The organism is Dyadobacter subterraneus (assembly GCF_015221875.1).
Lineage (GTDB): Bacteria > Bacteroidota > Bacteroidia > Cytophagales > Spirosomataceae > Dyadobacter > Dyadobacter subterraneus.
This window is the reverse complement of record NZ_JACYGY010000002.1, coordinates 57,672-173,014: the sequence shown is the minus strand read 5'-3', so window position 1 is coordinate 173,014 and position 115,343 is coordinate 57,672. Positions and strand designations below refer to the sequence as shown.

114 protein-coding genes (2 of these 114 cut by a window edge) are annotated in these 115,343 nt (G+C 39.9%); 79 read left to right on the top strand and 35 right to left on the bottom strand.

All coding sequences use genetic code 11. The features are described from left to right. A protein-coding gene (locus tag IEE83_RS26050) for a S8 family serine peptidase (protein ID WP_194123687.1) crosses the window boundary here: on the top strand, positions 1–298 show its 3' portion. Its footprint begins 5,081 nt before the window's first position; 298 of the gene's 5,379 nt are visible here — the last part of the coding sequence; its start codon lies beyond the left edge, outside the window; it ends in the stop codon at positions 296–298. Positions 299–357: 59 nt separating this feature from the next. Here IEE83_RS26050 and IEE83_RS26045 read toward each other — a convergent pair whose 3' ends face one another. Next, entirely contained in the window at positions 358–1,962 is a 1,605-nt protein-coding gene (locus IEE83_RS26045) for an amidase (RefSeq protein WP_194123686.1), read from the bottom strand. Between the two features lie 149 nt (positions 1,963–2,111). Here IEE83_RS26045 and IEE83_RS26040 point away from each other — a divergent pair, with 149 nt between their 5' ends. Next, positions 2,112–3,125 (top strand): nucleoside hydrolase, encoded by a 1,014-nt coding sequence (locus IEE83_RS26040; RefSeq protein WP_228102081.1) that lies wholly within the window; start codon positions 2,112–2,114, stop codon positions 3,123–3,125. 73 nt (positions 3,126–3,198) lie between these two features. Here the strand turns inward: IEE83_RS26040 and IEE83_RS26035 are convergent, their stop codons facing one another. Genes IEE83_RS26035 through IEE83_RS26025 form a run of 3 tightly spaced genes read right to left on the bottom strand, consistent with a single transcriptional unit; the run spans position 3,199 to position 7,610 of the window. Then, the gene (locus tag IEE83_RS26035; RefSeq protein ID WP_194123685.1) at positions 3,199–4,005 is read right to left on the bottom strand and encodes an HpcH/HpaI aldolase family protein; all 807 of its coding nucleotides are present in this window, start codon (positions 4,003–4,005) and stop codon (positions 3,199–3,201) included. A gap of 23 nt (positions 4,006–4,028) precedes the next feature. Beyond that, positions 4,029–6,455, bottom strand: a complete 2,427-nt coding sequence (locus tag IEE83_RS26030) for an alpha-glucuronidase family glycosyl hydrolase (RefSeq protein ID WP_194123684.1) — start codon at positions 6,453–6,455, stop codon at positions 4,029–4,031. Between the two features lie 48 nt (positions 6,456–6,503). Further along, positions 6,504–7,610 carry an acyltransferase family protein gene (locus tag IEE83_RS26025; RefSeq protein WP_194123683.1) on the bottom strand — a complete coding sequence of 369 codons (1,107 nt, stop codon included), beginning with the start codon at positions 7,608–7,610 and terminating at the stop codon, positions 6,504–6,506. 180 nt (positions 7,611–7,790) lie between these two features. Between IEE83_RS26025 and IEE83_RS26020 the strand changes: the two genes are divergently transcribed. From IEE83_RS26020 to IEE83_RS26005, 4 genes are all read left to right on the top strand, one after another. Beyond that, positions 7,791–10,385, top strand: a complete 2,595-nt coding sequence (locus tag IEE83_RS26020; protein ID WP_194123682.1) for a family 20 glycosylhydrolase — start codon at positions 7,791–7,793, stop codon at positions 10,383–10,385. Between the two features lie 125 nt (positions 10,386–10,510). Beyond that, positions 10,511–11,341 carry an ROK family protein gene (locus tag IEE83_RS26015; RefSeq protein WP_194123681.1) on the top strand — a complete coding sequence of 277 codons (831 nt, stop codon included), beginning with the start codon at positions 10,511–10,513 and terminating at the stop codon, positions 11,339–11,341. Positions 11,342–11,400: 59 nt separating this feature from the next. Then, positions 11,401–12,651 (top strand): MFS transporter, encoded by a 1,251-nt coding sequence (locus IEE83_RS26010; protein ID WP_194123680.1) that lies wholly within the window; start codon positions 11,401–11,403, stop codon positions 12,649–12,651. Positions 12,652–12,724: 73 nt separating this feature from the next. Continuing rightward, a complete protein-coding gene (locus IEE83_RS26005; protein WP_194123679.1) occupies positions 12,725–13,888 on the top strand; it encodes an AraC family transcriptional regulator in 1,164 nt (387 codons plus the stop codon). Positions 13,889–13,976: 88 nt separating this feature from the next. On the opposite strand, the gene IEE83_RS26000 is transcribed toward IEE83_RS26005, so the two are convergent. After that, positions 13,977–16,025, bottom strand: a complete 2,049-nt coding sequence (locus IEE83_RS26000) for a M13 family metallopeptidase (protein WP_194123678.1) — start codon at positions 16,023–16,025, stop codon at positions 13,977–13,979. Positions 16,026–16,188: 163 nt separating this feature from the next. On the opposite strand from IEE83_RS26000, the gene IEE83_RS25995 reads away from it, so the two are divergent. Beyond that, on the top strand, positions 16,189–17,838 hold the full coding sequence (locus tag IEE83_RS25995; RefSeq protein WP_194123677.1) for a M28 family metallopeptidase: 1,650 nt from the start codon (positions 16,189–16,191) through the stop codon (positions 17,836–17,838). A 30-nt stretch (positions 17,839–17,868) separates the two neighbouring features. Here IEE83_RS25995 and IEE83_RS25990 read toward each other — a convergent pair whose 3' ends face one another. The 7 genes from IEE83_RS25990 to IEE83_RS25960 form a co-directional block, all read right to left on the bottom strand. Next, positions 17,869–19,359 (bottom strand): peptide MFS transporter, encoded by a 1,491-nt coding sequence (locus IEE83_RS25990; protein ID WP_194123676.1) that lies wholly within the window; start codon positions 19,357–19,359, stop codon positions 17,869–17,871. Between the two features lie 240 nt (positions 19,360–19,599). Further along, positions 19,600–20,508, bottom strand: a complete 909-nt coding sequence (locus tag IEE83_RS25985) for a DUF8428 domain-containing protein (RefSeq protein ID WP_194123675.1) — start codon at positions 20,506–20,508, stop codon at positions 19,600–19,602. Positions 20,509–20,710: 202 nt separating this feature from the next. After that, the gene (locus IEE83_RS25980) at positions 20,711–21,490 is read right to left on the bottom strand and encodes a TPM domain-containing protein (protein ID WP_194123674.1); all 780 of its coding nucleotides are present in this window, start codon (positions 21,488–21,490) and stop codon (positions 20,711–20,713) included. 8 nt (positions 21,491–21,498) lie between these two features. Next, positions 21,499–21,936: a TPM domain-containing protein gene (locus IEE83_RS25975; protein ID WP_194123673.1), complete on the bottom strand. Its 438-nt coding sequence runs from the start codon at positions 21,934–21,936 to the stop codon at positions 21,499–21,501. Between the two features lie 66 nt (positions 21,937–22,002). After that, positions 22,003–22,584, bottom strand: coding sequence for a LemA family protein (locus IEE83_RS25970; protein WP_194123672.1), 582 nt, complete (start codon positions 22,582–22,584; stop codon positions 22,003–22,005). A 123-nt stretch (positions 22,585–22,707) separates the two neighbouring features. Continuing rightward, positions 22,708–23,907 carry a deoxyribodipyrimidine photo-lyase gene (locus tag IEE83_RS25965; RefSeq protein WP_194123671.1) on the bottom strand — a complete coding sequence of 400 codons (1,200 nt, stop codon included), beginning with the start codon at positions 23,905–23,907 and terminating at the stop codon, positions 22,708–22,710. Positions 23,908–24,082: 175 nt separating this feature from the next. Further along, positions 24,083–26,104 (bottom strand): CHU_0125 family OmpA-like outer membrane integrity protein, encoded by a 2,022-nt coding sequence (locus tag IEE83_RS25960; RefSeq protein ID WP_438821033.1) that lies wholly within the window; start codon positions 26,102–26,104, stop codon positions 24,083–24,085. 580 nt (positions 26,105–26,684) lie between these two features. Here IEE83_RS25960 and rpsL point away from each other — a divergent pair. Together rpsL and rpsG are read left to right on the top strand one after the other, a co-directional pair. Beyond that, positions 26,685–27,095, top strand: a complete 411-nt coding sequence (rpsL, locus tag IEE83_RS25955; RefSeq protein ID WP_090341137.1) for a 30S ribosomal protein S12 — start codon at positions 26,685–26,687, stop codon at positions 27,093–27,095. 123 nt (positions 27,096–27,218) lie between these two features. Continuing rightward, positions 27,219–27,686, top strand: coding sequence for a 30S ribosomal protein S7 (rpsG, locus tag IEE83_RS25950; protein WP_090341140.1), 468 nt, complete (start codon positions 27,219–27,221; stop codon positions 27,684–27,686). An 86-nt stretch (positions 27,687–27,772) separates the two neighbouring features. Here rpsG and IEE83_RS25945 read toward each other — a convergent pair whose 3' ends face one another. Beyond that, positions 27,773–28,954, bottom strand: a complete 1,182-nt coding sequence (locus tag IEE83_RS25945) for an ATP-binding protein (protein ID WP_194123670.1) — start codon at positions 28,952–28,954, stop codon at positions 27,773–27,775. A 316-nt stretch (positions 28,955–29,270) separates the two neighbouring features. Here IEE83_RS25945 and fusA point away from each other — a divergent pair, with 316 nt between their 5' ends. The 32 genes from fusA to carA all read left to right on the top strand — a co-directional run bounded on the left by fusA (position 29,271) and on the right by carA (position 48,627). Next, entirely contained in the window at positions 29,271–31,391 is a 2,121-nt protein-coding gene (gene fusA / locus IEE83_RS25940) for an elongation factor G (protein ID WP_194123669.1), read from the top strand. Between the two features lie 137 nt (positions 31,392–31,528). After that, positions 31,529–31,834, top strand: coding sequence for a 30S ribosomal protein S10 (gene rpsJ, locus IEE83_RS25935; RefSeq protein ID WP_015813787.1), 306 nt, complete (start codon positions 31,529–31,531; stop codon positions 31,832–31,834). A gap of 281 nt (positions 31,835–32,115) precedes the next feature. Then, entirely contained in the window at positions 32,116–32,736 is a 621-nt protein-coding gene (gene rplC, locus IEE83_RS25930; protein ID WP_194123668.1) for a 50S ribosomal protein L3, read from the top strand. Positions 32,737–32,740: 4 nt separating this feature from the next. Next, the gene (rplD, locus tag IEE83_RS25925; RefSeq protein WP_090341152.1) at positions 32,741–33,370 is read left to right on the top strand and encodes a 50S ribosomal protein L4; all 630 of its coding nucleotides are present in this window, start codon (positions 32,741–32,743) and stop codon (positions 33,368–33,370) included. Positions 33,371–33,372: 2 nt separating this feature from the next. Then, positions 33,373–33,660 (top strand): 50S ribosomal protein L23, encoded by a 288-nt coding sequence (rplW, locus tag IEE83_RS25920; RefSeq protein ID WP_090341154.1) that lies wholly within the window; start codon positions 33,373–33,375, stop codon positions 33,658–33,660. Positions 33,661–33,705: 45 nt separating this feature from the next. Continuing rightward, positions 33,706–34,530: a 50S ribosomal protein L2 gene (gene rplB / locus IEE83_RS25915; protein ID WP_090341157.1), complete on the top strand. Its 825-nt coding sequence runs from the start codon at positions 33,706–33,708 to the stop codon at positions 34,528–34,530. Positions 34,531–34,540: 10 nt separating this feature from the next. Beyond that, entirely contained in the window at positions 34,541–34,819 is a 279-nt protein-coding gene (gene rpsS / locus IEE83_RS25910; protein ID WP_137342292.1) for a 30S ribosomal protein S19, read from the top strand. 55 nt (positions 34,820–34,874) lie between these two features. Beyond that, positions 34,875–35,261 carry a 50S ribosomal protein L22 gene (rplV, locus tag IEE83_RS25905; RefSeq protein WP_194123667.1) on the top strand — a complete coding sequence of 129 codons (387 nt, stop codon included), beginning with the start codon at positions 34,875–34,877 and terminating at the stop codon, positions 35,259–35,261. A gap of 18 nt (positions 35,262–35,279) precedes the next feature. Further along, positions 35,280–36,107, top strand: coding sequence for a 30S ribosomal protein S3 (gene rpsC / locus IEE83_RS25900; protein WP_137342291.1), 828 nt, complete (start codon positions 35,280–35,282; stop codon positions 36,105–36,107). Positions 36,108–36,154: 47 nt separating this feature from the next. Next, entirely contained in the window at positions 36,155–36,580 is a 426-nt protein-coding gene (gene rplP, locus IEE83_RS25895) for a 50S ribosomal protein L16 (protein WP_159469515.1), read from the top strand. A 43-nt stretch (positions 36,581–36,623) separates the two neighbouring features. Continuing rightward, positions 36,624–36,818 carry a 50S ribosomal protein L29 gene (gene rpmC / locus IEE83_RS25890; RefSeq protein ID WP_137342289.1) on the top strand — a complete coding sequence of 65 codons (195 nt, stop codon included), beginning with the start codon at positions 36,624–36,626 and terminating at the stop codon, positions 36,816–36,818. Positions 36,819–36,834: 16 nt separating this feature from the next. Next, complete coding sequence (rpsQ, locus tag IEE83_RS25885; protein WP_090341174.1) at positions 36,835–37,098, top strand: 30S ribosomal protein S17; 264 nt, start codon at positions 36,835–36,837, stop codon at positions 37,096–37,098. 3 nt (positions 37,099–37,101) lie between these two features. Then, positions 37,102–37,470: a 50S ribosomal protein L14 gene (gene rplN, locus IEE83_RS25880; protein WP_090341176.1), complete on the top strand. Its 369-nt coding sequence runs from the start codon at positions 37,102–37,104 to the stop codon at positions 37,468–37,470. A 49-nt stretch (positions 37,471–37,519) separates the two neighbouring features. Next, the gene (gene rplX, locus IEE83_RS25875; protein ID WP_228102080.1) at positions 37,520–37,861 is read left to right on the top strand and encodes a 50S ribosomal protein L24; all 342 of its coding nucleotides are present in this window, start codon (positions 37,520–37,522) and stop codon (positions 37,859–37,861) included. A gap of 79 nt (positions 37,862–37,940) precedes the next feature. Then, positions 37,941–38,501, top strand: coding sequence for a 50S ribosomal protein L5 (rplE, locus tag IEE83_RS25870; protein WP_194123666.1), 561 nt, complete (start codon positions 37,941–37,943; stop codon positions 38,499–38,501). A 27-nt stretch (positions 38,502–38,528) separates the two neighbouring features. After that, positions 38,529–38,798 carry a 30S ribosomal protein S14 gene (gene rpsN / locus IEE83_RS25865; RefSeq protein WP_090341179.1) on the top strand — a complete coding sequence of 90 codons (270 nt, stop codon included), beginning with the start codon at positions 38,529–38,531 and terminating at the stop codon, positions 38,796–38,798. Between the two features lie 77 nt (positions 38,799–38,875). Then, complete coding sequence (gene rpsH, locus IEE83_RS25860) at positions 38,876–39,274, top strand: 30S ribosomal protein S8 (RefSeq protein WP_090341180.1); 399 nt, start codon at positions 38,876–38,878, stop codon at positions 39,272–39,274. 21 nt (positions 39,275–39,295) lie between these two features. Further along, positions 39,296–39,850, top strand: coding sequence for a 50S ribosomal protein L6 (rplF, locus tag IEE83_RS25855; RefSeq protein ID WP_194123665.1), 555 nt, complete (start codon positions 39,296–39,298; stop codon positions 39,848–39,850). Between the two features lie 49 nt (positions 39,851–39,899). After that, on the top strand, positions 39,900–40,253 hold the full coding sequence (rplR, locus tag IEE83_RS25850; protein ID WP_194123664.1) for a 50S ribosomal protein L18: 354 nt from the start codon (positions 39,900–39,902) through the stop codon (positions 40,251–40,253). A 15-nt stretch (positions 40,254–40,268) separates the two neighbouring features. Beyond that, the gene (gene rpsE / locus IEE83_RS25845; RefSeq protein ID WP_090341189.1) at positions 40,269–40,784 is read left to right on the top strand and encodes a 30S ribosomal protein S5; all 516 of its coding nucleotides are present in this window, start codon (positions 40,269–40,271) and stop codon (positions 40,782–40,784) included. Positions 40,785–40,820: 36 nt separating this feature from the next. Next, positions 40,821–41,000 carry a 50S ribosomal protein L30 gene (gene rpmD / locus IEE83_RS25840; RefSeq protein WP_090341191.1) on the top strand — a complete coding sequence of 60 codons (180 nt, stop codon included), beginning with the start codon at positions 40,821–40,823 and terminating at the stop codon, positions 40,998–41,000. Positions 41,001–41,014: 14 nt separating this feature from the next. Beyond that, the gene (rplO, locus tag IEE83_RS25835) at positions 41,015–41,461 is read left to right on the top strand and encodes a 50S ribosomal protein L15 (protein ID WP_194123663.1); all 447 of its coding nucleotides are present in this window, start codon (positions 41,015–41,017) and stop codon (positions 41,459–41,461) included. 65 nt (positions 41,462–41,526) lie between these two features. Beyond that, positions 41,527–42,840 (top strand): preprotein translocase subunit SecY, encoded by a 1,314-nt coding sequence (gene secY / locus IEE83_RS25830; protein ID WP_194123662.1) that lies wholly within the window; start codon positions 41,527–41,529, stop codon positions 42,838–42,840. 6 nt (positions 42,841–42,846) lie between these two features. After that, a complete protein-coding gene (map, locus tag IEE83_RS25825; protein ID WP_194123661.1) occupies positions 42,847–43,644 on the top strand; it encodes a type I methionyl aminopeptidase in 798 nt (265 codons plus the stop codon). Between the two features lie 12 nt (positions 43,645–43,656). Then, positions 43,657–43,875: a translation initiation factor IF-1 gene (infA, locus tag IEE83_RS25820; protein ID WP_090341195.1), complete on the top strand. Its 219-nt coding sequence runs from the start codon at positions 43,657–43,659 to the stop codon at positions 43,873–43,875. Between the two features lie 48 nt (positions 43,876–43,923). Next, entirely contained in the window at positions 43,924–44,040 is a 117-nt protein-coding gene (gene rpmJ, locus IEE83_RS25815) for a 50S ribosomal protein L36 (RefSeq protein WP_090341197.1), read from the top strand. Between the two features lie 6 nt (positions 44,041–44,046). After that, positions 44,047–44,424 carry a 30S ribosomal protein S13 gene (gene rpsM, locus IEE83_RS25810; RefSeq protein ID WP_137342280.1) on the top strand — a complete coding sequence of 126 codons (378 nt, stop codon included), beginning with the start codon at positions 44,047–44,049 and terminating at the stop codon, positions 44,422–44,424. 42 nt (positions 44,425–44,466) lie between these two features. Then, positions 44,467–44,862, top strand: coding sequence for a 30S ribosomal protein S11 (gene rpsK, locus IEE83_RS25805; RefSeq protein ID WP_159469528.1), 396 nt, complete (start codon positions 44,467–44,469; stop codon positions 44,860–44,862). 91 nt (positions 44,863–44,953) lie between these two features. Continuing rightward, on the top strand, positions 44,954–45,559 hold the full coding sequence (gene rpsD, locus IEE83_RS25800) for a 30S ribosomal protein S4 (protein WP_090341204.1): 606 nt from the start codon (positions 44,954–44,956) through the stop codon (positions 45,557–45,559). A gap of 137 nt (positions 45,560–45,696) precedes the next feature. Further along, positions 45,697–46,686, top strand: a complete 990-nt coding sequence (locus IEE83_RS25795; protein WP_090341206.1) for a DNA-directed RNA polymerase subunit alpha — start codon at positions 45,697–45,699, stop codon at positions 46,684–46,686. Positions 46,687–46,763: 77 nt separating this feature from the next. Next, the gene (gene rplQ, locus IEE83_RS25790; protein WP_194123660.1) at positions 46,764–47,330 is read left to right on the top strand and encodes a 50S ribosomal protein L17; all 567 of its coding nucleotides are present in this window, start codon (positions 46,764–46,766) and stop codon (positions 47,328–47,330) included. Between the two features lie 193 nt (positions 47,331–47,523). Continuing rightward, positions 47,524–48,627, top strand: a complete 1,104-nt coding sequence (carA, locus tag IEE83_RS25785; RefSeq protein ID WP_194123659.1) for a glutamine-hydrolyzing carbamoyl-phosphate synthase small subunit — start codon at positions 47,524–47,526, stop codon at positions 48,625–48,627. Between the two features lie 73 nt (positions 48,628–48,700). Here the strand turns inward: carA and IEE83_RS25780 are convergent, their stop codons facing one another. Beyond that, a complete protein-coding gene (locus IEE83_RS25780) occupies positions 48,701–49,408 on the bottom strand; it encodes a thioredoxin domain-containing protein (RefSeq protein WP_194123658.1) in 708 nt (235 codons plus the stop codon). A 128-nt stretch (positions 49,409–49,536) separates the two neighbouring features. Here IEE83_RS25780 and eno point away from each other — a divergent pair, with 128 nt between their 5' ends. The 6 genes from eno (at position 49,537) to IEE83_RS25750 (ending at position 55,306) form a co-directional block, all read left to right on the top strand. Beyond that, positions 49,537–50,808, top strand: coding sequence for a phosphopyruvate hydratase (gene eno, locus IEE83_RS25775; protein ID WP_194123657.1), 1,272 nt, complete (start codon positions 49,537–49,539; stop codon positions 50,806–50,808). A gap of 79 nt (positions 50,809–50,887) precedes the next feature. Continuing rightward, a complete protein-coding gene (locus IEE83_RS25770) occupies positions 50,888–51,187 on the top strand; it encodes an FtsB family cell division protein (RefSeq protein WP_228102079.1) in 300 nt (99 codons plus the stop codon). A gap of 45 nt (positions 51,188–51,232) precedes the next feature. Beyond that, the gene (locus IEE83_RS25765; RefSeq protein WP_194123655.1) at positions 51,233–51,751 is read left to right on the top strand and encodes a low molecular weight protein-tyrosine-phosphatase; all 519 of its coding nucleotides are present in this window, start codon (positions 51,233–51,235) and stop codon (positions 51,749–51,751) included. A 60-nt stretch (positions 51,752–51,811) separates the two neighbouring features. After that, positions 51,812–53,344: a 2,3-bisphosphoglycerate-independent phosphoglycerate mutase gene (gene gpmI, locus IEE83_RS25760; RefSeq protein WP_194123654.1), complete on the top strand. Its 1,533-nt coding sequence runs from the start codon at positions 51,812–51,814 to the stop codon at positions 53,342–53,344. A gap of 97 nt (positions 53,345–53,441) precedes the next feature. Continuing rightward, positions 53,442–54,053 (top strand): hypothetical protein, encoded by a 612-nt coding sequence (locus IEE83_RS25755; RefSeq protein ID WP_194123653.1) that lies wholly within the window; start codon positions 53,442–53,444, stop codon positions 54,051–54,053. A 302-nt stretch (positions 54,054–54,355) separates the two neighbouring features. Next, positions 54,356–55,306 (top strand): DUF8428 domain-containing protein, encoded by a 951-nt coding sequence (locus IEE83_RS25750; RefSeq protein WP_194123652.1) that lies wholly within the window; start codon positions 54,356–54,358, stop codon positions 55,304–55,306. An 82-nt stretch (positions 55,307–55,388) separates the two neighbouring features. On the opposite strand, the gene IEE83_RS25745 is transcribed toward IEE83_RS25750, so the two are convergent. From IEE83_RS25745 to IEE83_RS25730, 4 genes are all read right to left on the bottom strand, one after another. Further along, positions 55,389–56,279, bottom strand: a complete 891-nt coding sequence (locus IEE83_RS25745; protein WP_194123651.1) for a polyphosphate kinase 2 family protein — start codon at positions 56,277–56,279, stop codon at positions 55,389–55,391. A gap of 74 nt (positions 56,280–56,353) precedes the next feature. Beyond that, complete coding sequence (gene rdgB / locus IEE83_RS25740; RefSeq protein ID WP_194123650.1) at positions 56,354–56,938, bottom strand: RdgB/HAM1 family non-canonical purine NTP pyrophosphatase; 585 nt, start codon at positions 56,936–56,938, stop codon at positions 56,354–56,356. Between the two features lie 96 nt (positions 56,939–57,034). Continuing rightward, positions 57,035–57,940 carry an FKBP-type peptidyl-prolyl cis-trans isomerase gene (locus tag IEE83_RS25735; protein WP_194123649.1) on the bottom strand — a complete coding sequence of 302 codons (906 nt, stop codon included), beginning with the start codon at positions 57,938–57,940 and terminating at the stop codon, positions 57,035–57,037. 57 nt (positions 57,941–57,997) lie between these two features. Beyond that, complete coding sequence (locus IEE83_RS25730; RefSeq protein ID WP_194123648.1) at positions 57,998–59,032, bottom strand: DHH family phosphoesterase; 1,035 nt, start codon at positions 59,030–59,032, stop codon at positions 57,998–58,000. A gap of 202 nt (positions 59,033–59,234) precedes the next feature. Here IEE83_RS25730 and IEE83_RS25725 point away from each other — a divergent pair, with 202 nt between their 5' ends. Next, complete coding sequence (locus IEE83_RS25725; protein ID WP_194123647.1) at positions 59,235–59,654, top strand: nucleoside-diphosphate kinase; 420 nt, start codon at positions 59,235–59,237, stop codon at positions 59,652–59,654. Between the two features lie 54 nt (positions 59,655–59,708). Here IEE83_RS25725 and IEE83_RS25720 read toward each other — a convergent pair whose 3' ends face one another. Continuing rightward, positions 59,709–60,239 (bottom strand): fasciclin domain-containing protein, encoded by a 531-nt coding sequence (locus tag IEE83_RS25720; protein WP_194123646.1) that lies wholly within the window; start codon positions 60,237–60,239, stop codon positions 59,709–59,711. A 95-nt stretch (positions 60,240–60,334) separates the two neighbouring features. Between IEE83_RS25720 and IEE83_RS25715 the strand changes: the two genes are divergently transcribed. The 8 genes from IEE83_RS25715 (at position 60,335) to IEE83_RS25680 (ending at position 70,414) form a co-directional block, all read left to right on the top strand. After that, positions 60,335–60,970 (top strand): 3-keto-disaccharide hydrolase, encoded by a 636-nt coding sequence (locus IEE83_RS25715; protein ID WP_194123645.1) that lies wholly within the window; start codon positions 60,335–60,337, stop codon positions 60,968–60,970. 225 nt (positions 60,971–61,195) lie between these two features. Then, on the top strand, positions 61,196–62,632 hold the full coding sequence (locus IEE83_RS25710; RefSeq protein WP_194123644.1) for a histidine kinase: 1,437 nt from the start codon (positions 61,196–61,198) through the stop codon (positions 62,630–62,632). Positions 62,633–62,705: 73 nt separating this feature from the next. After that, entirely contained in the window at positions 62,706–63,488 is a 783-nt protein-coding gene (locus tag IEE83_RS25705; protein WP_194123643.1) for a LytR/AlgR family response regulator transcription factor, read from the top strand. A 324-nt stretch (positions 63,489–63,812) separates the two neighbouring features. Beyond that, the gene (uppS, locus tag IEE83_RS25700) at positions 63,813–64,565 is read left to right on the top strand and encodes an undecaprenyl pyrophosphate synthase (protein WP_194123642.1); all 753 of its coding nucleotides are present in this window, start codon (positions 63,813–63,815) and stop codon (positions 64,563–64,565) included. 6 nt (positions 64,566–64,571) lie between these two features. Next, entirely contained in the window at positions 64,572–67,163 is a 2,592-nt protein-coding gene (bamA, locus tag IEE83_RS25695; protein ID WP_194123641.1) for an outer membrane protein assembly factor BamA, read from the top strand. Positions 67,164–67,214: 51 nt separating this feature from the next. After that, positions 67,215–67,835, top strand: coding sequence for an OmpH/Skp family outer membrane protein (locus IEE83_RS25690; protein WP_194123640.1), 621 nt, complete (start codon positions 67,215–67,217; stop codon positions 67,833–67,835). A gap of 10 nt (positions 67,836–67,845) precedes the next feature. Continuing rightward, on the top strand, positions 67,846–68,502 hold the full coding sequence (locus tag IEE83_RS25685; protein WP_194123639.1) for an OmpH/Skp family outer membrane protein: 657 nt from the start codon (positions 67,846–67,848) through the stop codon (positions 68,500–68,502). A 247-nt stretch (positions 68,503–68,749) separates the two neighbouring features. Beyond that, positions 68,750–70,414, top strand: coding sequence for a hypothetical protein (locus IEE83_RS25680; protein WP_228102078.1), 1,665 nt, complete (start codon positions 68,750–68,752; stop codon positions 70,412–70,414). 176 nt (positions 70,415–70,590) lie between these two features. On the opposite strand, the gene IEE83_RS25675 is transcribed toward IEE83_RS25680, so the two are convergent. The 3 genes from IEE83_RS25675 to IEE83_RS25665 all read right to left on the bottom strand — a co-directional run bounded on the left by IEE83_RS25675 (position 70,591) and on the right by IEE83_RS25665 (position 74,493). Then, positions 70,591–72,165 (bottom strand): IS1182 family transposase, encoded by a 1,575-nt coding sequence (locus IEE83_RS25675; RefSeq protein ID WP_194119464.1) that lies wholly within the window; start codon positions 72,163–72,165, stop codon positions 70,591–70,593. Between the two features lie 130 nt (positions 72,166–72,295). Then, entirely contained in the window at positions 72,296–73,240 is a 945-nt protein-coding gene (locus IEE83_RS25670) for a lipoprotein signal peptidase (RefSeq protein ID WP_194123638.1), read from the bottom strand. Positions 73,241–73,290: 50 nt separating this feature from the next. Beyond that, on the bottom strand, positions 73,291–74,493 hold the full coding sequence (locus IEE83_RS25665) for a proline dehydrogenase family protein (RefSeq protein ID WP_194123637.1): 1,203 nt from the start codon (positions 74,491–74,493) through the stop codon (positions 73,291–73,293). 181 nt (positions 74,494–74,674) lie between these two features. Between IEE83_RS25665 and IEE83_RS25660 the strand changes: the two genes are divergently transcribed. After that, positions 74,675–75,769 carry a chorismate mutase gene (locus tag IEE83_RS25660; RefSeq protein ID WP_194123636.1) on the top strand — a complete coding sequence of 365 codons (1,095 nt, stop codon included), beginning with the start codon at positions 74,675–74,677 and terminating at the stop codon, positions 75,767–75,769. 74 nt (positions 75,770–75,843) lie between these two features. Here IEE83_RS25660 and IEE83_RS25655 read toward each other — a convergent pair whose 3' ends face one another. Continuing rightward, complete coding sequence (locus tag IEE83_RS25655; protein ID WP_194123635.1) at positions 75,844–76,689, bottom strand: hypothetical protein; 846 nt, start codon at positions 76,687–76,689, stop codon at positions 75,844–75,846. An 88-nt stretch (positions 76,690–76,777) separates the two neighbouring features. Continuing rightward, positions 76,778–77,410: an SGNH/GDSL hydrolase family protein gene (locus IEE83_RS25650; RefSeq protein ID WP_194123634.1), complete on the bottom strand. Its 633-nt coding sequence runs from the start codon at positions 77,408–77,410 to the stop codon at positions 76,778–76,780. A gap of 112 nt (positions 77,411–77,522) precedes the next feature. Here IEE83_RS25650 and IEE83_RS25645 point away from each other — a divergent pair, with 112 nt between their 5' ends. Next, positions 77,523–79,622 carry a S46 family peptidase gene (locus IEE83_RS25645; RefSeq protein WP_194123633.1) on the top strand — a complete coding sequence of 700 codons (2,100 nt, stop codon included), beginning with the start codon at positions 77,523–77,525 and terminating at the stop codon, positions 79,620–79,622. A 47-nt stretch (positions 79,623–79,669) separates the two neighbouring features. Here IEE83_RS25645 and IEE83_RS25640 read toward each other — a convergent pair whose 3' ends face one another. Then, on the bottom strand, positions 79,670–80,272 hold the full coding sequence (locus IEE83_RS25640) for a thymidine kinase (protein ID WP_194123632.1): 603 nt from the start codon (positions 80,270–80,272) through the stop codon (positions 79,670–79,672). Between the two features lie 115 nt (positions 80,273–80,387). Between IEE83_RS25640 and IEE83_RS25635 the strand changes: the two genes are divergently transcribed. The 3 genes from IEE83_RS25635 to IEE83_RS25625 are packed head-to-tail and all read left to right on the top strand — an operon-like array spanning position 80,388 to position 83,023. Next, positions 80,388–81,518: a DUF8457 domain-containing protein gene (locus tag IEE83_RS25635; protein WP_194123631.1), complete on the top strand. Its 1,131-nt coding sequence runs from the start codon at positions 80,388–80,390 to the stop codon at positions 81,516–81,518. A gap of 39 nt (positions 81,519–81,557) precedes the next feature. Then, entirely contained in the window at positions 81,558–82,424 is an 867-nt protein-coding gene (locus IEE83_RS25630) for a PorV/PorQ family protein (protein WP_194123630.1), read from the top strand. Positions 82,425–82,477: 53 nt separating this feature from the next. Next, positions 82,478–83,023 carry a hypothetical protein gene (locus tag IEE83_RS25625; protein ID WP_194123629.1) on the top strand — a complete coding sequence of 182 codons (546 nt, stop codon included), beginning with the start codon at positions 82,478–82,480 and terminating at the stop codon, positions 83,021–83,023. Positions 83,024–83,188: 165 nt separating this feature from the next. Here the strand turns inward: IEE83_RS25625 and IEE83_RS25620 are convergent, their stop codons facing one another. Together IEE83_RS25620 and IEE83_RS25615 are read right to left on the bottom strand one after the other, a co-directional pair. Then, positions 83,189–84,031, bottom strand: coding sequence for a hydroxymethylglutaryl-CoA lyase-like TIM-barrel protein (locus tag IEE83_RS25620; RefSeq protein WP_194123628.1), 843 nt, complete (start codon positions 84,029–84,031; stop codon positions 83,189–83,191). 200 nt (positions 84,032–84,231) lie between these two features. Continuing rightward, complete coding sequence (locus tag IEE83_RS25615) at positions 84,232–85,293, bottom strand: NAD-dependent epimerase/dehydratase family protein (RefSeq protein ID WP_194123627.1); 1,062 nt, start codon at positions 85,291–85,293, stop codon at positions 84,232–84,234. 254 nt (positions 85,294–85,547) lie between these two features. Between IEE83_RS25615 and IEE83_RS25610 the strand changes: the two genes are divergently transcribed. The 4 genes from IEE83_RS25610 (at position 85,548) to IEE83_RS25595 (ending at position 92,606) form a co-directional block, all read left to right on the top strand. After that, entirely contained in the window at positions 85,548–86,282 is a 735-nt protein-coding gene (locus IEE83_RS25610) for a hypothetical protein (protein ID WP_228102077.1), read from the top strand. Then, complete coding sequence (locus tag IEE83_RS25605) at positions 86,279–89,050, top strand: TonB-dependent receptor (RefSeq protein ID WP_194123626.1); 2,772 nt, start codon at positions 86,279–86,281, stop codon at positions 89,048–89,050. Before IEE83_RS25610 ends, IEE83_RS25605 begins: the two co-directional genes overlap by 4 nt. 1 nt (position 89,051) lies before the next feature. Continuing rightward, the gene (locus IEE83_RS25600; RefSeq protein WP_194123625.1) at positions 89,052–90,176 is read left to right on the top strand and encodes a DUF4249 domain-containing protein; all 1,125 of its coding nucleotides are present in this window, start codon (positions 89,052–89,054) and stop codon (positions 90,174–90,176) included. A 78-nt stretch (positions 90,177–90,254) separates the two neighbouring features. Further along, a complete protein-coding gene (locus IEE83_RS25595; protein ID WP_228102076.1) occupies positions 90,255–92,606 on the top strand; it encodes a hypothetical protein in 2,352 nt (783 codons plus the stop codon). A gap of 139 nt (positions 92,607–92,745) precedes the next feature. On the opposite strand, the gene IEE83_RS25590 is transcribed toward IEE83_RS25595, so the two are convergent. Next, positions 92,746–93,207 carry an Lrp/AsnC family transcriptional regulator gene (locus IEE83_RS25590; RefSeq protein ID WP_194123624.1) on the bottom strand — a complete coding sequence of 154 codons (462 nt, stop codon included), beginning with the start codon at positions 93,205–93,207 and terminating at the stop codon, positions 92,746–92,748. Between the two features lie 170 nt (positions 93,208–93,377). Here IEE83_RS25590 and IEE83_RS25585 point away from each other — a divergent pair, with 170 nt between their 5' ends. Further along, complete coding sequence (locus IEE83_RS25585; RefSeq protein ID WP_194123623.1) at positions 93,378–94,331, top strand: NAD-dependent epimerase/dehydratase family protein; 954 nt, start codon at positions 93,378–93,380, stop codon at positions 94,329–94,331. 36 nt (positions 94,332–94,367) lie between these two features. After that, positions 94,368–95,558, top strand: a complete 1,191-nt coding sequence (gene kbl / locus IEE83_RS25580) for a glycine C-acetyltransferase (RefSeq protein ID WP_194123622.1) — start codon at positions 94,368–94,370, stop codon at positions 95,556–95,558. A 70-nt stretch (positions 95,559–95,628) separates the two neighbouring features. On the opposite strand, the gene IEE83_RS25575 is transcribed toward kbl, so the two are convergent. Further along, entirely contained in the window at positions 95,629–96,441 is an 813-nt protein-coding gene (locus IEE83_RS25575; protein ID WP_194123621.1) for a transglutaminase-like domain-containing protein, read from the bottom strand. A gap of 449 nt (positions 96,442–96,890) precedes the next feature. Between IEE83_RS25575 and IEE83_RS25570 the strand changes: the two genes are divergently transcribed. The 8 genes from IEE83_RS25570 to IEE83_RS25535 all read left to right on the top strand — a co-directional run bounded on the left by IEE83_RS25570 (position 96,891) and on the right by IEE83_RS25535 (position 104,176). Then, positions 96,891–97,424, top strand: coding sequence for a YceI family protein (locus tag IEE83_RS25570; RefSeq protein ID WP_194123620.1), 534 nt, complete (start codon positions 96,891–96,893; stop codon positions 97,422–97,424). 627 nt (positions 97,425–98,051) lie between these two features. Beyond that, positions 98,052–98,672 carry a TetR/AcrR family transcriptional regulator gene (locus IEE83_RS25565; RefSeq protein WP_194123619.1) on the top strand — a complete coding sequence of 207 codons (621 nt, stop codon included), beginning with the start codon at positions 98,052–98,054 and terminating at the stop codon, positions 98,670–98,672. Between the two features lie 2 nt (positions 98,673–98,674). Then, on the top strand, positions 98,675–99,025 hold the full coding sequence (locus IEE83_RS25560; RefSeq protein ID WP_194123618.1) for a DUF4260 domain-containing protein: 351 nt from the start codon (positions 98,675–98,677) through the stop codon (positions 99,023–99,025). Positions 99,026–99,088: 63 nt separating this feature from the next. Continuing rightward, complete coding sequence (locus IEE83_RS25555; protein ID WP_194123617.1) at positions 99,089–99,667, top strand: NAD(P)H-dependent oxidoreductase; 579 nt, start codon at positions 99,089–99,091, stop codon at positions 99,665–99,667. A gap of 116 nt (positions 99,668–99,783) precedes the next feature. Then, on the top strand, positions 99,784–100,908 hold the full coding sequence (locus IEE83_RS25550; RefSeq protein ID WP_228102075.1) for a 3-keto-disaccharide hydrolase: 1,125 nt from the start codon (positions 99,784–99,786) through the stop codon (positions 100,906–100,908). Between the two features lie 129 nt (positions 100,909–101,037). Beyond that, a complete protein-coding gene (locus IEE83_RS25545) occupies positions 101,038–102,393 on the top strand; it encodes a neutral/alkaline non-lysosomal ceramidase N-terminal domain-containing protein (protein ID WP_194123615.1) in 1,356 nt (451 codons plus the stop codon). 102 nt (positions 102,394–102,495) lie between these two features. Then, entirely contained in the window at positions 102,496–103,581 is a 1,086-nt protein-coding gene (locus IEE83_RS25540) for a Gfo/Idh/MocA family protein (protein WP_194123614.1), read from the top strand. 97 nt (positions 103,582–103,678) lie between these two features. Continuing rightward, positions 103,679–104,176 (top strand): acyl-CoA thioesterase, encoded by a 498-nt coding sequence (locus IEE83_RS25535; RefSeq protein ID WP_194124812.1) that lies wholly within the window; start codon positions 103,679–103,681, stop codon positions 104,174–104,176. A gap of 49 nt (positions 104,177–104,225) precedes the next feature. Here IEE83_RS25535 and IEE83_RS25530 read toward each other — a convergent pair whose 3' ends face one another. After that, positions 104,226–105,779 carry a helicase HerA-like domain-containing protein gene (locus IEE83_RS25530; RefSeq protein ID WP_194123613.1) on the bottom strand — a complete coding sequence of 518 codons (1,554 nt, stop codon included), beginning with the start codon at positions 105,777–105,779 and terminating at the stop codon, positions 104,226–104,228. Positions 105,780–106,000: 221 nt separating this feature from the next. On the opposite strand from IEE83_RS25530, the gene IEE83_RS25525 reads away from it, so the two are divergent. From IEE83_RS25525 to IEE83_RS25510, 4 genes are all read left to right on the top strand, one after another. After that, the gene (locus tag IEE83_RS25525) at positions 106,001–107,017 is read left to right on the top strand and encodes an alpha-E domain-containing protein (protein ID WP_194123612.1); all 1,017 of its coding nucleotides are present in this window, start codon (positions 106,001–106,003) and stop codon (positions 107,015–107,017) included. 74 nt (positions 107,018–107,091) lie between these two features. Further along, the gene (locus IEE83_RS25520) at positions 107,092–107,934 is read left to right on the top strand and encodes a transglutaminase family protein (RefSeq protein ID WP_194123611.1); all 843 of its coding nucleotides are present in this window, start codon (positions 107,092–107,094) and stop codon (positions 107,932–107,934) included. Positions 107,935–108,041: 107 nt separating this feature from the next. Next, positions 108,042–109,448, top strand: a complete 1,407-nt coding sequence (glmM, locus tag IEE83_RS25515; protein ID WP_194123610.1) for a phosphoglucosamine mutase — start codon at positions 108,042–108,044, stop codon at positions 109,446–109,448. Further along, positions 109,448–110,596 (top strand): cysteine desulfurase family protein, encoded by a 1,149-nt coding sequence (locus IEE83_RS25510; protein ID WP_194123609.1) that lies wholly within the window; start codon positions 109,448–109,450, stop codon positions 110,594–110,596. The genes glmM and IEE83_RS25510 overlap by 1 nt, the downstream gene beginning before the upstream one ends. A 155-nt stretch (positions 110,597–110,751) precedes the next feature. Here the strand turns inward: IEE83_RS25510 and hemH are convergent, their stop codons facing one another. The 5 genes from hemH to argC form a co-directional block, all read right to left on the bottom strand. Further along, a complete protein-coding gene (gene hemH, locus IEE83_RS25505; RefSeq protein ID WP_194123608.1) occupies positions 110,752–111,813 on the bottom strand; it encodes a ferrochelatase in 1,062 nt (353 codons plus the stop codon). Between the two features lie 84 nt (positions 111,814–111,897). Then, on the bottom strand, positions 111,898–112,851 hold the full coding sequence (locus tag IEE83_RS25500) for an N-acetylornithine carbamoyltransferase (protein ID WP_194123607.1): 954 nt from the start codon (positions 112,849–112,851) through the stop codon (positions 111,898–111,900). Between the two features lie 56 nt (positions 112,852–112,907). Further along, entirely contained in the window at positions 112,908–113,300 is a 393-nt protein-coding gene (locus tag IEE83_RS25495; RefSeq protein ID WP_194123606.1) for a GxxExxY protein, read from the bottom strand. A gap of 26 nt (positions 113,301–113,326) precedes the next feature. Further along, positions 113,327–114,460 carry an aspartate aminotransferase family protein gene (locus IEE83_RS25490; protein ID WP_194123605.1) on the bottom strand — a complete coding sequence of 378 codons (1,134 nt, stop codon included), beginning with the start codon at positions 114,458–114,460 and terminating at the stop codon, positions 113,327–113,329. A gap of 111 nt (positions 114,461–114,571) precedes the next feature. After that, positions 114,572–115,343: the 3' portion of an N-acetyl-gamma-glutamyl-phosphate reductase gene (gene argC, locus IEE83_RS25485; protein WP_194123604.1), read on the bottom strand. It continues 212 nt past the right edge of the window; the window shows 772 of its 984 coding nt (coding positions 213–984); its start codon lies off the right edge, out of view; it ends in the stop codon at positions 114,572–114,574.

The window sequence follows — 115,343 nt, the reverse complement described above, 5'->3', positions numbered from 1 at the left end:
GTATTCAAAAGCAGTTTCCGTTGTTTTTGACAATACAATTTCATGGCAGGTTTACCCGAATCCTTCCAAAGATATTTTTAACATCGTATATCAGGCAAATGTTGGTGAGCAGGTTTCTGTGAATGTTATTGATTTGACAGGAAGATATTCATCAAAAAATAATTTGCCCGCAAACGGATCCATTCAAAAGCATCAGATTAATCTGGGATCTTCACAGTTTTCTCCGGGTCTATATCTTGTTGAAGTGGTAGCAGGAAAGAAAAAAGAAGTATTCAGGGTGATGAAATCTTCGAATTAAAGTAAAAACGCACAAGCCGAAAGAATTGGCTTGTGCGTTTTTTATAGTTCAGGTGCTTTTTAAATATGATTTATAAATTTCGGCGCAGTTCGTTTTTTCGAAGATTGTTCATAGGCATAAGCAATACTTAAAAGTCCCGGTTCGTCATAAGATCTTCCCAAAAACGAAAGCCCAATTGGGATTTCTCTTACCAATCCCATCGGAACCGTAATGGAAGGATAACCCGCCATCGCCGCCGGACCGTAAGACCCATAACCTGTCCAGAAATCACCGTTTACCGGATCAATACACCAGGATGGGCCAGTCGCCGGGCCGCACAATGCGTCAAGTTTTTGTTCGTCTAAATGCTGGTCAATAATTTTTCTGACACCAATTATTTTTTCATGAACTTCAAGATATTTGGCACTTTTCAAATCACCCCGCGTTTGTGAAAGTTCCAGAAGATCCTGAGGGAAAATGGGCATTGCCTTTTCCTTATGGTCGTTATTGAATTTAATAAGCTCTTCCAGTGATTTTACTTTGCCGTTTGCTTTGCTGAGGTAAGCATTCAAACCATCTTTAAATTCGTATTGAAGCAATGGGCCTTCGGAATTTCCCAGATCTGTTATCTTGACAAATTCCAGTTCAACAAGTATAGCACCCTTACTTTTCATTAAATCGATTGCGTCCTTAAAAAGAGAATCTACACCTTCGTGTTTTTTCAGAAAAGTTTTTTCAATACCAATTCTTTTTCCTTGTAAACCGTCTGCTTTTAAAAATTGCGTATAGTCAGTCAAAGATTTCCCTTTGCTGCTGGCAGTCACTTCATCATTTACATCAATTCCAGTCATTCCACCTAAAAGTAACGCAGCATCCCGAACGGTTTTTCCAAACGGCCCCGCGGTATCCTGTGTTTTAGAAATCGGTATAATACCTGATCTGCTAACCAATCCGACTGTTGGCTTGATACCTACAACGTTATTCATAGAAGCCGGACAAGCAATGGATCCGTTCGTTTCAGTCCCTACCGAAACTACACACAAATTTGCAGCAACAGCCACAGCAGAACCTGAGCTCGAACCGCAGGGAGAACGATCCAATACATAAGGATTTTTCGTTTGTCCACCACGACTGCTCCATCCGCTGGAAGACCGGTCGGAGCGGAAATTTGCCCACTCGCTAAGATTTGTTTTTCCCAAAATTACTACGCCCGCATTGCGTAATTGTTTCACGACAAAAGCATCCGTTTTGGCAATATTTCCTTCTAAAGCGATGGATCCGGCCGTGGTTTGCATTTTGTCCGCCGTGTCAATATTGTCTTTTAATAAAACAGGAATTCCATGTAATGGTCCACGGATTTTTCCGGCTGCTCTTTCCTTATCCAGTTCAGCTGCAATTTTTTGTGCATCCGGATTTATTTCAATGATCGCATTTATTCCGGGACCTTTTTTATCAATTTCAGCAATGCGTTCCAGGTATAGTTTTACCAAAGATTGAGAAGAAGCCTTCCCGGTTTCCATCATCGTTTTCAGATCATCAACAGTCAGCTCATTAAGTTTAAAGTCAGTTACATTTTGGGCACTATTTTTCGGATGATCTGTTATAGACTTGAAGTCAAACAGGGTTATACCAAAAAGTGACAAACCGGCAAATGAACCTGTATGAATAAATTTTCTGCGTTTCATAGAGCTGTGACAAGAGTGAATCTAAATATACAGGCTTTTCGTCCGATCCTGATTATGTTTTTACATGAAAAATATTAAAATCTGCAACAGAATTTCCTGCTTATCCGAAAGTATAAATAAGGTTTATTTCTGTTTAGTTGATTGAGCTTATGAAATCGCAATACATCCTTTCTATCAAAATGAAGTACTTTTTAGCATTCGTTTTTCTTTTGGGAAATCTCCATTGTTTTGCACAAATTTCCCGTCCCCAGCCAGTTTCGATGATTCTGGATACTGATATTGGTCCCGATTATGACGACGTTGGTGCAATGGCGGTTATGCATGTGCTGGCAGATCGGGGTGAAGTGAAACCGCTGGCTGTAATAGCCAGTAATAAAAACACATTGGTCGCACCAGCAATAGAAATCCTGAACACTTATTTCGGCAGACCGGAATTGCCTATTGCCGGTCCAAAAGGTAAGGCGCCGGATATGGGTGCATCACAAAAATGGCCGGAGATGCTGGCAGCAAAGTATCCCCATAAAATCAAATCGACTGACGAAACACCGGATGCGATCCAGACATATCGTAAAATTCTGGCTTCTCAGCCAGATCAAAGTGTTACAATTGTTACGATTGGTTTTCTTACTAATCTGGCTAATTTATTAGAATCGGAGCCTGACAAAATTTCGAAATTATCCGGTATGGATCTGGTGAAAAGAAAAGTGAAAGAGCTGGTTTCCATGGCCGGAGCTTTTCCAAATGGCAGGGAATTTAATGTATATATTGATTCAACAGCTGCGGAAAAAGTATTTACAAAATGGCCGACACAAATTATTTTCAGTGGTTTTGAAATAGGAAAGGAAATTAAAACCGGATTACGCCTGGTTGCAGATCAAAAACTGGAAAGTCCGGTAAAAGACGTTTATGCCTTGTCAATGCCGCAAAGTAAGGACGACGAGCAAGGCAGAATGAGCTGGGATCAGACGGCTGTGCTCGTAGGTATCCGCGGAGCGCGGCATTATTTTGATTTGAAAAGAGGGAAAATGATCATGAATGGAGGAAAGAATTCATGGAGCGACGATCCCATGGGGCCACATGCCTACCTGACACCAGAAATGCCGTTTAAGGAATTGACTATGGTGATAGAATCTTTGATGATGTTTCAGGGAGCAGGCAAATAATTTATGATTCCCGGAAAAGAAAAAGCGGACTTGCCTGAAATCAGCAAGTCCGCTTTTTCTTTGGATAACAGATTTAAACGACCATAGCAGTGTTATCAGCCTGGTTTTTTGCATCACCCACAGCATCCTTAATGATATCAAAATCATGGCGCAAACGCTGTGTGAAAAGTGCCACATCAAAACTGTGAACGACAATATTGGCTCCTTCCTTAATCCACTGAATCTGGCGTTCAGGTTCCAAAGAAAAATGAATACCAATGGCAAGTCCTTTGGCTCTGGTTTTTTTGATTATCGTTTTAACGGCCGCTTCAAAATCAGGATGGTCATATTGCTCCGGTAATCCCAGACTTACCGATAAATCATGCGGACCGATAAAAACGGCATCCAGACCTTTTACTGACAGTAAATCGTCCAGTTTTTCCATCGCCGGAACACTTTCGATATTGGCTATACAAATATTTTCAGCGTTGTGATTCTCAACATAACTTTTTACAATCTCGGGAATCGGCTCAGTTCCGTTTAGGTATTTTGTCAGCAATTCTCCTTTTAGCGGACGATATTTTGTCGCGCCAACCAGTTCCAAAACCTGATCAACCGATTCAAGATACGGAGCTACAATACCTAATGCGCCGCCATCAATAGCCTGACAAGCCAGAAACGGATCCGGACACGGAATGCGCACGATCGGTGTAATATTCAAAGCACGGAATTGCTGACATAAAACCGCTAGTTCATTTCTTCCTAATGGAATGTGTTCAGTATCGATGAAAACGAAATCTACCCCGGTGCGTTTGATGGCAGCAGGCCACATTGGTCCTGTTGATGTGATGCAGGTTCCGTATACGTTTTCGCCGTTTTTTAATTTTTGTAAAAGTCCCATTTGACAATCTTGTTGTAAGATATTTATTTTTTAATTAACCAGATTTCAGTAACCTGAGATCCTCTTTCTCCTTCGCCGCAGTTCCAGATGAAAGTGACTTCACCGTCTGAAATAGCCGCTTTCGGTACATCAAATTCATAAATCGGCGTTTCTCCCGTTTGAATAAAATCATGAACGGTCTGGCCATCATCCGTCGTCATTTTCATACGCGAACGGAATCTTCCGGTGTAGGCGATACGGATGCGGTAATCAGCTTTTGGATCAATTTCATCGTAATGAATTTTCAGCGGCTGGTCGTACAAAGTTTTTACCTGTTTCATCCAGACACGCGGCGTTACCTGTCCTTTAAATCCGGTTGCCTGAATTTCATCCACCCATTCTTCACCAACTAATCCAACGCCAAAACTTGTTCTGGGCGACAGCAAACTTCCCGGATCTTCTTTCCAGCTCAGATTCTGAACAACCCGGTGCCAGCTTTTAGAATCTCCAAAATGATCATAAAAACCACCAGGACCGGAATCTGTGCGATGCAGCATTTCATGAATTTTTTTCAGTCTTTCAGATTCGTCGGATATTTTCTCAATTTGTCCGAACTGATCCAAAAGCCAGGGCGCATCATTGAGCGGCATATTGATCAAGTCGATAAAATTTCCCCGACCAGACATGGCGCCATGTTTTTTAATAGTCAATTGTGCGCCGATACTTTTAAATAATGAATCTGCCAGGGAATGACATTTCGCCTGATAGTCTAATAAAATCGGTTTTTTCCAGGCAGTTTCCAAAATGCCTTTTGCTTGCTGAATTGATGCTAACGATGTTCCGGTTTTTGCATTTTCCAGAATTTCTTTCGCCTGCGATTCTAAGGCAGTTTCATAAATTAAACGCTGACGGGTATAAGCGTCAAAATACGCTCGGATCAATCCCATTTGAAAACGTGCAGTTTGCTGGACTTTCAGCGGTGCTTGTTTTTCAATTTGCTGCCATTGCAGTAAGGTCCGGTCTACACTTTCGTTAGTAAGTAACTCACCACGCCAGTTATTTTCCAGCGCGACAATTCCCTGTGCAAAAGTTTCTGTAAAATCCGGGCTTATGAACAAACGTGCGTAATCGCGAAGTGTTTCAATTACAGGCCGTTCCGGATCCCAATCCTGGTCGCTCCAAACAAATTTGTTGACGTCATCATTTGTTCCTTCCGAATAACTGATACTGCCAACGCCATATTGGTCAAAAGCGTTATGAATTGCTTTTTCATCGTGTGGGCGTGGATTGATACTTTCTCTTCCCAGCGTCATCGCATAAGCCAGATCCCAATTTGGGACAGGATATTGAGAGCTGTAATTATGGGTAATGTCCGGATAATGACGAATGGGAATGGAAGGTTTTACAAGTTCCCGGATTTTCTGCACCGGCAATTTTATCCAGGGACCAAAAACGACTCCGCCAAACCAGGAATATTCTTTATTGACATGAGAAAAGAACGCATCAAACCACTTTTGCGTCGGACGGAAAACTTGTGGGGAAACCCAGATTTTAGCCTTTGGATGATATTTTTTTAGTAAAACGGCTTCTTTTTCAAGCCAGGCAAAAAGAACATCCGGTTCCAGATCTCCCGGATCGCCGGCCGGTACAAAAACAGCATCGAGTTTTGGCAGAATGGAAAATATTTCTTCTCTTTCTTTCAGTTCTTTTTTGATTGAATCCGGATTTGCATAATCTTTCCCAAGGTTAGGATACCAGATGGAAACATTCAAGCCATATTCTTTACAAATTCTGGATTGTTCAACAATCATTTTGATTGCAGGCAGTTTCATATGCGGACTGGTGAAATCATCATCCGTTCTTGGCGGCATAATTTCAATACTGTTTGCACCAAAAAGTGAAAGATCCCTGATATACTGATCAAATCCTGCGACAGAAAATGCATCATAAGCATTGGTTTTTGGCCGGTATCCAAGCTGATGTCCACGAATCGGATAGCGCGGACTGGTAGCTATGGCGAGGTCTTCTTCAACATGAATTTCCCCCTGCCGGATTTCCATATTCCGTAACAAACGGCCAACACCATATAAAATTCCTCTTGCATCTTTTCCAACAATCAGAACGGTTTTTTCCGTTGGTAAAACCAAAAGTTTAAAGCCTTCACTTTTAATTTCTGGCAATTTATTCAGAGATGTTTTATAGGAATCTGCGAGTTTTGGAATATCATTTTCAAGGGCAACGATAATAGTTTCCTGTCCTGATTTTGGCAATTTTTTGACAATTTGAAATTTGATACCACTGCGCTTTTCAACTTCATTTTGCAAAACTTCCAAACTTCTCAGTAAAGTATTTTTATCCGAAACAGTCGTATATAGCTGTGCCTTTGAAAGGTCAAGTTTTTGCGCTTTTGCATTTTGGGTAAGCGAAAAAAAGCATGTAATGAATAAAAAGCTAAAAATGGACTTATGCATAATCATTTATAATTTGGTAACCAGTCATTTATTGCCGGTTCATTCAGGTTATAGTTTGATGAAAATCTTTTTTCTGTAAAGCAGCAGCGCGGGTATAAAATTGATTGATACGAAAAGTAAAGCATAAATCAGACTGGCCAGTTTTGGAGCAAATCCGACTGAAATGAAGGTATCGACAAAGTGCTGATTTAATGTTTTCTCACCAAAAGGCAAGAGATAAAGGAAAAGTGCAAAAACATCGGCGAGAACATAAATCGTGATGGCATTTGCGCCGAAAATGATACCGGGTTTTGTACCTTTTTTATAACCCAGAATATCAATTATAAAATATAGGGCACCAAAAAGCAATGCAGCGAAACCGGAAGTAACCAGGACGAAAGAACTTGTCCAGATATTTTCATTCACCGGAAAACCAAGTCCCCAGAAATAGCCGGCCGCCGCGGTGAAAAGCCCGATGGTCATCAGATAACTTACTTTTTCAGTTTGGGAATAATTGGTAAGCATTAATGCTCCCGCCAACATTCCGGTAATTCCTGTTACGATGGATGGAAAAGTGCTTAGAATTCCTTCGGGATCCCAGGTGCCCTGCCACATTTTTCCGGGTAAATATTGCTGATCAACCCAGGCTGCGAGATTAATACCGCGTTCCAACATTACTTTTCCATAACCCGGTGTTGGAATTAAATTCATCGCAAGACAATAGAGAATCAAAATCGTAACGCCAATGATTGCCTGTTGCTTCCAGTTTGTATTCAGAAATAAAATGGCGCAGATCAAAAACACGATCGCAATTCTGTGCAAAGTGCCGGTCCATCGTAAGTGCATCAAATCGAAATCCGGCATCATGTTTAGAAACATGCCTACGGCAAATATTTTTAAAGACCGGATGACGATCTTTTTATATAATTCGTTTTTAGGACTTTGATCTTCCAGTTTTTTTGAAAAAGCAAAAACAATGGAAACGCCCACAATAAAGAGGAAAAAAGGAGCGACAAGATCTGTGAAAGTAAGTCCGTTCCATTTGGAATGACTTAAAGTGGCATAAACATATTCTTCGCTCCCCGGAAAGTTTACCGTGATCATCAGCGCAATGGTAAAACCACGCATGGCGTCCAGGGAAACTAGGCGAGTTGGGGCATCACTGCGATTAATCATATTTTCCGTTTTTAGATTTATATACGGAGCGGAATATGTTAAGGGCTATCTTGTCAGGAAATCCTTTTTATAATGGTATGTTTTATTCAATTTGCAGTATTACAAATACGATTACGCGGGATATTTTATTTCCGGGAAATAACTTTGAAAAATCCTTAACGAATCCATTAACCTTACAAAATGAAGAAATCATTCTTATTATTTATTGCCTCGTTCGTGCTGCTGGCTGCATGCAGTCCATCAGGTAAATTTTCCAAAGAAGAAGCGCAGAAAATTGCCGTTTCCTGGAAGCTGGTCACAAACTTTACGGATGTAGATGGCATGTTCCAGGCAAAATTCACGATTAAAAACGGAGGTAATATTGCCCTGAATGATAAGAATTGGACCTTGTTTTTCAACATGTCGCCCAGACCGATTCAAACCAATAAAACACCTGAGCCTGCTATTGTAGAACATATCAACGGCGACTGGTATAAACTGAAACCGGGCAAAGATTTCAAATTAAATTCAGGTGATTCCATGACTATTAATTATACCGGAACAGAAGGTGTGATTAAAGAAACGGATGCACCGATGGGATTGTATTTTGTTTTCTATGACAATGAAGGAAAAGAGCAGGATATCGTCGAGGTTGCTGATTTCAAAGTTGAACCATTTACTACAAAAGAGCAGATTTTACGAGGGAAAATGGATCTTGAACCACTTCCAACTGCGGAACTTCGTTACGATCAAAATCTGGTGATGTCAACTTTGGGTGCAGATCAGATTCAAAAGATTATCCCAGCACCAGTGAAAGTTGTGAACGGCACCGGCACTTTTAGTTTGAATAACGAAACGACTATTTATGCTGAGGCCGGACTTGAAGGTGAGGCAAAATATTTAAGTGAAAAATTAAAAACACTTACCGGAAAAGATTACCAGCCGCAAAGTGGTTTGCCAACAACGGGTGTAACCAACGGAATTATTCTTAAATCCGGAAAAATTCAGATTAACGGCATTTCCCGCGAGGCATATAATCTTGGGATAAATGCCAGTGGAATTACCATTACAGGAAGTGATGCAGCTGGTGTTTTTTATGGTATACAAAGTTTACTGGCACTTGTTCCGTTGGAGATTTATCAAAAACCTGCTGCTAATATTGCCTTTGGTTTTACACAAATTGAAGACGCGCCACGCTTCTATTTCCGCGGATTGCATCTGGATGTAAGCCGTAATTTCCAGACGAAGGAATCTGTAAAACGTATTATTGATTTATTGGCGACTTACAAAGTTAACCACCTCTTATTTTATACAACCGAAGATGAAGGCTGGCGCGTAGAAATTGACGGTCTGCCTGAACTGACGAAAGTAGGTGCACAACGCCAGCATACAACGAGTATAAAAACATCGGTTTTGCATCCTTCTTATGGTTCCGGTCCGTTTGCAAACGCGGAAGGAAAACATGGCAGCGGATTTTATACCAAAGCAGATTTTATCGATATTTTGAAATATGCAAATGACAGACATATCAAGGTTATTCCTGAACTGAATTTTCCTGGACACGCCCGCGCTGCGATCAAATCCATGGAAGCACGTTATGAGCGTTTGATGAAAGAAGGAAAGGAAAAAGAAGCCAACGAATATCGTTTGATCGATCCGGATGACAAGTCGGTTTATCTTTCGGCGCAGGCTTATAAGGATAACGTTGTAAGTGTTGGCCGTGAATCGACTTACCATTTCTTTGAAAAAGTGGTGGATGAAATGGCGAAAATGTACAAGGAAGCAGGTTTGACGATGGACACATTCCATACCGGTGGAGATGAAGTTGCAGAAGGTGCCTGGTCTGGTTCTCCAATGGCTGCGAAACTGATCAAGGAAAATCCTGAAATCAAAAGTCCGAAAAATCTTCAGGCTTATTTTTTCAGAAGACTGGTACCGCGTTTGGAAAAACGTGGTCTTAAAATCCATGGCTGGGAAGAAGTCGCGCTTACGAAAACGCCTGCGGGAAAATATCTGGCAAATCCTGAATTTTCTGGTCGGCAGGTAGTACCCTATATCTGGAACAACGTATTTGATGTGGATTTAGGTAATCGTTTGGCAAATGCTGGCTATCAGGTTGTGCTTTGTAATGTTACCAATTTCTACTTCGACATGTCCTACAACAATGATCCGAAAGAGCCGGGATTGTATTGGGCAGGTTTTGTAAATACGTGGGATAACTGGGCTTTTGCCCCTTTTGACATGTTCAAAACGACATTTTCAACAGGCATGGGAAAACCGATGAAAGAAGAATTTGTCGGCAAAGAGAAATTAAAACCAGAAGCCAGAAAAAATATTCTTGGTCTGGAAGCAGAACTTTGGAGTGAGACGATTAAGGGAAGAGATATGATGGAATACTCTATCCTGCCCAAATTGTTAGGATTCTCGGAAAGTGCCTGGTCTAAGGAAAGAAGCTGGGAAACGATTGAGGACAAAACAACACGCGACAAAGCGATTGCAACAGGCTGGAATGTTTTTGCCAATTCTATTGCACAAAAAGAAATTCCAAGATTGAGTTATCTGAACGGCGGATACAATTATCGTTTGCCGTTGCCGGGTGCAATTGTTGAAGGCGGAATGCTGAAAGCAAATGTAGATTTGCCGGGATTAGCCATTCGTTATACAACGGACGGTTCCGAGCCAACAGCTCAGTCGGCCCTGTATAGCAGTCCCGTAAAAGTATCGGGAACGGTGAAATTGAAAAGTTTTGACAAGGCCGGCAAGTCAAGTCGTTCAAGTATTGTTGAGGCAAAATAATCAGGATTTAAATATCAGTTTTTGATTAATTTTTAAAAAATTGATCAAAAACTGATAGCCCGATACTCACTAAAAAGACTATTAAATAAGCATATCTAATAAAATTAATCACTTCTGTTTTTTTAATGAATATAGGCGTAGATATCGGTGGGACCAACATGCGTGCCGGGATAGAATTGGGCGGATCCATTACCAGTCAGAGTAATGTGCTGCTTGAAAACAAGGAATCACTTTCCTCTACCTTATCCCAGCTCATGGATTTAATTCGTCCCTACACTAAATATCCGGTTAAAGGAATTGGTATTGGTGTACCTTCTGTGGTGAATGTGGACAAAGGAATTGTTTACAACGTAATGAATATTCCGTCGTGGGAAGAGGTTGCATTGCGTGATCTTGTTGAAAAAGAGTTTAATCTTCCTGTCTCAATCAATAACGATGTAAACTGTTTTACCCTGGGAGAGCATCGTTTTGGTGCTGCAAAAAAATACAAATCCGTTGTTGGGATGGCAATCGGGACGGGTATAGGATCAGGTGTAATTATTAATAATGAATTGTATCCCGGAAATAATTGTGGGGCCGGAGAAATTGGCATGCTGCCTTACCGGGATTCCATTCTGGAAAATTACGTCTGCAACCGTTTTTTTGAAGATACATTAGGAATGGATGCTTTTGATGCACATGAAGCGGCGATAAAAGGCGATTCCAAAGTCATAAAAATTTGGGAGGAATTTGGAAATCATTTGGGTGTTGTAATCAAAACGATCATGTATACCTATGATCCGGAAGCCATTATTTTGGGTGGTTCTTTGACAAAAGCACACAGGTTTTTCAAAACCAGCATGCTGGACAGTCTGAAAGATTTTGCTTATCCCGAATCCATCAAACGTCTTACCTTATTGCTTTCTGAAAACGAAAATATTGCTCTGCTGGGCGCTGCGGCACTAATGGATCAATAATCTTGACCGGACAATGGTATCTTGCAATTCCGTTAAGTATACCCTTTCAAACCCACCTTATGAAGCGAAATGCATTTATCGTTATACTGATATTACTGATTTTCTTTGTAATATCTTTCCTTACCAACATTTTAGGCCCAATCATTCCTGACATTGTTGAAAGTTTTGATCTCAGTATCGGATTGGCCGGTTTTCTTCCCTTTGCTTTTTTCGTGGCTTATGGCGTGATGTCGATTCCGGCAGGTTTAATGGTGGAGAAATATGGCGAAAAAACGGTTTTGCTATTGGCTTTTATTCTTTCTTTTGGCGGCGCATTGCTTTTTGCAGTGATTCCGGGGTTTTCAATTGCCTTGTCTTCGCTTTTCCTCATAGGTGTTGGTATGGCCATGTTACAGGTCGTGATCAATCCGTTGTTACGGGTAGCGGGCGGGGAGGAGAAATTTGCTTTTAATTCTGTTCTTGCCCAGTTATTTTTTGGAGCAGCTTCCTTCCTCAGTCCGCTACTTTATAGTTATCTGGTACTCAATGTACACTCTTCAAATTCGGGTTTTCTGATTGATATTCTGAATAATCTCGTTCCCGAAAATTTGAAATGGGTATCACTTTACTGGGTTTTTGCAGTCATTTCTTTGCTGATGGTTGTGATTATTGCCTTGGTGAAATTCCCGAAAGTTGATCTGAAAGAAGATGAAAAAATTGATGTGGGAAAAGCTTTTACCGAGCTTCTTGCTAATAAATCCGTGCTGCTTTTCTTTTTTGGAATTTTCGCTTACGTGGGTACGGAACAGGGAATTGCGAACTGGATTTCCAAATTTTTACAAACCTATCACAATGTGGATCCGGCTACAATTGGCGCCTCGGTTATCTCTTATTTCTGGGGTTTATTGACTATCGGATGTTTCCTCGGACTAATTCTTTTAAAACTTCTCGACAGCCGGAAAGTATTAATTTTCTTCACAATCGGGGCAATTATTTCTTTGCTGGCGGCTCTTTTCGGATCGAAGGAAGTAAGCTTATACGCTTTTGCACTGACCGGCTTTTTTGCCTCGGTAATGTATTCTGTTATTTTTTCACTGGCGCTTAATTCTGTTCCCAATCATCATGGCACATTTTCCGGAATTTTGTGTGCGGGAATTGCCGGTGGTGCTGTTGTGCCGCTGATCATCGGTGGATTGGGTGAATTGTTCGGATTGAAACTTGCCATGCTTTTCTTACTTGTAACACTTGGATATATTTTGAGTATCGGCGTTTGGGCGAAGCCTTTGGTTAATAATGATACGGTTAAAAGTTTTAAGGAATTATTTGCGTAGGGAAATTGTGGGAGAAAATTCTTAAATTCTAACCGGATTCTATTATTTCGAGCTTATTAGCGCACAATCTGTTATGTATAAAATTATCTTACTGATTGATTTTGCCGAGGAATACAGCAAGGCACTTTTGAAGGGTATTGCCAAATATTCCAGAGAACATGGGCCATGGATTTTTACCAGAATGCCGCTTTTTCACCGTGAAACTGTTGGTATTGAAGGTATTTTGAAATGGGCGCTGGAATGGGGTGCCGATGGAATGATCGGGCAATTTTACAATGATCCGAATATTGGAAAAATTACAGAAGCCGGGATTCCGGTAATTGCGCAGGATTTTAAAAAACGTTTTGATGAAATTCCCAACATTACCGGCGCACACCATGAAGCCGGTGGCATGGGCGCGGATTATTTTTTGAAAAAAGGGTTTAAAAACTTCGCTTTTTACGGATTTAAAGATATTGTCTGGTCGCAGGAAAGGGCCGAGGGATTTGAAGAAAGAGTAACGCGGGCGGGCTACAAAGTTCATTTTTTTGAACATAAAATGGCAAGGCCTTCCGAGCTTTGGTATTACAAACCCAATTCCATAGGAAAATGGCTTAAATCGCTTCCCAAACCTATTGCTTTAATGGCTTGTGATGATAACCAAGGCCAGCATATCACAGAAGCATGCCGACTATATGGAATCCGGATACCCGAAGAAATGGCAGTTTTGGGTGTTGATAATGACGAAATGATCTGTGAATTCTCCGATCCGCCACTGTCAAGTGTTGGTCAGGATGCAGAGAAAGGCGGATATGATGCAGCCAAATTATTGCATCATATGATCAAAAACGGGATGCATGATTTTCACGACATTATCGTAAAACCAACGCAGGTAATCACACGACACTCAACGGATATCTATGCTACTAATGATGATCACATTGCGGCATCGTTAAAATACATCCATCAGAATATTGATAAAAACCTGCATGTGGATGAAGTGGTAAAACAGGTGCCATTATCCAGACGAGCTTTGGAAAAACGCTTTATTGAAGTCATGGGTTATCCGATTTATAAGTACATCTATAATCTGAGAATTGAAAAATTCACACAAAAATTACTGGATACCGATATGTCAGTTTTTGAAATTGCGCTGGATATGGGATTAACAGATAGTAAAAATATAGCAAGACAATTCCGTCAGGTAAAAGGGTGCAATCCGAGTGAATACCGGAATCGCTATTTGGCCGGGAAATAAGTGTTAAAAATGTTTACTAAAAACAAAAACGGAGTCAGGCTTTCAAACCTGACTCCGTTTTTGTTTAACCAATTTATTAAAAGCTTTTCTACCAAATCACAATTCTCGAAGCTTCCGGTAAAATCATTTTACTTCCTGGTCCACAATTCCATGCATCCTGGAATTCTTTCAAATGCGGTAGCGGACCATTGATACGATCTTTTGCCGGTGCATGCGGATCCGTCTGGATTTGATTTTGCAAGGCTTCATTTGTGGTATTCATATGCCAAACTTGGCCCCAACCAAGGAAAAAACGCTGTTTCCATGTAAATCCGTCGATCGGTGCAGGTTCCGGTTTGCCTTTCAGTGATTTTTCCAATGCGTAGTAAGCAAGCGTTAATCCACCTAAATCTGCTACGTTTTCCCCAATTGTCAAAGCACCATTGATTTTAAATCCTGGTAATGCCTCAATTCCACTGAAATAGTCAATGTATTTTTTTGTCAATTTATCAAAATTAGTACGATCCGAAGCTGTCCACCAGTTTTTAAGATTTCCTTCTTCATCAAACTGAGATCCCTGATCGTCAAATCCGTGCGTAAATTCATGACCGATAACTGCGATAATACCACCATAATTGATCGCATCGTCAGCGTTTCTGTTGTAAAATGGCGGCTGTAAAATTCCAGCCGGGAAAACAACCTCGTTGTTCAAAGGATTGTAATAGGCATTCACTGTTTGCGGCGTCATCAACCACTCACTCTTGTCAACTTCTTTTCCAATTTTTTTGACACTTTCTTTATGTTGGAATAAAGAAGCTGAAATCACATTTTCAAACAATTTATCAGGAGCAATTTCAATAGAAGAATAATTCTTCCATTTGTCAGGATAACCGATTTTGTACGTAAATGCTTTTAGTTTTTTGTGCGCTCTCGCCTTTGTTGAATCGCTCATCCAGGTAAGTTTGTCAATTCGTTCACCGTAAACGCTGCGCACGTTTTCAATCATTTCAGACACTTTCTTTTTGTCTTCTTCCGGGAAATATTTCTTTGAGAAAAGTTTTCCTAACGGCATTCCCAAAAGCCCATCGGTTGATCTAATTGCGCGTTCAGTACGTGCTCTTTGCTGTTTAGTACCACGCATTACTGTGCTGAAAAAGTGGAAATCTTCTTTGTCAAAACTTTTTGGAAGATATCCGGCAAAGGTTGAAAGCAACTGCCAGCGGGTATATAATTTCAATGTGGCCAAAGGTGTTGCTTTTAACAAGGCATTTACACCTTTCAGGTAAGCGGTATTTTGTACAATGACCGTATCTGTTTTAATATCCTGCTTGTCTGCAAATTCCTGCAAATCAAAATCAGGAGCCAACAATTTGAAATCTTTAAAAGCAGTCTTGTTATATGTTTTAACAGGATCACGAAGTTCTACATTTGTTAATTGCAATTTGGCAACCTTCGTTTCAAAATCCAATATTGTTCTTCCAGGATTCGGATCTTTAAAACCGGCAAAACCAAACATGTTATCCACGTGTTTCACAAATTCATTGCGCACTTTTACGGTGCTGGAATCTGTTCTTTCATAGTAACTTTTTTCACCCAGACTCAATCCGTCCTGTCCTTCATACAGCACATTCATTTTGCTGTTTTTTAAATCACCTTCAACACCAAAACCAAGAACGGTAGAAACACCAACTTTTTGTAATTCTCCGGTAACTGAGGCAAGATCTTTCAGCGATTTTACAGCTTCAATTTTATCAAGGTAAGGTTTCAATGGCTCAATACCACGTTTTTCAACAGTTACAGTATCAAGAAAAGATTGATAATAATCTGCAATCTGCTGTTCTTCACTTCCCTTTTTGCGGTCTTTATTATCCGTAATTTCCTGAATGATTCCCTTTAATCTTACTTCCTTATTTTCTTTATCCAAAATACCAAAAGCACCCCAGCGACTTTCTGTTCCCGGAATTGGATTGAGTTTTTTCCATCCTCCGTTGACATACGTGTCGAAATCATCACAGGCTTTAACGGTTGAGTCAAGTGATGTTAGGGAAAATCCCGGGACTTTTTCAGTTGTGGATTCTTTGTCTTTTTCTTTGTTACAGGATGCACAGACAACGACTAAGGACGCCATCACAGACCATTTCAAAAAAGCTGATTTCATATTAAATAATTTGCTGTTGATTATACTATGTAAGCAAATGTAATTATTTAAACAAATAAGTTTATTAACATAATGATGATCGGTTTATCTTTATCGTTTAACAAAAAGTAGTATGGTTTCTGTGTCCCGACAGAAATTTTCTAAACACTTTATCGCTTATCAAATGAAAATAAAAGACATTCTCTGTTACGCCGCCCTTTTTGGTCTGGTTCTCACTGGTTGTAAAAAAGCTGAAAAATCGGAAAGGGATGTACCCTTATCGCCGATTGACGGTAAGGTTTTTTCACAACAAATCGCTGTTTTGGCTTCGGATTCACTGGAAGGCAGAAAGCCATTTTCAACCGGTGAAGAAAAAACGATTCAGTATTTGAAAACTGAATTTGAAAAACTGGGCTTGAAACCGGGTAATGGAGATAGTTTTTTTCAAAAAGTCCCGATGGTTGATATTATGTCAAAACCTTCCGGATCACTTGTTATAAAAAATAAAAAAGGAAATGTAACGCTGAAATATTTGGATGATTTTGTTGCCGCTTCCAGACGTGTACAGGATCAGGTTAAGGTTGAAAATTCGGATCTGATTTTTGCCGGTTACGGAATTGTAGCACCTGAATATGGCTGGAATGATTATGAGGGACTGGATGTGAAAGGGAAAACGGTTGTGGTGATGGTGAATGATCCGGGTTTTGTGGATAGTACTTTGTTCAAAGGAAAAACCATGACTTATTATGGTCGCTGGACTTACAAATTTGAGGAAGCGGCACGTCAGGGTGCTGCGGGAGTTTTGATCATTCATGATACCAAACCTGCGAGTTATGGCTGGGCCGTTGTTAGAAGTGGTTGGTCAAAATCAAAATTGTATCTGGATTCGGAAGATAATAATATGTCAAGAGCCAATATGGAAGGCTGGATTACTTCTGAATCAGCTAAGAAATTATTTCAGCTTGCCGGAGTTTCGGATACTTTGCTTATCCAGGCGGGGAAAAAAGGATTTAAACCGGTTCCTCTGAATTTAAAAACATCGCTTGTTATCAATAATAAAATTAAAAAATCAACTTCTAATAACGTATTGGCACTTTTGCCAGGAACAGATCGTAAGGATGAATACATAATTTATTCTGCACACTGGGATCATTTTGGAAAGGGTGAAGCAATCAAAGGTGATTCGATTTATAACGGTGCTGCTGATAATGCATCTGGAACTGCGGCTTTACTGGAAATTGCCAGTGCCTTTACCAAACTTAGTAAAAAGCCTTCAAGGTCGATTTTGTTTTTATCTGTTACAGCGGAAGAACAAGGTTTGCTGGGATCAGAATACTATACCTCGCATCCGGTTTATCCTGTCAATAAAACCGTCGCTGATATCAATATGGATGTTTTGCAGCCTTTCGGGAAAATGAAAGATATCATTTTGGTAGGAAAAGGACAATCCGATCTGGATGATTATGCCGAGGAAGCTGCGGCAAGGCAAGGACGTACCACACGTGGCGAACCGGATCCATCGGGCGGTTGGTATTTCCGTTCTGATCATTTCAATTTTGCAAAAGTTGGAATTCCTGCATTATATATTGAAAACGGTTCAGTTTCTGTGGAGCATGGAGAGGCGTGGGGAGAAGCGCAGAAAAAAGAGTATAACGATAACAGGTATCATTCGCCAGCCGATGAATATTCTCCTTCTTGGGATATATCAGGAATTATAGAAGACATGCAATTGCTATTCAATGTGGGGTATAGTTTAAGTAACGAAGCGACTTTTCCGGGCTGGAAAAAGGGTTCGGAATTTAAAGCGGTCCGGGATAAGTCAATGGGGAAATAACATTGTTCATAACTTTGAGCTAACAGCTAACTACTGAATTCCGCCCATCCAGTTTTTTACCGGTTTCCAGAATAACAACAGTAGTAATCCGAATCCAACAGAGAATAAGGTTACCTGATGGAATAATGCCGGCATTTGCTGTAAATTTTCTTCATCAAAACCACCTGCAAACAAACCTGCGATAAGGTTTCCAAGTGAAGCAGCCACAAACCAGACGCCCATTAACTGGCTGACATAACGTTTTGGTGCCAGTTTGGTATAAGAACTCAACCCAACCGGACTCAGACAAAGCTCGCCAATTGTATGTGTCAGATAGGTAAATGTCAAAAACAGGGGAGAAGCCAACTGGCCGGTTACAGCAATTTTAGATGCCATTTCCATGATAAAAAATCCGGTTCCTACAAGTAACAGTGCGATGGCAAATTTAATCGGCGTCGCCGGGTTTATTCCTTTGGCAGAAAGATAAATCCACAAACTTGCCATAACCGGGGCAAAAATCAATATGAAAGTCCCGTTGAAATTCTGGAACCAGCTTGAAGGCATTTCCCAACCACCAAAAGTACGCTGTGTATAGCGTTCTGCAAAAATCTGAAGGGAAGAACCCGCTTGCTCAAATCCAGACCAGAATATTGCTGCGGCAAGGAAGAAAACGATTAATACATAAATTCTTTTTCTTTCAACCGGATCTAATCCTCCTGCAACGAGGATATAAATGAAGTAGAACAAAGAAACGGTTACGATGATAATACCTGCTCCTTGCGCGAGACCCTGAGCGGTGGTCATATCGATGTATCCTTTTAATTGTAAGGCCGATAGGAATAAAACCAGCATGGCAACAAGACCATAACCAAGTTTTTTATCTGAACCAGATTTCGCAACAGATGCGGGAGTACTGATTTTGGCGGCTGGAACTTCTCCAAAACCTTGCAGATATTTTTTGCTTCCATAACGGAAAACAGTCAGCCCAAGTAACATGCCGACAGCAGCTGCGCCAAAGCCCATGTGCCAGTTAATTTTCTGACCTAGAAATCCTACAATTGTAATCCCTAATACCGAACCGAGATTTATTCCCATATAAAAAATGGAAAAGGCTGCATCGCGTCTTGCACCGCCTTCCGGGTATAATTCACCAACAATTGAACTGATATTGGCTTTCAGTAACCCTGTTCCGATAGCCACAGTGATTAAACCAATAAAAAAGATACCGGTGCCTCCCGGAATTGCGAGAATAATATGACCGATCATAATGACAATCCCGCCATACCAGATCGCCTTCTTTTGTCCAAGAATATTGTCGGCCAGCCAGCCGCCAGGAAGTGTTAATAAGTAAACCGAAGAAGTGTATAATCCATAAACAGCAGCAGCTTCGGCGGCTTCAAGACCCATACCGCCTCTGACATTATCCAAAAGAAAAAGCAGAAGAATGGCCCGCATGCCATAAAAACTGAAACGCTCCCACATTTCAGCAAAAAACAAAACATAAAGACCGCGAGGGTGCTTCTGTGATAGAGTCGAAGTCATAAAGAAAATAGAAGTATTTTATTTGGCAATACGCTCGTGCCAGGTGGTTTTAATAGCGCAAGATAGGAATTATGACCAAATTTTAAACATTTATTTGTTTAAGCAATTATTTCGGGTTTTTAGATTGAGGCTGTAATAAAATAAACTGATTACGTGCTACATTTATTTTCTTTGGCATAAAAAAGCCGGAGAACAAGGTTATAAATCCTGTTCTCCGGCTTTGATTAACTATCAACTATTTTACTTCACAGAAAATGATCCTTGTCCAACCTGAAATCCTTCTGAATACAATTCAATTGTATACGTTCCGGATTTGAAAGCGGCATTTCTATCATACAGGATACTCACATCCTGGTTGTTATTGCTGTAAAGCACATCCTGGCTGATCGTATAACCTTGTTCCTGACCGTTAAAATCAAATTTGCCGGAACCAGTTGCGTCATCAGCGATTGTTGCACCGCTTGGATCAATCACGCGCAGATATATTTTTTTGCTGTCTGTTTGAGTCAACGGATTTTTTTCAAGGATAAAGTCTACACGAATCTTATCAATACGTTTCGATTTTACATTTTCTCCCTCACGAACTTTTCCTTTTGATGAAATTGCATACACTTTTACGTTACGTGCACGCAGAGCGGCAGCCATTGTAACTTTGGATTCCAATTCCGCATTTTTTGTTACTACACCTGAAAGTGAATCTGAAACAGCTTTTTTGCTGGTTTCCAACTCCGCTTTTTCCTGAGTCAACGTCTCAGTTTTACTGATCAGCTGTTGGTTTTCTTCTCTCAGCTGTGCAATTTCTTCGTCTTTTTTAGTAAGGAATGTTTCGTATTCCTTGATTTTGTTTCCTAGTGTAATTGTGCCTTTGCGTAATGCTGCACGATCTTTTTCTAAATCAGCTTTGGCTTTTTGGAGTTCTTCAATGTTTCCGCCAAGTCCTTGTACTTCAATAATTTTTGCATCAAGTTGTTTTGAAATGGAATCGAGTTTGATCTCGTTCATTGCCAGTTCATTCACACGAACTTCCAAATCTGCTTCCTGTTTTGTTGTGATGTTCCGTTCCTGATAGTATAGATATCCAAAAACGGCAGCAACAACGGTCATAATGATTAAGCCAATAACAAGGCCTGTATTATTCTTATTCTCCATAACATTTAATTTAGGTTAAACTTATTCTTGTAAATGTTCTATTAAATAACTGTGCCAGAGTATACGTTTGAGCTCATTGGATATCTTAAACGCAAAAAACCGTTCGAAGTACCTGACTTTGAACGGTTTTCTATTTGATTTTATATTTTAGACTAAAAACGGGATACCGCTTTTTATTAAAAAATGACGAATAATTCCGCAATTAGTAATCCCCTCCGGCTCCTCCACCACCAAAACTACCACCACCAAATCCGCCGAAGCCACCACCATCTCCTCCTCCAAAACCACCGCCCCAGTTTCCTGACGAGCTTCCACCACTTGAATGTGTTGTATATGGAAAGAAAATAGGTCCACCGCCCATATTGCGGAAACCACCGCCTCCGCCGCCTTTATTACGTGAAATGATGAAAACTATAATGATGAAAACAACAACCAGAATTAATAACGGTGAAGTACCACCACTTTCACCATCATCTACTTGTTTTGCATCCGCTTTATATTCTCCTGTCGCATATTTGATAATCATATCGACGCCTTTATCAAGGCCGCGATAATACATACCATTTTTAAATTCCGGTGTCATTACCTGGGTAATGATCCTTTTCGCGATCGCGTCAGGTACTGCACCTTCCATTCCGTAACCTGTACTGATATAAATTTTTCTATCGGTAGAAGCCCAAAGAATTACGATACCGTTATTTTTACCTTTCCCCCCAACGCCCCATTCTCTTCCGAGTTTCAGCGCATAATCAGCGATTGGATAATCTCCGGTTGTAGGGACAACCACAATGGCGATCTGTGAAGAAGTGGAATCATTGTAGGCATCCAGTTTTTGTTCAAGCGCACTGATTTCCGTTGGGTTCAGCTGCTTGGCAAAATCATTCACCAGACGAGGTGGATTTGGCTTCGCCGGTACATCCTGAGCCACAACGCGGCAAAGGACAAATAAAAACATAAAAGAAAAAATGATGTATTTTTTCATAGGAATATTTACCCGAAAGAAATATCGTCAGGCAATTCATTAACATCGTCTGAGCGATATGGGAAATGAGTTTTTAGTTGTAAACCGGCTTCTTTTATTCCTGCACAAAGTCCTTCTGTATATTTGCTTTGAGAGAAATAACTGCGAAGCAAGTCCTTGGTGCTGTTCCAAAAATCAGCTCCAACTTTTTCATTGATACCTTTATCTCCCAAAACTGCAAATTTCCGGTCTTCGTAAGCAAGGTAAAAAAGTACTCCGTTCTGTTCAGCCGTTGCGTGCATTTTCAAAAGTCCGAATACCTCTTTTGCTCTTTCCAGAACATCTTCGGTTTCACATTTTTTTTCAATATGCACTTTAACTTCACCAGAAGTTTGTTTTTCAGCTTCCTGAATTGCAGCAATAATTTGCTTTTGTTCCTCTTCTGAGAAAAAAAGTGAATCAGGCATGGATTAGTTGAAAGTTGAGAGTTGAAAATCGGGTTTCCGGATTTTTCGGAAACCCAACTCTTTATATTAGAACTTGACGGTTGGAGCGTTTTCAGAGCCGGCTGCGGCTGTGAAGTAACCTTTCTGCGCGAAACCGAATACCCCGGCGAAAATATTGGTTGGGAAAGTACGTACTTCCTGATTGTAATCTTTTACAACTGCGTTGAAGTCGTTACGGGCAACCGCGATACGGTTTTCAGTTCCTTCCAATTGTGCCTGAAGTTCCAAAAAGTTCTGGTTTGCTTTCAGGTCAGGATATTTTTCAACTGATACTAAAAGACGTGATAAAGCACCGCTTAATTGATCTTGTGCACCCTGGAAGTTTTTGATATTTTCAGGCGTAAGCTGGTCTGCGTTGATTGTTGTTGAAGTTGCTTTTGCGCGGGCTTCAATAACGGCAGTTAAAGTACTTTTTTCAAAATCAGCTGCACCTTTTACTGTATTTACCAGGTTAGGGATAAGGTCTGCGCGGCGTTGGTACTGGCTTTCGACTTTTGCCCATGATTCTTTCACGACTTCATCTTTACCTACCAGGCCATTATATTTGCCACATCCAACAAATCCGAAAATCAGGAGAATGACAACAACTGCGATTAGTCCTTTTGACATTGTAATATTTGATTTAGAGTTAATGATTGGGTCCAAAGTTGACCAAAGCTAGCAAAATCTTTAAGAAAAACTACATAATCGGTAACGGGGCATTATGCAACGCCTTAACCAATGATGACAGGATCAAATGCTGCCAACACCTGCGATCGTATTCCATCTTACCCAGTTTCCTGAAACATTATAGTCAATCAGGTAACTTTCAAAGAACATAGCTCCCCAGGTCCAGTTGATGCCAAGGTCATTGGTCAGGTAATCAGCGGCCAGAGTTCTTTCGCTTGCTGTAAGATATCCCGTTGAAGTTAACTTTTTGATGGCAGCATTTACTTCTTCATTCTCGGTTTCGGCATTTATCCATTTTTCAAACAGTGGAAGTTCATTGAGCCAGCGTTTGTTGATTTCATGTTTTATTCCGCCTGGTTTGAAAAGTCTTGAACCATGGCGAAGCAAAGTCCAGTTGGAGAAATCTCTTTTTAAAAGATCTTCAACAACAATCTCTACATTGTCATTTTCAGACAAGTAGGGAAGAAGCTTTGAGTAAATATATCGGGGTGATAAACATCCTAATGAAAGCCAGGTTGATAATTCGTAATCGATAACGGGTTCAGAAGAAGTCAGTGCTTTGCCGGTTTTGATGTTTTCTTCAATAAACTGATCAAGCTTGGCAAGTCCGGCAGTTTCTCCGCCTTTTTGTAATGATCCGGAAGATTTTTTTTCCGCATCAATTTCAAAAGGATCAATAGAAAGCATTGGTAGCGACGGAATCAAACCAGCTTCGTAGCCTTGAGGCAAATTGATATGTTTTGGCTCAGGAAATATCGTTTTTACTTTCAATCCGGCTTTCATTTTTTCGTAAAACTCCGGAAAATCAAATGGCAGTTTTGCGATTGAGAAGGGCAGATCAACGGCACTCCCCAGTGTAGTCATCCAGAAAAGTTTAATATCAACGTTCATCACTTTGATATTTTTACTTAATGAAGTTTCAACACTTGTTTCGTCGGGAGCAATTTCCTTACTCGTATAAATGTATTGCGCACTATATTCTTCCGCGAGCTGAGCAACGATTTTTTCTGGCTCTCCAACACGGATCAACAAATCTCCCCCTTTTTCACGCAGGCGATTTCTAAGTTCCAGAACAGATTCCAGTAGGAATTGAGCTCTTAATGCCCCTGCTCTGCGAAAACCAAATTTTGTTTTGTCAAACTGACGGGGATCAAAAACATAAACCGGAACAACTTCCTGTGCAGCTTGTGTGGCAGCAAAAAAGGCTTCGTTATCATGAAGTCTAAGGTCGTTACGGAACCAATAGATAATGCGGTGAATCATTGAAGAAAATAATAGAAGAAAAATTTATTGTTTGTCTTGCAAGTACATTAAGTCTTGTACTCCAATTAAAGTTGCACAAATTTAAGAATGCAAGGTGGCAATGAAACAAAGAATCCAACAAAATAGTCTCCTAAGAAACTACTTTGTTGGATTTTGATAATTTTAAGACTGAAAATCAGTAACTCAAAATCGTAAATTCTGTACGACGGTTACGCTGATGTTCTTCTTCTGTTTTTGCATTTGGAATAATCAGCTGGCGTTCACCATATCCTTTTGCAGTTAACCTTTCAGCAGCAATTCCTTTCAGATTTAAATATTTTACAGCCGATTCAGCTCTGTTTTGTGATAGCGTCATGTTATATGCATCCGTGGCACGGGCATCCGTATGTGAGCTAAGCTCGATATTCATCGTTGGATTATCTTTCAGGATCTGAACCAGTTTGTCAAGTTCAACGGCTGCATCCGGGCGGATGTTATACTTATTTAAATCGTAGTAAATATTGTCGAGAACAAATGTTTTGTTCAATTCAAGTCTGTCCAGCTTGATAGAAACCTGATACGTAGTATCCGTTAAAGCTTTTGTTAAAAAGATAGGCGGAATGCTGCGTCCGTTCATGGAAAACGGTTCTCTTTTGCTGATAAACCCTTTTTTCGTTACCAAAAGAACGTAAGATTTGCCTTCTTCCACCGGCTGAGTCCCGAATTTACCAGCAGCATTTGTTTTCAGTTCAGTGATTTGCGTATCGGAAGTATCTGGCAAAATATGCACAATGGCAGAATCGATTGGCGTCGGATTACTTGAATTGTCGTACACATCACCCGCCAGGAAGTACCGGACTGATTTCAGTTTGCCTTCGATATAATTTGGATTTTGTGGATTCAAAGGATCCATCGGATCTTTTACGGCAATGGTAGTATCCGGTGCTTTTGGTGTGTAGAAGTAATAAATATCGTCATCACCTTTTCCGCCTTCACGGTTAGAAGCGAAAAATCCCTGGTCTTTATCTTTATAAAATACCAGTCCAAAATCATCCTGCGGACTGTTAAATGGTAATCCAAGGTTTTCAATCGTAATGACGCCCTGGGTACGCGTTGCAGAAAATAAATCAAGTTTTCCTAAACCCGGATGTCCGTCAGAGGCAAAATAAAGTTTTCCGCCTTCGGCAACGTATGGGAACATATCATCACCAGCGGTATTGATATCACGACCCATATTTACAGGCTTGCTAAAACGGCCGGAAGCATCAATATTCGTTCTGTACAAATCGATACCACCTGCTCCGCCAGCACGGTTAGAGGCAAAATATAATGTTTTACCGTCACGGGAAAAAGATGGAGAACCATCCCAGGCAAGCGAATCATTTATTGGCAAAATTGCTGGCGGAGTCCATTGACCGTTTACATTCCGGCTTTGATACAAATCCACATCAGCAGTTCCTTTCTTTTTACCCGTGTTACCACGGGCAAAAATTAACGTTTTTCCATCCGGACTAAAAGCAGGAGAACCTTCATTGGCATCAGGAGCAAAAATATCTTTGCTAAATAATTCAGATGTTCCCTGTGTTTCACCTGCATCTTTTGCCAAAGCTATTTTGTACAGCCCAAGCATGGATTGACCGTTATTCTTATAGATTTTCTCTTTTTTGGAAGAAGAAAAAACAAGTTCATTGCCTAGAACAGTAGGTGAGAAATCGGAACCGGTACCGTTAAAAGGAATATCTTTCAATTTCACATCCGGCATTTTTTCAATGCTCAGTTTATCTGTGATTTTAAGGATTTCAATTTCGCGTAAAGCTCTTTCCTGTAAATTTTTCGGAGCAGTTGGCGCTTTGGCAAATAATGCAAACTGGTCCGCAGCTTCTTTATATTGACCAGCCGTTTTTAATGCATAGGCATATTGGAATTGCGCTTCGGGATTTGTCACGCCGGCATCCAATGCTTTTTTATAATAAGGAATTGCCTGCTTGAATCGGTTGGAAAGACGGTAAGATTCTGCAATCAGGAAACTGGTCTGGGTTGGTTCGTAGTTGGCGGCAGCCGCTTTTTCCAATCCTTTTATAGCAAGATCATACTCGCCGTTATCAAATTTCTTTACTCCGTCTTTGTAAGCCTGCATGGCAGAATTACAACCAGCCAACAACGTGCCCAGTACCAGAATACTAATAACGAGGGTAAAATTACACCGCAATATTTTCATATAATTATGTATAAATGCTAACGAATTTGATGAGCGTTTATGGGTTCTAAAAGACAATACTACTAAACAACGTTTGGAAATAAAATTCTGGATATGAAGGACAAATATTTTTAATGAAAAAATAAAATCACCCTCCTAAAATAGCAACTCGCTGGCATTAAATAAAAGTTCGGCGTTATTATTTGTTTAACAACAGTTACAAACCTTAACTATTTTCTCCTGTCGACTTTTGATTTTTTATTTTTTCAAATAATATTTTCGTTCAGGAAATTTTGGACGCCACTTTTTCACGTTCCTCTTATTTATCGAAATATACCGTTCTTTTGTTGCAAAGTAAGTTTTTAATATAACAAAACCTGCTATCAGCACCGCAATTCACAAAAGTGAAATCTTTGATGAGACGGTTTTATTTGATCAATAACGCTTTTGACATGACGTTTATATGTCGGTCAATTAAAAAAATATTATTAACATTTTGTAAATCAGTCTTAGTCTGTTACTTTTGCAGTCCGATTTTTCGGGAAAACCGTTTGTAAAACAATCGATTAGTTGATTAACTAGATTAAAATCAATTCATTAAATGCCAACTATTTCACAATTAGTCCGTAAAGGTAGAGAGACCATTACATGGAAATCCAAGTCACCGGCTTTGGATTCTTGCCCTCAGCGTCGTGGAGTATGTACTCGTGTATATACCACAACGCCAAAGAAACCGAACTCAGCACTTCGTAAAGTTGCGCGTGTTCGTCTTTCTAACAACAAAGAAGTGAATGCCTACATCCCAGGTGAAGGCCACAACTTGCAAGAGCACTCGATCGTTTTGATCCGTGGTGGTCGTGTTAAAGATTTACCAGGTGTTCGTTACCACATTATCCGTGGTGCATTGGATACAGCTGGTGTTAACGGACGTAAACAACGTCGTTCTAAATACGGTGCAAAACGCCCTAAACCAGGACAAGTTGCAGCACCGGTAAAAGGTAAGAAAAAATAAAAAGTAACTCTCTCTGCTTTTATTAAAGAACTATTCTGATAAATAAAAGGGAAGTAATCCTGGATTCTGTTCAGGGTGAATAAGTTGCAAAACGAAACCTCGTGTAAAACATTAAGTACAAAAATGAGAAAGTCCAAACCAAAGAAAAGATATATTCTGCCTGATCCTAAGTTCAGAGATGTACAGGTTACAAAATTTGTAAACAACCTGATGCTTCAAGGCAAGAAAAGCATTGCTTTCACAATTTTTTATGACGCGCTGGAAGTGGTTGAGAAAAAAACCAGCGAAAGTGGTCTAGAAACTTGGAAAAAAGCATTGAACAATGTAACTCCATCTGTTGAAGTAAAAAGCCGTCGTGTTGGTGGTGCTACTTTCCAGGTTCCAACTGAAGTACGTCCGGAACGTAAGCAAGCTTTGGGTATGAAATGGTTGATCAACTACGCTCGTAAGCGTGGAGAAAAAACTATGGTAGACCGTCTGGCTGGCGAAATCGTTGCTGCTGCTAAAGGTGAAGGAGCTGCTGTTAAGAAAAAAGACGATACGCACCGTATGGCAGATGCGAACAAAGCATTCTCGCATTTCCGTTTCTAGGAAGCAGATTAAAATACAATGTGAAACAGGTGCAGCATTTTTTTATGCTGTACCTGTTTTTTTATATATTAAACCTGATTTAAAAGCTAAATCAGGTTTCCACCCCAAACGTAGCCGCGGAAGTCATTTGCTGATTGATGTCTGCCAACAAGAAAGAACTCAGACATTCCTATACCGGCAGCTCGTTTCTTAAGAACTATCTCGTCATGCACGGCAGGAGTCTCTTTTACTTCAATTGCTATTTGGTTATTCAGTATAAAATCAATTTCCAGTCCTGTTGTTTTTTGGTAGTACTGAATTGTTCCTAATTGACTTAATTGCAATGCGATAGCATTTTCGAAAACTTGTCCGCTACTTACCTGAGCAAGTTCCTGCAATAGTCCTGTATCTGCCAGGTATACCTTTTCTTGCTTGGATATTTCACGATCCACGTTTTGCGTAAATGTGCCAACCTTTTTTATGAAATAAGTATGTTCCAGCAGGCTTAGATATTCCTTTATCTTGATCCTGTTTATCCCGAGAATACTGCCAATTTTACTGTAATCCAATCTACTTCCTGTTCTTGAGGCTAATAATCTAACAAGTTTGTAAAGATCATCAGAAGCGGAAAAGTCAGATAGCAGTTTGATGTCGAGCTCGATGTATGCGTTAACTACGTCTTTCAGATAAGCTGTTTTATCCGCTTCGGTTTCTGCCAATACAACTTCCGGGAAACCACCAAAACGGATAAATTGTTCATATAATTCTTTCCACTTCAAGTATATGCTAAGATGAAAAGGTTCACGGGATACCGATTTGAGCAACTTGATATTCTCTTCGTGAAAAGCAACGAATTCCGGAAAAGTCAAAGGATACATTTCGAAAATTCGTTTTCTACCTGCAAGGCTTTCAGAAAAGTGGTTTTTGAGATAGAATGAACTGGAACCTGTCACGATAAATTTTACATTATACGTGTCAAAAAAATACTTAATCACACTTGTGCTTTGTGGCACCAATTGAATTTCATCCAGTGCAATCACTGCCGGTTCTGAAAGATTTATTCCTTCAATTGCCAGACCAATCTCAATATCTTTTGTGTTTGATTGATTAAACAGATATCTATTCTCAGTTCTTTCAAGATCCAGATAGATTTTGTTTTCATGATCGACCTGGTTAAGTAAATATTTCAGGGCAGTAGATTTACCTACTCTTCTCATCCCAGTGATGACAGTTACCTGTGGTTTCCTTAGATGGTCAAGGAGATCCTGGAAAATTGTTCTCTCGATCATTTTGTTGATTATTTGTATATTTCAATTACAAATAATCATATTTTTTGGTCAATATTTTTTCATTAAATTCATTTTTTATTCAGATTTCTAAGTTTTGTACTTTGGTAAGTCCGTGATGTTGTTTAGGGATGCCATAGATCACGTTATTTTTAATTTTTCTTTAAAAAAATAATCTATACTCATTGTTTTTATAATCAACTATTTATACTTTTGCACTCTGAATTTTTTGCAGTGGTGTGAAAATGCCCTAAGAATGTTCAGAGCTTCCTTCAAGAATTGAATTGCACAACGAATATAAATAACATCACCATTTGCCATGGCACGTGATCTAAGATTAACAAGAAATATTGGTATTGCTGCGCACATTGATGCGGGTAAAACTACCACCACCGAGCGTATTCTTTATTACGCTGGAGTAAGCCACAAAATTGGAGAAGTACATGATGGTGCTGCTACAATGGACTGGATGGAGCAGGAGCAGGAGCGTGGTATTACCATTACTTCAGCGGCTACAACAGTTGACTGGAACTACCGCGGTGAGAAATATCACATCAACATTATCGATACACCGGGTCACGTTGACTTTACTGTAGAGGTAAACCGTTCCCTTCGTGTATTGGATGGATTGGTTTTCTTGTTCAGTGCGGTTGATGGTGTTGAGCCTCAGTCAGAAACTAACTGGCGTTTGGCTAACAACTATAACGTAGCACGTATCGGTTTCGTTAACAAAATGGACCGTTCTGGTGCAGACTTCCTTAAAGTTTGTGCGCAGGTGAAAGAAATGCTTGGTAGCTACGCTGTACCTCTTCAATTGCCAATCGGTGCTGAAGATACGTTCAGAGGTGTGGTTGACTTGGTTAACTTCCGTGGTATCGAATGGAATGAAGAAGACAAAGGAATGACTTTCAGAGAAGTTCCTATTCCTGATGATATGTTGGAAGAAGCAACTGAATGGAGAGAAAAACTTCTTGAAGCTGTTGCTGAATTCGACGACACTTTGATGGAAAAATATTTTGAAGATCCTACTTCAATCTCAGAAGACGAAATTCTTGCAGCTTTGCGCGCAGCGACAATCAGCATGAAAATCGTTCCTATGGTTTGTGGTTCTTCTTTCAAAAACAAAGGTGTTCAGACGATGCTTGATTACGTGATGGCTATCTTGCCTTCACCACAAGATCGTGAAAGCATAATCGGAACTGATCCTCGTACGGGTGCTGAGATTTCTCGTCAGCCAACGGATAAAGATCCTTTCTGTGCACTAGCATTTAAAATTGCAACTGACCCTTATGTAGGGCGTCTTTGTTTTATCCGCTCTTACTCAGGATACCTTGATTCAGGTTCTTATGTATTGAACAACCGTTCAGGAAATAAGGAACGTATCTCTCGTATCTTCCAAATGCACGCAAACAAGCAAAATCAAATTGATCGTCTTGAAGCGGGTGATATTGGAGCGGTAGTAGGTTTCAAGGATATTAAAACTGGTGATACACTTTCTGATGAAAAATCACCAATCATTTTGGAATCAATGGTATTCCCTGAGCCAGTAATTGGTTATGCAATCGAGCCTAAGAAAGCTGCGGATAGCGATAACTTCTCTAAGGCTATCACTAAGTTGATCGAAGAAGATCCTACGTTACAAGTTGAAAGTAACGAAGAAACAGGACAGACGATCATCAAAGGAATGGGAGAACTTCACCTTGAAATTATCATTGACCGTATGCGTCGTGAATTTAAAGTGGAAGTAAACCAAGGAGCTCCTCAGGTTGCTTACAAAGAGATTCTTACGAAGAACTTTGAGCATCGTGAGGTATATAAGAAACAAACCGGGGGGCGTGGTAAATTCGCCGATATCGTATTCGAAATCGGACCGAGAGACGACAACGAAGAAGGCAAAGAACCAAAAACTGGTTTGCAGTTTGTTAATCAGATTGTAGGTGGTACTATTCCTCGTGAATTTATTGCTCCAATCCAGAAAGGTTTTGAAGCTTCTATGTCAAATGGTGCCCTTGCAGGATATCCTTTGGATTCGATGAAAGTGCGTTTGTTCCACGGATCATTCCACGATGTCGATTCAGATGCGCTATCTTTTGAATTGGCAGCTAAGATCGGTTTCAGAGAATCAGCACGCCACGCAGGTTCTAAATTGATGGAGCCAATCATGCATGTTGAAGTTCTTACTCCTGATGACTACACAGGACCTATCACTGGTGACCTTAACCGTCGTCGTGGTATCATGAGAGGTATGGATTCACGTAATGGTGCCCAGGTTATCAAAGCAGACGTTCCTTTGTCAGAATTGTTCGGTTACGTAACTGACCTTCGTACAATGTCATCAGGCCGTGCTACTGCTTCGTTAACTTTCGCTTACTACGAAGTTGTACCTCAGCACATCTCTGATACGGTAATTGAAAAAGCTAAGGGCTTAGTTAAAGCTTAATAAAAATATTAGCCACTGCTCTGAAAAGGGCAGTGGCTAAAAATATTTAAGCCAGTGAAGTAAATGGTTCTTTCGCTGGTGGATTGTCGGGATTCGTTCCCATCAAGTTTTTCAAGAACCGGAAATAAGCAAATAAGATGAATCAAAAAATTCGTATCAAATTGCGGTCATTCGATCACAACTTAGTAGACAAATCTGCTGAGAAGATCGTTAAGGCTGTTAAGGCAACTGGTGCCGTTGTTAGCGGTCCAATCCCATTGCCAACTAAAACAGAGAAATTCACTGTTTTACGTTCTCCTCACGTGAACAAAAAGTCTCGTGAACAATTCCAGCTTTGTACTTACAAACGTCTGGTAGACATTTTCTCTACAAGTGCGAAAACTGTTGATGCACTGATGAAGCTTGAATTGCCAAGCGGTGTTGATGTAGAGATCAAAGTTTAGTGATTCTTACAGACTTATTTAATTAAGTCATTACATAATTGGATGAAGGTCCGGAATTCTGGAAACCACATCTGAGCTCATTCAGGTAATTATTCGAATGTTTTTTTGTGTTCGATTAATGCCAGGAATCAACTGAGGTCAGATGTTTAGTACATCTGACCTTTTTTGCTGATTATCAGTGAGAAATAATAAAATACTGCTTTGATATAAAAATTCAAATTTCTATCTTTGCAGTCCGTTTTAAAGAATAGGGTTTTACCTGCTAATTTAAATTAATTACGATGTCTGGTTTAATAGGTAAAAAAATCGGAATGACTAGTTTGTACAATGCTGACGGGCAGGCTCTGGCATGTACTGTGATTCAAGCTGGTCCTTGTGTTGTTACACAAGTTAGGTCCGAGGAAAGGGATGGGTATAAAGCCCTCCAATTAGGTTTTGGCGAGAGAAAAGAGAAAAACTCTACTCAGCCGTTAATAGGTCACTTCAAAAAGGCCGGTACAACTCCAAAGCATAAGCTTGTTGAGTTTAAGGAATTTGAAGTGGAGCATGAACTTGGAACTTCACTATCAGTACAAGATGTATTTGAAGAAGGTGAATTCGTTGATGTAGTAGGTTCTGCCAAAGGCCGCGGTTTCCAGGGTGTTGTAAAACGTCATGGTTTCGGTGGGGTAGGTGGACAAACACACGGTCAGCATAACCGTGCACGTCACCCAGGTTCGATTGGTGCTTGTTCGTTCCCTTCACGCGTATTTAAAGGCATTCGTATGGGTGGGCGCATGGGTAATAATCGTGTAAAAATTCAGAATTTGCGTATTCTGAAAGTGATACCTGAGCAAAACTTGCTAGTAGTAAGTGGCTCAGTACCGGGTTCAAAGAATTCATTTCTAATCATTGAGAAATAGTACCATGGAACTGTCCGTATTAAATATAAAAGGAGAAGATACCGGCAAGAAGGTAAGTGTGTCTGAAGAAATTTTCGGAATCGAACCTAACGAGCATGCGATCTATCTCGATGTGAAATTGTACTTGGCCAATCAGCGCCAGGGTACACACAAGTCAAAAGAACGTGCTGAGATCAATCACTCAACACGCAAGATCAAGAAACAAAAAGGTACAGGTGGAGCGCGTGCAGGTAGCATTAAATCTCCGGTATTCGTAGGTGGTGGTCGTATATTCGGTCCTCGTCCTCGTAACTATACTTTCAAGATCAACAGAAAAGTGAAAACGTTAGCGCGTATTTCTGCTCTTTCTGCGAAAGCGAAAATTGACGCAATATCAGTTTTGGAGTCATTTACTTTTGACGCACCAAAAACAAAGTCATATCTGACTGTACTTAATTCACTTTCATTAGTGAACACAAAAACATTGTTGATCCTTCCTGAAGTTGATAGCAATGTGTACCTGTCAAGCAGAAACATTCCTAAAGCGAAAGTTACTACTGTTGATTTGGTAAATACATATGATCTGATGAATGCAGACCGCCTTTTAATAAGTGAATCTGCTCTGTCTAATTTGGAAACCCTATTAAACAAATAGTGATGAGTGTACTGAAACGACCGATTATAACAGAAAAGGTAACGGCTCAGGGTGGTCAGGGAAAGTATGCCTTTGAAGTAACACTTACTTCAAACAAGGTTGAAATCAAAAAGGCTATCGAGAAACTGTTTGGGGTTACCGTAGAGAGCGTTCATACAATGCGCAGCATTGGTAAAAGCAAATCCCGCACTTCGGGAGGAAAGTTTGTAAGTGGAAAAACGTCAACCATTAAGAAAGCTATTGTAACAGTAGCTGAAGGTGAGATCATCGACATTTATGGTGAAGCTTAGAATTTTGGTTGATCTATTCAAATCTTAGAAGAGTTAAGTATAGCAATGGCAGTTAAAAAATTAAAACCGACAAGTGCTGGTCAACGTTTTCGCATGGCTCCTGCTTTTGAGGAGATCACAGCGTCAAAACCTGAAAAGAGCCTATTAGAGCCTGTTAAAAGAACAGGTGGTCGTAATAGCTCCGGACATCGTACCATGCGTCATATAGGTGGTGGTCACAAACGCAGATACCGTGTTATCGATTTCAAAAGAAATCGTTTTGATGCACCAGCAACAGTTCTTACAATTGAATACGATCCAAACCGCTCAGCACGTATCGCTCTGGTACAATATGCTGATGACGAAAAAAGATATGTAATCGCTCCAAACGGATTGAAAGTAGGACAAGTAATTGTTTCAGGAAGTTCAGTAGCACCAGAAATGGGAAATGCGCTTCCACTAGGTTCAATGCCAATTGGTACAATTGTTCACAATATTGAATTGACACCTGGTAAAGGCGGTCAGTTTGCAAGAAGCGCAGGAGCTTATGCTCAGCTTGTAGCGCGTGAAGGTAAGTACGCAGTAATTAAAATGCCATCTGGCGAAATGCGTATGATTCTTTCAACTTGTATCGCAACGGTTGGAACAGTTTCCAATTCAAGTCACATGAATGTGAATTACGGTAAAGCAGGCCGTAAACGTTGGTTAGGTCGTCGCCCAAGAGTTCGTGGTGTTGCTATGAACCCAGTCGATCACCCAATGGGTGGTGGTGAAGGCCGCTCATCAGGAGGCCAGCCTAGATCAAGAAACGGACAGTTCTCAAAAGGACTTAAGACTCGTGATCGCAATAAGCATTCTGAGAAATTGATTATCAGCCGTCGTAAAAAATAATTAGAATAATATGGCACGCTCATTAAAAAAAGGACCATACATCGACTTTCGTCTGGACATCAAGATTCAGACGATGAACAGCGCAGCACGTAAGTCGGTAATTAAGACATGGTCAAGACGCTCAATGATCTCTCCGGATTTCATTGGACATACATTCGCAGTTCATAACGGTAACAAATTCATACCGGTTTATGTAACTGAAAACATGGTAGGACACAAATTAGGAGAGTTTTCGCCAACGCGTAACTTCCGTGGTCACACCGCCAAAAAAGATAAAGGTAGAAAATAATTAGTCGACGATAGCTGGGTTTCTTCAATCGGAACCAGCCTATATCTGAAAGAACATGGAAGCAAGAGCTATATTAAGAAATGTGCCTACTTCTCCTCGTAAGATGAGATTAGTAGCCGACATGATTCGCGGACAAAAGGTCAGCAAAGCGTTGGCGCTGTTAAAGTTTCAACCAAGAGCTTCTTCACCAATTTTGCACAAAGTTTTACTTTCTGCAGTTGCCAACTGGCAACAATTGAACGAAGATGCAAAGCTGGAAGACGCTGATCTTTATGTTAAAACCGTATTTATTGACGGTGGACGTATGTTGAAGCGTTTGCGCCCTGCACCGCAAGGAAGAGCACACAGAATCCGTAAACGTTCAAACCACATTACACTTGTGGTTGATGACAAAGCGGAAGTTGCCGCAAGCGTGGAAAACAAAGTAATCACCGAATCATAAGTAAACGATCTATTTCGAATGGGACAAAAGGTTAATCCTATAGGTCTGAGACTAGGAATTGTTAGAGGCTGGGACTCTAGCTGGTATGGAGGAAAAGATTTTTCTGACAAACTTGTTGAAGACGAAAAAATTCGTAACTACATAAAAGCACGTATCCCAAAAGGATCAATCTCTAAAGTAGTTATCGAGCGTACACTGAAACGTATCACGCTTACAATTCACACGGCTCGTCCGGGTATCGTAATTGGTAAAGGTGGTAGTGAAGTTGACAAGATCAAAGAAGAGCTTAAAAAAATCACAGGAAAAGACGTTCAGATTAACATCTACGAAATCAAACGTCCTGAGATTGATGCAAAATTAGTTGGAGAAGCAATCGCACAACAACTACAAGCTCGTATCTCTTACCGTCGTGCAATGAAGCAATCAATCGCTTCTGCAATGCGTGTAGGAACTCAAGGTATCAAAATCCGTCTTGCGGGACGTTTGGGTGGAGCTGAAATGGCTCGTACTGAAGAGTATAAAGAAGGACGTATTCCTCTGCATACATTGAGAGCGGATATTGACTATGCAATCTCGGAAGCACAAACTATCTATGGTAAAATAGGTATCAAAGTTTGGATCTTCAAAGGTGAATTGTACGGAAAGCGTGATTTGACTCCAAGTGCTGCAACAGCTGCTGCTGACAGAAGCGACAGAGGAACAGGATCAGGCGGCGGAAACGACCGTAACAAGGACAGAAGAGGTGGTCGTGGCGGAAACGATAGTAACCGTGGCGGTGGTAGTGAAGGCGGTGGCGGCGGAAGCGAAGCTGATCGTCGTAAGAGAAGTAGAAATAAGAAGAAGTAATCAGACATTTTCCGATTTTGTTAAATCGGTTCAAATAGATTAGAATCATGTTACAGCCGAAAAGAACAAAATTTCGCAAGCAACAAAAAAACAAAGGTTCGGAAAAGGGACTAGCCACTCGTGGCGCTGAAATCGCTTTCGGATCTTTCGCAATCAAGTCGCTTGAGCCAGGCTGGCTAACAGCACGTCAAATAGAAGCAGCGCGTATTTCAGTTACACGTGCTATGAAACGTGAAGGCCAGGTGTGGATTCGTGTGTTCCCTGACAAACCTATTACAAAGAAACCTGCAGAGGTTCGTATGGGTAAAGGTAAAGGAGCTCCTGAGTATTGGGTAGCACCAATCAAGCCGGGAACAATCATCTTCGAAGCAACCGGTGTTCCACTGGAAACTGCCAACGAAGCATTGCGTTTGGCTGCACAAAAGTTGCCAATTAAAACAAAGTTCGTGGTACGTCGGGATTATCAAGAATAGACCAACCCCGAACGTCATCTAAGAACGCTAATTATTAAAAGCAATGACTAGTAAAGAAATACAAGACCTGTCGCAGGATCAGCTGAAAGAACAGATCGCACAAGAAAGAGAGCGCTTACTTCGATTGAAATTCGCGCACGCTATTTCACCGATCGAAAACCCTTTGCGTATTCGCGCCTCGCGTAAGGAAATTGCAAAACTATTGACCGAACTGTCGGCTAAAACTAACCAACAGTAAATCAGTTTAAGATATTATGGAGGCAACAGAAAGAAATTTACGGAAAGAAAGAGTCGGTAAAGTAGTGAGCAACAAAATGGAGAAATCCTGCGTGATCACTGTTGAACGTAAAGTTAAGCACGAAAAATACGGTAAGTTTATGACTAAAACTACCAAATTGATGGTGCATGACGAAAATAACCAGGTTGGTATCGGTGATACGATCAAAGTTATGGAAACCCGTCCGCTTAGTAAGAATAAGCGTTGGAGATTAATTGAAATCCTTGAAAAAGCTAAGTAACAAATGGTACAGCAAGAATCAAGACTGTCGGTAGCAGACAACAGTGGAGCGAAGGAAGTACTCGTAATTCGTGTACTTGGCGGAACTGGCAAACGCTATGCTTCAGTAGGCGATAAGATCGTCGTAACAGTAAAGTCTGCTCTTTCATCGAGCAGCATGAAAAAAGGAACGGTTTCAAAAGCCGTGGTTGTACGGACTAAAAAGGAAGTACGCCGCAAGGATGGTACATACATTCGCTTTGAGGATAATGCAGCCGTTTTACTTAACAACAACGACGAACCACGTGGCTCACGTATCTTCGGTCCAGTAGCGCGTGAATTGCGTGAAAAACAATTTATGAAGATTGTTTCCCTGGCACCGGAAGTGTTGTAAGAAATAAAAACAAAAGTATTTCTTCAGAACCGATTAGAGAATACCTCAAATGGAAAGCAAAAATAAAAACGTACCCGCAAAATTGCACATCCGCAAAGGAGATACTGTAAAGGTAATTTCCGGAAACGCGAAAGGTGAAACAGGGGTTATTAAAACTGTGCTTGTTGAGAAATCAAGAGCAACTGTGGAAGGTGTTAATTTGATTACGAAACACGTAAAACCAAATGCACAAAACCCACAGGGAAGTATCGAAAAACGTGAAGGTGCTATACATATCAGCAACCTGATGGTGATCGATCCAAAGACTGGCGAAGCGACTCGTACAGGGCGTAAAGCAAACGATAAAGGAAAGTTACAGCGGTTCTCCAAAAAATCAGGAGACTTTTTATAAGTCTCCCGGTTTCAGGACCAGTTGTTAGTTTTATATACGAAGCGCGTGGGTCGGCAATCCACATAATTAACTCAGAAAAATGGCACAGCCAAGATTAAAAGAAAAGTACGTTAGCGAAATAGTTTCGCAACTGAGAGAAAAGTTCGAGTACAAGTCTGTAATGCAAGTACCTCGTTTGACTAAAATTGTTATCAACAAAGGTATCGGCGCAGCCGTATCTGACAAGAAATTGGTTGATACAGGAGTTGAAGAACTAGGACTTATTACAGGACAAAAAGCAATTGCTACCATTTCTAAAAAGGCGGTTTCCAACTTTAAGTTGCGTGAAAACATGCCGATTGGAGCAAAAGTAACACTACGCGGAGATCGTATGTACGAATTCCTTGACCGTTTGACTGCTATTGCAATGCCACGTGTACGTGACTTCAAAGGTATCAGCGACAAAGGATTTGACGGTCGTGGAAATTATACTTTTGGTGTGAAAGAACAAATCATCTTCCCTGAAATCTCTATCGAAAAGGTAAACAAGATTACAGGTATGGATATCACATTTGTTACTTCAACTAATTCTGACGAAGAAAGTTACGAATTGTTGAAAGCACTTGGTATGCCTTTCACTAATGCGAACAAACAAGGATAATTCTTAAGACTAAGATATTTACCGACAATGGCAAAAGAATCAGTAAAAGCACGGGAAAGAAAAAGACAAGCTTTAGTAGCTCGTTATGCTGAAAAGCGTAAAACATTAAAGGCTGCTGAGGATTGGGTTGGCCTAGATAAATTACCCCGTAACTCATCGCCTGTACGTCTGCACAATCGTTGCAAAATCACAGGAAGACCTCGTGGATATATGCGCAAATTCGGAATCTCAAGAGTTCTGTTCCGGGAAATGGCCTCAGATGGTAAAATTCCGGGTGTTACAAAATCAAGTTGGTAGGAATACTTTCAATTCTGATTTCAATTACTTAACTTTGCACTCCCGTTTTAAGGGAGTGTTTAAACTAGGCATAAAAAATGTTAACGGATCCCATAGCAGATTATCTGACGAGACTCAGAAACGCCATCAAAGCGAAGCACAGGGTTGTTGAGATACCTGCATCCAACATAAAAAAAGAAATAACGAAGGTACTTTTTGATAAAGGGTATATCCAGAGTTATAAATTTGACGAAGTCGGCCCTCAGGGTGTAATCAAGATAGCCTTGAAATACAATCCTGTTACGAAACAAAATGCAATTGTGAAATTGCAGCGTGTTAGTAAGCCAGGGTTACGCAAGTACTCCGGGACATCTACACTACCTCGCGTTTTGGGTGGTCTTGGAACTGTAATTATCTCTACATCGAAAGGTGTTATGACAGATAAGGAAGCCAAAACACTGAATGTAGGTGGAGAGGTGTTATGTTTCGTGTACTAATATTTTAAAGTTATTCAGGAAATGTCACGAATAGGAAATAAATTAATCACTATACCAGCAGGCGTAACGATCTCAGTATCGGACGACAACCTGGTATCAGTTAAGGGTCCAAAAGGAACACTTACTCAATCTGTTGACACCGATATCGCAATCGAGATCGAAGGAAACGAACTGAAAGTTAAGCGTCCTAGCGAACAAAAACGCCACAAAGCGTTGCACGGATTGTACCGTTCATTGATCAACAACATGGTAATTGGTGTTGCATCGGGGTACAAAAAGGAAATGGAAATCATCGGTGTTGGTTACAAAGCCAGTGCCGTTGGTAATGTTTTAGAATTACAATTGGGATACTCACATAATATCTTTATGTCGATCCCTGAAGAACTAAAACTTACAACCACTTCTGAAAAAGGTCAGAATCCAAAAGTAATTTTGGAAGGTATTGACAAAGAATTGATAGGTTCTGTCGCTGCTAAAATTAAGTCTCTACGTAAAGTGGAACCTTATAAAGGTAAGGGTATTCGTTTTGTTGGTGAAATTGTTCGCCGCAAAGCTGGTAAGTCTGCTAAGAAATAGTGCGTAGCCACAGGATGATTTTGTTAACTAAGTTTAGATAAGATTTAAAATGGCTACCTCAAAAGTAGATAGAAGACAACGCCTTAAATATCACATACGTAAGAAAGTGAAAGGTAGTGCTGAACGTCCCCGTCTTTCGGTTTTCCGTTCAAACACTAGCATCTATGCTCAAATCATTGATGATGTTCAAGGAATAACCCTGGTAAGTGCTTCGACACTTGACCTTGGTGAGAGAAAAGAAAGTTCTAACGTAGAGGCAGCTCTTGCAGTTGGAAAGAAGATTGCCGAAAAGGCGCAGGCAGCAGGTATTCTTGCGGTAGTATTTGACCGTAACGGATATTTGTACCATGGTAAAGTTAAAGCATTGGCCGAAGGAGCTCGCGAGGGTGGCCTGAAATTCTAAGAATAAGCAAAGACTATGTCTACAAATACAAAACCTTCAAAGGTTAACGAATCGGATCTGAAAGAACGCGTTGTAGCGATCAATCGGGTAGCAAAAGTAGTAAAAGGCGGTCGTCGTTTTAGTTTCTCTGCCATCGTGGTTGTGGGTGACGGAAAAGGTGTGGTAGGTCATGGACTAGGTAAAGCAAATGAAGTAACAGATGCTATTGCCAAAGGAATTGACGATGCTAAAAAGAATTTGATTCAAATTCCTATGTTGAAAAACACTGTTCCTCATGCGATGGAAGGTAAATTCAGCGGTGGATTTGTTTTGATCAAACCAGCAGCTCCTGGTACAGGAGTACTTGCAGGTGGTCCTATGCGCGCCGTTCTTGAAAGTGCCGGTATCAAAGACGTACTTGCTAAGTCAAAAGGTTCTTCGAATCCGCACAACGTTATTAAAGCTACAATTGACGCTCTTTTGAAAATGAGAGCTCCTCATCAGGTTGCTTTCCAACGTGGAGTTAAATTGGACAAAGTATTCAACGGATAATCCTTACAGGGGATTATCCTTTATCTGAGAGTAATTATGTCAAAAGTACGTATTACACAAGTTAAAAGTGTTATCGACCGTCCTGAGAGACAAAAGTTGACTATCAAAGCGTTAGGCTTGGGTAAGATCAACCGTTCGGTTGAGCAGGAAAATACCGACGCCATCGCGGGTATGATCCGTAAGGTGAGTCACTTGGTTACAGTAGAAGAAATTTAATAAATACGAAAAGTATGAATCTTAGTTCATTAAAACCGGCAGCTGGATCCGTTAAGATCGGAAAACGTGTCGGACGTGGTCAGGGATCCGGATTAGGCGGAACTTCTGCACGTGGACATAAAGGAGCTCAGTCTCGTTCAGGTTATAGCCGTAAGGTAGGTTTTGAAGGTGGTCAGATGCCTCTTCAACGTCGTTTGCCTAAATTCGGGTTTAACAACATCAACAGAGTTGAGTATAAAGCATTGAATCTTGATGCAATACAAGCTCTTGTTGAAAAAACAAACGCTACTGTTATTACGCTTGAATTGATTCGTGAAAACGGACTTTGCGCGAAAAAAGACCTTGTTAAAATCCTTAACCGCGGGGAAATTACATCTGCTGTTGAAATTCAGGCAAACGGTTTTTCTGCATCGGCTATCGAAGCGATTGAAAAAGCAGGTGGTAAAGCAGTTACATTGTAACCTTGTTGGTTCAGTTCTAAACCGTGTATGTTTGATTATCGAACAGATAATGTAAGCCCCATAACATGAAACGATTTTTTGAGACGATAAAACATATATTTTCGATTGAGGAGTTGAGAACCAGAATTCTCAACACTCTTTTGTTTATAACAATATTCCGTTTAGGGTCTTATGTAGCTTTGCCTGGTGTAGAACCGGATCAGATGAATTTTTCATCACAGGGTTTATTAGGTCTTCTTGATACCTTCTTAGGTGGAGCTTTTAGTAAAGCGTCCATCTTTGCTTTGGGTATTATGCCTTACATCTCTGCTTCCATTGCAATTCAGCTGTTGACTATGGCATTGCCATATTTCCAGAAGATGCAGAAAGAAGGAGAGTCTGGGCGCAAGAAGTTAAATCAGATTACAAGAGTCCTTACGATTGTTGTGACATTAGTTCAAGGAACAGCATACTTAAATACTACTGTTCCTGACGAAGCTTTATTGGTTTCGCGCAGCTTGTTTTCTGTATCTTCTGTTTTTGTTCTTGCAGCCGGAACAATGTTCTGTATGTGGTTGGGAGAGCGTATTACAGATAAAGGTGTAGGAAATGGTATCTCTATGTTGATTATGATTGGTATTGTTTCCCGTTTTCCGGGTGCAATCCTTAAAGAATTTTCTTCAAGAGGAAGTGGACAAATCTTGCTTTTTGTATTAGAAATTGTAGCCTTGTATTTCGTTATTATGGGAGCTGTTATGTTAACGCAAGCAGTACGCCGTATACCTATACAATATGCAAAACAGGTAGTTGGTAACCGGGTTATGGGTGGCCAACGTCAATACCTTCCATTGAAATTGAATGCAGCTGGTGTAATGCCAATTATTTTCGCTCAGGCGTTAATGTTCATTCCTTCACTTGGAGCATCATATTTTGCTGAGAAAAGTGACTTCGCCAGTAACGTTGCCACAATTTTCGCAAACTATACAACCTGGCAATACAATTTGTTGTTTGCGTTTCTTATCATCGTATTTACTTTTTTCTACACTGCAATCTCGGTTAATCCGCAGCAAATTGCAGATGATATGAAAAGAGGAGGCGGTTTTATCCCTGGCGTTAAACCAGGACAGCAAACTTCTGAATACATCAGTTCTGTACTGGATCGTATTACTTTCCCTGGCTCACTTATGTTAGCTATTGTAGCTACTTTACCAGCTTTTGCTAGCCTGGCGGGTGTATCCACAGACTTTGCGCATTTCTTCGGAGGAACATCTTTACTTATTATGGTAGGTGTTGTTTTGGATACCTTGCAGCAAGTTGAAAGTTATCTTCTAATGCGGAGATATGAAGGTCTTATGAAATCCGGACGTGTAAAAGGTAGGACTGAAAGTGTCGCTATCTGATTTGGAATGATCTATTTGAAAACAGAGGAGGAGATAAACCTCATTAAAGAAAGTGCTCAGGTTTTAGGAAAGGCTCATGCCGAAGTGGCACAATGGATCAAACCAGGTATCACGACTAAAAAACTGGACACAATCGCTGAGGATTATATCAGAAGCTACGGAGGAATCCCTTCATTTAAAGGCTTCAACAATTTCCCTGCTTCACTTTGTATGTCTGTTAATGAAGTAGTGGTTCACGGAATTCCCGGGAATTATGAACTAAAAGACGGAGACATTGTTTCAATTGATTGCGGTGTTAAGTTAAATGGATTCCACAGCGACAGTGCTTATACATATCCTGTGGGTGAAGTATCAAAAGAGGTAATGGATCTTTTAACTGCAACCAAAAAATCTCTTTACAAGGGAATTGAGCAAGCAGTTGACGGATTAAGAATAGGCGATATCGGATTTGCGGTACAGCATTATTGCGAAGAAAGAGGATACACCGTTGTTCGCGAACTTGTTGGCCATGGTGTAGGAAGAGAACTACATGAAGGTCCGGAAGTTCCAAATTACGGAAAAAGAGGAAAAGGATTACGTTTGAAAGAAGGAATGGTCCTTGCAATTGAACCGATGATTAACTTAGGAACTAAGTCAGTTATGCAGGAAAGAGATGGCTGGACAATCAGAACAACGGATCGCAAATACTCAGCTCATTTTGAACATACTGTTGTGGTGCGTAAGGGAAAAGCTGAAATTCTTACCACTTTTGATTATATAGAACAAGTCACGGCGAATACCAGCCTAATGGTTGAAGTAAAGTAATAAAAGCTACGAATGGCAAAACAAGCATCAATTGAACAAGACGGAGTAATTTTAGAAGCGCTCTCGAATGCAATGTTTCGTGTAGTATTGGAAAATAAGCACGAGGTAATAGCACACATTTCAGGTAAAATGAGGATGCACTATATTAAAATTTTACCTGGTGACCGTGTAAAGCTTGAAATGTCTCCATACGACTTATCGAAAGCGAGAATTGTATACCGATACAAATAAGCTAAGAGTTTGAATAGATTAGTTTAGGAAATAACTATTGTAAGTAAGATGAAAGTTAAAGCATCAGTTAAAAAGCGCAGTGTAGACTGCAAAGTCATACGCCGGAAGGGTAAGGTCTACGTAATAAATAAGAAGAACCCACGGTATAAACAAAGACAAGGTTAATAAATTATGGCACGTATTTCAGGAGTTGATATCCCCGACCGTAAAAGAGGCGAAATTGCCTTAACTTACATTTTTGGAATTGGTCGCAGTACTGCGAAGAAAATTCTGGACAAAGCAGGTGTGGATCTGGATAAAAAGGTACTTGACTGGACAGATGAAGAGTCAGGGGCTATTCGTTCTGTTATTTCAGGCGAATATAAAGTTGAGGGAGCACTAAAGTCGGAGGTTCAATTGAGTATCAAACGCTTAATGGATATTGCTTGTTACCGTGGCCTTCGTCATCGTAAGGGATTGCCATTGCGCGGACAGAGAACCAAGAATAACTCTCGTACTCGTAAGGGTAAACGCAAGACAATCGCGAACAAGAAAAAGGCTACTAAATAAACAATGAGTGTGGCATCACAGCTACATCTTATTCCATAAGCAATGGCACAAAATAAAAGAAAAGACAAGGCAAAGAAGAGAGTTGTTGTAGTAGAGTCGGTGGGTCAGGTACACATCAGAGCTTCTTTCAACAACATCATCATCTCTATCACTAACAGCAATGGACAGGTGATCTCATGGGCTTCGGCTGGTAAAATGGGATTCCGTGGTTCTAAGAAAAACACACCTTACGCAGCTCAGACTGCGGCACAAAACTGTGCTCAGGTAGCGTTTGACCTTGGAATGCGTAAAGCTGAAATTTTTGTTAAAGGACCTGGTTCAGGTCGTGAGTCGGCAATTCGTACGATTCAAAATGCAGGAATTGAAGTAACCACAATCCGTGATATTACTCCACTTCCTCACAACGGATGTCGTCCTCCGAAAAGAAGAAGAGTTTAGTTTATTTTTTATCCAATGATTCCTTCATTCGTAATTTGGACACTGGGGTTACAGAATGGTTATCATTAACATTACAAACAATTAGTATCAAATGGCTCGTTACACAGGTCCCAAATCAAAGATTGCAAGACGCTACGGAGAACCAATTTTAGGCCCTAGCAAAGCACTTGCAAAGAAAAATTACCCTCCCGGAGTACACGGAAAGGGTCGTCGTTCCAAAAAATCGGAATACGCTTTACAATTAATGGAAAAGCAAAAAGTTAAGTTTATCTACGGTATTCTTGAAAGACAGTTTCGTAATCTATTCGAAAAAGCGTCTGTAAAAGAAGGTCTTACTGGTGAAAACTTACTTCGTTTCTGCGAAGCTCGTCTTGATAACACAGTTTATCGTTTAGGTATCGCTCCTACAAGACGTGCAGCTCGTCAGTTAGTCTCTCACAAGCACATTCTTGTTGATGGAGAACTAGTTAATATACCTTCGTATTCTTTACGTCCTGGACAAACTGTTACAGTGCGTGAAAAATCTAAATCTCTCGAAGCTGTTTCGGATAGCTTGGCTGGCCACAGTTCTAAAGGTTTTAACTGGTTGGAATGGAATGGACAGGAGCTTTCAGGTAAGTTTATAACTTTCCCTGACCGCGAACAGATTCCTGAAAATATCAACGAGCAACTTATCGTTGAGTTGTACTCGAAATAATAAATAATCTTCAAAATTTTATGAGCACGCTTCATTTTTGGAGCGTGCTTGTAGCCGAAAAACGGCAATATTTGCGATCGCAAAGGTAACGGTAGCGTGATCAACTATCATTTACTACTATAAAAGGAGCAAGGACTATGTCAATATTAGCTTTCCAAATGCCTGATAAGGTCGTCATGGAAAAAGCAGACGACTTTCACGGGTTGTTTGAATTTAAGCCTTTAGAGAAAGGGTATGGCGTAACAATCGGTAATGCATTACGCAGGATTCTTCTTTCATCTTTGGAAGGCTATGCCATCACGAGCGTGAAGTTCCCTGGTGTTCTTCATGAATTTTCGTCCATTGAAGGTATTGTTGAGGATGTAACAGAAATCATCCTGAACCTTAAAATGGTTCGATTTAAAAAAGTATCGGATTTAAATGAGAGCAGAATTGTTGTTAACCTTAAAAATGTTTCGGTAATCACTGCCGGTGACATCAGCAAGTTTACAAGCGCTTTCGAAGTTTTAAATCCTGATCAAGTAATTTGTCACATTGACGACAACAAGGAGTTCGAAATGGAACTTTTGTTGGATAAAGGAAGAGGATACGTTCCTGCTGATGAGCCAAGAGCAAATGAATTGCCTTTCGGATACATCGCAATGGACTCGATCTATACGCCGATCAAAAATGTAAAATACAGCGTTGAAAATACGCGTGTTGAACAACGTACCGATTACGAACGTCTTTTAATTGATATTCAAACTGACGGGTCAATCCACCCTGAAGATGCTCTTAAAGGAGCTGCGAATATTTTGATTCAACACTTCATGCTATTCTCTGATCAGACTATGACGTTTGAGAAACAGAAAGCTGAAGAAGATAATCAGGTTGATGAAGAAATGTTGCGTATGAGGAAATTGCTTAAAACTTCACTTTCAGAGTTGGATCTTTCAGTTCGTGCTTACAACTGTTTGAAATCTGCTGACGTGAAATCTCTAGGCGATTTAGTAAGACTTGAAATTTCGGACATGATGAAGTTCCGTAACTTCGGTAAAAAATCTCTGACTGAGTTGGAGCAACTTGTTGCTGATAAACAACTCGTATTTGGAATGGATGTCGCCAAATATCGTTTGGACGAAGAATAATTTAAGTATTCCATAATAAGTATGTATTCTGTAGCGCGTAGAGTCTGCGCAGCTCGAAGCAACTAAACAAAACAAAAATGAGACACGGAAACAAAGTAAATCACTTAGGAAGAACACATTCTCACCGTAAAGCTATGCTTTCGAATATGGCTTCTTCTTTGATTTTACACAAAAGAATTGAAACAACGCTTGCAAAAGCGAAAGAACTTAAAAAGTTTGTTGAGCCTTTGTTGACTCGTGCAAAAGAAGATACTACACACAATCGTCGTATCGCTTTTGGTTATTTGAACGACAAAGAATCAGTTAAAGAACTTTTTGGAACTGTTTCTGATAAAATTGCAGATCGTCCAGGTGGTTACACACGTATCATCAAATTGGGAAACCGTTTGGGTGATGCTGCTGAGGTAGCTCTTATGGAACTTGTAGACTTCAACGATGCATTACTACTTGCTAACGCAGACAAACCTGTGAAGACTCGTCGTAGCCGTCGTGGTGGTAAGAAAGAAGGCGGATCAGAAACACCAGCAGCAGAAGCAGCACCAGCTGCACCGAAAGCTGATTTCCCGATCGTAGCTGAAGACGAAGCACCAGAAGCTCCAAAAGCTGAGTCTGATGAATCTCAAGAAGATGCAAAAAGCGAATAATATAGTGCAAAGCATCTGATAAATATTAATTAAAAGGGTTAAACGTTTTCGTTTAACCCTTTTTTTTGACTAAAAATATATACTTTTGCAGCGCCAAATTCAATAGCAAGATGGTGCTCATCTCGTACGGTTCAAAAAATTGAACTGCTTTAACCGTAGGAGTGTTACAATTAGCAAATCGATTTAACCATATATGAATCAAAAGAAAGAGGCTTTATTACTGCTGGAAGACGGAACAGCATATAGAGGGTTAGCTTTAGGGATAGACGGCACAACCGGTGGCGAGATCTGCTTTAACACGGGAATGACGGGGTATCAGGAAATTTATACAGACCCTTCCTATTTTGGACAAATCATAGTTAACACCAATTCTCATATCGGGAACTATGGTGTTCAGCTGGAAGATGAGGAAGAATCAAGTTCAGTGAAAATCAAAGGGATGGTTTGTAATACTTTCTCAACGATTTATTCACGGGACACGGCTGATTATTCTCTTCAGGAGTATTTTGAAAGGGCGAAAATTGTTGGGGTTAGTAATGTTGACACAAGACACATCGTTCGCCATGTTCGTGAAAGAGGAGTAATGAACGCCATTATTTCATCACAGATTCTGGATGAAAAAGAATTGATGGATGAATTGCATAAAATTCCTTCCATGGATGGATTGGAATTATCTTCTCAGGTTACTACGGATGTACCTTATTTCATGGGTACAGAAGAAGGAAGCAAGTGGAGAATCGCTGTAATGGATTATGGTATCAAGAAAAGCATCCTGAATAATCTTACAAAACGCGGATGTTACTGCAAGGTTTTCCCTGCACAAACATCTTTTGAAGAAGTAATGAGCTGGAAGCCGGATGGATTTTTTATCTCAAACGGACCTGGTGATCCATCAGCGATGCCGTACGCAATTAAGACGGTTGACGAAATGGTGAAAACAGGAAAGCCATTGTTCGGTATTTGCCTTGGACATCAGCTGCTTGCTCTTTCAAGCGGTATTAATACCTATAAAATGCACCATGGTCACCGTGGATTAAACCATCCTGTTAAAAACCTGATCACTGGCTTGTGCGAGATCACATCACAGAATCATGGTTTTGCTGTTAATCCTGACGAAATCCAGAGTCACCCGGATGTTGAGATTACGCACGTTAACCTGAATGATAAAACGATTGAAGGAATTCGTCGTAAGGATTATCCTGCTTTCTCGGTACAATATCACCCGGAAGCTTCACCAGGACCTCATGATTCGCGTTACTTATTTGATGAATTTGCAAAATTGCTTTCAGCGGTTTAGCAGATCAATATAAAAACCTAAAAAAAATCCACTTAATAATCGAGTGGATTTTTTTTATGGTTTATGATGAATGTTAAAGATTTGCTTCAATCAATTTTTTAAATTCCGCTTCCTCCATTAATCCGTTTTTACGAAGAATTAATTTCCCTTTTTTGTAAAAAAGAAACGCAGGGATTTCATCAATACCAAGTTCTTTCGCCAGTGCCTTATTTTGATCGTAGTGAATCGTTTCAATCGTAGCTTTCGACTTATATTCGTCCGCCAGCTTATGTACGGTAGGAAGCATTTTAATACACGGAGCACACCAGGGAGCGTAAAAATCTACCATTACCAGTTTCCCGGAATTAGTCAGCTTTTTAAAATCGGCGGTATTCATTCCTTTATTTGATGCAGTCGCATCTTTTGGAGCGTCAATTAATTTACCTGACGATGTCCATTTTAAATAACCTCCCTGCATATCATACACATCAGTAAAACCTTTCTCATGCAAAACTTTTGCAGCCTGTGCACTTCTGCCACCGGATAAACAATAAACGAAAACCGGTTTATTTTTATCAAGTTTTTCAATTTGATCTTTAAATGCAGGGGCTCTGTAATCAATGTTTTCTGCTTTTTCCAAATGTCCCTGGCTGTATTCCCCGGGAGTTCTTACGTCCAGCAATTGCGCCTGTTTGGTTGCATTCAGCTTATTTTGGAAGTCGTTAGTAGTTAACTGGGTCTGTGCCAGTACCGAGCCAGCGGTTAGCATAATGCCCAGAAATGATATGAGAATACTTTTCATGTTCTAAAATTTAATTCTATGATAATGTAAATTTACCTTAAAATAGATTGACGGCTCACGTATGACATTTTTTTTGTGTTATTTTGTACCGTTAATATATCCATTTCAAATCAAACCCAAAGCTGCAAATGAGTACGATTCAGTCAGTACATGCAAGACAAATTCTGGATTCAAGAGGAAACCCTACAGTAGAAGTAGATATTCGTACCGAAAATGGTTATTTAGGACGCGCTGCGGTTCCTTCAGGAGCATCAACCGGTAAACACGAAGCAGTAGAACTTCGCGATGACGACAAGAGCGTTTACGTTGGAAAAGGAGTTTTGAAAGCTGTTGAAAATGTTAATGATATCATTTTCCCTGAATTGATCGGCGCTTCTGTTTTCGAACAAAACCTGATTGATAAAATAATGCTTGAATTGGATGGTACGCCAAACAAAAGCAAGCTAGGTGCTAACGCGATCCTTGGTGTTTCTTTGGCAGTTGCCAAAGCTGCTGCTCAGGAAGCTGGTCTTCCTTTGTACCGTTACATCGGTGGTGTTAATGCAAATACACTTCCTGTTCCGATGATGAACATTTTGAATGGTGGTAGCCATGCAGATAACTCAATCGATTTCCAGGAATTTATGATCCTTCCTGCGAAAGCTGATACTTTCTCTGAGTCTCTTCGTATGGGTGTTGAAGTGTTCCACACTTTGAAAACTGTATTGAAAAGCAAAGGATATTCTACTAACGTTGGTGACGAAGGTGGATTTGCTCCAAACATCAAATCAAATGAAGAAGCGATTGAAATCGTTATTCAGGCGATCGAAAAAGCAGGTTACAAACCAGGTGAAGATATTTTCATCGCTATGGATGCTGCTGTTTCTGAATTCTACGAAGATGGTTTCTACCACTTCAAAAAATCAGACGGACGTAAATTGACTTCTCCTGAAATGGCTGACTACTGGACTCAGTGGGTTGCTAAATATCCAATTATCTCTATCGAAGATGGTATGGACGAAGATGACTGGGCAGGTTGGAAAACACTTACTGAGTCAATCGGTTCTAAATGTCAATTAGTAGGAGACGATTTGTTCGTAACAAACGTAACTCGTTTACAACAAGGAATCGAATCTCAGATCGCTAACGCTGTTTTGGTAAAAGTTAACCAAATCGGTTCATTGACTGAAACAATCGATACTGTAAATCTTGCGAAAAGAAACAGCTACAAAACAATTATGTCTCACCGTTCAGGTGAAACTGAGGATGCAACAATTGCTGACCTTGCAGTGGCGTTGAACACAGGACAGATCAAAACTGGTTCTGCTTCACGTTCTGACCGTATGGCGAAATACAACCAACTTCTTCGTATTGAAGAAGAATTGGGAGAAAGCGCTTACTTCCCAGGATTGAAATTCTAATTTAATATGGCAAAACCGGAGCTTAGGCTCCGGTTTTCTCTTTCCCGGCATGATCGATTTCAAAAGTCTTTTACCCCACATGCGTAAATTCTATACTGCAACATTTGTGGTATGGCTTGTCTGGATTTTGTTTTTAGACAACAACAATATTAAAGTTGTTATGTCTAACCGGATGAAAATGAAGGAGCTTGAAAAGGAAAAAAGCATTCTTGAAGACAAAATCAAACAGGTTAAAAAGGAGCGCAACGAAGTATTTGGTACGCCTAAAATGCTGGAAAAATGGGCACGCGAAAAATACCTGATGCGCAAACCGAATGAAGATGTTTATGTCATTGTTGACGAAAATAATCAGCCTATTGAAAGTAAAAAGGAAGAATAAGCCTTAATCATTCTTCGAAAATTTAACTCATATTACTCCTATACCTTGATCAACGTACTTTTTATTTGTTTAGGGAATATTTGCCGGTCTCCTATTGCAGAAGGCGTTTTTAAAGCACTTGTTAAAAAAAAGGGATTAGACCATATCATTCAATGTGATTCTGCCGGCACAGGAGCTTATCATATTGGCAGCCTACCTGATAAGCGCATGAGAAAAGTAGCTTTATCTCATGACATTACACTGACACACCAGGCAAGACAACTTTCTTTCGAGGATTTCATCAATTTCAATTACATCGTAGCCATGGACCAGTCGAATTTCGAAAACATTCGAAAGGAAAGCTTCCGTGCCCATGGATTTTATTTGCCCGAAGATCAGTTATATTTATACAGAATGTTCGATCCTGAAAGAGGAGAGGCTGTTATTGTTCCGGATCCTTACTACGAAGAGCTTTCAGCTTTTGACGACGTTTATGAAATTGTTGAACGAAGCGGGAACGCTTTTTTAAATTTTTTGATAGAAAAACACGGACTGACAAAAGAGAAAAGTTATCAGGAAATTTAGTTCTGGTAATCTGATGTCAGTTAATTAATATAAAAGCAGGAATTTTAAACAAGTACGACATTGGGAAAAAAAGTAATTCTTATCATCATGGACGGCTGGGGAATTGCCAAAGCCGGAGAGGAAAACCGTTCTGCGGTCATTGCAGCGAAAACTCCTTTTTATGACAGTATTTTAGAAAAATATCCTCATAGCAAACTGGAAGCAAGCGGACTTGCAGTAGGTTTGCCTGACGGACAAATGGGTAATTCCGAAGTTGGACATACCAACCTGGGTGCTGGCCGTGTCGTTTATCAGGATCTTGTAAAAATAAATCTTGCCGTTTCTTCCGGAAGTCTTGCGGACGAACCTGTTTTGGCTGACGCCTTTAATTTCGCAAAAGAGAATAATAAAAAAGTGCATTTCATCGGATTGGTTTCTGATGGTGGGGTGCATTCACATATCGATCATGTAAAAGGTCTTTGTAAAATTGCTGCTGATAAAGGTTTGAGCAATGTATTTGTGCATGCTTTTACTGATGGCCGCGATACGGATCCAAAAAGTGGTTTAGGATTTCTTACTGAATTGCAGGAAACAATGGCTGCAACGACTGGCCAGATTGCCAGCGTTACCGGACGTTATTACGCAATGGACCGCGACAAACGCTGGGAGCGTGTGAAACTTGCCTATGACGCGATGGTTTTAGGTGAAGGAAAACATGTGAAAGCTGACGGAATTTTGGCTGCTATCGAAGAATCTTACGAAGCGGGTGTTTCCGATGAATTTATTCAGCCGATCATTGCGGTAAAAGAAGACGGTTCGCCGGTTGCTGTTATTGAAGAAAATGACGTCGTTGTTTGTTTCAATTTCCGTACAGACCGTGGCCGTGAAATTACAGAAGCGCTTACACAACAGGATTTCCATGAGCAGAATATGCACAAGCTGAACCTGCGTTATATCACTATGACAAATTATGACGATACTTTCAAAGGTGTTTCTGTCATTTTTGATAAAGATAATCTGAACAATACTTTGGGAGAAGTTTTGGAAGCTGCGGGTAAAAAACAAATCCGTATTGCTGAAACTGAAAAATATCCACACGTTACTTTCTTCTTCTCCGGCGGTCGTGAAAAACCGTTTGAAGGTGAAAGCCGTTTGTTAAGTCCTTCCCCAAAAGTGGCGACTTATGATTTGCAGCCGGAAATGTCTGCATTCGGATTGCGCGATCTTATTGTTCCTGAATTAATAAAAGAAGAGGTAGATTTCGTTTGTCTAAATTTTGCCAATGCAGATATGGTGGGTCACACCGGTGTTTTTGAGGCAGCTGTAAAAGCTTGTGAAACGGTTGATCAATGTGTGCAGGCAGTTGTAACAACTGGTCTGGAACACGGATATTCTTCAATCATTATTGCCGATCATGGTAATTCTGATTATATGTCCAATGACGATGGTTCGCCTAATACAGCGCATTCGCTTAATCTGGTACCTTGTATTTTGGTTGATAACGATTATCAAAAACCGATCAAAGACGGTAAACTTGCCGATATGGCACCAACGATTCTTGATTTGATGGGAATCGCAAAACCGGAAGAAATGACCGGAAACAGTATTCTTTAAACTATACCAGAATAAAAGGTGTTATTTTTGTCAGAGAGTCTGTTTCAGGCTCTCTGATTTTTTTTGCGTAATGATTAGATTTTGCTTCTTCACGAATATGAATAATAAAGTATCGACTTCTTCTTCCCGATTTCCTTTTTTTAAATCAATAGTATATTTATTCGCAGGCATTTTTCTTCTTCTGAGCAGTTGTGATTCTGCACAGGAAAGGAAGAGTAGGGTGATGACTTATTATGATCTGAAAGGATTTATTGAATCTCAGATTACTGTTCTTAATAAAGAGAAACCGGAAGTGACAAAAACTATGAGCGTATCAGGTAAAAATGAAACGCGAACTTCCAATGATGTTGACTGGAAAAAGGAGTTGGAATTATTTATTCAGGCTGATATTAACAAACCTGCGTATAGCAAAAGTTATTCTATTACCAAGCCGGATTCTGTGACGGTTTTGTATGAACTCAAAACAGAGGAAAGTTTACCAGTTCGTTATTTGAAGATAAAAATCGATAAGACTTCTGGTGATCCAATAGTAATCCAGGCATTGCTGCGCTCGGAAAATAAATTATATCAGTCAGAAAAAAACATTGAATTACACGGTTCGGTTAATAACAATCAGTGGCAATTAAATGAATATACTATTAGAGGTTTTCAGAAGCTTGCTACAATGGACAAAAAGTCATTTGATGTCACCGCACGGATGCATCATTGAAGTTTGAGTTGAAACATTTTGTCCTATTTTGCCCTATTTTGTGTGTGGTATACTCAGGATTTTTGGCAATAAATAACGGAGATTTTTTCTGGCAGGAAATAAGTTAAATCAAATCAATTTATTTAAAATACGCTTAATTTTAACGGAATCGATGTTTTTTGTTTGAGATGAGAAAAAATAAAACTCCTTTATTTTAGAATTTTGATTGCTGTTATGGTTGGGGAATGATATTGGTTAAAATAGATTCAGAAGTTTAACTAAATCTAAATAAATCAAACATTACATAACCTAAATTAGTATCAATGCAGCAGCCAGAACAAAAAAACAAGCAAACAATAGCGTGGGCAATGGTAGTTGTCCTAGGTCTAGCAACAGCCATGTTTGGCTATCTTTTCACAACACAGAAAAGTGAATTGACACAGCAGGAATCAATGGTAGTAGAAAAGGCCAGAGAGTTGGCACTTACCAAAACAAAACTTGATTCTATCTCAACAGTTCTTGATACAAAAATTACCGAAATCGAAAAGTTAGGCGGAGATGTTTCTGAACTGACAAAAATGAAAACACAACTGGAAGCTGATAAAGCAGCATTCAGAAGAAGCAACAAAGTTGAAACAGGAAAGTATCTTGCTAAAATTAAAGAATACGAAAAATTCCTGGCTGAAAAAGATGAGGTTATCGCTCAGCTTAAACTTGAAAATGAGCACTTAGTAGCTTCAAATGATTCATTGAGCACACATGTAGGGAACTTGACAAGCGAGCGTGAGAGATTGGTGAAACGTCAGACTGAACTTACTGATTCAGTTGTAACATTCACCGCTGCTAACAAAGAGCTTTCTGCAAAGGTAAGTCAGGCAGCTGCTCTTAAAGCTCAGAATCTTAAAGTTCTGACAGTTAATTCAAGAGGAAAAACAAAAGACAAAGAGGAGTACAAAGCAAAACGTGTTGACAAACTAAAACTAGTTTTCAACCTGCCGGAAAATGCTTTGACAGCACAAGAATCAAAAGATATTTATCTTCGTGTTCTTGATCCGCAAGGAGCTGTTGTAGCGGACGATGCAACTGGTTCAGGAGAGTTTGAAGTTGATGGTTCACCATCAAAATTCACTGCCCGTGAGTCAGTAGCTTATCAAAACAACAATCAGAAAGTTGAAATGTTATACGATAACGCTCAGCTTCGTCCAGGAAAGTATGCTGTTGAACTTTATTCAGAAGGTTATAAAATCGGTGGAACAAATTTCACGATCAAGTAATAACTCTGACAGTGTTTTGCGAATAAAAAACGGAGCCGGGCTTAATGTCCGGCTCCGTTTTTGTGATATGTAAATTGAATTATTAAGCCTCAGTCTGATTTCTGATAATCTGTATAAAACGTTGAAGTTCCTCAGCTCTGGCCGGGCTAACTTCCGGATACGACATATCCATTTTCTTTAACTCTTCAATAATAATACTGCCGACAATCAATCGCATATTCTTTTTGTCATCCGCAGGCACTACAAACCAAGGAGATTTTTTTGTAGCCGTTTCATTGATAGCATCCTGATAAGCTTTCATATATTCATCCCACTGATCACGAACTTTCACATCCTGCTCTTCAAATTTCCAGTTTTTATTAGGATCTTCAATGCGTTCGATCAGGCGGTCGGCCTGTTCTTTTTTTGATACATTAAGGAAAAACTTGATTACGCGAATTCCATTCCGATAAAGATATTTTTCGAGGTTTTTAATATCAGAATAGCGTTGGTCAAAAAGCTTGTCTACATCTTCCGTCAGTTCGGTTGGCAATCGTTGTGAAGTCGTTAATATTTCCGGATCCACTTTTACAACCAATACTTCTTCGTAATAACTACGGTTGAAAATTGTAATAGTACCGCGGTTTGGCAGCACCTGATTTGTCCGCCATAAAAAATCATGGCTTAACTCAGTTTCTGACGGACGTTTAAATGAGTGAATTTTAACGCCCACCGGATTTACACCTGCCAGCACGTGTTTGATTGTGCCATCTTTCCCTGCAGCATCCATAGCCTGAAAAATAATCAGCAGGCCATATCGGTTATGCGCATACATTTTACTTTGCAGTTGATCCATTTCTTGGACAAAATCTGCAAGCATGGATGCGTATTCTTCTTTATCGTCATAAATATCTTTAAAGCTTGTAGGTGCTTTATTAATATCAAATTTCTCTGTACCATCTACGCGAAATGCGCTGGACTTGAATTGCGACATATTAATGGGATTTAGTTAATTGGATGAATATGTTTTCTCTTTTTAATTGATATCAAAACGAAAGCAGATTAAGCTTATTCGTTTTTATGATTTTTAAGAAATTGTTCAAGTTTGGCAAATGCGCGTGCACGATGACTTAGTTCGCCCTTTTCGTCCATACTCATTTCTGCGAATGTCTTGTCATGACCTTCCGGAACGAAAATCGGATTATAGCCAAATCCATAAGTTCCACGTTTTTCCATGACAATTTTCCCTTTAATTTCGCCATCAAACTGGTAATACTTACCATCAAGAACCAAAGTTATCACTGCCACAAACCGTGCATTGAAATTATCCTTGCCAGCCATTTTCTCCAACACCAGATCCATATTGTCATCGGCACTTCTTTGCGGACCAGCGTAATAGGCAGAATGCACTCCAGGCTCGCCATTCAATGCATCAATTTCCAGTCCTGAGTCATCCGCGAAACAATTGACACCATAATGGGTCCACACAAATTCTGCTTTCTCATGCGAGTTTTCCGGAATAGTGTCGTGTGTCTCAGGAATCTCTTCTTCGCAGCCAATTTCTTTTAGGGTAGTCAGCGTAAAAGAATCGCCGAGCAATGCCTGTACTTCTTCAAGTTTATGTTGATTATTGGTAGCAAAACAAAGTTTCATTAGTAAATTCAGATAAGTATAATTTGGAAATGCAGTTTAACGAAAAACGGCCACTTCAGAAGAAGCGGCCGTCTATTATTTTCTATCCTACCTTAATTATTTCGTTGGAGCAGGTGCAGGAGCGGCTCCTGGTTTTGCGCCTTTTGTAAAGTCGATCAATTCAACATCAAACAGCAATACTGAGTTACCCGGAATTGCACCTGGTGATCCGTCTACACCGTAAGCCAGGCCTGATGGAATGATCAAAGTACGTTTGCCGCCTTTTTTCATCAGCATAATTCCTTCTTCCCACCCTGGAATAACCATACCAACACCAACCTGGAAGTCGATAGGTTTTCCTGCGTTTTTAGAACTGTCAAATACTTTACCATCTAAAAGTTTACCAGTATAGTGAACTTTCACATTGTCACCCTGAGTTGGCGTTTCACCAGTTCCTACTACATCATCCACATAGTAAAGACCAGAAGCTGTATGCTGTGCTTTTGCAGTCAGGTTATTTTTTGCAAGATATTCCTGAATAACTTTTTCGTCAATCGCTTTTTGTTTTACACCTGCTTCTGACTGTTGTTTCTGGAATTCTTCCGAAGTAAGAACGCTAAGAACTTTAACAGTGAAAGTGATTTCTGATCCTTTTTTGATCATTGGAGGCAATGGCTGCATCATTTTTGCAAAAAGTGTATCTGCATTAATGAAAAATTTCGCGCTGTCACCAGCTGCAAGCATCGCCAAACCTTCTTCAAAACTTCCTTTGAAAGGAGGAGCCTGAAGAACCAGTTTAACAGGAGTTTTATCTTTATAAGTATCACGCAGCGTCGAATCAGCCCCGTTTTTAAGAACCAGGTGAAATGACATGATATCACCAAGTTTTGCTTTCCGGGCAGCCTCGTCGTGCTCGAAAATCTGATACTTCAGGCCACTTTCAGTAACTTTTGTCTTATACTTGTCGCAGGCTGTGGCGAGAAGAGTTATGCCTAGTACATAACCGATTGTTTTAAGATTCATTGGATTGTATTAATTAGAAAATATTTATGTGAATGTTATAATATTTGGTTCTTGTTACTAATCAACTTTCAGTAATTCTTCTTTATATTTTGGAAGAATAGACAAAAACAGATCAACAGTATCATTGATAGAAAGCTCAGTTCTGCCTCCTGACGCATTTTTATGTCCGCCCCCATTAAAATAAGTACTCGATACCTCACGAACGGAAAAGTCACCCACAGAACGGAAAGAAATTTTAATTTCTCCTTTACGCTCAATGAACAATGCTGACATGACGACATTTTCGACCTGTAAACCGTAATTAACGATACCTTCCGTTTCACCGGGACTTGAATTAAAACGGGCAAGTTCTGCATCAGTAAGTACCATATAAGCAGTACGATATTCGGGCAAAACAATTAGCTTTTGAGATAAAACATACCCCAGAAACTGTAAACGGGATAAAGGTGAATTATCATAAATCAGCCTGTGAACCCTGCTCGTATCAAATCCTGTCAGCATCAGATCAGCAATCGCCAGATGCACGGCCGGCGTTACATTTCCAAATTTGAAAGAACCGGTATCCGTCATTATTCCGGCATAGAGGTTTTCTGCCATAGGAATATCAAAAATATCCGTTGTCGGGACGTCTCCTTCCATTTCCTTTATTAACGCATAAACCAGCTGAGCTGTTGCGGCAGCTGAGGTATCCCAGACCATCCATTTTGCAAAGTGCTCAGGCTCCAAGTGATGATCAATCAGCAATTTAGGGGCATTTGCATTCAGAACAACCTTTCCCAGATCCTTTAAACGGGATAACGCAGAGAAATCCAGACAGCAGATTAACGTAGCCTCGTCAATTTTTCTTCTGCACTTCCCCTGTTCACCAGATTTTTCATAAACCAAAACCTCGCTCATTCCGGGAAGCCAGCGTAAATTTGCTGCATAATCCGTTGGACTGATTACAGTTACGGCATGTCCTTTCCTGGATAAATAACTTGCCCATCCAAGCGAAGAGCCCAGCGCATCAGCGTCGGGATCTCTATGCATCGTGATGATGATTTTTTGAGGAGTAGATAGAAAAGCTACTAGCTCTTCAACGGTTTGATTCACAGTTGTTTAATTCAAAAAGGAAATTTGGACCCGGCAATTTGATGACAAAATTAACAAAACTGTTGGGATTTGTTTAATGTTGACTACGAAAGGCTTATTCAGGAGTTAATGTTTTTCCGGGAAAATGAGGTTCCGGGCAGATTTGATGGCTATATAAAATGAAAATTGTAGTTTTACAGCAAAATAAATTTTAGCAAACTGTATGTCAACCAATAAGACCTTCACGATGATTAAGCCTGATGCCGTATTAGACGGAAATTCAGGTGCTATTATTAAAATGATTGAGGCTGCCGGATTCCGTGTTGTAGCTTTGAAGAAAACACAATTAACTCCGGAACGTGCGGGTGAATTTTATGCGGTACACAAAGAACGTCCTTTTTACAACGACTTATGTGCTTACATGTCATCAGGACCAATTGTTCCGATTATTCTTGAAAAAGAAAATGCTGTGGCAGATTTCCGTACTTTAATTGGTGCGACAAATCCTGCAAATGCAGAAGATGGAACGATTCGTAAATTGTTTGCAAAATCAATTGAAGCAAACGCAATCCATGGTTCTGATTCAGACGAAAATGCTGCTATTGAAGGAAGTTTCTTCTTTGCTCATACTGAGCAGTTCTAAAAGAAAACTTGGAAAAAAACGGACCCACATCATACGATGTGAGTCCGTTTTTTTTTATTTAATTTTTGCCAATGTTCTGCTCACAACCTGAATTACTCCGTTATCAGCATTAACATTTTTTGTAATAATGATGATACTCTTATCATTATTAAGATATACGGTAGAGTCTGAAGTTGTACTTTTTGTTATCGTGATCGTGTAGCGTTTATCCAAACCTTTATTCACACCCAGAGGAAGCGATGCGTATTCGTATCTGGTGCCAAGCAAATGTCTGTAAACAAAAGCTCTGGCAGAATCTTTATTCATTGAGTTTATCGCCGCACTCGTAATGCCGGATGCAATGAATGCCGAATTATTAGGTGCGAAAAGCGTCAGGTTTTCTGTTCTCAAAGCATCTGCCATATCAAGACCTAAAATAATTTCTCTTAAAGTTGAAAACTCACTATTTTGAAGAATTACATCAGTAATCGTTTTGGGCTTTACAATGTCGCTATCTTTTTCTGTACAGGATGTTACTATACCAGTAATTAATGTAACAATCAAAAAAAATGCTGCGTAACGACTTATAAAGTTAATTTTTTTCATAGCTTCGGATCAGTTTAATTTTTGTAAAACTAATGTAAATAGTAGTTTGGTGAATTTTAAAACTAATTTTTTTTAATCCTAATCCCAAAAACAAGATGTTAAAGTTTAAATTTCTGGCTGCAATGTGTGCAGTGATTTTATTTACAAGTTCTGCTTTTTTGGCAACTAAGGACGATGTAAATGCCCCGAAAAAGAAAACCGTAAAACTTTTTAACGGTAAAGATTTAACAGGCTGGAAAATCAACGGTACCGAAAAATGGTATGCTGAAAAAGGCGAGTTAATCTGCGAAAGCGGCCCGGATAAAGAATATGGCTATTTAACAACGGACAAGTTTTACAAAAATTTTGATCTGACGCTTAAATTCAAACAGGAAGCAAACGGAAACAGCGGCGTATTTTTCAGATCTACTGTGCAAGGCACCAAAGTTTCGGGCTGGCAGGTAGAAGTTGCGCCGCCAAACCATGATACCGGTGGGATTTATGAATCTTACGGCCGTGAATGGTTACAAAAAATTCCTGATGAAAAAGAAGGATTTCTTAAAATGGGAGAATGGAATACTTTACGTATCCGTGTAAATGGCCCAAAAGTACAAACCTGGTTGAACGGTCACGACATGGTTGATTTTGAAGATGCAAAAATTGGCGCCGGCGACGGATCAATTGCGCTACAAATTCACTCAGGCGGCGGAATTAAAGTACGCTGGAAAGATATCGTTCTTGAAGAATTGTAAGAATATCAAAAAACTGATTTTATTTTCACTTCCGTAGTTTCAAAGTTCATGCTGCATTAATCCGCAGTTCGTCGGAAATTGATAAGAAAACGGCCTCATGGCTAATAGCTTTGTGTTATCAAAACACAGTCTGTTAGCCATGAGGTTTTTTATTTTATATGCTTTAATAAATTATAAGATGGAAGCCCATTCGTTAAAATGAAGATTTTATCATATTAATCACTGATGGAAGAAACCAAAAAGAAACCGCTCCGCATGAATGGAACTTCCCTGGAAGGAAGAGATTTTAGCAATATGAATCTGGAAGGTGCGGATTTTAGCTTTTCAAGTCTGGAAGGAATAAATTTTGACGGCTCCAATCTTCGTGGTGCCAAAATACGTTTCGCTTCCCTTGAAAACGCAACTTTTAGAAATGCAGATCTTACCAATGCGGATTTGAGTTTCAGCAGTCTTACGGATGCTGACATGACCGGCGCGAAGATCGAAGGTGCGAATTTCAGTTTTTCATCCCAGGGAAAATCTTTTAAGTGGCAGGATTTTAAATTAATCGGGTTGATCCAGAGTCAAAGCTGGGTCGGGACTTTGGTTGCGGTTATCATCGGGGCGCTGATGCTTTATGGAGCCAGTGCTATTATTTATTTTACGCTGGAAATCTTATATACTTCCAATCCTGTTCAGGTTAAGTTAAATCAGTATCTCATTGCGCAGAATGTAATTTGCGGAGTTCTGATTGTGCTGACTGCCCAGAATATGGCAGTTTGGCTTGACTCGATGATTAAGAATTTATTTTTAAGACATCTTGTGCTTAGCATTGCGGTTTGTATCGTTTTCTTTTCTATAAATACAGGAATGTATTATGGTTTTGGTCAAAAAATATTCAGGGCTATGGTGGCGCAATCACCAGAGCAGATAAGACAAAGTGGGGCTTGGTATTGGTATGCCATCGGACCGTTGGTAATAGCAAATGTTTTCTACTATCTGAACCGCCAGGGACGGCAATTATCGCGAAAAATTTCAGAACAGGAATATCAGCTTCTTAATCTGGAAAAACTAAAAACCAGAGCTGAACTGGATGCCTTACAGGCGCGTATCAATCCTCACTTTTTATATAATGCATTAAATAGCATTGCAAGTCTCGTGCATGAGGATCCGGATAAGGCTGAGGAAATGACGTTATTATTGTCCAAACTTTTCAGATATACAACCGGCCGGAAGAATAATGATTATTTTGACAGTATTAAAAATGAACTGGAAATGGTACAAACCTATCTTCAGGTTGAAAAAGTCAGATTTGGAGATCGTTTGCAATTTGGCGTAGAAGTAACCAACCAGGAATTAAATAATCTTCAGGTTCCAAAGTTTATTCTTCAACCTATTGTAGAAAATGCTATCAAACACGGAATTTCAAAACTGGCTGACCAGGGAAAAATCATCGTAAAAATTTATGAAGAAAACGGATGGCTTAATCTTTGCGTCCATGACAACGGACCGCTTTTTTCGGACACGATGGGAGCCGGTTACGGGATCAGGAGTATTCAGGATAAACTAAAATTATTATATGGTGAAGATGCTTCGCTTGAACTGCATAATGATCCGGTTAAATCCGTAAATATTTCCATTCGCAAATCAGCAATTGAAGCAAGTGAAGAGAAGACACAATAATTTCCAGACTTATCCACTGAGATAAAATAATTATTAATTCAGCAGATTTTTCGTCACAAAAAAATAATTTGAAATGACATTTCCTTTAAAAACCATATTGATTGATGACGAGCCGCTTGCATTAAGCCGATTAAAAAGATTACTGGAAAAACATCCGGAAATTTTTATCATCGTTGCGGAGGCCAAAAACGGAGCCGAAGGTTTGGTAGAAATTGACAGGCATAATCCGGAGGTCATTTTTCTGGATATAGAAATGCCGCTCCTGAATGGTTTTGAAATGCTTGCCAAACTTACAAAAATGCCTCTGGTTGTGTTTTCCACAGCTTATGACCAATATGCAATCAGGGCATTTGAAGAGAATTCCGTTGATTATTTATTAAAACCAGTGGAGAATGACCGTCTGCTGAAAACGATAGATAAGATCCGTAATATCCTGAATGCCGGGTTTAAAACGGGCGACAGCAGAAATCCATATTCAGATAATTTGCTTCGATTGCTGGAAGAAATGAAGCCTAAAAAGGAAATATTTTCTTTATCTGTTAAATCCGGCGACCGCATTCTTTTAATTCCTTTAACGGAAATTACTCATTTCGAAGCAGAGGAAAAGTATGTTTTCCTGAACACGCTGGACGGACAAAAATATCTTCTTAATTATACACTGACATCGCTTGAAGAAAAATTACCAGGACATTATCTGCGCATCAGCAGGGCCGGCATTGTGAACTCTCACCATATCAAGGAAATTCAAAAGCATTTTAACGGCAAATATATGGTCGTTATGCGCGACCGGAAAGTCTCTCAGCTGCAAAGCGGAAGCACTTATACCGAAGTCATCCGTCATCTTCTTGATAATTAATCACCTTGCTTCCTGGCGTCTTGTTCAAAATATTGATTTTGAAGACGCCATACTTATTCCTAAATTGCGCCCTTGTTAAAATCGGACGACTGTGTCTTTGGTTTAATGTGCTGTTTATCAGTATCTTTATACTAAGAACTCAAATTATTGTTGTTGAAATTTATTATTCTTCGACACAATTGGGTGACAAACTGCGTACACAAATGGGAACAGATGGTATGCTTTGTGCGTCAGATTTAAAAAAAACATCAAATAGAATTTATAAGATCGGCGTATAATGGTTCGTTTGTTTTTGTTAAAAAAGGTTAAAAGAGTTCAGCTATAATGAAAGAACTCATTGATTCGGGCAATCTGCCAAAGCACATTGCCGTTATCATGGACGGTAACGGGCGGTGGGCACAGAACCAGGGAGCGGCACGTGTATTCGGCCATCGTAATGCGATTAAAGCAGTGAGAGAGGTGACCGAGGGTTGTGCAGAACTTGGTATTTCCTATCTGACGCTTTACGCGTTTTCAACCGAAAACTGGGCTCGCCCACAGTTTGAAGTACGTGCTTTAATGGAGTTGTTAGTCCAGTCCATCCGCAATGAAATTCCTACCATGTTGAAAAATAATGTGCGGCTGGATACCATCGGTGACACGGAAAGCCTTCCTTCAAGCTGCCAGAACCAGCTTGCGGAAGCAATCGAAATCACTCGTGAAAATACAGGGCTCAATCTTATACTTGCATTGGGTTACAGTGGAAAATGGGATATTCTGCAAGCTGCCAGAAAGCTTGCAACCGATGTGCAAAACGGAATTTTAAAGCCGGAAGAAATCAACGAAACTTTGTTGAACAAAAATCTTTCCACACAAGATCGTCCTGAGGTGGATCTGATGTTGCGTACAGGTGGTGATCACCGGATCAGTAATTTTTTGCTATGGCAGCTCGCTTATGCGGAGCTGTATTTTTATAAAGACCTTTTTTGGCCTGATTTCCGAAAGGAACATCTGTATGAGGCAATTTTGGCTTACCAGAAAACGGAACGTCGTTTTGGTAAAACCGGTGAACAAGTTAAAGCGAATGGAGCTAAGTAGAATTATATGAACCTGGTGAGAAACTTTATTAAATCATTCGTACAAAGTAATTGGGCACTAACAGGAGTTTTGTTATGCTGGTGTTTTTCGGCTGAGGCGCAAAAAATAGGATTAGGAAGCAATGCAAAGCCCGCAGCACCGACTGCCAATCTGGGAATTGACCCTGCCAACCCAAAAGAATATACAATCGCAGAAGTGACGGTTTCAGGAACACAATTTCTGGATCCTAATTCTATGGTTTCTATTTCAGGATTAAAGCCTGGTGACAAAATCCGCGTTCCGGGTCCTGCTATTCCTTCCTCCATTAAAAGAATGATGGATTTTGGTACACTGGACGATGTAGAAATTGCCGCTACCAAAGTGGAAGGTGAAAAAATCTGGCTTAACATTCATATAAAGGAGCGACCGAGGCTTTATAAGGTCTCGTTTTCTGGTATTCGTAAGGGTGAAAGGGAAACGCTGAATGATAAAGTGAAGTTGATCAAAGGACGCGTAATCACGCCGACTGTTATTAAAAATACACAGCTTGTAATCAAGAAATATTATCTGGATAAAGGTTTTTACAATACGAAAGTTAAGGTTCTGCAAATCCCGGATTCTACGCGTGGACAGGCGACTTTGAACTTTACCATTACAAAAGGAAGTAAAGTAAAAATCGAGAAAATTGATATTGAAGGAAATGAGGATATCAGCGATCGTACGCTGAAACATAAAATGAAAGGTACCAAGCAGAAACGCATTGGCCGTTTGTTCAACCCTTCAAAATATATTCCTAAAAAATACGACGAGGATAAAGAAAAGCTGATCGCTTTCTATCGTAAGAATGGTTACCGTGATGCTACAATCGATTTCGATACCATCACAAACAACGGTGAAACGATTAGTATCAAAATGAAGATTGATGAGGGTAAAAAATACTTTTACCGTAATATTACCTGGACTGGTAACTATTTATATCCGTCAAAAGCACTGGGCGAAAAACTGGGTATTTCCAAGGGTGATGTTTACAATCCGGAAGAACTTGATAAGAAAATCAACGGTATTCCAGGAAATGATATCAGCTCCATTTATATGGACGACGGTTATCTTTATTTCCGTATTGAACCTACTGAAAAAGCGGTTGAAGGTGATTCGATTGATGTGGAACTTCGTATGTATGAAGGAAAGCAGGCGACAATTAACCGTATTATTCTGAATGGTAATACTAAAACAAGTGACCGCGTAGTATTGCGTGAACTTTTTACCTTGCCGGGACAGAAATTCAGTAAAACTGAAATTATCAACACACAACGTCAATTATCTCAAATGGGTTATTTCAACCCTGAGAAAATTGTTCCAAACCCGATTCCAAATCCTCAGGACGGAACGGTGGATATCGAATGGAACGTGGAAGAAAAACCATCTGACCAGATCGAACTTTCAGGTGGCTGGGGCGGATACATTGGTTTTGTAGGAACTTTGGGTCTTGTATTTAACAACTTCTCACTGCGCAATATTCCAAACAGAGAAACATGGAGACCACTTCCATCAGGTGACGGACAGAAATTGTCGCTTCGTTTCCAGGCTAATGGTAAGCAATATCAAACCTATTCGCTTTCATTCAGTGAACCTTGGTTAGGTGGAAAAAAACCGATCAACTTTGGTGTTTCTTTGCAGCACACAGTTTACCGTGTAGCAAATTATAATTCTATTTATTCAACAGCTGGTTCAGGAAGTCTTAGCTACCGAGGCGGATATTATAACAGCGGTATTACCGTTTCACTTGGCCGTCGTTTGAGAGAGCCGGATCGTAACCTTGTGTTAACGCATTCGATCTCTTATCAACGTTATCGTCTGGATAGTTTGGATATTTTCCGGATTGGTTACAGCAAAGGGGTTTCAAACAACATTTCGTTCAACACAACGATTTCCAGAAATACTTTGAGTGATTTCCAGTTCCCGAGAAGTGGTTCCAATATTTCATTGAGTATGACGCTGACTCCGCCGTATTCTTTAATTCGCAAGAATGGTTATAAGGATATCAGTGATACATATCGTTGGGTAGAATATAACAAATGGATGTTCGATGCGACTTACTACGCTACCATTACAGGTAAGCTTGTAATCAGTGCCCGTACGCACATGGGTTATCTGGGTAGGTATGGCAATAAACTTGACTTCAGTAAATTCGGCCGGTTTATTGTCGGTGGATCTGGTTTAGCGGGTCAGGGTTCATTCTCGCTGGCTGATCAGGATATTATCGGTTTGCGTGGTTATGAAGATCAGAAAGTTGGTCCTTTGACAGCAACAGGTTACCCGGCATCAGGGGGTGGGGTTGTATATAACAAATTTGTATCCGAACTTCGTTATCCGGTATCGCTTAATCCACAGGCAACAATCTTTATCCTGGGTTTTGCCGAAGCGGGTAACAACTGGGGAAATTACAAAGAATTTAACCCTTTTGATCTGAAACGTTCTGCGGGTGTTGGTGCACGTATCTTTATGCCAGCGTTCGGTCTTTTGGGTATCGACTGGGGTTACGGATTTGACAGTATCCAGGGACAGACAAAGAGAAGTGGTGCACAATTCCACTTTACTATCGGTCAGCAGATCAGATAATATAATAGTTTGCTTTTCGTTAAAACAGTTTAAATTATTAGCGGGCCAGGCATGAAGAAGATTATTATTTTGCTAGTTTTGTCCTTTATTTCAATCGGAAAAGGAATGGCCCAGAAATTTGGCTATGCCGATATGGAATTCATAACCAGTAAAATGCCCGAATATCAATTGGCACAAACGGAAATGAAAAAATTTTCCGAAAAATGGGCGAAGGAAATCTCGGATAAATTTGCTGATGTGGGAAGGATGCAGCGAGCTTACATGGCTGAGGAAGTTTTATTAACGGATGATCTTAAAAGAAAGAGACAAACGGAAATAAAAGAGAAAGAGCAGGAAGCCCGGGAATACAATAGTAAAATATTTGGCATGGAGGGTTTGCTTTTCCAAAAGAAAAAAGAACTTATGAAGCCGGCAATGGAAAAAGTGCAAAGAGCAGTTTCCAAAGTATGTATCCAGAAAAGACTTGATTTTATGTTTGATAAGTCAAGTGATGTAGGGATAATTTATTCAAATCCGAAACATGATTATTCGGATTATATTATGGAAGAGCTGGGTATAGATGGCCAGTCTTCAAAAGTGACAGCAAAAGAGGAGACAGCAAAAGAAAAATCGACGGTAGCGCCAAAGGAGAGCTCCCCTAAACAAAAAAGTACAAACAGTAAACTTAAATAGTAACAAAACAATGAAACAAAAATTGATAGTGCTTTTGGTCGCGATGGCCATGCTTAGTACCCCTCTCTTGGCACAAACAACTCCTGCTGGCGGTCTTACAAAAATTGGATATACCAATGTAGATTACGTCATCAGCAAATTGCCTGAGAGTAAGCTAATGCAAAACCAAATTGAAGTTACCAAAGCGCAGCTTGACAAGGCGTTGGGAGAAACTTATAAAGAGGCTCAGGAAAAGTATGAAGCTTATCAGAAAAACGGTGCTCAGATGACTGACGTAATCCGTGCTGATAAGGAAAAAGAATTGCAGAATCTGCAAACTCGTATCACTGAAATGCAAACTAATGCACAACAGTCTTTACAGGCGAAACAACAACAATTGCTTGAACCAATCCTTACAAAGGTGAACAACGCAATTCAGGAAGTTGGTAAAGAAAGCGGTTTCCTTTACATCCTTAATATGGATGCAGGACAAGGAACAACGCCTATTATTTTGTTCGCAGCTTCTGAAGAAAACAATGCAACAAATCTTATCTTAAGAAAATTGGGTGTAGATCCTGATAAAATTGAAGCAGCAGCACCAGCTGCTGCTAAGCCTGGAACAGCTGCAACACCAGCAGCAACCAAGCCAGCAACAACGGCTCCAGCGGCGACTCCAAAGAAGAAGTAATCCGGAGTTTTTAATAAATTATTAAAATATAAATACCGGAGAATAGCCTTTAGCAGGTTGTTCTCCGGTATTTATTTTAGCGGGGTTTCCATTTTTATTCTGTTTGGCCCGGATTATAAGTATGCTATAAATTCGGCCTTATTCAAAAAGTACAAAATGCTCTGCAAGCGAATTCCTGAATTTACAGCTTCTAAAAAAACAGAACGATTCAGAACGTTAAGCATACGGGATTTGTTAAATTTGCGTTATGGAAGTTGCATCCCTAAGCTCATTAAAAAATTATATTTCTGAAATTATGGTTTTAAAAAATATCTTTTACTTTCTCATACTCGCGTTAACCGTAATTTGGTCTGAACCTGTTTTGGCGCAGGACAATACCCATGGTGGTGGTAACGGTGCTATGCAATTGATCTTCCCAAAAGAGTCTGATTGGAATACATTATATGAAGGAAAGGAAATAGATTTTCATTTGCAGGTAAGAGGTGGGAAGAGTGATTCTGTGAGATATAACATTGCCAGCGGATTCAGACGGGATATGAAGTTTGATTCTCTGGGTCATTTTGTCTGGACTCCAAATTATGATATTGCGGACCGTATTAATACGGTAAAGTTGTGGCCAATTGTTTTTGAAGCCACTAACCAGGCCGGTGAAACAGTGTCTCAGCAGATTGCTTTTAAAATTGTTCATGTTAACAGGGCGCCGGAAGTTGATGAACTAAAACCTTTTTATGTTCAGTACAAAACCCAGAATACATACCAGATTGATATGAATTCTGTTCGGGATAACGACGGCGATCCTTTGGTTTTTATTCCGGTTTTGGAAGGTATGCCGGAAGGAATGAAAATGAGTGCGGCAGGAGAAATTGTTTGGGATCCGTCGACAACACAGTTTAATTTACTGAAAAAAGGACCAAGATATATTGATTTTTTTGTTGAAGATCAGCCTTCAAAAGTAAGGACAAAAGGTCGCCTGAAACTGGAAGTAACACAGATGGATCTGGAACCTGACTTTAAAGTTATTCCTCAAAATCAGGTTATAAAAAGTAAAGAAAATAACCGGATCAACCTGAAATTTACCTTATCAGATCCGAATGGAGATGATGATATAACCACTTTTGGTTTTGTATCGGAAAATAAAAATGTTCCTGAATCTGCATTGGTAAAAAATGCTCCGACGAGTTATGAATTTATCTGGGAGCCGGGATATGACTTTGTAAGAGATCCGTTTGATTCGCTGGCTTTTAATATTACGTTTTACGTCTTGGATAAGGCGCAAAATAAAAAGGAAAGAACACTGCGTTTTATTATTGAAAATACGGTAAATGAAAGTGAAAGAGATGCGTACGTTTATGGCCTTTACCGCGGTGGTTTGATCAATGCATGGAGTTTGCTTGAACAAATGAAGGAGAAGGAGGGAGAACTTAAAAGATCATACGGCAGAGCAAAAAAAGGGAAAAGAAGTCGTTCGCTGATTAATGCATCTTTGGGTGCAACAACGGGTCTGGCACCTGTTATTGCCAAAACAAATCAGGATACGAGAGGATATATTACAACGCTTGGTGGGACAACCGTTGCGACTTTGGGAACATTGGAAGCAACAGAAGTTATTGGTAAATCTACCAACAGTTTGCTCGATCGTTTTAATTACGTTATGCAGAAGAAAAACGAACTTCAAAATAAGGGAGATGTTTTTGCCCGGGAATACGCGCAGAAATCTGCACGCCGCTCTCCTGACTTTGTTCGCAAGCTGGACGAATTTAAGTCATTAATGAACCTGAGCGGATTAGTTGCACTGGAACTGGATGCAAATTGGGAAAACAAAAAAGCGAGCGGCTATGACGATAAAAAGATAGATGCTGCATTGAAAAAGACATTCAAAGATTTTATGCCTTTGGAAAAAGATGAGCAATAGAGATAAAGCTTTTCCAAACAAAAATATCATAACAGGAAAACGGGGCTGACCAAAAAGAGTTCTTTGATTTATAAATAAAAGATCTTCATTTTGATTTTTAGCTTCGTTATTTAATTGATTTATAAAAAATGGCCGGAAAGTACTCTTAAGAGCAGCTATCTGGCCATTTTTTCTACTTAGGCTGCTGATTTTTGTCTTTTAAGATGCAGTTTTCTCAGGTTGTGGGCCATAGCAACCAAGGTAAACTCAGTAGTTACCTTTTTAAGACCTCTAAGATGGAAGCGGCGAAAACCCATGTTGGCTTTTATGTCGCCAAAGCAGCTTTCTATTTCAATACTTCTTCGTCTGCGGAGCTCAAAACCTTTCTGTGAGTTAAGGTTGTCCCGTGCCTGTTGCTTGTATTGGTCAAGCTGCTCATTAACTTTGAGTGTACGGTTATGCCCTTGGGTAGATTTACAACAGCGTTCGTAGAATGGGCAACCCGTGCAGTCTGTACATTCGTATTCCTTTATATGTGACTGATAACCTGTTTTTTTATGTGTATGCTTATAGCTGCTTCGAAAAGTAAGCTGCTGCTTATTGGGGCAGGTATAGCTATCTGCAGCGGGATCGTAATAGAAATTCTCTTTTAAAAAAGGGTTATTCTTATAGGATTTCTTTTGCTCATTATGGAACTGGGGGAATTTCAAATAATTGTTTATCCCCTTGTTTTCCAGTAGCTCATAATTCTCTTCGGTACCAAAGATGCTGTCAGCAATGATGTTTTCAGGGGTCACAGACTGCTGAACTGACAGCTGATCCAAGTGGTCTTTGAAGCAGGTGCCGTCATTGGTGTTCTGGTGCAGGCTTACGCCGGTAATAAACTGATCTTCACATCCCGCCAGCACATTATATGCGGGCAGTACCTCAACCTTATTTTTCATCATCATCGCACTGGCGTCCTGATCTGTTACATTATAGCCACTGCGGCTGCCCGCGATAAGAATCTGCTGCTCGTATTTCTCAATCCGATCTGCTGTTTCTACCAGTTGTTTGCCCAGGCTTTGGGCTTTGCGTTTTGTTTTTTTGACGCTGGTATTCTTAATCTTTTCATTGAGCTGGTCAATCTGATTGGCCAGGACCTGCCGGCTAACAGGCTGTGATCCATATTCTTCAAGATCTTTATTTCCGTAGGTAAAATCTTCGGATGCATTCAGCGCATCAATCTCTTTGAGCAGCTGCTGGCATTTCTGTTCTGCTGATGCCTTATACCGGAGGGCATTCTTCTTCCAGACCATCTTGTGCTTATTGGCATCGGCCATAAATGGGCTGCCATCACAGAAATAGTGCTCCATTTTGATATACTTGTGTTCCATCAAAAACACCAGCATGGAGCTGAACAGCACTTCAATCACTTCTTTGGCTTTGCTGCTCCGGAAAGTATTGATGGTCCGAAAATCGGGCCGGCTCATACTGCTCAGCCAGAAGAAATGGATGTCCTGACCCAGGGCACGGGCTATCTTTCTGCCAGTATATATCTTGATGCAATACGCATAAAGTAAGACTTTCAGCAGCATCCGCGGATGGTATGCGCTGGTTCCCCCACCTTCATAAAGGTTCATCAGCTCTGTGATATCCATCCGTTCAACTACTTCATTAACAACCCGTACCAAATGCGTAGGAGGTATCAGTTCTTCAAGAGAAGGTGGTAAAAATAATAGCTGCTGCGGGCAGTATTCTTTAAAGACGATAGATTTTTTTATCTTGCTCATGTATTTCTAATGTGGTAATTAAAAATACAAAAAAGCCCTCTATCTACAAAGTAGATAAAGGGCTTTGGCTTTTTGGTCAGCCCCGTTTTGAATATTGGTTCGTTCGTATTAAAAATACTTACCGGATTAGCTATTTTTCAGTAGTAGATTCTCCTGGTTTGGTTAGCTCTTCATTTTCAAGATTAATCATTGAAGATGAAATATCCTGAGTTGAATCAATATCTACACTTTCATTTTGTTTGATCTCTTCGAATTCCGGATTGATAGTAGGAGAAATAACTTCCTCAGATTCTAAAATTTCACCGCTATCAAGGTTCAGCATAGAAGCAGAAAGATTCCGGGATGAATCGATATCAAGGTTTTCATTTTCGTTCAAAACTTCAACTGGTATTCCTGGTGTTTTAGCAACTTCGTCAAAACTATGCGGTTCAGTCAGGCTTTCTGCATCTTCGTGGTTATGCGTAGTTTCTTCCGGTTTTACTTCCTCATCGGCTGGTGTATAAAAATGTCCCTGGAAAATAAGGATACTACAAACACCCAGGAAAATACACGAATCAGCAATATTGAAAATCGGAGTTGAATAATATTGTCCGCCCCAGACAGGAACCCATTCAGGAATAAATCCTTCCCAGAAATCGACAAAAATCATATCAATAACCTGTCCATGAAACCAGGGTGTGGGCGAACCATAAGGAGCATTATCTAAAAATACCCCGTAAAAAGTACTGTCAATTACGTTTCCAACGGCTCCGGCAAGAATCATAGACAAAGCCCATAATAACCCTTTTGAAGCACCGTTACGAGCCAGATGAACCAGATACCAGGCAATAGCGCACATAGCAAGCAATCTGAAAAGTGTCAGAAATAATTTGCCATATTCATGCCCCAGCTGCATACCAAAAGCCATCCCGGGATTTAAAACATAATGTAGTTTTAGCCAGTTACCAGCCAATAAAATCTGACCGGAAAAGCCAGGCTGCATATATTTAAAGACCAAAAGTTTTGACAATTGGTCTACTGCAATTAACAATACGCTGAAAAGTAAATACCTGACAGGATTTTTTGGTTGGTTCATTCTTTATTGATTACAATTTATATCAATGTGCCTGTAAAAGTAATAAGTTCTTAGAAAGAACTTACGCCTCGTCTGTGCATTTCGCTTTTTACAAGCAGGTACTCTCTGCTACTTTGTCCGGCAATTGAAGTATTTTCCTCAGCACGGCGTATAAGATAGGGAAGCACGGCATCAATAGGACCATAGGGCACATATTTAGCTACGTTATAACCAACCTTGGCAAGATTGTACGAAATATTATCGCTCATTCCTAAAAGCTGGGCAAAGTAGATACGCTGGTCATCGTTTTTTATACCCAGCTTTTTCATTTTGCAGGTGCAATATTGAGAGCTGTACTCATTGTGGGTTCCCAGGCAAATGGAGATATGTTCAACATTTTCAAGGCAGAAATCGATTGCAGCATTGTAATCCTTGTCAGTAGCTTCTTTGGAAGTATGAATCGGGTTAAAATATTCCTGCTCACGGGCTCTCATGCGCTCTTTTTCCATATACGCGCCACGGACCAGCTTTCCGCCAAGAACGTATCCTTTTTGACGTGCAACGAGGTAGGCACTTTTCAGAGCCTGTAAAGTTTCGTGTCTATAAAACTGATAGGTATTGTAAACGATGGCTTTTTCTTTATTATACTTTTCCATCATTTCGTAAGTCAGATCATCAATAACGTTCTGGACCCAGCTTTCTTCCGCGTCGACAAAAATTCTTACATTCAGTTTGTTTGCCAAGGCGCATAATTTTTCAACGCGCTGTTTAACTCTTTCATAAGCAGCGGTTTCATTCTCGGACAAAATTTCCTTGCGCTGTACTTTTTCTAAAAGCTCAGTTGATGCGATTCCTGTGATCTTGAAAACTGAAAAAGGAATGTCAGTTGATTCAGAAGCTTTTTGAATGGTGCGCAAAATTTCGGCAGCGGTGGCGTCGAAACTATTTTCATTGTCTTCTCCCTCAACCGAGTAATCCAGGATGGTTCCTACGCCCGAATTTGCCAAAGTAGAAATTGTCTGCTGGCAGTCACTAATCGTCTCACCGCCACAGAATTGTTCAAAAATCGTATATCTAATAAGATTTTTTATAGGTAAGTGTAGCTTTAGAGCAATCTTTATAAAAAAAGTGCCTAAATTTACCACTCGAGCCTGATTCATTAAGCTAAATAACCAATAGGTTTTCCTGAGTTGAGAATCTGATTTTGAAGCAAATGCTATTGAAGTGTCTTCAAAAAATACAGGTATTTGATCTTTTTGTGAAGCGTACGCCATTTTTAAGTTTATCATAAGTGGGGTCTTCATGGTTTTTCATAAACCAATCAGGCAAAAGTTATACAAAAAAGGGTTGTAGGCTTTTGGAGCATCAAATGTACGGCAATCCATCAAATACGCATAATACCGAGTCGAAATATTATAGTTATCTTATTGTTTTATTAAGGACAAGTTTTTGAATATGAATGCTTCTCTAGATATCCTTCCGCTTAGTAGTTGGATCAATACCGAAGGAAAACCTTTGGTAATCGCCGGACCTTGCAGTGCAGAGACCGAGGAACAAATGTTGGAAACCGCAAGCCAGATCAAAAAAGAAGGATTTGCACACGTGCTTCGTGCCGGAATTTGGAAGCCAAGAACTCGTCCTGGAAGTTTTGAAGGAATGGGTGAAGCGGCTTTGCCATGGTTGCAAGCTGCAAAAAAAGAAACTGGATTGCCTGTTGCTATTGAGGTTGCAAATCCTCAGCATATAGAACTGGCATTGAAATATGGTGTAGATATTCTTTGGGTAGGTGCACGTACCACAGTAAATCCATTTAATGTTCAGGAATTGGCAGAAGCACTTAGAGGTGTAGATGTTCCGGTTCTTGTTAAAAATCCTGTTAACCCGGATTTGCAGCTTTGGATTGGTGCTCTTGAACGTTTGAACCAGGCAGGTGTTAAGAAATTGGGTGCAATTCACCGTGGTTTCTCTAACGCACAGGAAACAAAATATCGTAACTCTCCCATGTGGAATATTGCGATCGAATTGAAAACATTGTTTCCTGAACTTCCTGTGATCGGTGATCCTAGCCACATGGCTGGTAAGCGTTCATTGTTGTTTGAAATTGCACAACGTGCGCTTGACTTGAACTACGACGGTTTGATCATCGAATCTCACCGTGATCCGGATAAGGCGTGGTCTGATGCTTCTCAGCAGTTGACTCCTCCTGCTTTGGCAGAAATGTTGCATGAACTTCACGTGCGTAAGGAATCTTACCCAACTGATTACCAGTCTCAACTGGAAGTTGTTCGTGGTAAAATTGATCACCTTGACCGTGAATTGCTTGAAAATCTTGCAAACCGTATGTCATTGGTTGAAAAACTTGCTGAGTACAAACGTGATAATAACGTTGCTGCTTACCAGGTTGATCGTTTCCGTGAAGTTTTGGAAACGCGTGCAGCATGGGGAAAAAGCTTAAACCTTTACCCAAATCTTGTTGACGAACTTTTCAAACTTGTTCATATGGAATCTATCCGTAAACAAACTGAGGTTATGAATCAGATCAATGCTTAATATTGATTTAGATTTAGATAAAAAAAAGGGTCACTTTCTTCACGAAAGTGACCCTTTTTTTTACATTTTCCCTATCAAATATAGCCATAAGCATAGCTGAAAATACTATTGTATACCTTATTCGTGCTTGAATCAGTAAATTTTAATAATTGGGTTACCAATTGACTTTTGGCATTGTACTGATAATTATAGATCGTCGAGCCTGATATTAATTTTCCTACCAGCGTCATATCATTGGCAGTGCTCCCGTTACTGTAAAGAAGATTGGTAGTTTTAAAAGACTCAGTTGTTTTCTTCATTAACTCACCTCTTTCATTGTATTCATTTTTTATCAGGACTTTGTAGGCGAATTTCAGACCTGTTTTTTCAAGAACGCTTGAATTTTTTGCAATATCGTGACTTATGAAAACAGAATCTGTTTCAGTTTGTATTTTACCGCTGGCATCATAATCAAAGTAAAGTTTCGAAACCCAGAGCGGATATGGAAAAATGAAAGTCCCCAAAGAGGCGGAAATCAAATAGTTTTTCTGCTCTCTTCTAACCACCCTGTTATTTTGATAAATCAATGAATCGGTTGAGGAAGGCAATTTGCGGCCACCGTCATCAATATCGGTAATTTTTAATAATTGATCCGATGAGCCGTAAGTGAAAATCTTACAATATTTCAGACTGCTCTCCATACTGTTTAATGCTTCATTATCCCTGTATCCTTTTTTAGTGCCATATTTAGAGCTTTTTTCTAATATGATCATACCGTTCCGATCAAGCTGGTATTGTGTTGTCACGCTGTCGTATGGAAGGTAAACTGATTCAGTGATCGAAATTACAGAAGTCTTAGGATCTGAATTATTATCATCATTTTTACAGGAAATAATTGCAATGCCAAAAACAGCGGTGATAATTAAGAATAGCTTTTTCATAAATGACGAAATCGAGTGGCTAATAGTCAATATTATGGATCAATAAATAATACAATCTATTGCAATGATAATAAATATGTAACTGCTTTTAAATTTTCTCTGCTTTCAAAATTCTGTCAATTTCTGTCGCCCAGATTTTATATCCTTTTTCATTCAGATGGGTTTTATCAACCGCAAATTCCGCTTTTAATCCTGTCGAATCAGAAATCAACGGATTCAGATTGATATACTTAATATTGTGCTTCTGGCAATATTCTATCAAAAAATCATTGAGACGATCAACTTCTGCTTTGCTTACAGGATCATTTTGTTCGTAAAATGTTAAGGTAACAATTGGAATAATGTTGTTTGATTGGATCGTTTTTAGAATGGTAGTATAATTTTCCTGAATCTTTTCTGCTGAAACGCCAACGGTAATATCATTAATCCCGGCTTCGACAAAGCAGATTTCTGGATGTCTTTCAATCACATTATCATTTAACAACCCAAGAAAATGATAAGTATTAAGCCCGGCAAAACCACTGTTCAATACATCCGTCCTGCCCAGAAGTTCGACCCATTTTCCTTGCGCGGTCAGGGAATTTCCAAACATAACAATCTTTGAATCTCCTTTCATAGAAACGATTTTTTGAATCAGTTTATCCCGAAAAATGTACGCGCATATACCAATGAAAATCAGATTGAATAACAGCGAGAAGATCAGGAGGTTTTTTATTTTCATTTTAACCTGTTTTATTCAGATACTCAGGAATGATATTAATAAGTTAAGGTCATAAATTACCCAAACTTATTAGCTTTGTGCAACATTGTTACACCAATAATAATTTTAATTAATGCAGTCAACAACAAAAATCATTAAAAAACTTGGCTTGCTCGGATTACTTTCTCTGGGAAATGTAATGGTCCAGGCCCAGGATATCAAGCTTGATTCGGTAAAAGCGGGTGAGTTTGATATGGGTAAAATGTGGACGTTCGATACGCCGCCTGCTGAGTATTTTAAAAAGACATACAATTTCACTCCGGATGCAAAGTGGTTTGAAAAAGCCAGATTATCTGCTTTGCGTTTTGCGACTTATTGCTCCGCTTCGTTTGTATCGGCCGATGGCTTAGTCATGACAAATCATCACTGCGCAAGAGAATCGGGTGTCGCTGTTCAGAAAAAAGGAGAAGATTTTCTGGCGAACGGATTTTATGCAGCCAAACTTACGGATGAAAGAAAAGTGCCGGATTTGTTTGTTGACCAGCTAGTGAAAATTGAAGATATCACAGCCAGGATGCAGAAAATTGAAGATCAGGGAGAATCTGATGCAGAAAAAACGCAGCTGCGCGATCAGGCTTTTGAAACCATAAAAAAAGAATATCAGGAAAAAGCAGACTGGAAAGGTCTGGAAATTCAGTCGGTAAGTTTTTATAGCGGAGGACGTTATTCTTTGTATGGTTTTAAGAGATATAATGACGTAAGAGTTGTTTTCATGCCGGAATTGCAAATGGGCTTTTTTGGAGGTGATCCGGACAATTTTACTTATCCGCGATACAATCTGGATTGTTCATTTTTCAGGGTTTATGATGATAATGGAAAACCGCTGCATACTGATAATTATTTCAAATTCAATCCTGATGGCGTAAAAGATGGCGAGCCGGTTTTTGTTGTTGGAAACCCCGGAAGCACTGGTCGTTTGAGAACAGTTGACGAACTTGAATTTGACCGTGATCTGGTTATGCCTTTCACTTTACAATTATTGAAAAACCGTTCGCTTGCTTTGCAGGAATATAACAAAACGGCAAAAAGCGACAGCATCCTGAATGAGATTTTTAGTTATGAAAACAGCTATAAAGCTTACAAAGGAAGATATGATGGAATGAAAGATCCTGTACTGATGGCCAGGAAAAGAGATTTTGAAAAGACTTTCAAAAAAGCCGTTCAGTCAAATCCTAAACTTTCGGCAAGCTTTGGTACCTGGGATAATATTTCAGAAAATGTCAAAATCTTACGTTCTGTTCGTAATGATATCGCGATCATGCAGCCGAATCCGCTTTCCAGAGGAGAGTTATTAACTTTTGCACAGCAATTGGTTGATTTTGCCTCGCTTTCGAAAACAAATCCTGATCGGGCCGCGACTTTGAAAAGTACTTTAAAAGCTTTCAAACCGGAAATCCCTTCCTTGGAAGAATCGTATCTGATGTCTCATTTTGAAGAATCGGTAAGTTTCTTGAAAAAGAATGATGAATATCTAAAAGTTGCTTTGGCTGGGAAATCTCCCAAAGAAGCTGCGATTGCTGCGTTGAAAAATACAAAACTGAGCGATGAGGCTTACGTAAATTCCTTGTTGGATGGCGGTTCAGCGGCCATTGAAGCTTCTCAGGATCCATTGATCAAACTGGCGAGAATTTCCCAGCCAAGATTTATGACAGGCGCCATTGCATCCCGTGACGCCAATGCAAAATTGAATGTAGAGCGTGCCAAATTAGGTCGTTTGCTTTATGATGTGTACGGAACCAGCATTCCGCCGGATGCGACGTTTTCGCTACGGATCAGTGATGGTCTGGTTAAGTCCTACAATTATAACGGAACAACTGCTCCAATAAAAACGACTTATTTCGGAATGTATGACCGCTACGAAGCTGCTAACGGCGTATTTCCATGGTCATTACCAAAACGCTGGTTAAATCCGCCACTTGATTTGCTGAAAGCACCTGTTGATTTTATTTCTACCAATGATATTATTGGCGGAAATTCTGGTTCTCCGATGATCAATCAAAAACTGGAAGCTGTGGGATTAATCTTTGACGGGAATATGGAAAGTTTGCCCGGCTATTTCATTTTCGCTCCGGATGCCGGAAATCGCACTGTTTCTGTGCACGCAGGCGGAATGATTGCGGCGATGAAACATATTTACAAAGCAAATAGATTAGTAGAGGAATTGACAAAATAGAAAAATCAGCTTCTGGCGAATTGGAGAAATCGCCAGAAGCTGATTTTTTAACAAGACTGATCGTAAGCGTCTTCTCCCAAATTGAAACATCTTCTGCACCGCGCTTCATACAAATCTGTTTCCCCTAAAAGTACTCTTTCATTGGATTCAGAAAGCCGGTAGGAGTGCGAAGCCACTTCTCCGCAAACCATGCAGATTGCATGAACTTTGGTAACATATTCTGCGACTGCCATTAATTGAGGCATACAGCCAAAAGGTTTTCCGAGATAATCAAGATCTAGTCCGGCGATGATCACACGTTTTCCTGAATTCGCCAAAGCATCACAAACGCTTACAATGGATTCGTCAAAAAACTGCGCTTCATCCAGTCCGATTACTTCTGCATTTTCAGACAAGGCAATGATTTCAGAAGAAAGCTCCACCGGCGTTGCTTCAACGGAATTCTCGTTGTGCGAAACAATGTTCTCCACATGGTATCGTTTATCCAAAGCAGGTTTGAAGATTTGTATTTTTTGGCGCGCAATTTTGGCACGATTAAGTCTACGGATCAATTCTTCGGTTTTTCCCGAAAACATAGATCCGCAGATAACCTCAATCCATCCGGTACGCGGGTGTTGGTGGTGTCTTGTATGAGAAGGCTCAATAAACATAGCAGCCGTGAAATAAGTTGAATCCGTAATTGACTGCCCGAACAGCCATTTTTTATTTATCTTTACAAATCAAACACATTTTTTAAACACTCTCGTTACAAAGCTCGTATTCGTTATGCCGAATAGTTTGAACTCAAATGCTCTAAACCAATATGCTTCCCGTTTCACGGCAACTGTCCTGAACGAAGTGTATCGTAATCAGGCTGTTGTAAAAGGCTCGGAATTACTCAAAATTACACCTGTACGCCAGGTGAATCTGGGTATATTAAACCGTTTGTTTGACCAATGGAAAAATAACGCCCAGGCTTTCCGGAGCATATATTTTGATTTTGAAAATGAAGAAGTAAAGGCTGCATTGCAGGCTTTTATGAATACTGTTTCTCAAAACATTGCTGTAAAACGTGCCGATCTTGAACCTTTGCTTCTGGATTCCGTAAAAGATACAATTACGCTTATCTATACACCGGAAGTTTATTTTGAAGAAAAATTAAGAGCGATGCCTGAATCGGTTTTTACAACAGAAAAGGCTGAACAGCTTTCAAAATATACCCAGATCCATAACGGTATTGCAAAAGCTTTGGCGCAGCGTCTTGCCGAAAGCAGTTCTGATTCTGTTTATATGACTCAGGTGATTGGTTGGTTGTATGAAATAAAAAGCGATGCTGATATTCTGGACGATGTGACGCCATTTGTTAGTCAGTTTTCAGAAATATTGACGCTTGATTCGTCTGAATTATTGCCGGTGATTAATCCGGTTTACGCGCCATTACCAACTGGCAGACATGAACCGAAATCGTTTTTCGATGCTGCGCTTTCAGAAATCGATACGATCAAACCGGCTGCGCCTTCTGCACCGCCTGTGCCGCAACGTGCTGAGCCGGGCGTTGAAATACTTTCCAACATTGTCTCCAAGACGAATTCTTCAGAGAGAGAATCTTTGAATAATCGTTTTAAAGTTGACGTTCCGAAAGTTTCTGATGAAAGCAGATATGGAAATGTCCAGGTTAAGGTGGAAAGCATTGCCGGATCTATTCCGTTGGGACAGCGTTTTATGTTTGTGAATCAGCTTTTCAGCAAAAACAGTGAACATTTCGATAAGGCGATTTATGAACTGGATCTTGTAAAAAGTTACGAAGAAGCAGAAAATCTGATCTGGCATCGTTATGCATCCAAATATGCGTGGGATGTAAATGGAGAAGCTGTATTGGCATTATTGGCCATCGTTAAACGCAAATTTAATTCTTGATATAGTTTTTTGAAATAGCATTTTACTGGCGTAGTAAATATGAGAGAGCAATCTGCATATTTTACTCGACAGAAAAACTTCCTTCGATCCTTCGTTATTTTTTCGATATTATCCTTCAAAAGCTTCGCCGATGGGAATCCATTTCCCATCGGTGCAAGAGCCTGGGGTTTGGCGAATGCAACAGTGGCCCGCTCTGATTATTATTCAATCGGAAATAATATAGCCGGACTTGGCGGGATTTCAAATATAGCCATCTTCTCTACTTACGATTCTCATTACGGTTTTGATGGAATAAACACTTTGGGTTTTGGTGCCGTTTTACCTTTATCAAAAGATTTAACAACGGGATTTTCCATCCAACGTTTCGGAGATAAAACTTATAACCAGATTGCAATCGGAGTAGGTGCCGGCCACAGGGTTAACCGATTCAGTTTAGGTTTGAAAATGAATTATCTGCAAACGGCTATCAGCTCTTCAACAATCATTTTAAGCAAAAAAGCAATGGTTTTTGAGTTTGGCGGGATTGCAATGATATCTTCAAAACTGTATTTTGGAGCGCATATGTTTAATGTTACCCAATCCCATTATTCCGGTGAAACGCATGAAGATATTGACACAGCACTGAAAACGGGATTTTTGTACAAACCGTCAAAGACTGTTCAGTTAAGTGTAGAGGTAGAAAAAGTTACAGCTTATCCAATGAATTTCCGGGCAGGGTTGGAATATGAAGTGATGACCCATTTTTTTGTAAGAACAGGAATCGCTTCACGACCGCAAACCAATCATTTTGGAATAGGTTTTAAAGGAAGTAAATTTCATATAGATTATGCCGTTCATACACACCCGCAATTAGGATGGTCGCATCATTTTTCTTTGGGGTATGTACTTCATTCAGATAAAGAATAACAGAGACAACTTGATATAAATTAATTTTGGCTATAAATTTTTAATAATAAGCTATGGAAGATTTTGGTGAAAATGTTGATCTGAATTCTATTGAATTTGCTTATAATCAATTACTTATAAATCGTCAAGAATCAAATCATTATAATGCTGAGCTTGCAGTATGCAAAGAAAAGACAATATTGTGGAAAAGTGCAAATCTGGCGTTTTATGACGGCATTGAAAAAATGCTGATTCCCTTTTTTCTTAAAAAGCGAATATATAGAAATCTTAAATCGGGTACAGGAAGCTTTGAAGGAATGTCTTTTTTTATTGTTTCGAAAAATGAAGGAAAGTATGAATTTGAAATTATGACTAAGATTTCGGACAATAAATATGAGGAAAGCCTGGATGCGTATGCGGATTTCTCAGGATTGATGGTTATTGAAGATATTTTTGGTGAATTTGTCAAGGGATATACCATTGATGGAGGGAAAATTTTAGGGGTTGTTAAAAAAGCAGAGCATAAGGATGATGATGCTTGTGTACCAATTGAATGGTATTCGTTTGAGGATAATGGAAAAATGATGACAGCAAGAGTTTTAAGCCATATAGAGTATTAGTGCCCTGATCCCAGTATTGTCCCGCTTGCTAAGGATAATATCTATACTTCAATTGGTCGGATATCCAGATCAGTTAGAGAAAGAAGATATGTACATCCGGAACATAGAATAGCTATCCAACTAATTACGGGCAATCCAACTACTGAGTAGTGACTTTCATAACTTTCAAACCAACCTCAAAAACATCTCCTTAGCCTCCTCAAACGCATTCAAATCCAATAAATTCGGCTCTTTTTTCTCCATCATAAAATCAAGTAACCGTTCCGTAGGCATATTTCCTATCAGATCGTCCTGAGCCATCGGGCATCCGCCGTAACCTAATAAAGCTCCGTCAAATCTTCGGCAACCTGCGTTATATGCTGCTTCAATTTTTATTTTCCAATCTTCCGGTTTTGTGTGAAAATGAGCACCAAATTCCAGATGAGGATTGGCAGGAATTAATTGATTAAATAGAGAACTAATATCATCGATTAGCGCTAAACCAACCGTATCAGCAAGTGAGAAAATAGATATTCCGAACGCAGATAATTTTTCAATCCATTGCAAAACAATTTCCGGATTCCACAGGTCACCATAAGGATTTCCAAATCCCATCGAAATATAGATGACCAGTTCTTTATTTTTCTGCTCACATAATTTCTGGATTTCCTGAACGCGGTTTAAAGATTGTTCAATAGTAGAATTTGTATTTCTTAACTGAAAAGTTTCGGAAATTGAAAACGGATAACCCAGGTAACTGATCTCGTCAAAATCACAGGCTTGGGCTGCACCTCTTTCATTGGCGACAATTGCCAAAAGTTTGGTGGTGGAATTCGTAAGATTAAGTTTGGAAATAATCTCGGCAGTATCACTTACCTGCGGCATTGCTTTTGCCGAAACAAAACTTCCAAAATCGATGGTATCGAAGCCAACGCGGAGCAGTGTGTTCAGGTATTCAATTTTCTGATCGGTGGGGATGAAAGGATGGTGGCCTTGCCATGCATCACGTGGGCATTCGATTATTTTCATGAGAAATTTGTGATTTAATTCTGGCGGATTAAGCCTTAACATTTATGCTTTGAATTATATCTACAAATCGTATAACAAACTTATCAGGCACTTGGTTTTTTAACCACAAAGCACACAAAGTTTTACACGAAGGGTACAAAGAGTAATAATACAACCTTTGTTTTTTCTTTGTGTAAAACTTCGTGCGCTTAGTGGTTAGTTTATTTCAAAATCGGCGCTAAATCCTTTTCGTTTTCAGCCAACCATGCTGTGATTTCTTCAACAATCTGGCGGATACCAATTTTTGGTTCCCAGCCAGTCATGGCGGTTACCTTGGTATTGTCTGTCAGATACAAACGTATATCAGCAGTACGTGTTTCAGGAACAACTTTAATCGGAATGGTTTTTCCGGTTACTTCCTGACAAATTTTGGTAAGCTCCTGCAAGGATGCGCTGCTTTGCAAACCGCCACCTGCATTCAAAATTTCTCCGTTTACCTTATCAAGATTGTGAAGCTGCCAGTCGATCAAACGGTATAAATCAGCCACGTGCAACATATCACGCATTTGTTTTCCTGTTCCACCGTAACCGAAATAGCCCAGTTGCTGCTCAAAATAATGTTTTGCAATCCAAAGCACCATCACGCCCTGATCCACTTTTCCCATTTGCCAGGGACCAGTGATTACACCGCAGCGGTTGATTACAGTACGCAAATTGTAAAATTCATTATATTCCTGAATGATCAATTCAGATGCAAGTTTTGTAGTTCCGTAAAGAGAACGTGCACCATTCAAAGGAAAATCTTCTGCAATTCCTTTTGACGAAACACCTGGAAACAGCTGATCGTCAGCCAAAGAAAATCTTGTTTCTTCTTCAACAAAGTTTAGTGTTTCAATCGTTTTGATCGGATAAACACGGCTTGTCGAAAGAAATATAAAATCAGCTTTATGTTTAAGCGCGTAATTCAGACAATTAACCGTTCCAACAAGATTTGTGTTGATCAGATAATCCGGCGTTCCATCCAGGCCCGCCAAAACTGACGGTTCAGCAGATGCTTCAATTACTGAATCCACGGCTGGAAATTCTTCGAAATCTTCTTTGTTACGAATATCACCATGGACGAATTCAACTCCTGCCTGCTTTAACCGGCTCAGGTTCAGCTCGGAACCGCGGCGTTTCAAGTTGTCAAGTGCGAAAATCTGGTAATCAGGATAATTTAGTTTGAGTGATATCGCCAGTGCCGATCCTACAAATCCGGCTCCACCGGTAATAAGTATTTTCATGAATAATATTGGTATATGAGAGATTGAATGAAAGTGTGTTCATTTCCAGCATCAAAGTTAGGATCATTCAGCAAATTTGGGTAGCGAAGTGGTGGATTTTTATGGAATGGTGCTGAATTAAGATTTTATCCGTTTCGGAAATAAATCCATCAAGTATAAAGTAAGTAACTAATTTTAATACCTTTAACACATAAAAAGATTTTTGCCACAAATGCCGGGTTTGCTTCGTACGGAGTTTAAAGTGATATCGCTATATGAGAATTTTTACTATCTGCTTTTTTCTGATTTATCATATTGCCGGTAGCACTTATGGGCAAATAGCTGCTTTACAACCTACTGTACCGGATAACGTTCCGGAATATCCCTTATCGCTTTACCGGTCAGCGACAAAAGAAGCCCAAAATCTTTATAACGGACGCCTCTATTATATATATGATTCACGAGAAGATGAACATCAGTTTTTCATTGACAGAAAATATGAAAAAGGAGCTGTTTTTTATGATGGTCAACGTTACGATAGTATTCCTATGTTGTACGATATCGTTAAGGATGAGCTGGTTATAAAACATATTAATGGTTTTGAACCCATAATTCTTCAAACGCCCAAAGTCGGTTTTTTTATCATTTACGATCACAATTATCTGAATCTGAAATCCGGGAAAGACATCAATCCCGAGATGCCGACGGGTTACTACGATCTTATTTATAACGGAAAAACAAAAACGCTGGCTCGCAGAATAAAACAGCGTCAGGAAAAAATTAATGAAAAGAAAGTCATCGCTTTATTTCCGCAAAAGAATTTTTACTATGTCTATGCAAACGGTAAATATAACGGCGTACATACCCGAAAGTCAATAACGAGACTTTTTCCTGGGCAGAAAGCAGAATTACGTAAGGCTTTGCGTGAGCAAAATATCAAATTTCGGAAGGATCGTGAAAGAGCAATAGTAACGATGGTTGCACGCTATGACGAATTAACTAAACAATGAAAATATTCAGAAACTTTACGATTCTTATCTGCATACTTTTTTTCTCTCAGCTAGCCAGGGGGCAGAACGTCGCAGAACCACGTATCACGATCCATCTGGATTCTGCACGTTTTAACGATTTTGTCAAAGATGTGGAAAAACAGACCGGCTATTTCTTCTATTATGATGCTGCCCGATTCGACAGCCTTACAATCGATCTGGATGTAAAAGATCAAACGATACGGACTGTTCTCGACCAGGTTTTTCGTGGGTCGGATTTTACATATGCGCTCGATGCCGGGAAACGTGTGTACATAACCGAAGGCCAACGGATCATCACACAATTACAGCCTGGTTTGTTTAATCCCAACAGCGGCGACGCATCCGAGCCGGTCGCCTATGTCGGGCCGGATAATGACGCACAGGAAAAACTGCTTTCAACAGCAGAAAGTAAGGTGCATGAAATTGGAGTCAAACGTTATAAAATTCCTCCTGGCAATTCTACTATAACTGGTTATGTCCGCAGCGCCATTACGGGTGAACCTGTTATCGGTGCCGCTGTTTTTATTGAAACACCTTCCATCGGCGTTTCAACCGATGCGCTTGGATTTTATTCCTTAACGATTCCACGTGGCAAGCAAAAACTGAAAATCAAAAGTTTTGGTATGCGCGAAACCCAGCGTCAGGTAATTCTTTACTCGGACGGGAAACTGGATATCGAAATGCGTGAAAGTGTGATCGCACTGAAAGAAGTTTCTGTGAAAGCAGGAATGGATAAAAATGTGGTGAGCACAGATATGGGTCAGGTAAAACTGACGATCAAAAACCTGAAACAGGTACCGACTGTTTTTGGCGAAACAGATTTATTAAGAACAGTTTTAACACTTCCAGGCGTAAAATCAGTTGGAGAAAACAGTACAGGTTTAAATGTGCGCGGAGGATCAACAGATCAAAACCTGATTCTTTTTAATGATGCTGTGATTTACAATCCATCTCATCTTTTCGGGTTTTTCTCTGCTTTCAATCCCGATGTTTTAAAAGATGTTGAATTGTATAAAAGTACGATTCCGTCGAAATACGGCGGCAGATTATCATCTGTATTGGATATCAATAGTCGTGATGGAAATAAAAAGAAATTTGTAGCATCGGGTGGAATTGGTTTGGTAACTGGACGACTTACCGTAGAAGGTCCGATTATAAAAGATAAAACTTCCTTTATTCTGGGTGGCCGTTCAACATATTCAAACTGGATATTAAAACGTCTGGATGATAACAAATACAATAAAAGTGCCGCCAATTTTTACGATCTGAACTTGCAGATCAGTCATGAAATTAATCAGAAAAACAGTATTCTGTTGACGGCTTACATGAGTAAAGATAAATTCAGATTATTTGGAGATACTACTTATTCGTATCAAAACCAGCTTGGCGCAATTAAATGGAAACATACCTTCAATTCCCGCCTTTACAGTGAATTTACGGCAACGCATAGCCAGTACAAATATCATATGGAAAGCCAGGGTTTGCCGCTCAATGCTTTTGATTTGAAATTTGATATTAACCAGTCGCAATTCAAAGCGGATTTTAATTACATTCTGCATCCAAAACATACCCTGAATTTTGGTTTGAGTTCTGTTTATTACAAACTCCATCCGGGATCTTTTACGCCACGCGGTGAACAATCACTGGTCATAGAAGATCATTTGCAGCAGGAGCAGGCTTTGGAAAGTGCGCTTTATATTGAAGATAAATTTGAAGTAAATCCACGTCTTTCCATCAACGCAGGTTTGCGTTATTCTTTTTATCAATATCTCGGACCAAGAACGGTGAATAAATATGTTGCCGGCTATCCAATTGACAAAATTTATGAAGACGGAACACAGACATATGCTTCCGGAAAAAAGATTAAAGGTTACGGTGGACCGGAATACAGGCTTTCCATGCGCTACACGATTTATGACAATCTGGCGCTGAAAGTAAGTTATAACACGTTGCGTCAGTACATACATTTGCTGACCAATACGATGACGGTTTCTCCAACAGATATCTGGAAACTTAGTGATCAGTTTATCAAACCACAAACCGGAGATCAGCTTTCTGTCGGGCTATATAAAAACCTGAGAGGAAATAAAGTTGAAGTTTCTTTGGAAGGGTATTACAAAAAGATCCACAATTTCCTTGATTACAAAGGTGGCGATTCGCTGATTATGAATCCGCGGATTGAAGCTGCCGTTTTGGGTACCCAGGGTAAAGCGTACGGTGTTGAATTAATGGTTAAGAAAATGACCGGAAAGCTGAATGGCTGGATTGGTTATACCTATTCCCGGACACTTTTACGCGCCCTGGACCGCGATTCTCCTGATGCTCCGAATAAAGGAAATTATTATCCGAGCAACTATGACAAACCGCACGATTTTACGATGATCACCAATTATAGATTTACCCACCGGTTTAGTGTTTCGTTCAACTTTACGTACAGTACAGGTCGTCCTTACACACCACCAATTGGTAAATATATTATCGATGGGGCGGAGCGGGTTTATTATGCAGACAGAAATCAATTTAGAATTCCTGATTATTACCGGGCGGATCTGGCAGTAAATATTGAGGGAAATCACCGCGTGAAAAAGCTGGCGCATAGTTCATGGACACTCGCGGTATATAATTTATTAGGTCGGAAAAACCCGTCTTCTGTTTATTTCCAGACCGTAAATGGACAGGTAAATGGTTATCAGCTTTCGATTTTCGGACGGCCGATTCCGACAATTACCTATAATTTCAGATTTTAAAATGAACAGGATAAATAAGTACTGCGTATTGGCAATTGGTTTCATCGCATCTTTGCTTTTGCTGTATAGCTGCGTGGAGCCATTTTCTCCGCCGGAAGTTAATTCAGATGCAAAATATCTGGTTATTGACGGGTTTTTAAACATGGGCTCCGACACCAGCAGGATTAATTTAAGCCATACGCAAAGTTCGACCGCCACGGAAGCTGTTTTGAATGAAGTTGGGGCTATAATTACAGCGGAGGAGGAAAAAGGGCAGACTTACAATTTTGTTGAGGAAGGAAACGGATCGTATTATCTGCCACATCAAAATTTTAATGTAACCGGGAAATACCGTCTTCATATCAAAACAGCAAACGGAAAAGAATATGTTTCGGATTATGTTGAGGTAAAAAGCACCCCACCGATCGACAGCGTAGCTTATAAATATGACAGTCGCCAGGAGGGAGGCGTTATGTATGTCAACACGCATGATCCAAAAAATCTTACCCGGTTTTACCGCTGGAAATTTGAAGAAACCTGGGAATATCGTTCTGCTTTTTATTCGGGACTGGAAGTTGTTAACAAGCAAATTATTTCCAGAAGAGAGAATGTTAACACTTGCTGGCGGACAATCAAATCCGGGAATATTCTGTTGGGTTCTACAATTAAATTGTCGCAGGATATTATAAAAGATCTTCCGCTGACTGTGGTTCCGGTTTCTACCAATAAACTTTATATCAAATATAGTATTCTGGTAAAACAATATGGATTGACGCAGGATGCTTTTGAATACTGGACAAGCCTGGCCAAAACAACCGAAGGAACAGGCAGTTTATTTGATCCGCTGCCTTCACAGGTTACCGGAAATTTTAAATGTGTAACAGATTCGAAAGAGTTGGTTTTTGGCTATTTCAGCGCATCCGTGGAGCAGACCAAAAGAATATTTATATCACCAGGGTTAGGTGCGTATCCAACCTGCGCCAGACCTGATACTTTGACAATATCCGAAGCGATGAATTCAACTCCGGGTGAAGTTCTTTTAAATTTTACGGGAACAAGACCGGATTCAGTTCTTTATAGTAATGCTGCCTGTGCGGATTGCAGAGCGCAGGGAGGCACAACGACAAAACCTTCTTTTTGGCAATAATTTTTACCATAACGATATCAAAACGTGAATTGCAAACGATTCCTATGGTTAGTCCTCAGCTTGTTATCTTTTCCATATTTGGGAAAAGGACAGGATAACAATTTGTCTGAGATTGAAAAGAAATTTCAATTGTTTAGTCAAAAGGCTATACAGGAAAAATTGTATCTCCACCTTGACCGCAGTTTTTATGTGGTCGGTGAAACCATATGGTTTAAAGCCTATGATGTGAATGGTGCTTCAAATCAGCTGATGGATTTAAGCAAGATTGCATATCTGGAAGTAATGGATAAGGAGCAAAATGCTGTAATCCAGACGAAATTTTCTTTGTCAGGTGGAAAGGGTAATGGCTCGCTGATTATTCCCTCCTCCGTTGTAAGCGGGAATTATAAAGTAAGATGTTATACCAACTGGATGAAGAATTTCAGTTCGGATTATTTTTTCGAAACTACAATCTCGGTTGTTAACCCATTTGTCAAATTTGATCCAAACCCTGACGAAAAACAGGAAATAGCTTATGATATCCAGTTTTTCCCTGAAGGTGGCCAGTTGGTTAGAAATGTTGAAAGTAAAATCGGATTTCGTGCCGTGGCGAGTGATGGCAAAGGAATTAATTTTAACGGGGTTTTGGTCAATCAGAATAATGATACGCTGGTCAGGTTTTCACCAAGAAAATTCGGGATTGGCAATTTCATGTTCAAACCTGTTGCCGGAAATGAATACCGGATCTTGATCAAAGATTCAAAAGGAAAAATCAACGCGTACAAACTTCCGGAAGTTCAGGAGCAAGGTTACATAATGCAGGTGAAAGATTCTACGGCGAATCTGGTGAAAGTAATTGTAACTGCGCAAACGGAAAATTCTGAAAGTAATGTGAGTTTATTTGTACATGCTCATCAGGCAAATATTTATTCAGAAACAAAACCGCTGACCTCGGGAAAAGCTGTTTTTGTTTTGGAAAAAAATAAAATAGGAGAGGGTATAAACCAGATCACAATTTTTAATGCATCGGGAAAACCGGTTTCAGAAAGACTTTATTTCAAACGTCCGGCCAAGGATTTTATAGTTGACGGAAAAGTAAGCAAGCAGGAATATAATACGCGGGATAAAGTGATTATGGATCTGACGACAAACTCAGACGCCACAATTGCAGAAATGTCTAATCTTTCCGTTTCGGTATTTTTAGCAGACTCCATTCAAAATGATGACCAGGAAAATATCAGCAGTTATTTATATCTGTCCTCGGATTTGAAGGGAAATGTAGAATCACCGGAATATTATGCCCAAAGAAATAGCAATGAAATTGACTCCGACCTTGATAATCTGATGATCACGCAAGGCTGGCGCAGATTTAAATGGGACGATGTTTTTTCAAAAACTCCGGTAACTTATGCTAATCTTCCGGAGTTTGACGGCCATTTTATTTATGGTAAGGTTTTCAATACCATATCCAACGAGCCGGCCAGTGGAATAAACACTTATCTTGCCGCTCCGGATTTTCCTGCCAGATTATATTTTTCCCAAAGTGATGCCACAGGAGCAATACGGTTTGAAGTAAAAGAGTTTTTTGGACCGAAAGAAATAACGATTCAGACAAATCTTAGTCTGGATAGCACTTATCGTTTTGAAATGGCAAATCCGTTTTCAAAACAACCTTTAAAAGTTGGATTGAAATCTTTCTTTTTTGATAAAAAACTGGAAAACCAGTTGCTGAGACGGACCGTCAATATGCAGACAGGCAACTCGTTTTTACCAAAAATATATAAGGAAAATAAATACGTTTTTTCGGATTCAATCGCCTTTTTTGGTGCTCCGGATGAGAAATATTTCCTGGATGATTTTACTCGTTTTCCAACAATGGAAGAAGTTATGCGGGAATATGTGCGCGGTGTAATGGTGCGGAGACGTCAGAAAGAATTTCATTTCCGGATGGTTGATAAATTATTTCCTCAAACCATTTTCAATACAGATCCTTTGATTTTGCTGGATGGGATTCCGGTCTTTAATACAGATAAAATCATGGCTTTTGATCCATTAAAAGTAAAAAAGATTGAATTAATGAATGCACATTACTATCTTGGCTGGGGAGATTTTACCGGGATAGTGAGTTTGTCGACATACCGGGGAGATTTGGCCGGATTTGAAATGGATCCACGTGTTTTGGTTTTACCCTATGAAGGTGCACAAATTAAAAGAGAATTTTATGAGCCAAAATACGACACTCAGGTAAAGTTGCAAAGCCGTGTTCCGGATTTCAGGAATTTGTTGCATTGGGCTCCTGATATCGATACCGATGTGCAAGGAAAAGCGCAGCTAAGTTTTTATACCTCCGATCAACCGGGGCGCTACCGGGTAATTATCCAGGGAATTACAAAAACCGGCCTGGCTGGCAGCAAAACATTTTCATTTGAAGTAACACGAAGAAGCTTATAGATATTACAGTGTCGTCCACCCAAATCCAGTGCAGTACCAAACCCGAAAAATAACCTTTCGGGTTTTTTATTTGTCAAATCAAAAAATAAAACTCTCCAACCTCTGCGCAAAATAACTTTCGAACTCTGCGTTTAAAAACTCAAATGTAAAATTCAGAAGTATGTTTGATTTCCTTTAAAACGAACGTACTGTTGAGCACGCCGATGTTATCAATTTTGGATAATTTATATTTTACGAAGTCATGATATTCATCCAGACTTCGGACATTGATTTTCAAAAGAAAATCCACTTGCCCCGCCATATGGTAACATTCCTGCACCTCATCCAGATTCTGGATTTCCTGTTCAAACTTTTCTATGAAGGCTTCATTATGATAGCGCATAGAAACCTGACAGATCGTAGTAATAGGTCTGTTGATTAATTTTTTATCCAGAATGGCGACGTATTGCTTGATAAATCCCAGATTTTCCAGCCGCCGAATCCGCTCGTAAATTGGTGAAATAGTAAGGTTGAGAATATTGGCAATTTCCTTCGTCGTTTTCTTGGCATCCTTTTGTAAAATGCGTAAAATTTTGGTGTCGATCTTATCTATTTCTTCCATGATGGCATAATTTTTCCTGCTTTTATAATAGAGATTACTTGCAATAAGTAAATATTTCTTTCAATTGATACTCAAACAGTAATCTTTATTGAAATTGAGTACAATAATTTAAAATATTATCTTAAAATGCAAAATTGCAAGTGATTTATACTTTGTAAATATCTTGGAATATGAAATCTGAACGAATTTTAGTGATCGGAGCAAATGGCCAGATTGGATCGGTGCTGGTGGAATATTTGCGCGGTATGTATGGTGAAAGCCAGGTTATTGCTTCTGACTTAAAAAGAAATTCGGATCGACAGGATTATTTTGAGGTGTTGGATGCAACAGACGGAAAGACGCTGGATAAAATCGTGAAACGTCACGGTATAACACAAATTTATCACCTTGCTGCAATTCTGTCTGCAAAGGGCGAGCAGGACCCATTGAATACCTGGCAAATCAATATGCAAACCTATTTCAATGTGCTGGAAGTAGCCCGAGAAAATGGTGTCAAAAAGATATTTTATCCGAGTTCGATAGCCGTTTTTGGATCACATGTGCATGGTTCGGCAGATCAGTTTTCTTATCTGGATCCATCTACGGTTTACGGAATCAGTAAGGCGGCTGGTGAAAACTGGTCGAATTATTACTTCAATCGTTACGGAATGGATATTCGCTCATTGCGTTATCCGGGAATTATCAGTTATCAATCGATGCCGGGCGGAGGTACTACGGATTATGCCGTTGACATTTATCACAAAGCTGTAAAAGGTGAACATTTTGATTGTTTCCTGAAAGAGGATACAACGCTTCCCATGATTTATATGAGCGATGCCATGGATGCAACGGTTCGTTTGATGGAAGCTCCTGCGGAAAAAATCACTGTTCGAACGGGTTACAATCTTGCCGGAATGAGCTTTTCACCAAAAGAAATTTACGAAAGTATCCGTAAGATCATCCCTGATTTTGAAATAAGTTACAACCCGGATTATCGTCAGGCAATCGCTGAATCATGGCCGCAAGAAATTGACGATTCCGAAGCCAGAGCCGATTGGGGATGGCGTCCGGCTTATTCGCTGGATAAAATGACTGAAGAAATGATTACTGAATTAAGAAAAAAATATGAAATAGTAAGAAGCTAAACCTTCTGTTATTGATTCATTTTAAAATATAAAAACATGTACGGAGATATTAAAGAACAACTTCAAGGAGAACTGGAAGGCATCAGAGAAGCCGGACTTTATAAAACTGAGCGCATTATTACAACGCCTCAGGCAGCGAAAATTGCTACGGATAACGGAAAGGAAGTTCTGAATTTTTGTGCCAACAATTACCTTGGACTTTCTTCACATCCGGATGTGATCGAAGCTGGAATTGAAGCCATCAAAACACATGGTTTTGGCATGTCGTCCGTTCGTTTTATCTGCGGAACACAGGATATTCATAAAGAACTGGAACGCAAAACAGCTGAGTTTTTAGGTACGGAGGATTGTATTTTATATGCGGCCGCTTTTGATGCAAATGGTGGTGTTTTTGAACCTTTGTTGGGTGAACAGGACGCTATTATTTCTGATGAATTAAATCATGCTTCGCTAATTGACGGTATCCGTTTGTGTAAAGCAAAACGTTTCCGTTACAAGCACAATAATCTGGAAGATCTTGAACAGCAATTAAAAGATGCGCAGGGAAGTCGCCGGATTTTGATTGTTACAGATGGCGTTTTTTCAATGGACGGAACCATTGCCCAGCTTGACAAAATCTGTGACCTGGCAGAACAATATGGTGCGATGGTGATGATTGATGAATGCCACGCATCAGGATTTATTGGTAAAACAGGTCGTGGAACGCATGAATTCCGTAATGTAATGGGCCGGATCGATATCATCACCGGAACATACGGAAAAGCATTAGGCGGTGCTTCTGGAGGTTTTACAGCCGCCAAAAAGGAGATTGTTGAAATTCTTCGTCAACGTTCTCGTCCATATTTGTTTTCAAATACCTTGGCTCCGTCAATTGTTGGCGCTTCTATAAAAGTTCTGGATTTATTAAGCAAATCCACCGCACTTCGCGACAAGCTTGAAAACAGTACAAAATATTTCCGTGAAGAAATGACAAAAGCTGGTTTTGACATTCTTCCGGGTGAACATCCGATTGTCCCGATTATGCTTTATGATGCAAAACTGGCACAGCAATTTGCAGCAAAATTATTGGATGAAGGAATTTATGTAATCGGATTTTTCTATCCGGTAGTGCCACAAGGAAAAGCAAGAATTCGTGTGCAGATTTCAGCCGGACATGAGCAGGAACATCTTGAAAAAGCGGTTGCAGCTTTTACGAAAGTTGGTAAAGAACTTGGTGTGATTAGCTAATATTCATTTATAAAAACAGAAATCCGGGTACTGGAAAGTATCCGGATTTCTGTTTTATATATGATTTGAATTAATTATTTTGACCTGGTTCTGGTTCAAGCAGTTCTACTTCAACAAGTAAAGATTGCAAAATCGAATTGCCATACTGGGTAACCATGGCCACATCGGCAGCATCACGTCCATGCGCAATTTCAATCCGGTAGCCTTCGGTTTTTTCCTGCACCGCATCAAACGGATACCACTCTCCGCCGATGTAAACCTCAAACCACGCGTGAAGATCGATGTCTTTTAATTTGTCGAGATATCCGACAGTCATCCGTGTTGGAATGCAGAGATTCCGGCAAAGCGCAATGGCCAAATGCGTGAAATCCCTGCAAACGCCGAAGCGATATCTGGCCAGATCCACCGCGGTAGTACTGGCATCCGTTACCCCATATTGGTAAGTAATGTTATTGTGTATCCAGCTTCGGATCGCTTCCACTTGCTCATAACCTGGCACCAGGTCGCCGGCAATTTCCAGGGCAAGCATATTAATTTCGTGCAAATCTGACTGGCAATAACGGCTGGGCAAAATGTATAGCATGACTTCATCCGGCAATTCACTAACCAGCATAAATTTTGGTAAGGGATCCGGAGTGACTTTGGTGGCATTTATGCTTGCCTCGACTTCGGAAATAATTGTTACTTTTCCAACGGGTAAAATGGCCCGCTGACATTTATTGCCATATATATCGGTGAATTCTGAAAATGGAATTGTTGGTTCGATATAAAAACCTTCACTGATAATGGATTGGCCTTCTTCATGTCTTGGGCGCAGCATTGTGGTAATTGTTGTGGGCGCATATACGTCGTAAGTGAATATGCTGCGTCCCTTCATTCTCATGTATTGGTCGTTTAAGTAAAGTATGTAAAGATAGAAAGCATTATTGATGGAAATCAGGTGCAGAGCTCATTTTTAAAATTTTCTTAACAGAAGAATGCAAACTATTATGCCAGAATTTCTGGAAGGGAAATTTTATAATAATGTCGCGCAATTTTTTTCAGGATCTTACGATCTTGTTAAAATATCAGGTATTATTATTAGTCAATTAAATCTTGGATACTTAGTGAAATTGAAATGCTTTTAAGCAGAAGGATGCGTAAAAGAGAATATTAGATAAACATTAAAATCCTTTGACAGATGATCTAATTTTATTTAATTTCTGTTTTTGAAAGCAAGACGATGGATTTATAACAAACTTAAAGGTGGGTTACATTTCCTGGAATTAATAAAACCGGTACTCTGATGTAACAATCACCGCCGGCATTTTCAAATTTAAAGTTAAAATTACTATGGCAGTTACAAAGTGGATAGTAGACCCGGTACACTCTGATGTACAATTTAAAATTAAACATTTGGTAATCTCTTCCATTACAGGTTCTTTCAAGAATTTTGAAGGAGGGGCAACATCTGATTTGAATGACTTTGAAAATGCAGAAATCCATTTTTCTCTGGATGTTGATAGTATTGATACAAATCAGAACATGCGGGATGAGCATTTGAAATCAGCGGACTTCTTTGATGCCGCACAGTATCCGCATATTACTTTCCAGTCAAACTATTTTCACAAAGTAAAAGGAGATCATTACAAACTTTCAGGCTTGCTGACGTTGAAAGGTATTACCAAACCTATCGAACTTGATGCTGAATATGGCGGAACGGAACGTGATACAGATGGAAATATCAGGTTGGGCTTTGAAGTAGAAGGAAGACTTAGCCGCCAGGAATTTGGATTGAATTATATGCAGCTGACAGAAACCGGTGGTCTTTTAATCGGTGAAGATGTGAAGCTGATCGCTAATATACAATTGATGAAGCAGAATTAAGAAATCTGTTTTTAAGAGAGGTGCCCGTCACAGTTTTTGTGAACGGGCATTTTTCGTATAAATGATTTCATTTTTGTGGTTAATAATTTGTGGCATTTAGGTCGGCCATAATTACGGTATTTCAGGGGCGTTTAGGTTTCGTTTCCCGTGGGTTAAAACCACGGCTACAATGTCGTTCATGCCTACGGCATTTTTGGTTTGGTTGTGGTTTCGAATTCCGCGGGTTAAAACCCACGACTACAATGTCGTTCATGCCTACGGTATTTCAGGGGCGTTTAGGTTTCGTTTCCAGTGGGTTAAACCCACGGCTACAATGTCGTTCATGCCTACGGCATTTTTGGTTTGGTTGTGGTTTTTCTGGTTTTCAGTGGATTGAATCAAAATGTGCAATATCATTCAGGCCAGATAGTATTTTTTAGAAACAGTGCCTTCGGCGCGACCGATATTGTAGCCACGGAATTTATTCCGTGGTTTTCATGAATTTGTCTCAGGAGAAAAAGTGCCTTCGGCACGGCCGACATTGATGATTTCAGTATTTTTTCATTTCCATTAACAAATATTCCTAAAACAAATTATTTTCACTAAACACTGTTTATTATATTTGCATTGTAAATTAAAAATATCAAAATGGGAATCGTAGAACGGAAAGAAAGAGAACGTGAAGAAATGAGGGAATTGATTTTAGAGGCAGCTCGAAAACTATTCCTTGCCCAGGGATTTGATAAAACAAGTATCAGAAATATCGCGGAGGCTATTGAGTATAGTCCGGCTACCATTTATCTGTACTATAAAGATAAAAATGAACTGCTTTATTCACTTCATGAAGCAGGTTTCAGGAAAATGATGGAGCAGTTTTCTATTGTGGCTACTGTTCAGGATCCTTTCGAAAAACTCGTTGCCATTGGAAATCAATACTTGAAATTTGCGATTGAAAACCCGGAACTATATGACCTGATGTTTATTATGGACGCCCCGATGGAAACTTTATCCTGTCGGGAAGAAGAATGGGACGAAGGCGCCAGATCTTTTGAATTTCTCAGAACAACAATTGCAGAATGTATTACGGCCGGCCATTTTAAAAATACCCTGGATGTTGAAAGTGCTTCACTGACCATATGGAGTTTCATGCATGGGTTATTATCGCTTCATTTAAGGAAACGATTAACTTTTTTAGACGATAATCGTGAAATGGAACGCATTCAGGATTCTTTCAAATTATTTGTTGAAATGATTAAATCCTCAATGTAAATATGAAGAATTTATTAAAACTGGAAGAAGCCGCAGAATGGATTCTTTCTATTTTTCTTTTTAGCAAATTAGAATTTCCCTGGTGGTGGTATCCGGCGCTCATCCTTCTTCCGGATATAAGTATGATTGGTTATGTTGTAAATACAAAAGTGGGTGCTGTTTTGTATAATCTTGTTCATCATAAAGGGGTAGGAATTACTATGGCCATAATTGGATTTTCGCTTTCAATTCAGCCTCTTATGCTAGCAGGATTAATTCTTTTTGGTCATTCCTGTATGGATCGACTATTCGGTTATGGGTTAAAGTATAATGATAGTTTTCAACATACACACTTGGGCAAAATAGGAAAGTAAAAAAATTTGCATCATCACTAAACACTGTTCATTTAATATTTATTAATTATTACTTTACTAGCTATGAAAAAAGTACTTATTATAAACGGACATCCAGATCCCGGAAGTTTTGCTGTCGCGATAACAGAGGCTTACAAAATAGGAGCACTACAGGCAGGTGCGGAGATTAAAGAGATAATAGTAGGCAAGCTGGATTTCAACCCGATCCTTCAATTTGGTTACAGAAAGCGCACCGAACTGGAACCTGATTTATTAGATGCACAACAGAAAATACTTTGGGCAGAGCATATTGTCTGGATATATCCGATATGGTGGGGTGAAAGACCTGCTTTGTTGAAAGGTTTTATAGACAGGACATTTTTGCCAGGTTTTGCATTTAAATATCGTGAAAATTCAGTTTGGTGGGACAAACTTCTTGCAGGGCGCAGTGCACATATTATCATTACGCTCGACCAACCGGCCTGGTATTATTGGCTTGTAAACGGTCGGCCAACATTTTATTCCATGAAAAAGATGACATTAGAATTTTCAGGTTTTAAGCCGGTGAGGACAACAACTTTGGGACCTATGAGAAATTCTACGGATACATACCGTGAGAAGTGGCTTAGGAAAATTGAATTAATGGGTAAGGAATTAAGATAATGCTATTTGCTGAGCTATATTAAGAGCACAAAATTATCCTGATTAAAGTCTGAATTAAATCTCGGCTTACATCAATATTACATACCTTGGGAACTGAAACCTTTGGTATGAAATATATGAAAAGACCGTTTTATCATTTTGTTTTATTAGGCTTATTTCTTGGTTTAAATAAAAGTGCATTTGCCCAGACAAAGCAGGAATCTACCTGGAAATCTATTTTCAATGGAAAGGATCTCAGCAACTGGGATACTTACATGCGACAGCCGGAAGGTACCAATCAAAAACCATTTGGTTTAAATAACGATCCGCTTAAAGTTTTTACCGTTTCGGATGGAGCAATTCATGTTTCCGGTCAGCTTTGGGGCGGTGTAAGTACAAAAGATGAATATGAAAATTATCATCTGAGATTTAAGGTAAAATGGGGTGAGAAAAAATGGTATCCTGTGCCGAATGACACGATTAAACGCGATGCCGGATTACTTTATCATGCAACCGGTCCATTTAATTTTGCTTATGACTGCTGGCTGAGAAGCAGTGAATTACAGATTCAGGAAGGAGAAATTGGTGATTTTTTTGGCGTTGGCGCAGGTTCTGCTGAGTTTCCTTTGCAAAAGAAAAATGTTCGAGGAAAATCGCTGGATCAATATAATCCCGATGCTCCTTTGCAGAGAAATGCGGATGCTGTTGGTGGTGGGAGAGTTTACCGTTCAGGTGATTTTGAGCTGCCGCATGGACAATGGAATACCTGTGAATTGATAACTCGTGGTGCAGACGCAGTTTATATTGTGAATGGTTATGTGGTAAATCGGCTTTTTAATACTTACCGGCAGGGAATTCATCAGCAGACAACCCGTGGGAAAATTCAGTTCCAGTCAGAAGGAGCAGAGGTGTTCTATAAAAACATGGAGCTGCGTCCTATTAATTTCAATCGTAAAAATGCTCCGCATTTAGTTGCAGATCAATCAGCTCTTAAAAATATTAATGCTGACAAACCGGAACTATTGAAAATTACGAATTCGGGCGATGATGTTGAATTGATAGCAGTCGAACTTATCGGGAATGCTAACGATCAGTTTGTTATTAACCTACCTTCTTTTCCGTTTAAAATTACCAAAGGAAAATCTTTTACCTTGCCAGTTTCAGTCAAGCCAGGAACGACAGCAAACACAATTGTTAAATTTAGATTGGAAACGGTGTTAGGACCGGTTCCGGATTTTGAAGTGAGTTTGGAAAGTAAGTAAATTGTCGAATCGTAACGGTATGTTAATAATTGTTTTGTAATCTTCAATTTACAGAATCCGTAACTTTCAACTTCCAGAATTTATAATTCCTTCCCTATCTTTACCCTCTCAACACAATCCTGCCAAGCAATGAAATTCCTGAAAATCCTTCTCTACATCATCGGTTCGATATTATTTATTTTGCTGATCATGGTTGCAACGATGGTAACAACCATTGACCGGACACCTTACAAGGAGATGTCGTATTACAAACAGTGGAAAGAAAATGTTGGCAAAATAACGAATCAACCAGTCGCCGATACCCTTTCGAACACATTAAGTGCGGGTTGGGCAAAAGTGAATATTACGCCTGCAACGCCGGGACCAATGGCCGGTTATGGCAAAAGAAGAGGGAAACATTATGAAGCCGTGCACGATTCAGTGTATGTACGGACAATAATTATTGAAAATGGTGTAACAAAAGCAGCAATTATTACAGCTGATATGCTGATTGTTCCGCCTAATATCACGGCTCGTGTTAAAGAGCTTTTACCTGCAACCGGATTTTCTTTCGACCAGGTTTATTTTGGCGCAATTCATAGTCATAACAGTTTGGGAGGCTGGTACAATACCATTACGGGAAAACTTTTTGCAGGACCTTATGATGCTGCCGTGGTGGAAACTGTGTCACAGGCCATTATAAAATCGATCAATGATGCGAAGAAAAATATTCAACCTGCAACGATTGGTTTTGGAGAAGTAAAGGATACAATTGATATCAAAAACCGTCTGGTCGGTGATGAAGGAATTGTCGATCCTTGGGTTAGAAATTTGGAAATTACTAGTAATAACGGGCAAAAAGCGATGATCAGTTCTTACGCAGCGCATTCTACGATTTTGAATGCAAGTACCATGGAATTATCGCGCGACTGGGCGGGTGCTCTCGTAGACGATCTGGAAAGCAGAGAAGCAAATTTCGCCGTCTACATGGCTGGTGCCGTAGGAAGTATGGCGCCAATCGAAAAAGGGAAAGATGATTTTGACGAAGTAAAAAACCAGGCTGGCAGTGTTGAAAAATCAATTCAAACCATTATTGGAAAATTTGAAAAGCAACCGGCAATTCTTCGGTCGGTTACTGTTGCGTTGCCTTTGAGAGATCCGAGACCTAAAATTATGCCGAATCTGGCGCTTCGGAGCTGGGTTTTTCGGTGGGCTTTTGGCGATGTGCCTTCTTATATGAAAGCGTTACGTATCGGAAATATTTTGATGGTCGGAACGCCTTGTGATTTTTCCGGAGAACTGATGCCGGAATTGACAGCTTATGCAGCGAAAAAAGGTCTGCATTTAATGGTGACGAGTTTCAATGGCGGTTATGTTGGGTATATTACCAATGATAAATACTTTGATAGAGACCTGTACGAAACTAAAACCATGAGCTGGTTTGGTCCGTACAATGGTGCATATTTTCAGGAAGCAATTAAAGATTTGATCGACAAAATGTCTTGATAGCTGTTAGCGATTAGGTCGGAAGGTTGGAATTCTTTGCTGAAAAAAATTGCATCGATATTATTTCTAACGTCCAAAAGCTAATCCCTAACACCTGAATTTATGAAGTATTTATTGACAAGTTTTTTGGTCGCAATGATTGCGACGGTTGGTATCGCACAAGCTCCAATGCGTCTGGCTGTGGCCGGATTAAGTCATGGACATGTGGGCTGGGCATTTAATCGTGCTGATAAAAAAGATGCCGTTTTGGTCGGAGTTTATGAACCCAATCAGGAATTGGTTGATCGTTTTGTTAACAGATATAAGTTAGACAAAAAGCTGTTTTACAGTGATTTGAATAAAATGCTGGATGAAACGAAACCGGAAGCGGTTTCTGCATTTGGGCCGATCAACGAACATGTTGTACTCGTACGCGCCTGTGCTCCCAGAAAAATAAATGTAATGGTTGAAAAACCTCTTGCCACAACTTTCGCTGACGCAAAGGAAATCCAGAGTCTTGCATTGAAAAATAATATTCATGTTCTGACAAATTTTGAAACTTCCTGGTATGCCAGTAACCAATATGTGCATGATCTGTATGAAGAAGGAAAGCTGGGGGAAATCAGAAAAGTGATGGTTAATGATGGCCATCAGGGACCAAAAGAAATTGGTGTTGGAAAAGAGTTTTTTGAAATTCTGACTGACCCTGTTAAAAACGGAGCGGGTGCTTTAACGGATTTTGGCTGTTATGGCGCAAACCTGATGACATGGCTAATGAAAGGCGAACGACCGATTTCGGTAACCGCAGTTGCACATCAAAATAAACCGGATATTTATAAAAATGTAGATGACGAAGCGTCGATTATTTTGCAATACCCAAAAGCACAATGTATCATCCAGGCATCGTGGAACTGGACTTTTGCGCGTAAAGACATGGAAGTTTATGGAACCAAAGGATATGCAGTAGCCGTTGACGCTACAACAATAAGAGAACGTTTACAGGAAAAAGCACCGGAAGAAAAAAAGAAAATTGATCCGCGGCCTGCACCTTACACAGATCCTTTTTCAGTTTTATCTGACGTAGTTCAGGGACGTTTGAAACTGGATAAAAATGATTTGTACGGATTGCCTGTTAACGTTACAGTTGTTGAAATTCTGGAAGCAGCAAGAAATTCGGTTAAGTCTGGTAAGGCAGTAACCTTAAAATAAACGATAATTCAAAAATAATTCACCAGTGCAAAAATCAGAACCCTCTCCACTCGATCCAAAACCAGTCAGTTTTTCGCAAACTACACTTACGGAATTGATGATTCCTTCATACGCCAACTTTGGAGGGAAAATTCACGGAGGGATTTTACTTTCTCTGATTGATAAAGTTGCTTACGCGTGTGCATCACGACATGCGGCTACATATTGTGTGACTGTTTCGGTAGATGGAGTTGATTTTTTAAAACCGGTTGAGGTAGGAGATCTGGTTTCCTTAATGGCGTCCGTTAATTATGTTGGAAGAACTTCGCTCGTAATCGGTATTCGTGTGATTGCTGAAAATGTCAGAAATGGAATTCAGCGGCATACCAATACTTCTTATGTAACGATGGTGGCGAAAGGTGAGGATGATTTGCCGGCAATGGTTCCGCCTTTATTGTTAGAAAGTGAAGAAGATGGCAGAAGATTTCTGGAGGCAATGACACGCCGTCAGTTAAGAGAAGAATTCCGTCACGCTTTTAATAGTGAAAAAGGCAGAATTGATGTCAATGAAAATATGGATGAACTTCTCAAGCAGCGTTGTGTGATTGGCTGGTGATTAATTTCTACTGCCTGAAATAAATATACAGGCAGTAGAAATTTAAATTTTAAAAACCGAAAATTCCGCCTTTTTTGGTTCTGGTTGTAGATTTGCCAAATAGCATTCCAAAAACGCCACGAACAACTTCCCTTCCTATTTGTTTTGCCAAAGGTGAAGCAAGCGCTTCTTCAAACATACCTTTCTCCTGTTTGCCGCTCGTTTTCGTTACAGTAGTTTCTTCTTTTATCTGAGCCTCCTGTCTGGCCCGTTCCTCAATTCTTTTTGTCAATATTTCATAAGCACTTTCAGGATCAATAGGATCTTTGTATTTCAAATATACATCCGACTGGCGCACGTGATTTTCATAATCCGATTGTGTCATCGGACCCATAACCGAAGTTGGCGGCAGTAAATGTGTGGCTGCAACTTCCGTCGGGATACCTTTGTCATTCAAAACCGTAATCAGTGCCTGACCAATACCCAAAGTTGTTAAAATCTGGTCGATGGAATAAAAATCTGAACGCGGATACGTTTTTACTGTTTGTTTCAGCGCATCAGCATCCTGAGGCGTGAAAGCACGAAGAACGTGTTGTACGCGATTTCCCAATTGTGCCAAAACAGAAACCGGAATGTCCTGAGCCATTTGCGTACAGAAGAAAATCCCTACACCTTTTGACCGGATCAAACGAACAACCTGTTCAATCTGATCCATAAATGCTTTCGGAGCATCTTTGAAAAGCAAATGTGCTTCGTCCAAAAAGAAAACCAATTTTGGTTTGTCCAAATCACCAGCTTCCGGCAAAGTTTGATACAATTCAGCAAGAAGACTTAACATGAAAGTCGAGAAAAGCGCAGGCTTATCCTGAACATCAGAAATATTCAAAAGACTGATCACACCTTGTCCGTCAACTTTATTAATCAGATCAGAAATATCAAATGATTTTTCTCCAAAAATAGATCCAACGCCTTGTTGTTCCAAAGCAACGATTTTACGAAGAATAGTACCCGCTGTTGAAGAAGAAATCGAACCGTAATCTGATTTAATTTCAGCTGCGCCCGGACCTTCTGAAAGATAACTCAGGACTTTTTTCAAGTCGTTCAAATCGATCATCGGCAGTTTTTTATCATCCGCATATTTGAAAAGAATAGCCAGTACACCCGATTGCGTATCGTTCAATTCAAATATTTTTGATAACAAAATAGGGCCAAATTCCAGAATTGTCGCCCGCATTTGTGCACCTTTATTTCCGCTTAATGAATAAAGTTCAACTGGGTAACCTTGTGCTTTAAAGGGTGTCCCTAAAATGGCAGAACGCTCTTCTATCGCTGCATTTGACGTTCCTGGCTGTGCAATACCGGACAAATCACCTTTAATATCCGACATAAAAACAGGTACGCCGGCAGCTGAAAGTTGCTCAGCCAATACCTGAAGTGTGCGTGTTTTTCCTGAACCGGTTGCCCCGGCTACCAATCCGTGGCGGTTCATCATACGAAGCGGCAGATTCACTTTTGCTTCTGTAATTATTTCCCCGTCAAGAATAGCCGACCCCAGATGAATCGTTGGTTTATCAGTTTGATAAGATTTCTGGATAGCCGCTACGAATAGATCTCTTTTTGACACTTGTGTATAGGTTATTGTTAATAATGGTCTAATTTACCAAAATTATATATTTTGTAATGATTTCAAGCCCCGGCGTGAATATTCCAAGTGAAATGATACTCTTTTAAGATCTTATATTATTTTTCGTAGTAGTTTGGTTTTGCGAAATATTATTAGGTATTTTGGTATTATCACTATGACAATATTCTGAAATAATTTATTAAATACAATTCTTGCCGCTTATGCTTAGTCGAGTTGCTAATTCAATCTATTGGATGAATCGTTACATGGAACGGGTTGAAAATTATGCCCGTTTTGTCGGAGTTAATTTTAACCTTGCACTTGACCTGCCGCCTGATGTGGATGAACAATGGGAGCCGCTTCTTATTGCCACAGCTGATCATTTTCTTTTCCACAAATATTATGACAAACCGACCAAGGAGGACGTGATCCACTTTATGACGTTTGATAAGCGTAATCCGAATTCCATTGTGAGCTGTTTGTATGAAGCGAGGGAAAATGCACGTACAATCCGTGAAACCATTTCGAAAGAAATGTGGGAAAGTATCAATACATTTTATCTGACCATTCGCGGAACTTCTCCTGATGATTTCCGGAATATGGACCATATGCAATCATTTTTTACAGATATCCGTAAAAACTGCCAGCTTTTTCATGGTGTTGTGGATGCGTCGATTACGCGTAATGAAGCATGGCATTTTGGTCGTTTAGGCCGTCATATCGAGCGTGCCGATAAATGTTCAAGATTCCTGGATGTTAAGTATTTTACGCTTTTGCAGGATACCGGAACTTCTGGTTCTACTTTGGATCTGATGATGTGGACTGCTGTTTTGAAATCTGTAAGTGCTTATAATATGTATCGCCAGACACATCGTGCTTTGACGCCGATGAACATTGTAGCATTTTTAATTCTTGATAAATTATTTCCGCGTTCTATCGCTTACTCAGTTCGTCAGGCAGAACTTTCCTTGTATGCAATTGCAGGTTCAATTCCTGAACGCGGACATACCAATCCCGCTGAAAGAGCATTGAGCAAAATGCGCAGTGAACTTGAATTCACAGACGTAGAGGACGTTTTCAAAATGGGTCTTCATAAATATCTGGATCGTTTCCAGACAAATAATAACGAAGTAGATAACGCCATTTTTGATATGTATTTCGGTCTGGAATCTGAGAAATCACAGACACAATCGATGGGACAAACCTCCGGACATATCAGAAGTCAATGGATGAACTGAACCAATTGTAGTTAGCAGAGGGTTTTATCTTTATAAATAGCATTATCTCTTTTGCTGAAAACACAGGAAATTCTATGAATCTGAAAGTTCGTCATTCACTTGACTATAGTTACGATTTTCCTGTTGAGCTGGATTCACATACTTTGTATCTGTATCCTAAGGCCTATCCTCACCAACGGGTACTTCAGTATTCGTTGGTAATAGATCCTGCGCCTTCGAATATTGTTAAAAATGTAGATGCCGAAGGAAATGTCGAACAGGTCGTTCATTTTTTCAATGGCCCGGTTACAAGTTTGAAAGTACGTGCGGAAATGACGGTTTGTTCAGATCCTGTGAATGTTTTTGATTTTGTACTTTTCCCATTTATCACAAAAAATATTCCCTTTTTGTATGATAACAGGATTTACAAATATCTGATCCCTTATCTGAGCAGAAATGAGGCAACGACTTATGTTGAGCAATTTGCCAGGAAAATTGCAGCGGAGGTAGATTGGGGAACGGTTCCGTTTCTGGTTGAACTGAGCAAATACATTTCAGAAAATTTTTCTTATCAAAACAGAGAGTTTGGGATAGCCTATCCTCCTGATGATACTTTGCGCGACAAAACCGGATCGTGCCGGGACTATTCCCGTTTATTTATTGCAGCATGCCGCAGTATTGGTATCGCAGCCAGATTTGTAAGCGGTTATTTATATGGAAATCCAATGCAGGCGCATGAACTTCATGCATGGGTGGAAGTTTATTTACCAGGTGCCGGCTGGCGGGGATTTGATCCGACAGAAGGAAAAGTGATTGCCAATAATCACATCAGTTTGGGCGCATCCGCAGACTTTGATCAGTTGGCGCCTGTTATGGGATTTTTCCGGGGCTCGGCACATTCATCTCTGGTGACGCATGTGGACATTGAACTGGTATAATTGATTACAGCCAATTACTCAATTATAGTATTGTTTTAGTAAATAATCCGATAGACCGCGGGAAATTTGTTATTTTTGTATCGTAACAAACAGAGGAAAACCAGATCGTGACGTTAATCAAATCTATATCAGGAATCAGAGGGATAATAGGAGGTAAATCCGGAGATGCACTGACTCCAATTGATGTTGTTAAATTTGCTGCAGCTTATGGCACTTGGTTGAGGCGGACAAATACACAAAATTTAAAGGTAGTGATAGGGCGTGATGCCAGACTTTCCGGTGAAATGGTAAGTCGGTTGGTAGCAGGTACTTTACAAGGGGTTGGTCTTCATGTGATTGACCTTGGATTGTCAACAACGCCAACTGTTGAAATTGCGGTAACTATGGAAGGTGCGGCGGGAGGAATAATCCTGACAGCAAGCCATAACCCGATTCAATGGAATGCGTTGAAATTGCTAAATCATGAAGGTGAATTTATTTCAGAAGAAGAAGGCACCGAAATTCTGAGAATTGCAGATGAGGAAGATTTTCTTTTTCCTGATGTAAAAAAACTTGGAAGCTACAAGTCGGACGATACTTATCTTCAAAAGCATATTGATCACGTACTCTCTTTGTCTCTCGTAGATGTTGAAGCGATCAAAGCTGCAAACTTCAAAATTGTTGTTGATGCTGTGAATTCAACAGGCGGAATTGTGGTTCCGATGCTGCTTGAAGCGTTAGGCGTTGAAACAAAAAATATTAAAAAGTTACACTGCGAACCAACAGGAAACTTTGCCCATAATCCAGAACCACTCCCTGAGCACTTGCGTGATATCAGTAAGGAATTGAAAGACGGGGCATTTAATCTGGGAATTGTTGTTGATCCGGATGTAGATCGTCTGGCTTTAATGTGTGAAGACGGTTCTCCGTTTGGTGAAGAATATACTTTGGTAGCTGTTGCGGATTATGTTCTTAAAAATACACCGGGAAATACAGTTTCAAACTTGTCTTCTACGGCTGCATTGAAAGATGTAACATTAAAAGCTGGGGGTGAATATTTTGCTTCTGCTGTGGGTGAAGTAAATGTGGTAACGACAATGAAAGCTAACAATGCAATTATTGGCGGTGAAGGTAACGGTGGTGTAATTTATCCTGAAAGCCATTATGGACGAGATGCGTTGGTAGGAATTGGTTTGTTTTTAACGCATCTGGCAAAATTTGGAAAGACAGCATCCGTACTTAGACGTTCATATCCAAGCTATTATATTTCCAAGAATAAAATTGAACTAACGCCGGATATTAATGTTGATAATATTCTAAGCCGTATTCAAACAAAATATTCAAAACAGCCTTTGAGTACGCTTGATGGTGTGAGAATTGAGTTTAACCGGGAATGGGTTCATTTGCGTAAATCAAATACAGAACCGATCATCAGGATTTATTCAGAATCAGAAACGTTGACCACGGCTGTGAATCTGGCAAATAAGATCATTTCCGATATCAAGGAAATAATTTCAGAACCGAAAAACAAATAATGAAAGCCTATTTTGACAACGCTGCTACGACGCGTCTGGATCAGGAAGTTTTGGAAACCATGTTGCCGCTGATGACAGAGACTTTTGGTAATCCTTCTTCAATTCATTCTTACGGCCGTGCAGTTCGTTCTGTTGTGGAAAGAGCGCGGAAAAGTGTAGCAGGAATATTAAATGCGGCACCGGCGGAGATATTTTTCACATCAGGCGGAACAGAAGCAGATAATACAGCGATTCGTTCAAGCATCGAAACGTTTGGATTGAAACATGCCATTACTTCAAAAATTGAGCATCACGCGGTGCTTCATACGCTTGAACATCTTGCAAAAACAGGAAGGATAGAATTAAGTTTTGTCAATCTGAATGAAAAGGGTGAGGTAGACTTAGCTCATTTAGAAACACTTTTACAAACAAATTCCCGCTCACTTGTTTCCTTAATGCATGGAAATAATGAGATTGGAAATTTGCTTGATCTTGATGCAGCAGGTGATTTGTGCAAACATTATGATGCGATTTTTCATAGTGATACCGTACAAACCATGGGTCATTACAAACATGATTTGCAGAAACTGAAAACCAATTTCATCGTTGGTTCAGCGCATAAATTTCACGGACCAAAAGGTATAGGATTTTTATACGTTCAGCCAGGAACCAAGATTTTTCCTTTTGTTCATGGTGGTGCGCAGGAGCGTAACATGCGTGGAGGTACTGAAAATGTTTACGGGATTGTAGGTTTGGCAAAAGCGCTGGAAATTGCTTACCGTGATATGGATCAGCACCGCCTGCATATCGAAAATCTTAAAACCCGAATGATTCACAAGCTTCAGGAGAATATTGAAGGTGTTTCATTCAACGGTAAATCTGCGGTACTGGACGAAAGTTTATATACTGTTCTAAGTGTAAGTCTGCCGCCTTCGGGGTTGAATGATATGTTACTTTTCAACATGGATATTGCCGGCGTAGCGGTTTCAGGAGGAAGTGCCTGTGCAAGCGGAACCGATGTTGGATCGCACGTTTTAACCGAAATTCAAATCAATCCAGACAGAGCTAATGTTCGTTTCTCTTTTGGAAAATATAATACAGCAGAAGAAGTTGATTTTGCTGTCGAAACGCTAGCAGAACTTTATCGGAAAGAATCAGTAATGCTGTAAATGGCTTACAAAATATTTAAGTTTATAAACAAAAGAAGTCAACTTTACGGTTGACTTCTTTTGTTTATAAATTCTGTTTCTTACCTGATAGTAGCCTAATCCTTGACAACCCCTGACAAAAAATGACAATCTCCTGACCACAAATGACCAGGAAACTACGCCTTCCTAACCATATCCTCCAACGCCTCAATCCAGATATCACTGTCATTCAGACTTTCCACCAGTTGCCAGTGTTCGCCTCCTTCTTTTTCAAATAATTCTTTATATTCTTCACCGACTTCAATGGTTGTTTCCAAGCAATCGGCAACGAAGGCGGGAGAAAATGCTAATACACTTTTTACACCTTTTTTCGCTAATTCCGGGATAAGCTCATCCGTGTAAGGTTTAATCCACGGTGTTTTTCCAAGTCTTGACTGGAACGCGACTGTATATTTTCCTTCCGGAATTCCCATTCCTTTTACAAAAAGTCGGGTCGTTTCATAACATTGGGCGCGGTAGCAATGCTGGTTTTTCTCGTTCAAAGTATCGCAGCAAGTACCAAACTGACAATAATTAGCGACATCACCCTTTGTAATTTGTCTTTCCGGGATTCCGTGATAACTAAAAACAAAATGGTCATAGTCGCGCTGAGCCATGTATTTTTTACCAAGGTTGACAAAACCTTCAACAAATTTTGGATGGTCAAGGAAACGGTTGATAAACTTGATTTCTGGCAAAACCTCCCAGTCTTTCACAACTTCCATTACTTTTTTATAAACAGAACCAGTGGAAGCAGAGGCATACTGAGGGAAAAATGGAACGACAATAATTTCAGAAAGACAAAGTTTTCTGAGCTCGTTCAAGCCATTCTCAATACTGGGACTTTGATAACGCATGGCCAGTTTAACCACGAAATCATCACCCAATACATTTTGTAATTTTTTTTCAACAGACTCTCCATAAATCTTCAACGGCGATCCTTCCGGTGTCCAAAGTTCCCGGTAAATTTTAGCCGATTTCGGTGCACGGAAAGGTGCGATGATCAGATTAATAAGCAGCCACCGATTCAGGTACGGTATGTCAATAACGCGTTCATCCATTAAAAATTCACGCAGATATTTTCTCACGTCAGGAACGGAAGGACTATCCGGTGTGCCCAGATTTACGATCAAAACACCTGTTTTTCCCACAGGTTTTTCTTTCAGTAAAGATGGATTTGTCAGCGTTTCGGTATTCATTTTAAATTAAATTTTACAACGGGATTCGTTATCAGTTAATATAACTATGCCCGGAGTCTACAAAGTTCAGGTGGTGAGAAGTTTTTATGCGTTCAGACCAAGTAATATTTCTTTCAAAACTGCTTGCGCCGACCATTCTCTGTTCGCGGCTTGCTCGATAACCAGTGAGCGAGGACCATCCAATACTTCATCAGCCACTTTCATATTACGTCTGAGTGGAAGGCAATGCATAAATTTTCCATTGTCTGTCAAAGCCATTTTGGCTTCTGTGATCATCCAGGAAGGATCTTGTGTCAAAACCTGACCATAATGAGTGTAGGACGACCAGTTTTTTCCATAAACAAAATCGGCTCCTTCCAGGGCTTTATCCTGGTCATAGATAACTTGTCCTTTACCAACAAATTTTGGGTCAAGATCGTAACCTTCCGGATGTGTGATCACTAATTCCACATTCATTGGATTCATCCATTCGCAGAAAGAATTGGCAACAGCTTGCGGAAGTGCCTTGAAGTGAGGTAACCAGGTTAAAACAACTTTCGGACGTTCTTTAATTTTAAATTCTTCGATGGTGATGCAGTCTGCCAGAGATTGCAACGGATGGCGCGTGGCAGATTCCAGATTTACTATCGGAACCTCAGCATATTTTTTGAATTGTTGAAAAACAGTTTCAGCATAATCCTTATCACGATCTTCAAGCTCAGCAAAAGACCGGATTGCGATGATATTGCAATAACGTCCCATAATCGCCGCAGCTTCTTTTACGTGCTCTGCTTTGGTACCGTTCATGATAACACCTTCTTCCATTTCCAGTCCCCAGCTATCCTGACCAACATTCATTACGATCACATTCAAACCCAAATTTGCAGCTGCTTTCTGGGTACTGATACGGGTACGTAAGCTTGAATTAAAAAACATCAAACCAATGGTTTTGTGCTTGCCAAGTGTTTCGTCAGCAAAAGGATTACGTTTTGCTTCAATCCCACTGGTGATGAGGTGATTAAGATCTGATACGTCTGCAAGTGAAAGAAAATGTTTCATTAATTTTATATTTAACCGCAATGGACGCAATGGTTTTCGCAATGGACGCAATAAAATTATAATCCGTCTGCCAATCTTTTGACACCGTTTTTTATTAAAGCGACATTGAAATTAATCAATAGCCCAAGTTTGCAATTCGTTAGTTTTAGATAAGTTAATAACTGAGCAGTATGCACATCGTTAAGAGCTTCAACGGCTTTTATTTCAACGATAACACAATTCTCCACCAATAAATCAATTCTGTATCCGACTTCAAGTCTGATATCTTCATATACGAGAGGAAGTGCTTTTTGCTTCTCAACGAAAAGACCTTCCTTTTTTATTTCATAATACAGGCATTCTTCATAAGCAGATTCCAGTAAACCCGGTCCCAATGTCTTATGTACTTTCAAAGCACAAAAATAGATTTGTTTTGCAACTCCATTCTCAAAAATATCCATTGCATCCATTGCGAAACCTATTGCGCCTATTGCGGTTAAGAAAGACTAGTAACTTCGGCTCTTAACGCTTCTAAAAACATATCAGCTTCCAATTTCCCTAATGCAAGCGAAGGTAACAATCTGATCGTATTGGCTCCGGCAACGCCTGTGAACATTTTATGCTCAAATAATAATTTATTCCGGAGATCTTTAACCGGGAAATCGTACTCAATTCCGATCATCAGACCACGGCCTCGAAGTTCTTTATATCCACCAATTTCTTTGATACCATTAAGCAGATAGTCTCCAATCTCGGTAGCATTGTCTAAAAGATTTTCATTTTTCATGATGTCAAGCACCGCAATTCCGGCTGCACAAGCCATGTGATTTCCACCAAAAGTAGTTCCAAGCAAACCGTAGCTAGCTTTGAATTTTGGAGAGATCAAAACGCCGCCGATTGGAAAACCATTACCCATACCTTTCGCCATCGTCATCAAATCGGGATGGATTCCGCTGAACTGATGCGAGAAGAATTTTCCGGTACGGCCATAACCACACTGCACGCTATCCAGAATTAAAACAGCACCAGTTTCATCACAACGCTTACGTAAAGCCTGAAGAAACTCATCACTGCTAACCTGAATTCCGCCAACGCCTTGAATTCCTTCAACGATTACTGCACAAACTTCATCAGTAATACCTTCCTGAAGTGCGTCAACGTCATTGAACGGAAGAAACGTAACGTGTTTGTTATAATTAACAGGAGCAACGATTGACGGATTGTCGGTAGCGGCAACAGCGCCGGCAGTACGTCCGTGAAATGCTTTTGTAAAAGCTACAACTTTCGAACGGCCTGTATGAAATGAAGCTAGTTTCAAAGCATTTTCATTCGCTTCCGCTCCTGAATTCACAAGGAAAAGTTTGTAATCCGGATAACCAGAAAGATCTCCAAGTTTCTCCGCCAATTCTTCCTGCAAAGATATTTTTACTGAATTCGAGTAAAAGTTAATCGCATGAAGCTGCTTGCTTAACATATCAACATAATACGGATGACAATGTCCAACGGAAATTACCGCGTGACCGCCGTAAAGATCCAGGTATTTAGTGCCGTTCGTATCCCATAAATAACTGCCCTCAGCCTTTACAGGTTCTATATCGTAAAGTGGATAAACATCAAATAAATGTGACATAGTAATATTGTTTTTAAACGCAGAGGAATAAGAGTTTTACACAGAGTACGCAGAATAAAAAATATCAGCGTCCTCTGCGCCTAACTCCTTAACTCTGCGTTTAAACAAAAATTAGAATGACGGTGCCTTTAACCTTAATCCTGTGTCTTCTGGTAAGCCGAAGATCAGGTTCAGGTTTTGAACTGCTTGTCCAGATGCACCTTTTGTTAAATTATCAATGATACTGCTGATTAATAATTGGCCATCATGTACTTCCAAATGGATAAAACATTTATTGGTATTGACAACTTGTTTTACATCAATCGGCGAATCGCTAACATGTGTAAAAGGATGTCCAGCGTAATAGTTTTTATAAAGTGCATTCGCTTCTTCAATCGTTCCTGAATAAGGCGTATAAACATTGGCCATAATGCCGCGGGTAAAATCACCTCGATATGGAACAAAATTCACTGCCTTATTAAAACCAGCCTGCAACTTTCCCAGACTCATTTTAATCTCAGTCAAATGCTGATGTGTGAAAGCCTTATAGATCGATAAGTTATTATTTCTCCATGAAAAATGTGTCGTTGCACTTAACGACTGACCCGCTCCGGTACTTCCCGTCACGGCACTTACATGCACATCTTCCTTCAACAAACCAGCATTGGCCAGGGGTAAAATCGCCAGCTCAATACTTGTCGCAAAACAGCCTGGATTGGCAATTTTAGTCGAAGATTTAATTTTTTCCTTTTGAAGTTCCGGCAAACCGTAAGTAAACCCATTGGATTCATCACGGAAATCAGTGCTTAGATCAATAATCTTCACTGTTTCAGGAACGTTATATTCATCCAGAAACTTCTTCGATTCTCCATGACCTGAACATAGGAAAATAGCATTCAGACTT

Bases quoted from the DNA above. Each gene is read 5' to 3' on its own strand.
- IEE83_RS25610 (WP_228102077.1), top strand. From the start codon at position 85,548: ATGAGAATTTTTACTATCTGCTTTTTTCTGATTTATCATATTGCCGGT.
- IEE83_RS25635 (WP_194123631.1), top strand. From the start codon at position 80,388: ATGCCGAATAGTTTGAACTCAAATGCTCTAAACCAATATGCTTCCCGT.
- rpsJ (WP_015813787.1), top strand. From the start codon at position 31,529: ATGAATCAAAAAATTCGTATCAAATTGCGGTCATTCGATCACAACTTA.
- IEE83_RS25570 (WP_194123620.1), top strand. From the start codon at position 96,891: ATGGCAGTTACAAAGTGGATAGTAGACCCGGTACACTCTGATGTACAA.
- IEE83_RS26030 (WP_194123684.1), bottom strand. From the start codon at position 6,455: ATGCATAAGTCCATTTTTAGCTTTTTATTCATTACATGCTTTTTTTCG.
- IEE83_RS25490 (WP_194123605.1), bottom strand. From the start codon at position 114,460: ATGTCACATTTATTTGATGTTTATCCACTTTACGATATAGAACCTGTA.
- rplQ (WP_194123660.1), top strand. From the start codon at position 46,764: ATGAGACACGGAAACAAAGTAAATCACTTAGGAAGAACACATTCTCAC.
- rpsG (WP_090341140.1), top strand. From the start codon at position 27,219: ATGAGAAAGTCCAAACCAAAGAAAAGATATATTCTGCCTGATCCTAAG.
- rplW (WP_090341154.1), top strand. From the start codon at position 33,373: ATGAGTGTACTGAAACGACCGATTATAACAGAAAAGGTAACGGCTCAG.
- rplB (WP_090341157.1), top strand. From the start codon at position 33,706: ATGGCAGTTAAAAAATTAAAACCGACAAGTGCTGGTCAACGTTTTCGC.
- IEE83_RS25575 (WP_194123621.1), bottom strand. From the start codon at position 96,441: ATGAGAATGAAGGGACGCAGCATATTCACTTACGACGTATATGCGCCC.
- rpsL (WP_090341137.1), top strand. From the start codon at position 26,685: ATGCCAACTATTTCACAATTAGTCCGTAAAGGTAGAGAGACCATTACA.
- IEE83_RS25770 (WP_228102079.1), top strand. From the start codon at position 50,888: ATGCGTAAATTCTATACTGCAACATTTGTGGTATGGCTTGTCTGGATT.
- IEE83_RS25555 (WP_194123617.1), top strand. From the start codon at position 99,089: ATGAAAAAAGTACTTATTATAAACGGACATCCAGATCCCGGAAGTTTT.
- secY (WP_194123662.1), top strand. From the start codon at position 41,527: ATGAAACGATTTTTTGAGACGATAAAACATATATTTTCGATTGAGGAG.
- rplR (WP_194123664.1), top strand. From the start codon at position 39,900: ATGGCTACCTCAAAAGTAGATAGAAGACAACGCCTTAAATATCACATA.
- IEE83_RS26025 (WP_194123683.1), bottom strand. From the start codon at position 7,610: ATGATTAATCGCAGTGATGCCCCAACTCGCCTAGTTTCCCTGGACGCC.
- IEE83_RS25985 (WP_194123675.1), bottom strand. From the start codon at position 20,508: ATGGAGAATAAGAATAATACAGGCCTTGTTATTGGCTTAATCATTATG.
- IEE83_RS25660 (WP_194123636.1), top strand. From the start codon at position 74,675: ATGAATGCTTCTCTAGATATCCTTCCGCTTAGTAGTTGGATCAATACC.
- IEE83_RS26045 (WP_194123686.1), bottom strand. From the start codon at position 1,962: ATGAAACGCAGAAAATTTATTCATACAGGTTCATTTGCCGGTTTGTCA.
- IEE83_RS25645 (WP_194123633.1), top strand. From the start codon at position 77,523: ATGCAGTCAACAACAAAAATCATTAAAAAACTTGGCTTGCTCGGATTA.
- IEE83_RS25550 (WP_228102075.1), top strand. From the start codon at position 99,784: ATGAAAAGACCGTTTTATCATTTTGTTTTATTAGGCTTATTTCTTGGT.
- IEE83_RS25535 (WP_194124812.1), top strand. From the start codon at position 103,679: ATGATTCCTTCATACGCCAACTTTGGAGGGAAAATTCACGGAGGGATT.
- rplF (WP_194123665.1), top strand. From the start codon at position 39,296: ATGTCACGAATAGGAAATAAATTAATCACTATACCAGCAGGCGTAACG.
- IEE83_RS25685 (WP_194123639.1), top strand. From the start codon at position 67,846: ATGAAACAAAAATTGATAGTGCTTTTGGTCGCGATGGCCATGCTTAGT.
- IEE83_RS26015 (WP_194123681.1), top strand. From the start codon at position 10,511: ATGAATATAGGCGTAGATATCGGTGGGACCAACATGCGTGCCGGGATA.
- IEE83_RS25620 (WP_194123628.1), bottom strand. From the start codon at position 84,031: ATGAAAATAATCGAATGCCCACGTGATGCATGGCAAGGCCACCATCCT.
- map (WP_194123661.1), top strand. From the start codon at position 42,847: ATGATCTATTTGAAAACAGAGGAGGAGATAAACCTCATTAAAGAAAGT.
- rpmJ (WP_090341197.1), top strand. From the start codon at position 43,924: ATGAAAGTTAAAGCATCAGTTAAAAAGCGCAGTGTAGACTGCAAAGTC.
- rpsH (WP_090341180.1), top strand. From the start codon at position 38,876: ATGTTAACGGATCCCATAGCAGATTATCTGACGAGACTCAGAAACGCC.
- IEE83_RS26020 (WP_194123682.1), top strand. From the start codon at position 7,791: ATGAAGAAATCATTCTTATTATTTATTGCCTCGTTCGTGCTGCTGGCT.
- rplN (WP_090341176.1), top strand. From the start codon at position 37,102: ATGGTACAGCAAGAATCAAGACTGTCGGTAGCAGACAACAGTGGAGCG.
- fusA (WP_194123669.1), top strand. From the start codon at position 29,271: ATGGCACGTGATCTAAGATTAACAAGAAATATTGGTATTGCTGCGCAC.
- IEE83_RS25710 (WP_194123644.1), top strand. From the start codon at position 61,196: ATGGAAGAAACCAAAAAGAAACCGCTCCGCATGAATGGAACTTCCCTG.
- IEE83_RS25705 (WP_194123643.1), top strand. From the start codon at position 62,706: ATGACATTTCCTTTAAAAACCATATTGATTGATGACGAGCCGCTTGCA.
- IEE83_RS25630 (WP_194123630.1), top strand. From the start codon at position 81,558: ATGAGAGAGCAATCTGCATATTTTACTCGACAGAAAAACTTCCTTCGA.
- uppS (WP_194123642.1), top strand. From the start codon at position 63,813: ATGAAAGAACTCATTGATTCGGGCAATCTGCCAAAGCACATTGCCGTT.
- IEE83_RS25965 (WP_194123671.1), bottom strand. From the start codon at position 23,907: ATGATTCACCGCATTATCTATTGGTTCCGTAACGACCTTAGACTTCAT.
- IEE83_RS25525 (WP_194123612.1), top strand. From the start codon at position 106,001: ATGCTTAGTCGAGTTGCTAATTCAATCTATTGGATGAATCGTTACATG.
- kbl (WP_194123622.1), top strand. From the start codon at position 94,368: ATGTACGGAGATATTAAAGAACAACTTCAAGGAGAACTGGAAGGCATC.
- IEE83_RS25750 (WP_194123652.1), top strand. From the start codon at position 54,356: ATGCAGCAGCCAGAACAAAAAAACAAGCAAACAATAGCGTGGGCAATG.
- IEE83_RS25780 (WP_194123658.1), bottom strand. From the start codon at position 49,408: ATGAAAAGTATTCTCATATCATTTCTGGGCATTATGCTAACCGCTGGC.
- IEE83_RS25600 (WP_194123625.1), top strand. From the start codon at position 89,052: ATGAACAGGATAAATAAGTACTGCGTATTGGCAATTGGTTTCATCGCA.
- rpsD (WP_090341204.1), top strand. From the start codon at position 44,954: ATGGCTCGTTACACAGGTCCCAAATCAAAGATTGCAAGACGCTACGGA.
- IEE83_RS25545 (WP_194123615.1), top strand. From the start codon at position 101,038: ATGAAATTCCTGAAAATCCTTCTCTACATCATCGGTTCGATATTATTT.
- IEE83_RS25495 (WP_194123606.1), bottom strand. From the start codon at position 113,300: ATGGATGCAATGGATATTTTTGAGAATGGAGTTGCAAAACAAATCTAT.
- rpsC (WP_137342291.1), top strand. From the start codon at position 35,280: ATGGGACAAAAGGTTAATCCTATAGGTCTGAGACTAGGAATTGTTAGA.
- IEE83_RS25675 (WP_194119464.1), bottom strand. From the start codon at position 72,165: ATGAGCAAGATAAAAAAATCTATCGTCTTTAAAGAATACTGCCCGCAG.
- IEE83_RS25720 (WP_194123646.1), bottom strand. From the start codon at position 60,239: ATGAAAAAAATTAACTTTATAAGTCGTTACGCAGCATTTTTTTTGATT.
- IEE83_RS25795 (WP_090341206.1), top strand. From the start codon at position 45,697: ATGTCAATATTAGCTTTCCAAATGCCTGATAAGGTCGTCATGGAAAAA.
- rplP (WP_159469515.1), top strand. From the start codon at position 36,155: ATGTTACAGCCGAAAAGAACAAAATTTCGCAAGCAACAAAAAAACAAA.
- IEE83_RS25585 (WP_194123623.1), top strand. From the start codon at position 93,378: ATGAAATCTGAACGAATTTTAGTGATCGGAGCAAATGGCCAGATTGGA.
- IEE83_RS25755 (WP_194123653.1), top strand. From the start codon at position 53,442: ATGAATAATAAAGTATCGACTTCTTCTTCCCGATTTCCTTTTTTTAAA.
- rpmC (WP_137342289.1), top strand. From the start codon at position 36,624: ATGACTAGTAAAGAAATACAAGACCTGTCGCAGGATCAGCTGAAAGAA.
- rplO (WP_194123663.1), top strand. From the start codon at position 41,015: ATGAATCTTAGTTCATTAAAACCGGCAGCTGGATCCGTTAAGATCGGA.
- IEE83_RS26000 (WP_194123678.1), bottom strand. From the start codon at position 16,025: ATGAAATCAGCTTTTTTGAAATGGTCTGTGATGGCGTCCTTAGTCGTT.
- IEE83_RS25715 (WP_194123645.1), top strand. From the start codon at position 60,335: ATGTTAAAGTTTAAATTTCTGGCTGCAATGTGTGCAGTGATTTTATTT.
- IEE83_RS25970 (WP_194123672.1), bottom strand. From the start codon at position 22,584: ATGTCAAAAGGACTAATCGCAGTTGTTGTCATTCTCCTGATTTTCGGA.
- infA (WP_090341195.1), top strand. From the start codon at position 43,657: ATGGCAAAACAAGCATCAATTGAACAAGACGGAGTAATTTTAGAAGCG.
- IEE83_RS25655 (WP_194123635.1), bottom strand. From the start codon at position 76,689: ATGAAAAAGCTATTCTTAATTATCACCGCTGTTTTTGGCATTGCAATT.
- IEE83_RS26035 (WP_194123685.1), bottom strand. From the start codon at position 4,005: ATGGGACTTTTACAAAAATTAAAAAACGGCGAAAACGTATACGGAACC.
- rpsK (WP_159469528.1), top strand. From the start codon at position 44,467: ATGGCACAAAATAAAAGAAAAGACAAGGCAAAGAAGAGAGTTGTTGTA.
- rpsQ (WP_090341174.1), top strand. From the start codon at position 36,835: ATGGAGGCAACAGAAAGAAATTTACGGAAAGAAAGAGTCGGTAAAGTA.
- IEE83_RS25725 (WP_194123647.1), top strand. From the start codon at position 59,235: ATGTCAACCAATAAGACCTTCACGATGATTAAGCCTGATGCCGTATTA.
- rpsN (WP_090341179.1), top strand. From the start codon at position 38,529: ATGGCAAAAGAATCAGTAAAAGCACGGGAAAGAAAAAGACAAGCTTTA.
- rpsM (WP_137342280.1), top strand. From the start codon at position 44,047: ATGGCACGTATTTCAGGAGTTGATATCCCCGACCGTAAAAGAGGCGAA.
- IEE83_RS25605 (WP_194123626.1), top strand. From the start codon at position 86,279: ATGAAAATATTCAGAAACTTTACGATTCTTATCTGCATACTTTTTTTC.
- IEE83_RS25680 (WP_228102078.1), top strand. From the start codon at position 68,750: ATGGAAGTTGCATCCCTAAGCTCATTAAAAAATTATATTTCTGAAATT.
- bamA (WP_194123641.1), top strand. From the start codon at position 64,572: ATGAACCTGGTGAGAAACTTTATTAAATCATTCGTACAAAGTAATTGG.
- carA (WP_194123659.1), top strand. From the start codon at position 47,524: ATGAATCAAAAGAAAGAGGCTTTATTACTGCTGGAAGACGGAACAGCA.
- IEE83_RS25625 (WP_194123629.1), top strand. From the start codon at position 82,478: ATGGAAGATTTTGGTGAAAATGTTGATCTGAATTCTATTGAATTTGCT.
- IEE83_RS25745 (WP_194123651.1), bottom strand. From the start codon at position 56,279: ATGTCGCAATTCAAGTCCAGCGCATTTCGCGTAGATGGTACAGAGAAA.
- IEE83_RS25540 (WP_194123614.1), top strand. From the start codon at position 102,496: ATGAAGTATTTATTGACAAGTTTTTTGGTCGCAATGATTGCGACGGTT.
- rpmD (WP_090341191.1), top strand. From the start codon at position 40,821: ATGTCAAAAGTACGTATTACACAAGTTAAAAGTGTTATCGACCGTCCT.
- rdgB (WP_194123650.1), bottom strand. From the start codon at position 56,938: ATGAAACTTTGTTTTGCTACCAATAATCAACATAAACTTGAAGAAGTA.
- IEE83_RS25960 (WP_438821033.1), bottom strand. From the start codon at position 26,104: ATGAAAATATTGCGGTGTAATTTTACCCTCGTTATTAGTATTCTGGTA.
- rplV (WP_194123667.1), top strand. From the start codon at position 34,875: ATGGAAGCAAGAGCTATATTAAGAAATGTGCCTACTTCTCCTCGTAAG.
- IEE83_RS25615 (WP_194123627.1), bottom strand. From the start codon at position 85,293: ATGAAAATACTTATTACCGGTGGAGCCGGATTTGTAGGATCGGCACTG.
- IEE83_RS25500 (WP_194123607.1), bottom strand. From the start codon at position 112,851: ATGAAACATTTTCTTTCACTTGCAGACGTATCAGATCTTAATCACCTC.
- eno (WP_194123657.1), top strand. From the start codon at position 49,537: ATGAGTACGATTCAGTCAGTACATGCAAGACAAATTCTGGATTCAAGA.
- IEE83_RS25590 (WP_194123624.1), bottom strand. From the start codon at position 93,207: ATGGAAGAAATAGATAAGATCGACACCAAAATTTTACGCATTTTACAA.
- rplX (WP_228102080.1), top strand. From the start codon at position 37,520: ATGGAAAGCAAAAATAAAAACGTACCCGCAAAATTGCACATCCGCAAA.
- IEE83_RS25560 (WP_194123618.1), top strand. From the start codon at position 98,675: ATGAAGAATTTATTAAAACTGGAAGAAGCCGCAGAATGGATTCTTTCT.
- IEE83_RS25990 (WP_194123676.1), bottom strand. From the start codon at position 19,359: ATGACTTCGACTCTATCACAGAAGCACCCTCGCGGTCTTTATGTTTTG.
- IEE83_RS25995 (WP_194123677.1), top strand. From the start codon at position 16,189: ATGAAAATAAAAGACATTCTCTGTTACGCCGCCCTTTTTGGTCTGGTT.
- IEE83_RS25735 (WP_194123649.1), bottom strand. From the start codon at position 57,940: ATGAATCTTAAAACAATCGGTTATGTACTAGGCATAACTCTTCTCGCC.
- IEE83_RS25665 (WP_194123637.1), bottom strand. From the start codon at position 74,493: ATGGCGTACGCTTCACAAAAAGATCAAATACCTGTATTTTTTGAAGAC.
- IEE83_RS25945 (WP_194123670.1), bottom strand. From the start codon at position 28,954: ATGATCGAGAGAACAATTTTCCAGGATCTCCTTGACCATCTAAGGAAA.
- rpsS (WP_137342292.1), top strand. From the start codon at position 34,541: ATGGCACGCTCATTAAAAAAAGGACCATACATCGACTTTCGTCTGGAC.
- IEE83_RS25510 (WP_194123609.1), top strand. From the start codon at position 109,448: ATGAAAGCCTATTTTGACAACGCTGCTACGACGCGTCTGGATCAGGAA.
- rplC (WP_194123668.1), top strand. From the start codon at position 32,116: ATGTCTGGTTTAATAGGTAAAAAAATCGGAATGACTAGTTTGTACAAT.
- IEE83_RS26040 (WP_228102081.1), top strand. From the start codon at position 2,112: ATGAAATCGCAATACATCCTTTCTATCAAAATGAAGTACTTTTTAGCA.
- rplE (WP_194123666.1), top strand. From the start codon at position 37,941: ATGGCACAGCCAAGATTAAAAGAAAAGTACGTTAGCGAAATAGTTTCG.
- IEE83_RS25690 (WP_194123640.1), top strand. From the start codon at position 67,215: ATGAAGAAGATTATTATTTTGCTAGTTTTGTCCTTTATTTCAATCGGA.
- rpsE (WP_090341189.1), top strand. From the start codon at position 40,269: ATGTCTACAAATACAAAACCTTCAAAGGTTAACGAATCGGATCTGAAA.
- IEE83_RS25980 (WP_194123674.1), bottom strand. From the start codon at position 21,490: ATGAAAAAATACATCATTTTTTCTTTTATGTTTTTATTTGTCCTTTGC.
- IEE83_RS25565 (WP_194123619.1), top strand. From the start codon at position 98,052: ATGGGAATCGTAGAACGGAAAGAAAGAGAACGTGAAGAAATGAGGGAA.
- IEE83_RS25640 (WP_194123632.1), bottom strand. From the start codon at position 80,272: ATGTTTATTGAGCCTTCTCATACAAGACACCACCAACACCCGCGTACC.
- IEE83_RS25650 (WP_194123634.1), bottom strand. From the start codon at position 77,410: ATGAAAATAAAAAACCTCCTGATCTTCTCGCTGTTATTCAATCTGATT.
- IEE83_RS26005 (WP_194123679.1), top strand. From the start codon at position 12,725: ATGTATAAAATTATCTTACTGATTGATTTTGCCGAGGAATACAGCAAG.
- IEE83_RS25670 (WP_194123638.1), bottom strand. From the start codon at position 73,240: ATGAACCAACCAAAAAATCCTGTCAGGTATTTACTTTTCAGCGTATTG.
- IEE83_RS25975 (WP_194123673.1), bottom strand. From the start codon at position 21,936: ATGCCTGATTCACTTTTTTTCTCAGAAGAGGAACAAAAGCAAATTATT.
- rplD (WP_090341152.1), top strand. From the start codon at position 32,741: ATGGAACTGTCCGTATTAAATATAAAAGGAGAAGATACCGGCAAGAAG.
- hemH (WP_194123608.1), bottom strand. From the start codon at position 111,813: ATGAATACCGAAACGCTGACAAATCCATCTTTACTGAAAGAAAAACCT.
- IEE83_RS25520 (WP_194123611.1), top strand. From the start codon at position 107,092: ATGAATCTGAAAGTTCGTCATTCACTTGACTATAGTTACGATTTTCCT.
- IEE83_RS26010 (WP_194123680.1), top strand. From the start codon at position 11,401: ATGAAGCGAAATGCATTTATCGTTATACTGATATTACTGATTTTCTTT.